Genomic DNA, 111133 nt, shown 5'->3' with positions numbered 1-111133 from the left:
GTGATCGCGTTCTTCGCCGCCTTGCTGGCCGCGCCGAGTCCGGTCACCGCCAGGCACAGACCGATGAGGTTCATCCCGGCGAGCACGAACAGCAGTACCCGGACGGCCTTCAGTCCGCCGGGCATCCTGGTGAGGGGCGGACCCGGCACCCCGCCCGGCGGCATCCCGCCGCCCGGATAGGGCCCGTAGGGGGCGGGCGGCTGCGGGGGGAAGCCGTAGCCCGGCTGAGGGGCGGGCGGCTGGCTGTACGGGTTCTGGTTCGGGTAACTCACGGGCGCTGTCCTTCAAGCGGGAGGGCCGGATGGTCCGGGGCGCGGGGGCCGGGTCCCATGGCGCCGCGAAGGCCCCCGGCCGCGGGGCGGCGAGGGCCTTCGGGGCGACGCGGGGGAGCGGCCCCGCACCGGCTCACTGGGTCTTGACGACGACCGAGCTGACGATCTTGTCGGCGAAGGTCTGGGACTTCTCGTCCCACAGCGGCCACAGGTAGCCCAGGCTGCACAGCGCGCTGTCGACGGCGTGGCAGATCTTCCGGAGGAAGGCCATGCCGAAGCCCAGCGGCTGGCCGGTGGCCTCGCTGACGAGCTTGATGTTCAGTGCCTTCTTGCCGGGCGTCTGACCGGTGCTGCCTTCCTTGGCGATCAGGAAGATGCCACCGGCGGCCCCGGCCACGATCGCCAGGATGATCAGCAGGATCGCGAAGATCGGCATACCGCTGGAGGCGGAGTTGAGGGCGTCGTTGGCGCACTGGGTGTCGCCCGGCGCACAGTTGTTGATGTCCGTCTGGACCGAGCTGGCCGACGAGGCGCCGACGATGATCGCGATGATGTAGAGGATCATCGGCACGACGCCGATGATCAGACCGTCGATCAGGTACGCGCCGACGCGGGCGCCCCAGCTCGCGTACCCCGTCGGCATGCCGGGCATACCGGGCTGGCCGGGGTAGCCGCCCTGCTGGGGGTAGCCGTAAGCCTGCTGCGGCGCCTGCTGCGGGTACCCGTAGGGCTGCTGCTGGGGAGCGGCGGGCTGCTGCGGGTAGCCGTAACCGGGCTGGCCGCCCTGCGGCGGGACCGGCGGCTGCTGGCCGTAAGGGGCCTGCGGCGGCTGCTGCGGCTGCTGGCCGTACGGGTTGTTCGGGTCGCCGAAGCTCATATGGTGTTTTCCTCCGTTGGGTCAGTGGGGGACGACGCGGCGCGACTTCGGAGGAATACAGGTTGTTTCACTTGGCTTGCCCCCGATGATGCCTGCGGCACTGGCCGACAATCCTTCTAGCTGTCGATGAACGTTGTCCAGTCGCGGCGGGAAGGTGTTGTGCAAGTGCAATGATCAAATTCCGTTTTTCGGGCATCGACCTGCGGCGACCGGGAGCGGCGGGCCCTGATTGGAACGCGACCGCCTCCATCCGGGAGGATGGGGGTATGAGCGCCCAGATTCTCGATGGCAAGGCCACCGCCGCCGCGATCAAGTCCGAACTGTCCGCGCGGGTGGAAGCGCTGAAGGCCAAGGGCGTGCAGCCCGGTCTCGGCACCGTCCTGGTCGGCGACGACCCCGGCAGCCGCTGGTACGTCAACGGCAAGCACCGCGACTGCGCGCAGGTCGGCATCGCCTCCCTCCAGCGCGAACTGCCGGAGACGGCCACGCAGGAGGAGATCGAGGCGGTCGTCCAGGAGCTCAACGACAACCCCGAGTGCACCGGCTACATCGTCCAACTGCCGCTCCCCAAGGGCATCGACACCCATCGCATCCTCGGGCTGATGGACCCGGCCAAGGACGCCGACGGCCTGCACCCGATGAGCCTGGGCAAGCTCGTCCTCGGCGAGACCGGCCCACTGCCCTGTACCCCGTACGGCATCGTCGAACTGCTGCGCCGCCACGGTGTGCAGATCAACGGCGCGCACGTCGTCGTGGTCGGCCGCGGCATCACCATCGGGCGCCCGATGCCGCTGGTGCTCACCCGCAAGTCGGAGAACGCCACGGTCACGCAGTGCCACACCGGCACCCGTGACCTCTCCGCGCACCTCAAGCAGGCGGACATCATCGTCGCCGCCGCCGGGGTGCCGCACCTGGTCAAGCCCGAGGACGTCAAGCCGGGCGCGGCCGTCCTCGACGTCGGCGTCAGCCGGGACGAGAACGGCAAGATCGTCGGCGATGTGCACCCCGGCGTCGCCGAGGTCGCCGGCTGGGTCGCCCCGAACCCGGGCGGCGTCGGCCCGATGACCCGCGCCCAGCTGCTGGTCAACGTCGTCGAGGCGGCCGAGCGCGCGGCCGGCTGACCTCCACGACCGAGAACGACGGACCCACGACGACGAACACGGCACGACGATGAACACGGAGGGACAGGCGGCCATGGGCGATGCAGCACACTCGGACGGCGCGTCCGGGCCCCGGCGCCTGACGCGCCGCTTCCCGCAGCTGACGAGGGACACCGCACGCCCGCAGGGCGGCGGCCGGGCGGCACCGGGCGGCTCACCGGCACCGGCCCGGCAGTGGCCGCTGCTCTCGGTCATGGGCGGTGTCGGCCTCGGGCTGCTGCTGGTCGCGGTGGACGTGTTCCGGCTGGGCGCGATCGTGATCGGCCTGGCCCTGCTGGGCGGTGCCGCACTGCGCTGGGCGCTGCCCGAGGTCGGCATGCTGGCGGTCCGCTCACGCTTCACGGACATGCTGACCTACGGCGTCCTGGGCTTCGTGATCGTGATCCTGGCCCTGATGGTGCAGCCCAAGCCGTGGCTCCATCTGCCGTTCCTCGATGATCTGGTGCATTTGACGGTGCGGTAGGCGGCGTTGGCCGGTCGGTCGGTTAGCCGGTCGGTCGGTCAGCCGATCGGCTCGGAGCCGGCTGGTGATTGTGGCGGGGTGCTCTTCCCTTGGGGAGGGCGCCCCGCTTTTTGTGTCTGGGTGTGGAGGTGCGGGGGGCCGGAGTGTTCAGGAAGGCTTCCTGCCCGTTCCCGTCCGACGCCCGGGGAAAGCGCGGGCCCGTCGGCCGTATTGCTCAGGAAGGCTTCCTGAATGCTTTCCCGGTGTGCTTTCCCGGGAGGGAGCGCGGAGCGCGGGCGTGTGGGGCCCCGAACGCGCCGGGAAGGCCCTCACCGCCCCTGTTTCCGCCGCTCACCCGGAACGGAAATCTTGGTATTTGTAGGCAGATGGAGGCGCCTCCTTGCCGGGAGACACCGCATGCCTGTGGGGTGAACATGGCGCGTTGGCAGGAACTGCCCGTCCCTCCGGACCATCGGGCGCGACGACTCGCGGTACGGATGCGGACGCTCAAGGACCGCAGCGGGCTGAGCCTCACCGCGCTCGCCGCGCGCACCCCGTACAGCCGTGCGTGCTGGGAGAGTTACCTCAAGGCCGAGCAACTGCCGCCGCGCGACGCCGTCGAGGCGCTGGCGCGGGTGTGCGGGGTCGATCCCGCCGGGCCGTTGGTGCTGTGGCGGGCGGCCGCCGAGGCGTGGGAGGAGCGGCGCGCGCAGCCGGCCGTCCGCTACCGGGCGCCGGACCGCCCCAGGGTGCCCGCCCAACTGCCCCGCCCCGGGGCGCCGAAGCCGGTCGACGGCGGTGAGGACGGCGGCGACGGCGTCCGGCCCAAAGTGGTCGGGGTGCTGGGCGGCGTGGTGCTGGCGACCTTCGTCGCCGGGTTGCTGGCAGGCCGCCCCTGGCTGGGCCCGGAGCCGGCCGATGCGATGCAGGGCGTGTTCACCGTCCGCCGCGGCCAGGAGCGCGGCTGCGCGATGAGCCGCAGCGGCGGTTTCCTGCACGCCGGGCACAGCCGTACCGAGGTCCGGCTGCTGGACGTCGGCAGCACCGGCTGGGAGGTCGTCGAGGCACAGTGCCTGCTGCGCCACCGCGGCTACGAACCGGGCGCCGCCGACGGCGTCTACGGCCCGCGGACCAAGCGGGCGGCCCGCGCCTTCCAGCGGGCGTCCGGGCTGGCCCCGGACGGCGTCGTCGGGCCGGACACCTGGGGGGCGTTGCGCCGATGAGCCGGGGCCCGCACCCGCACCGGACCGTGGCCGACGGGAGCGCGGGAGCGGGGCGGTGCCCGAGGACGGCGTACCGGCGGAGGCGCCTGCGGCGCGTCGCCCGGCGGTGCGTACGGAGAGGGACCGGTGCCGCGTCCGGTGCGGCGCCGGTCCCTCGGCGGGGCCGGGCCCGCCGACAATCCGGGGCCGGAACCCGTAAGGGTACGAAGTGGCGTGCCCCGCAGCGGGGTTGAGGGACGCCCCCGACCGGAAGGGAACCCGTAGGGGAGTGCCGTACGTGGAGGGCGTGAGCGCCGGGGGCGTGCGTGGGGAGCGGGGGCGCCTGGTTCGATGGGGCGGGGGATCTGATGGTGGGCCGGGGCCGGTGGGCGGCCCGGGGACGGACGGCGACCGTACGGCGCGACGCAGCGTACGGGGGAGAGGGGACGGCATGCCGCGCTGGCGGGCGCTTCCGGAGGAACTGGAACCGGAGATCAGGGAGTTCGTCCGGCAGTTGCGCGGGGTGGTGGACCGCGGCGGGCTGAGCGTCTCCGACGTCGCGGAGCGGACCGGCACGCCCCGCGCGCACTGGGTGCGCTACCTCGACGGACGGCAGCCGCCGCCGCGCGACGCGGTCGCCGCGCTCGCCCGGGCCGCCGGGGTACCCGCCGCGCACCTGACCGCCATGGGGGACGGCGCCGCCGCGGCCTGGCGGCGCCGGGCGGAGCGCGGCGACGGCCCGCCCGGCGCGCCCGGTGGCGGCGCGCGGACCGGCCGCCGTCGCCGGGCCGTGCTGGCGGCGGGCGCGGGTGGCGCCCTGCTGCTGGTGGCCGCCGCGGTGCTGCTGGCCCGGCCCGGCAGCAGCGACGCGGCGCCCCGGACGCCCGCGTCCGCCCGGTCGGCGGAGCGGAGCGACCGCCCCGTCCCGCCGCCGGGCGTACGGTGCGCGGCCGACGGCTGCATGGGGCGCGACCCGGAGACGGCCGGCTGTGCGGCGAAGGCGGTCACCACCGCCCGGGGCACGGCGGGCGACATCCTGATCGAGGTCCGCTACAGCGCGGACTGCCGGGCCGCCTGGGCCTGGATGGTGGGCGCCGAGCCCGGCAGCCAGGTCAGCGTCAGCGCCCACGGCCACAGCGCCCGCGCCACCACGGGCCGCGGCGGCGGCGCCACCACCCCGATGGTCGCGGTCCCGGGCACCCCCGGCACGGCCACCGCCTGCGGCACCACCGCCCGGGGCGCCCAAGGGTGCGCACAGCCCCTCGCCACACCGGTGCCGGTGGGGTCGCCGGGGCCCGGGGCGTAGGGGGTTCGGGGCTCGTCCCCCGGGGTGCACCGGCGCGCCCGTACGTCTCGCTCGGGGAACCCCGTACGGGCACTCGCCGCTCCCGGGGCGTACCCCGTAGGGCGTATCCCGGGGCCGTCACCATGGATCGACCGCGGGCTCTCTGCCCCGTACGGCTCACCCTCAGGACAGTCGAACCAACGGCCGCCGTATCCCAGCCGACCCACGCACCCCTGGCAACACACCAGGAACCTGCGGCTCCGTGACGGTTCCCCAGGTACCGGCGGTGCACGGCCGCGAGCGGGGGCGGAGCGGGCGCCCGGTGAACTGGCCGGTAATCGCCGACGGGCCCCCGGTGGCGCGTACCGCGGGGCATGTCACCGCCCATCCAGGGCAGGCGGACAGCAACCCCCCACGGGTGTGTCCGACCCGGCGGCTGCCCGCACCCCTCCACCAGCGGGCGGCCGCCGCGTCGTACGGCCGGGGCGCGGCACACCCGGCACCACGCGCCCCGCGCCGCTCCCTACGGGCAGCCCGTACGGGACGGTCCGGCCCGACGGCCTTCATCGCCACCGGCAAAGGACGCCCCAGGGAAGCCCCGGAGTCTCCTTGCCCCCCATGAGGAGCGCCACCTGGCCCGGTCCGGTGACCCCGGTGAGCCGCGCCACACCGGCCCGTCGTCAGGGCCGGGGCGGGGTCCGATAGCCTGGCGGACAGGTCTCTCGATACCAAGAGACTCGTCGAGAGTCGTCGATGAGACCCGAAAACGGGCAGACACCCACCGCCACCCAAGGTGGACCGGGGCTTGCCCCCGGAACACATCGCGCAGGAGATCGCCATGACCCGCACTCCCGTCAATGTCACCGTCACCGGCGCCGCCGGCCAGATCGGTTACGCCCTCCTCTTCCGCATCGCCTCCGGTCACCTGCTCGGCGCGGACGTGCCGGTCAAGCTGCGCCTCCTGGAGATCCCCCAGGGTCTGAAGGCCGCCGAGGGCACCGCCATGGAGCTGGACGACTGTGCCTTCCCGCTGCTCCAGGGCATCGACATCTCGGACGACCCGAACGTCGCCTTCGACGGCGCCAACGTCGCCCTCCTCGTCGGCGCCCGCCCCCGTACCAAGGGCATGGAGCGCGGCGACCTGCTGGAGGCCAACGGCGGCATCTTCAAGCCGCAGGGCAAGGCCATCAACGACCACGCCGCGGACGACATCAAGGTCCTCGTCGTCGGCAACCCGGCCAACACCAACGCCCTCATCGCCCAGGCCGCCGCGCCGGACGTGCCGCGTGAGCGCTTCACCGCGATGACCCGCCTCGACCACAACCGTGCGCTCTCGCAGCTCTCGAAGAAGACCGGCACCCCCGTCTCCGAGATCCGCAAGCTCACGATCTGGGGCAACCACTCCGCCACCCAGTACCCCGACATCTTCCACGCCGAGGTGGCCGGCAAGAACGCCGCCGAGGCCGTGAACGACCAGGCGTGGCTGGCCGACGAGTTCATCCCGACCGTCGCCAAGCGCGGTGCGGCGATCATCGACGCCCGTGGCGCGTCCTCCGCCGCCTCCGCCGCCAACGCCGCCATCGACCACGTCCACACCTGGGTCAACGGCACCGCCGCCGGCGACTGGACCTCCATGGGCATCCCCTCGGACGGCTCCTACGGCGTCCCCGAGGGCCTCATCTCGTCCTTCCCCGTCACCACCAAGGACGGCAAGTACGAGATCGTCCAGGGCCTGGAGATCAACGAGTTCTCCCGTGCGCGCATCGACGCCTCCGTCAAGGAGCTGTCGGAGGAGCGCGACGCGGTCCGCGGTCTCGGCCTGCTCTGATCCGCGCCGCCGGTGGCCGACCGCCCCGGCGAACGCACCCGGCGCACGGCCACGGGCCCGCGCGGTCCCAACGGATCGCGCGGGCCCGGCCGTTGCGCCGTCCGCGCGCGGTGAACACGCTGGCCGGAAAGTGGCCGTCTCCCCTATGCTGCCGCTCCGTAGACCGCGCGGCGGCGGGACCGTTCAGGGCCCGGTCCCGGTTCCGGACCGCGCTTGGGGGGAAGAGCGGTGAGTCAGACGAACGTGCCTGCCCAGCCGGGCGACAGCGGCGACCGGACATTCTTCGACAAGGGGCCGGCCGCGCCGCCGCCTCCGGGGGCGCCACCGCCCGCCTCCGTCCCGCCCGCCGCCAGCGAGGCCACCCGCCTGCTGTGCGCCGGCACCTACCTCGACGGCACCTACCGCGACGCCGTCATCGAGGAGCTGTACGTCCACGAGGAGCGGTTCGCGGCACCGTCCCTGGGTATCGACGCGGCCCGCGTCCTCGCCCACGCACTCCGCGCCCGCCGCACGGAACTGGGCTGGGCAGCCGCCCTCCTGGGCCTGTGGATCGTCTCCATCCCGCTCTCGTCCGGGCTGACCATGCTCTACGCCTGGCCCGTCCTGCTGCTGGGCCTCGCCCGGTTCGTCCGGCGGCTGCCGCTGCCGTACTGGCTGGCGGGCGGCCTCGCCTTCCTGCTCCGCTGGTACGGACGGATCTTCGGGGCCGTGATCGCGGTGTTCCTGGTGGCCGGGGCGTTCGGCGAGACCGGGTCCCTGCTGGAGTGGCTCCTCCCGTGGTCGTCCGGCAGCAGCTACTCCAGCTTCGGGGCCGAGGGCGCCGACGCGAGCGGCTGGACCGACTCCGGTGCCTTCGACGGCGGTTCCTCGTCCGGCCCGAACCTCTTCCACATGTGGGTCGCGCTGGCGCTGCCGCTGGCGGTCGCCGCCCTCGTCGCCTTCCAGCGCCGCGGGACCGCCCGCGTCCTCCGGGAGGAGCTGTCCCGCACCCGCTTCCCCGACCTGCACCGCGACCCGGCCGAGGCGCAGACCGGCGAACGCTTCCAGCGGCTGCGCGAGCGGATCCGCACCGAACAGCACGGCCAGTTGGTGATGTACCGGCCCGGCGACCCGTTCCGCGGCGCCGGGGAGGCGTACGGCACCTGGTCGCTCTCGGTGGAGCTGCGGCCCCGTAAGGACGCCGAGATCCGGCCGCTCGACAACGCCGCGTTCCTGGAGCGCATCGTCCCGCTGGTCGAGGCGCTCCGGGTGCCCTCGGTGCACCGCACACCGCAGGCCAGGGCCGCGGTCCGGGACCGGCTGCGGGAGCTGGAGACCGACGAGTGCGTCTTCCTCCCGGCGGACGGCATCCCGGCGCGCGCCGCGGCCCCGTACGCCCCCGCGGAGCTGGCCCGGCACCGCGCCGAGGCGGTCGAGGAGGGCGGCGAGACCCGCCGGCACTTCCTGCGCATCCGGATCGGCGGCTGGCACGAAGGCGTGGTGACCACGGTCTTCGTACGGGTCCACACCCAGGGCGGCATGCTGATGCTGGAGGTCGCGCCGCATGTGCTGTGGCCGGTGCGGCAGCAGTTCCAGGACGCCGACCGCTTCGCCCACCAGGAGGCGCACCTCCACCCGGTCGTCCAGGGGCTCCGGGCGCTGGTCGACACCCCGCGCGCCGGAGGGAGTGCGGTCGCCACCCTCGCGCGGGGGCTGCGCTCCGTGTGGCGGCTGGCCACCGGCGGCCATGCGGCGGCGCTGCCCGAGGGCCCCGGCCTCGCGGTCCGGGAGCTGGGCTCGTACGGCGACGCGTCGCTCTTCCAGGGCATGGACGCCGCCCGGTACCTCAAGACCGTCCAGCAGCGGGTCACCGCCGGGGTGACCACCGCGCTGCGGGAGGCCGGGTACGTCACCGAGGAGTTCGAACAGCGCGTGGTCAACGTCGCCGAGGGCGGCGTCTACATCGAGTCCGCCCAGGGAGCGGTGGGCATCGGCGACCACAACACCGTCACCCACAACGACCGGCGCGGTGGCGCGCCCACGGAAGGGGCCACACGTGGCAACCGCTGACGACCAGGGCAGGGACATCCAGATCGGCACGGTGAACGGGGTCTTCTCCGTCGGCGATCACAACACCGTCATCCAGAACAGCGGCACGGGCCCGGCCCCCGACCCGGCGCACGAGGAACTGCTGCGCGCCGTCCGGGAACTGCGCCAGGACCTCTCCCGCGCGGTCTCCACCCCGCAGATCGCCACGCTGGACGGGGAGTTGGAGGGCACCGCGACGGAGATCACGGAGCAGGGCGCGGTGGGCCACGGGCGCCTGAGCCGGCTGCGGACCGCGCTCAACGACGCCGGTGCCGTCATCGGGCTGCTGGCCTCGGGTGCGGCCGTCACCCAGGCCGTCACCGCGCTGGTGGGCGGATGACCGCACACGGCGGTGGCGCCGCCCGTTGGAACAGCGAGACGCAGCAGTGGGACGACGGCGCGCCGCCGCCCGCGCCGTACACCGGACCGCCGCCGCCCCGCCCGGCCCGGACCCCGCCGACGGCCCCGCCCGCGCCGCCGTCCGCACCGGCGGGCGGCGGCACACCGGACGCCGGGACGCCCGCGGCCCCGGCCGCCGCGCCCGCGGTCCCCCCGGAGGCGGCCGAGCCCGCCGCGCCGGACCCCGCTCCGTACGCGGGTCAGGCCGCGCTGGACGCGCTCCCGGGGAGCGTGGCGTGGGACGAGCGGCCGACTGTCGCCGGGCGCCGCTCCTCGCGCCGGACCGCCGCGCTGGCGGCGGGCGCCGCGGTCGCCGTCATCGGGCTCGGCTTCGGCGGCGGCTGGCTGCTGTGGGGCCGCGCCGGCGCGCCCGCCGCGAAGCCCGCCGCGCCCACCACGGCGGCGAGCACCCGGACGTCGTACCCGGAGCTGCCCACGGAACCCATGGAGCCGACGCCGACCGGCACCGGCCTGCCCGAGGGCTTCCACCTCGTCCACAACACCGAGAAGAACTTCACCCTCGCCGTGCCGCAGGACTGGCAGCACGACTCGCGTAAGGACGGCGATTTCTACACCTCGCCGGACGAGCGCGGTCTGGTGCAGGTCTTCGAGATCCGGGAGCCGGACGAGACGCCCCGCCACTCCCTCGCGACCGCCGCGAAGAACCTGTCGGGCAACCCCGGCTACACCGAGATCGAGCGCGGTGACTTCGGCGAGGGCGCGCCCTCCGCGGACGCCGCCAAGCTGGTCTACGCGTACGACAGCGCGCAGCTGGGCGAGCGGGTGCAGGTGGTGGACTGCGCGTTCAGCACCGACGACGGACGGCAGTTCGCGGTCCTGGTCCGCGCCCCCGCCACCGACTGGCCGCAGCAGGAGACCACGCTCCGCGCCGCACTGGGCGCGTTCGCGCCGCACGCGTGAGGGCGGGGTGTACGTCCTGACGGCGGGCCGGGCGGGGCGGACCGCCCGGCCCCGGCCCGGTGGTCCGCCGCCGGTGTCCGGCCCGCCGCTCACCCCGGGAGTTCGGTCCGCTCCCACCACTCGTAGATCGGCAGCCGCCCCTCCTCCGTGTCCTCGTGCCGGCCGGTGGCGCGGAAGTGTTCGTAGCCGTTGCGCCAGGCGATCTTGATCTCCGGTCCCGGTGGCTCGATCGGCACGATCCGCTCCGGGAAGTCGGCGGGTCCGCCGCTCAGCACTGCCTTCGTCTCCGTGTCAGCCATGCCCGGATTGTGGTCCCCGGTCCGCCGTCGCCGGGCGGCACCACGCCGACGCGGTACGCGCCGGGGCGGCGACGGGCGCACGGACGGCGGACGCATTCCGGCCGGGCACCGGCACCACCCCCACAGGTGGTTTGTCCGCCGACCCGACGCGCTACGGGCGGGCCGCTGCCCACACTGCGGGAATGACGGAAGACGGTGAGGAAGTCCCCGCGTACCGCACCATCAGGGTCACCGCGCAGGACGGCCCGGTGGCGGAGCTGTCCGAGGAGGAGGCGTGGCGGGCACGGGAGCGCTATCCGGAGATCCTGGGCACCGGCGGCCCGGTCTTCTGCGCCGCGCGCGAGCGGGAGCAGGGCGGCTGGGAGGTGCGGTGCGTCGGTGGCAGCGGCCCGCAGACCGCCCGGGACGCGCTGGCCGCGGAGTTCCGGCGGCGGGCCCGCCGCTCCGCCCGCACGGCGCACGCGCCCGCGTATCTGGCGGCCGCCGCCCGTCTGGAGCGGGAGCGGCCCGACGAACTGACCCTCCTGGGGGAGCGGTACCGCGTGGTCCGCTGCGAGGAGTTCATCCGGATGGGCCCCGACGGGCCCGAGCCGCCGCGCCCCTCGGACCCGGACCCGGCGATGTGCGGCGACGCCTGCCGACCGGGCCGCACGAAGGGCTTCGTCATCGATCCGGCGGTCGGTACGGGCATGTCGGACGGCGTCCTCAAACTCGATCTGCTCCAGTTCGTCCGGGCGGAGGGCTCGGCGCCGCCGGACGTGGAGCGGGACGAGCGGCGGGCGGCCGTCAGCCATCCCGGCGGGGTACTGCTCCCGGCGGCGTTCATGGTCGCCGAGCGCACCGGCGGTGAGTGGCAGGCGCACACCGCCTCCTGCGACACCCCGCAGGACGCCCGCGACGCGCTCACGATGTGGCTGCGCGTCCTCGCCCCCGTCACCCTCAAACTGGCCGGCGCGGAGCGGGAGGCGTACGAGCGGGCCGGCGACCGGCTGGCCCGGCGCCCCGGCAACGACGTCCGCGTCGAGGGCCGTCCGGGCCGCCGCTTCAAGGTGGTCCGGGTCGAACGGCTGGTCCGCATCGGCCCGGACGGCCCGGAGGGCCCCCGCCCCTCCGACCTCGACCCGGACACCCCGTCCGCGGAACGGGCCCGGCAACCCGACAGCGCCCCGGAACGCGGCCCGGGGCGCGGTTGAGGACTCGAACTGCCGTATTCCGGCGGGTTGTTGAGGCGGTCGAGGCGTGAAGCTCTCCTCCTGTCACCTGTCAACATCCCTGCCGATCAATACCGTTGGCCGCCCTCGTGTACGCGACGAGGGCGGCCGTTCCGCCCCTCGTTCCGCCCGCATAGGGTGAGGGTATGAACGCGCCCAGCACAGCACGGTCCGGCGGCGGCAGCGACGCGGACGCCCGTATCGCCGCGTTGGAGGAGAGTCACCGGCGGATGGCCGCCGAGATCGAGCGGCTGGAGGAGGAGGTCCAGGCGCTGCGCCACCCCGGTCTCGGCTTCATCGCCCGGGTCGGTGTCGGGCTGCTCGTGCTGCTGATGGTCGTCCAACTGGCCATCCCGATGGTGCTCGCCGCGGCCTCCGCGGCCTTCGGCGGCGCGGCCCCGGCGGTCGTCGGCCTGACCCTGATCGCGCTGATCGTCGCCGGGCTCGTCGTCTACACGGTGCGGCGGGGACGGGCCTGACGGCCGGGGCCCGGCGCGGTCAGTCCTGGGGGAAGTCCTCGGTGGCGAGCGTGATGCCGACGACCGTGTCGGTCAGATCGACGGGCTCGCCGTACGCGAGGGTGAGGTCGCTCTTGTAGTCGCCGTCCTGCGGGTGGGTGAAGACCCGGCAGCGGGCGGTGTACGGATCGGCGATCAGATACACCGGCACCTCGGCCTGGGCGTAGGCGGTCTTCTTGGGGCCGTAGTCGTTGATGCCGGTGCCCTTCGAGATGACCTCGGCGATGAACTCGATGTCCTGGTGGCGCCAGCGGCCGTGGGCGTCCTTCTCGGCGTCGGCGGTGAACTTCGCGACGTCCGGGGCGAAGCCGTTGGCCTTGCCCGGAAAATCGATGCGGACGTCGGAGAGGATGACGGCGTCCATGCCGAAGCGGTCCTCCAGCGCCCGTACGATCCTGCGGATGGTCTGCCAATGCGCATCCCGCTGCGGCGACATGAAGGCGTTCCCCTCGACGATCTCGACCTTGTAACCCTCGGGGACTGGCATCTTCTCCAGGCGCTCGAACAGTTCGTCCAAGCTGAGGTCGCCGTTCTGGGGCATGTCGATCCTGTCGGTCTCGATTACGTCGGTCCGTACGAGGCTGATGGTCATCGTGCCGCTCCTCCCCGCTGCCGCGCGGCGCGGGCAGCCGCACGGTCCAACGATACGCGGGGGCACGCGTTACGTGCGTTTGTGCGAAAAACGTTCCTCTTTGCTCACGGGGCGCGGGAGTTGGCGCGCGCCCCTCACGTCTCCTGCGACGGCGGTTTCGCGCCCGGCAGTTGGTCCTCCACCTCGGTGATGTTCATGCTCTGGGCGGCTGTCGGGGTCTTGGCCGAGACGTGGGCGCCGTAGTTGCTGAGGAGGATCGTCGCGGTCTGGTGGTCGACCTCGGCGGTGAGGCGGCGGGGGACGTGTTTGCCGTCGATGGCCACGTCCAGGGTCTGGCGGGCGTTGCCGCGGGTCTTGAGGATGGGCAGGACGCGGGTGCCCTCCTGGACGGTCGGTTTGCCCTTGCTCAGGGTGAGCTTCGGCTGGGGGGAGGCGCCCGGCGGGGTCGGGGTGGGGGATTCGGGGCTGCCGGAGCCGGCGGTCTGTTTCTGGAAGGCGGCCAGGTCGCAGGCGGCGGCGATGCTCGCGGGGAGCGGGTCGTCGGTGGTGCCGTGCAGGTAGCGGCCCTTCACCCGGGCGATGACGGAGGCGGCGGCGTCCGCGGAGAGCTGGCCCTTCCAGAACGCGTCGTCCGGCTTGAGCCAGATCTGCCGGCCGTGCTTGATCAGCTCGACCTTGCCGTAGTGGCCCTTGCTGATGGCGCCGGTGCAGTCGCCGGAGCGGTTCATCGTGATGTCGAGGCGGGTGGCGTCGACGCTGGTGCTGGTGCGCAGCCGCAGCGAGGTCGCGGCCAGCAGTTCCTTGCGGGCCAGCTCCGAGATCTGTTCGGCGGACTTTCCCGCCAGATCTCCTTCGCCGCCGGAGTCGCGCGCCCGGGCGGTCCCGGTCCCCGCGAACCCGCCGAGTAGGGCCGCGCCGCAGGTCAGGGCGGTGATGCTGGTCGCAGTTCGGCGTCTGCTGCTCATCCGTGGACCTCCGCACCGAGAAGGGTGTACGTAGGGACGTACGGCTATTCAGGGTACGTATAAGGACATTCGGCCGCACATTGAGTGACTCGGGCCACTTTCCCCGAATGGTTGGGCATAGCTGTAGAGGTTTCGGGGAGGGGTCCCCGTTGCTGGTGTGAACCAGTGGAAGAAATCAGTGACGGAAGGCAGAACAGCGTGTCGGCAAGCGAGACCATTCACGTAGACGGGGTGTGGCGCGCCGCCGCATCCGGCGCCACGCGGGAGGTCCTCGATCCCGCCGACGCCACGGTGATCCAGCTGGTGGCCGAGGGCGGTGCGGAGGACACCGACGCGGCGGTGGCCGCGGCCCGCCGCGCCTTCGACGACGGCAGCTGGTCCACCACCCCGGTCGCCGAGCGCGCCGCGCTGCTGCGCCGCGTCGCCGACCTGCTCCAGCGCGACCGCGAGGAGATCGCGCTCATCGAGAGCCGCGACACCGGCAAGACCCTGGAGGAGGGCCGGGTCGACGTCGACGACGTCACCAACGCCTTCCGCTACTTCGCCGACACCGTCATGAACGAGAGCGGCGGCCGCGTCGTCGACGCCGGCTCCGCCGATGTGCACAGCGTCGTCGTCCACGAGCCGGTCGGCGTCTGCGCGCTGATCACGCCGTGGAACTACCCGCTGCTCCAGGCCAGCTGGAAGGTCGCCCCGGCGCTCGCCGCGGGCAACACCTTCGTCATCAAGCCCAGCGAGGTCACCCCGCTGTCGACGGTGCACCTGGTGAAGCTGCTGGCCGAGGCCGGTCTGCCGAACGGTGTCGCCAACATCGTCACCGGCGCCGGGGTGCCGGTCGGCCAGCGGCTGGCCGACCACCCGGACGTCGACCTCTTCTCCTTCACCGGCGGTCTGGCCAGCGGCACCAAGGCGGGTGCCGCCGCGGTCTCCGGCGCCAAGAAGATCGCCCTGGAGCTGGGCGGCAAGAACCCCAACGTGGTCTTCGCCGACGCCTGCGCCACCGAGGAGGGCTTCGACACCGCCGTCGACCAGGCGCTGAACGCTGCGTTCATCCACAGCGGCCAGGTCTGCTCGGCCGGTGCCCGCCTGATCATCGAGGAGTCGGTCAAGGACCGCTTCGTCTCCGAGCTGTCCCGCCGTGCCGAGCAGATCAAGCTCGGCCGCGGCACCGAGGACGGCGTCGAGTGCGGCCCGCTCGTCTCCCAGCAGCAGCTCGACAAGGTCGAGGCGTACGTCGCCTCCGCGCTCGCCGAGGGTGCCCAGCTGCGCAGCGGCGGCTCCCGCCCCGAGCCCAGCGACATCCGCCCGGCGAGCGGCTACTTCTACTCCCCGACCGTCCTCGACGGCTGCCACCGGGAGATGAAGGTCGTCCGCGAGGAGACCTTCGGGCCGATCCTCAGCGTCGAGACCTTCACCACCGAGGACGAGGCCGTCGCGCTCGCCAACGACACCGAGTACGGCCTGGCCGGTGCGGTCTTCTCCGGCAACTCCGCCCGCGCCCGCCGCGTCGCCGCCCGGCTGCGCCACGGCACCGTGTGGATCAACGACTACCACCCCTACCTCCCGCAGGCGGAGTGGGGCGGCTTCGGCAAGTCCGGCATCGGCCGTGAGCTGGGCCCGTCCGGTCTGGACGAGTACCGCGAGTCCAAGCACATCTACGAGAACCTCCGGCCCGAGCCGGTCCGCTGGTTCGGCGGCTGACCAGGCCGTACGGCGGGCGGCGTCCCTGACGGCCGCCCGCCGCCCCGCCGGGGCCCGGCCCCGGCCTCCGGGGCCGCCCCCGGGCCCCGCGTCGCCGCCTCCCCCCTCCCGCGGCACCGCACCCCCACGCAGCAGCTCAGGCACTGTGCACGAAGGAGTACCCGTATGCCCCCGTCTTCCCCCGCAGCCCGCACCGTCAAGGCCGACTACGTCATCGTCGGCGGCGGTACCGCGGGATCGGTGATCGCCTCCCGCCTGACCGAGGACCCGGACGTCAGCGTCGTCGTCATCGAGGGCGGCCCCACCGACATCGACCGCGACGACGTGCTGACGCTGCGCCGCTGGCTCGGTCTGCTCGGCGGCGACCTCGACTACGGCTACACCACCACCGAGCAGCCGCGCGGCAACTCCCACATCCTGCACAGCCGCGCCAAGGTCCTCGGCGGCTGCTCCTCGCACAACACCCTGATCTCCTTCAAGCCGCTGCCGTCCGACTGGGACGAGTGGGAGGCCGCGGGCGCCACCGGCTGGGGCGCGGCCAAGATGGACCCCTACTTCGGCAAGCTCCGCAACAACATCGTGCGGGTCGCCAAGAAGGACCAGAACGCCATCGCCACCGACTGGGTCGAGGCCGTCAAGACCGCGCTGGACGTGCCCGAGGTCGTCGGCTTCAACGACCAGCCCTTCGACGAGGGCGTCGGCTTCTTCGACCTCTCGTACCACCCGGAGAACAACAAGCGCTCCTCCGCCTCCGTCGCCTACCTCCACCCGCACATGGAGGCCGGGGACCGCCCCAACCTCACGCTGCTGCTGGAGACCTGGGTCGACAAGCTGGAGCTGGAGGGCACCCGCGCCACCGGCGTCCACGCCCGTACGAAGGGCGGCGAGGAGCTGTTCGTCGAGGCCGGGCGCGAGGTGCTGCTCTGCGCCGGTGCGGTGGACACCCCGCGGCTGCTGATGCTCTCCGGCATCGGCCCGAAGAAGGACCTGGAGGCGCTGGGCATCCCGTGCGTCCTGGACCTGCCGGGCGTCGGCGAGAACCTCATCGACCACCCCGAGTCGGTCATCGTCTGGGAGACCAACGGGCCGCTGCCCGGCAACTCCGCGATGGACTCCGACGCGGGCCTCTTCGTCAAGCGGGACGCCGATCACAAGGGCCCCGACCTGATGTTCCACTTCTACCAGATCCCGTTCACGGACAACCCGGAGCGGCTGGGCTACGAGCGCCCCGAGCACGGCGTCTCGATGACCCCGAACATCCCCAAGTCCCGCGCCCGCGGCCGTCTCTACCTCACCTCCGCGGACCCCGAGGTCAAGCCCGCCCTCGACTTCAAGTACTTCGAGGACGACGAGGACTACGACGGCAAGACCCTCGTGGACGGCATCAAGCTGGCCCGTAAGGTCGCCGAGGCCGAGCCGTTCAAGAAGTGGCTCAAGCGCGAGGTCTTCCCCGGCCCCGAGGTCACCGACGACGCGGAGATCAGCGAGCTGGTCCGCAAGGCCGCGCACACCGTCTACCACCCCGCCGGCACCTGCAAGATGGGCGCCAAGGACGACGAACTCGCCGTCGTCGACCCGCAGTTGAAGATCCGCGGCCTGTCGCACGTCCGGATCGCCGACGCCTCGGTCTTCCCGACGATGCCCGCGGTCAACCCGATGATCGGCGTCCTGATGGTGGGGGAGAAGGCCGCCGAACTGCTCAAGGAAGCCCCGGCCCAGGGAGGTGATGCCTGATGGCTGCCACCACCGCCGACGCCTCCGGCATAGCCACCGCCGACGCCAAGGCCGACGCCGGGGCCCAGGCCCCGGCGGTCCCCGCCCCCGCCACCAGCCCGGAGAACACCGACCGCGACGTCGTCTTCTCCGCCCGCAACCTCTGGAAGGTCTTCGGCCCCAAGGCCGACCGGATCCCCGACGACGCCACCCTGACCGGCCTGAGCGTCGCCGAGGTGCGCGAGCGCACCGGCTGCACGCCCGCCGTCCGTGACGTCTCCTTCGACGTCCACAAGGGCGAGGTCTTCGTCGTCATGGGCCTCTCCGGCTCCGGCAAGTCCACCCTCGTCCGCTGTCTGACCCGGCTCATCGAGCCGACCGGCGGCACCCTGGAGATGGATGGCGAGGACGTCCTCGGCATGGACCGCACCACCCTGCGCGACCTGCGCCGCCGCCGCGCCGCCATGGTCTTCCAGCACTTCGGTCTGCTGCCGCACCGCACCGTCCTCGACAACGTCGCCTACGGCCTGGAGATCCAGGGCGTCGGCAAGGCCGAACGCCGCGAGCGGGCCGCCGAGATGGTGGAGAAGGTCGGCCTCGCCGGACTGGAGAAGCGCCGCCCCGGCCAGCTCTCCGGCGGCCAGCAGCAGCGCGTCGGCCTGGCCCGCGCCCTCGCCGTCGACCCCGAGATCCTGCTGTTCGACGAGCCGTTCAGCGCCCTCGACCCGCTCATCCGCCGTGATATGCAGGAGGAAGTCGTCCGCCTGCACCGCGAGGAGGGCCGGACGATGGTCTTCATCACCCACGACCTCGCCGAGGCGCTGACCGTCGGCGACCGCATCGCCTTGATGCGCGACGGCGAGATCGTCCAGCTGGGCACGCCCGAGGAGATCGTCGGCTCCCCGGCCGACGACTACGTCCGCGACTTCGTCCGCGACGTGCCGCGCGAGCAGGTCCTCACCGTCCGCCGCGCCATGCGCCCGGCCGAGGGCGACGAGGCCGACCAGGGCCCGGCGCTGGCGCCGACCACCCTCATCTCCGACGCGATCGAGGCGGTGGCCCGCTCCGGCGGCGCCGTCCGCGTCGCCGAGAACGGCCGCTGCCTGGGCATCGTCGACCACGCCTGCCTGCTGAACGTCGTCGCCCGGATGGACGCCACCCGCACCGAGGTGGCCGCCTGATGCACCCCGCCACCCCCCACGGCGTCGCCCTGCGCGGCGCCCGCGTCCCCCACACCCCGGTGCCGGTGCGGCTCCGTGCCGCGCTGCGGCGGCGCTGGCGCGAGGCGCAGCGCGCCGCCGCCATGAACGTGCCCGCCGGCACCGTGAAACGGGGCCGCGCATGAGTGCCGCCACCGTCACCACCGCGTCCGACGCCCCGTCGGCCGGTCCGCTGCGCGCCCTGCTGCGCCACCGGAGCGTCGCCAAGCTGGTGTTGCTCGCCGTCGCCGCCGCGGTCCTCGTCCCGCTGCTGCACGCCAAGTGGTCCGGCGGGGTGTGGCCCGAGGCGCTGACCGTCGATCTGACCAAGCCGCTCGGCAGCGCCAGCGACTGGATCATCGACAACCGCGACAGCCACCCGCTGTTCGTCTACTTCCTCGGCCACCTCTCCAACGCTGTCGTCCTCTCCGTCCGCGGCGTCTACCTGGTGCTGCTCGCGCTGGGCTGGACGGGCGTGACCGCCGGGGTCACTCTCGTCGCCTGGCGCGTCGCCGGCTGGCGCATCGCCGCCACCGCCCTGCTGTCCTTCCTGGTCAGCGGCGTGCTGGGGATGTGGGTGCCGACGATGCAGACCCTGGCACTGATGATCGTCGCGGTGATCGCGTCGGTCGTCGTCGGTGCGCTGCTGGGCCTGGCGGGCGGGCTGTCGGACCGGATGTTCCGGCTGCTGCGCCCGGTCCTGGACACCATGCAGGTGCTCCCGGCCTTCGCCTATCTGCTGCCCGTCGTGCTGATCTTCGGCATCGGCGTGCCCGCCGCCCTGCTGGCCACCGTCATCTACGCGGCGCCGCCGATGGCCCGGCTCACCGCCCTCGGACTGCGCGGCGCGGACGCCGGTGTCCTGGAGGCCGTCACCTCGCTCGGCGCCACCGGACGGCAGCGGCTGCTGACCGCCCGCCTGCCGCTGGCCCGCAAGGAACTGCTGCTCGGCCTCAACCAGACGATCATGATGGCGCTGTCCATGGCCGTGATCGCCTCGATGATCGGCGCCGCCGGTCTCGGCGACCGCGTCTACCAGGCCCTCGCCTCCGTCGACGTCGGCGCGGCCCTCGCCGCCGCCCTCCCGATCGTGCTGCTCGCCATCGTCATGGACCGCACCACCGCCGCGGCGGGCGAGAAGGCCGGGGCCGACGGCGCCGCCGGCCCCGCCCTGCTGCGCGGCTGGCGCGGCTGGGCCGCCGTCGCCGCGGTCACCGCCGTGGTCGCGGCCGCCGGACGGCTGGCCGGCTCCACGGTCTGGCCGACCGGCGCGACCGTCGCCATCGCCCGGCCCGTCAACGACGCCAAGGAGTGGATGGTCGACCACCTCTACTCCGGCGTCCCCGTCGTCGGCGGCACCGCCGACTGGGCCGCGCACTTCACCAACTGGGTCCTCAACCCGCTGCGCGACGGCCTGACCGCCCTGCCCTGGTACGCCACGCTGCTCATCGTCGCCGCGCTGGCCTGGCTGATCGGCACCTGGCGCACCGCGCTGACCGCCGTCCTCGCGATGGCCGCGATCGGCGTGCTCGGCGTGTGGAAGCCGTCGATGAACACCCTGTCGCAGGTGCTCGCCGCGCTCGTGGTGACGCTGGTCATCGGCGTCGGCACCGGCGTCCTCGCGGCCGGCAGCAAGCGCCTGGAGTCGATCCTGCGCCCGGTCCTGGACGTCATGCAGACCATGCCGCAGTTCGTCTACCTGATCCCGGTCGTCGCGCTGTTCGCCGTGGGCCGCGCCCCGGCCGCCGCCGCGGCCGTCGTCTACGCGCTGCCCGCCGTCATCCGCATCACCACCCAGGGCCTGCGCCAGGTCGACCCGGCGGCGATGGAGTCGGCGACCTCGCTCGGCGCCACCCGCTGGCAGATCCTGCGCCAGGTCCAGCTCCCGCTGGCCCGCCCGGCGCTGCTGCTCGCGGTCAACCAGGGCGTGGTCCTCGTCCTCGCCGTCGTCATCATCGGCGGTCTGGTCGGCGGCGGAGCCCTCGGCTACGACGTCGTGACCGGCCTCGCCACCGGCGATCTGGCCCTCGGCCTCGTCGCGGGCGTCGCCATCGTCTGCCTGGGCCTGATGCTCGACCGCGTCACCCAGCCCACCCAGCGCCGCGCCGTGAAGGGAGCCTGACCATGTCCCGTACCCGACGCATCGGCACCACGGCCGGGGCCTCGCTGCTGGCCGGGGCGGCGCTGCTCGCGCTGTCCGGCTGCGGCAAGGCCGACATGACCAAGCAGGCGTCCCCGTTCGCCGCCGCCAAGGGCACCAAGTCGGTGACGCTCTCCGTCCAGACCTGGATCGGCGCGCAGTCCAACGTCGCGGTCGCCAAGTACCTCCTCGAACACGAGATGGGGTACCACGTCGACACCGTCCAGGTGGACGAGATCCCCGCCTGGGACGCGCTCAGCCAGGGCCGCGTCGACGCGATCCTGGAGGACTGGGGCCACCCGGACCAGGAGAAGCGCTACGTCCGGGACAAGAAGACGATCACGGACGGCGGCGGCAACGGCGTCACCGGCCACATCGGGTGGTTCGTCCCCAAGTACTGGGCCGACAAGCACCCCGAGGTCACCAGCTGGAAGAACCTCAACAAGTTCGCCAAGCAGCTCCGCACCCCGGAGAGCGGCGACAAGGGCCAGCTGATGGACGGCTCGCCGTCCTACGTCACCAACGACAAGGCACTGGTGAAGAACCTCGGCCTGGACTACCAGGTCGTCTTCGCCGGCTCCGAGGCGGCGCAGATCACCCAGATCCAGCAGTTCGCCAAGGAGAAGAAGCCCTTCCTGACGTACTGGTACGAGCCGCAGTGGCTCTTCAACCAGGTGCCGATGGTCGAGGTGAAGCTGCCGAAGTACACCGACGCGTGCGCCGAGAAGGGCGCGAAGGACCCGACGACCGTCGACTGCGCCTATCCGACGACGCCGCTGAAGAAGTTCTTCAACACCGACTTCGCGAAGAGCGGCACCGCCGCCTCGAAGTTCCTCAAGTCCTTCCACTGGACCAAGGACGACCAGAACGAGGTCTCCGAGATGATCGCCGCGGACCGCCTGACCGCCGACGAGGCGGCCAAGCGCTGGGTGGACGAGCACCCGGACATCTGGAAGCAGTGGTTGCCGAAGAAGTGAGGCACCCGAGGGCGGGGCGGCGGCAGCGATGCCACCGCCCCGCCCTCGTCATTCCCCGCCCCGCAGCTCCCGCGCCTCGGCGGCCACCGCGGCCATCGCCCGGCGCTGCTGCCAGGGCCCGAACGTGATCCGGGCGGCGCCGAGCGCGCCCAGCTCCTGCGGCGACGGCCCGTCGGGCCTGGCCAGCGCGTTGAGCGGCAGCCCGATCCCGTCGGCGAGCGCCGCCAGCTCCGCCGGGGGCGCCAGGATCGGGTAGACACAGTCCGCCCCGGCCGCGGCGTAGAGCCGCCCGCGGCGCACCGTCTCCGCCACCCCGCCCGCACCGCGGACGTAGGTGTCGACCCGGGCGTTGATCACCAGCGCGTCGCCCGCCTCGGCGCGGACCGCCGCCAGCCGCTCGGCCTGACGCTCCGCGTCGACGAGCCCGTCACCGGCGCGGTCGCCGTCCTCCAGGTTGCAGCCGACCGCGCCCGCCTCGGCCAGCCGCGCCACCAGCTCCCGGGCGCCGAGCCCGTATCCGTCCTCCACGTCCGCCGTGACGGGGACGTCCACCGCGCGGGCGATCCGGCCGATCGCGGCGAACATCTCGTCCGGCGGTACGTCGCCGTCCGCGTACCCGAGGGCCGCGGCCACCCCGGCGCTGGGCGTGGCGAGCGCGGGGAACCCGGCGTCGGCGAAGACCTTCGCGCTCGCGGCGTCCCACGGGCCCGGCAGCACCAGCGGCAGGTCGGGCCCGTGGTGCAGCGCGCGCAGGGCGGCGGCGCCCGTCAACATCGGGGCCACCGGATTCACACCTGGCCCGGGGCCATCCGGGTGGTCACCGCGAAGCGGTTCCACGCGTTGATGGTGGTGATCAGCGCGATCAGCTGGGCGATCTCGGCGTCCTCGAAGTGCGCCGCGGCCCGCGCGTACACCTCGTCCGGCACGAAACCGTCGGTCAGGACGGTCACCGCCTCGGTCAGCGCCAGCGCCGCCCGCTCCTGCTCGGTGTAGTAGCCGGCCGCCTCCTCCCAGGCGCTGAGGAGGTAGATCCGCTCCTCGCTCTCGCCGTTCTTCCGGGCGTCCTTGGTGTGCATGTCCAGGCAGAACGCGCAGTGGTTGAGCTGCGAGGCGCGGATCTTGACCAGCTCGGCCAGGTTCGGGTCGATGCCCTTACGGGCCGCCGCGTCCAGCGCGATCATGGACTTGTAGACCTCGGGGGCCAGCTCGGCCATCCGCAGCCGGGGGGTGTGTGCGGTCGCGTTCTCGGTGCTCTTGTTCGTCGTCATGCCACCGAATCTACGACCGCAGTGGCACCCGCGTATGGTCCACTTCCATGGACAATTCCTGGGCCACTTCCTGGGACGCCTTCGGCCGCGACCTCCATCTGGACCTCGCCGGACCGGGCGGCCTGCGGGCCGGTCTGATACGGGCGCTGCGCGAGGCGGCCCGCACCGGACGCCTCGCCCCCGGCACCCGCCTGCCCTCCTCCCGCACCCTCGCCGCCGACCTCGGCATCGCCCGCAACACCGTCGCCGAGGCGTACGCGGACCTCGTCGCCGAGGGCTGGCTCAGCGCCCGCCAGGGCTCCGGCACCCGGATCGCCGACCGCACCCCGCCCCGCCCGGCGCCCGCCCGCCGCACCCCGCCGTCCGGCCGCCCCGCGCCCCGCTTCGACCTCACCCCCGGCACCCCGGACGTCTCCGCCTTCCCCCGCGCCGCCTGGCTCGCCGCCGCCCGCCGCGCGCTGCACGCCGCCCCGAACGACGCGCTCGGCTACGGCACCCCGCAGGGCCGCCCCGAGCTGCGGGCGGTCCTCGCCGACTACCTCGCCCGGGCCCGCGGCGTCCGCGCCGACCCGGACCGCATCGTGATCTGCGCCGGATTCATGCAGGGCCTCGCCCTCGTCGCCCGCGCCCTGACCGCCGTCGCCGGAGGCGCGACCGCACCCGCCGTCGCCACCGAGGGCTACGGCCTCCACCTCCACCGCGACGTCCTCGCCCGCGCCGGACTGCGCACCGTCCCCCTCACCGTTGACGCCCTCGGCGCCCGCACCGCCGAACTCCGCGCGTACGACGGTGTGTCGGCGGCGCTGCTCACCCCGGCGCACCAGTTCCCCACCGGCGTCCCGCTCCACCCCGACCGCCGCGCCGCCGCCCTCGACTGGGCCGTGGCCCACGACGGCTGGATCCTGGAGGACGACTACGACGGCGAGTTCCGCTACGACCGGCAGCCGGTCGGCGCGCTCCAGGGCCTCGACCCGGACCGGGTGGTCTATCTGGGCACCGCCAGCAAGAGCCTCGCCCCGGCGCTGCGGCTGGCGTGGCTGGTGCTGCCCGACCGGCTCGTCGACCCGGTCCTCGCGGTCAAGAGCGGCGGCGAATGGCAGTCCGGCACCCTCGACCAGCTCACCCTCGCGGAGTTCCTGAGCGGCGGCGGGTACGACCGCCATGTCCGCGGCTCGCGGCAGCGCTACCGACGGCGCCGCGACCGCCTGGTGGCCGCCCTCGCCGAGCACGCCCCGCACATCGAGGTCTCCGGTATCGCCGCCGGACTCCACGCCGTCCTCGAACTCCCGCCCGGCACCGAGCGGTCCATGATCGAGGCGGCCCGCTGGCAGGGCCTGAAGCTGAGCGGCCTGAACGCCTTCCGCGACCCGGCGGCCCGTACGATGCCCGCCCGCGACGGCCTCGTCGTCCCGTACGGCAGACCCCCGGAACACGCCTTCGGCGGCGCTCTGGAGGCCCTGCTGCGGGCCCTGCCCCCCGACCCGGACGCGGCCACCGTCTAGGGTTGGCACAGACATACGACTGCTCCACGGGGGAGACGGAAGATGGCCGAAAAAGCACACCGGCGGCTGCGCTCGGGCACGGTGATCCTCGGCGGTATGGGCGTCCTCGCGGCGACACTGACCGCCTGCGGCTCGGAGCCCGACAAGCGCTGCGTGGACCGCAACAGCTACGACGCCGCCCGCGGTTACCGCGTCGTCGACGCCAAGTTCTGCCGCTCCGGCAGCGAGACCTCGTCCCACCACGGCACCGGCGCCGGCCGCACCGGCAAGAAGTCCGTCAAGGGCCAGTGGTACTACGGCCCCGGCAAGTCCGGCTCGTACGCCGACGGCGGCTCCTTCAGCAAGGGCGGCTCGGTCAGCCGCGGCGGCTTCGGCCACTCCGGCTCCAGCGGCGGGTGAGCGCAGCGTGCGGCGCCACACCCTCACCCCGCGCCCCGGCTGGCAGCAGACCGTCGAGGCGCAGGGGCTGATCTACCCGCTCACCCGCCACCCGGACGGTGAGCTGCGCCCGTACTGGGACGAGAGCGCGTACTACTCCTTCACGCTGCCCGAGGTCGAGGCGCTGGAGGAGACGGTCGAGGAGCTGCACACGATGTGCCTGGCCGCCGCCGAGCACCTCGTCACCCACGGCCGCCTCGCCGACCTCGGCGTCCACGACCCGCGCGTCGCCGAGCTGATCACCGAGTCCTGGCACCGCCGCGCCGAACTCCCGTCCCTCTACGGCCGGTTCGACCTGCACTACGACGGCACGGGGCCGGCGAAGATGCTGGAGTACAACGCCGACACCCCGACCTCGCTGGTGGAGGCGGCGAGCCCGCAGTGGTTCTGGATGGAGGAGCGCTTCCCCGGCGCCGACCAGTGGAACTCCCTCCACGAACGCCTCGTCGACGCCTGGAGACGGCAGGCCCCGCTGCTGCCGCCCGGCGCCCCGCTGCACTTCGCACACTCCGCCGGGGACGAGCTGGGCGAGGACCTGATGACCGTCGCCTACCTGGAGGAGACCGCGCGCCAGGCGGGCCTGGAGACCGTCGCGATCCCCGTCGAGGAGATCGGCTGGGACGGTCTGAGCGGCCGCTTCGTCGACCAGCGGCTGCGCTTCCTGCGCGCCTGCTTCAAGCTCTACCCCTGGGAGTGGCTGACCACCGACGCCTTCGGCCCGCACGTCCTGGACACCCTCGACAACGGCGGCGGCACCGGCACCACGCTCTGGATCGAACCGGTCTGGAAGATGCTCCTCTCCAACAAGGCGCTGCTGGCCATCCTCTGGGAGCTGTACCCGGGCCACCCGAACCTCCTCCCGGCCCACCTCGACGGCCCCCGCGAACTGGCCGACACGACCGGCTACGCCGCCAAGCCGCTGCTGGGCCGCGAGGGCGAGGGCGTCACCCTCCACCCGCCCGGCGCCCCGGCGGACCCGCGCGCGCCCGAAGACCGCTGCTGCTACCAGCAGTTGGCGCCGCTCCCGGACTTCGACGGCAACCGCGTCGTCCTCGGCGCCTGGGTCGTGGAGGACGAAGCGGCCGGTCTGGGCATCCGCGAATCCTCCGGGCCGATCACGGACGAGTACGCGCGGTTCCTGCCGCACGTGATCCTCTGAGAGCGCCGGGGCGCGGGAGCCGGGCGGACGGGGCCGGGGCCGGCCGGCCCGCGCGCGCCCCGCGGCCTCGCAGACGCGCCCCCGCGCCCGCCGTCCGGGGCCGCGCGCCCCGGGTGCCGCCGCCCGCCGCCGACCTCGCGCCGGAGACTTCCCCGGACCTGAGACAATCGACGGCATGGCTCACGATCTCCCGCGGGTGCTCTCCGGCATCCAGCCCACCGCAGGCTCGTTCCACCTCGGCAACTACCTCGGTGCCGTCCGCCAGTGGGTGGCGCTCCAGGAGTCCCACGACGCCTTCTACATGGTCGTCGACCTGCACGCGATCACCGTCCCGCAGGACCCCGCCACGCTGCGGCAGAACACCCGCGTCGCGGCGGCGCAGCTGCTCGCCGCCGGGCTCGACCCCGAGAAGTGCACCCTCTTCGTGCAGAGCCATGTGCCCGAGCACGCCCAGCTCGGCTGGGTGATGAACTGCGTCACCGGCTTCGGTGAGGCGTCCCGGATGACGCAGTTCAAGGACAAGTCCGCCAAGCAGGGTCAGGACCGCACCACCGTCGGTCTGTTCACCTACCCCGTGCTGATGGTCGCCGACATCCTGCTCTACCAGGCCGACCAGGTCCCGGTCGGCGAGGACCAGCGCCAGCACCTGGAGCTGACCCGCGACCTCGCGGACCGCTTCAACACCCGCTACGGCGACACCTTCACGGTCCCCAACCCGTACATCGTCAAGGAGACCGCGAAGATCTTCGATCTTCAGGACCCGGCGGTGAAGATGAGCAAGTCGGCGTCGTCGCCGAAGGGCATCATCGACCTCCTCGACGACCCGAAGGCCACCGCGAAGAAGGTCAAGAGCGCCGTGACGGACACCGACACCGTCATCCGCTTCGACCGCGAGGCCAAGCCCGGCGTCTCCAACCTCCTCACCATCCTCTCCACCCTCACCGGCACCGGCATCCCCGAGCTGGAGAAGGAGTACGAGGGCAAGATGTACGGCGCCCTCAAGACCGACCTGGCGGGCGTCATGGTCGACTTCGTCACACCGTTCCGGGACCGTACGCAGGCATACCTCGACGACCCGGCGACGCTCGACGCGCTCCTCGCGAAGGGCGCCGAGAAGGCCCGCGCGGTGGCCGCCGAGACCCTGGCCACCGCCTATGACCGGCTGGGATTCCTCCCCGCCGCCCGCTGACCGGCACCCCGCCGGGCCGGCCACACACCGGCCCGGCGGCCCCCGGACGGACCAGGGGAGCGGCCCCGCCGGCCGCCCCGCCCCGCCCGCCCGGGGCCCGCACCGCCGCCGGGCGGTGCCCACACGCGTCACACTGGTAACGGTGCGACGCCTCGGACGAAGCGGCGCACCCCGTCGTGCGGCCCCCTGCGGGGCGGCCGTCGGCACAGCGCACACAGTGGAGGGAGAACACAGTGGGGACCGTAACGCTGGGCGTTTCGATCGCGGTCCCGGAGCCTTACGGCAGCTACCTCCAAAGGCAGCGCGAGGGCTTCGGCGACGCCGCCGCACACGGCATCCCCACCCACATCACCCTGCTGCCACCGACCGAGGTGGAGCGCGACGCGCTGCCCGCCGTCGAACGGCACCTCGCCGAGGTCGCCGCGGGCTGCCGCCCCTTCCCGCTGCGCCTGGAGGGCACCGACACCTTCCGCCCGCTGTCGCCCGTCGTCTTCGTGAAGGTCGCCGAGGGCGAGGAGGGCTGCGCCGCCCTCCAGGCCCGCGTCCGCGCCGCCGACGGCCCCTGCGCCCGCGAACTGCAGTTCCCGTACCACCCGCACGTCACCGTCGCCCACCACCTCGACGACGCCGCGATGGACCGCGCCCAGCACGCACTGCGCGACTTCCGCGCCACCTGGACCATCGGCGGCTTCGCCCTCTACGAGCAGGGCGCCGACGCCGTCTGGCGCCTGGAGCGCGAATACCCCTTCGGCCCCCGCACCGCGACCGTCCCCCGCCAGGCGGACCTGACGCGCCCGCCCGCGCCGTCCCGCTGAGGGGCCGTAGGACGGCCGTACGGGGGTGAGGGCGCGGGTCCGTGATCTTTCCCCCGCCCCCGGCCCGCAGGAGCCGGACAGTCGCGCTCGTGGCCCGCGGCGGCGCCTACAACGCCAGCCGCCGGAACGTCCGCCGCGGCACATGCCGCAGCGCCGCCATCACATACCGCAGCTTCCCCGGCACCCACACCACCTCCGCGCGGCGGCGCAGCCCCTCCTCGACCGCCTCGGCGACCTCCTCCGGCGTGGTCGCCAGCGGCGCCGACGACAGCTCCGGCGTCATCCGGGTCCGCACCCGGCCCGGCCGCACCACCATGACGTGCACCCCCGACCCGTGCAGCGCATCACCGAGCCCCTGCGCGAACGCGTCCAGACCCGCCTTGCTCGACCCGTAGAGGAAGTCCGAACGCCGGGCCCGCTCGCCGGACGCCGACGACAGCACGACCAGTGAGCCGCCCCCCTGGAGCCGCAGCTCCTGGCTGCAGATGAGGGCGGCGGAGACGGCGCCGGTGTAGTTGGTCTGCGCGAGCCGGACCGCGTGCCGGGCGTCTCGTTCGTCGCGCGGCTGGTCCCCGAGCACACCGAACGCCAGCAGCACCATGTCCAGCTCACCCTCGGCGAAGACCGCCTCCAGCGTCGCCCGGTGGCTGCCCGTCTCCAGCGCGTCGAACGCGACGGTCCGCACCCGCGCGCCGTACCCCCGCAGCCGGTCCGCCGCCTCCTCCAGGCCCGGTGACGGCCGCCCGGCCAGCCAGATCGTCCGGGCGCGGCGGGCGGCCAGCCGCTCCGCGGTGGCCAGCGCGATCTCGGAGGTCCCGCCGAGCACCAGCAGCGACCGCGGGCTCCCACAGGCGTCGTTCATGCCGCGACCGTAGACGGTGTGACATCCCTACTAGTCGTCCGAACCGCCCGCCCCCACCGCGTCTCGCCCGAACGGGTGGCCGCCTCCGTACGACGGACCGGAACCGGCAGCCGTACACACCGGATTCCGGGGTACGCGGAAGCTAAGGTTCCGGATCATCCGGCCCGACGACGTGCGACGAGGGGAACGCCATGGACTGGCTGAGCAGGCTGCCGCTGATCGGACCGGCGGTGACCTGGCTGATGACCACTCACCTGTGGCGCGCCTGGACCCGGATACAGCGGGTCCACTGGACCCGGCTGGCCGCCGCGATCACCTTCACCAGCTTCGTCGCGCTCTTCCCGCTGATCACCGTCGGCGCCGCGATCGGCGCCACCGTCCTCAGCAAGAGCCAACTCCACTCCCTGGAGACCCGGCTCGCCGCCCAGATCCCCGGCATCTCCGGCCAACTCGACCTCGGCGCACTCGTCGACAACGCCGGAACCGTCGGCCTCATCGCGGGCGCCGCCCTGCTCTTCACCGGTATCGGCTGGATCCAGGCGCTCCGCGACTGCCTGCGCGCCGTCTGGGAGCGGGAGGACGACGACACCAACTTCTTCCTCGGCAAGCTCCGCGACGGCGCCGTCCTCATCGGCCTCGGCGGCGTCGCCCTGCTCTCCGTCGCCTGCTCCGTCTTCGCCTCCGCCGCCGTCGGCCGCGCCGCCGACAGCGTGGGCCTCGGCGGAGGCGGCGTCGGCGGCGTCCTGCTGACCGCCGCCGGCTTCGGCATCGCCGTCCTGGCCAACTTCCTGCTGCTGATCTACGTCCTGACCCGGCTGCCCGGCGTCCACCCGCCCCGCCGCGCCGTCGTCACCGCGGGCCTCATCGGCGCCGTCGGCTTCGAACTGCTGAAACTCCTGCTCAGCGGCTACCTCCAGGGCGTCGCCTCCAAGAGCATGTACGGCGCCTTCGGCACCCCCATCGCCCTCCTCCTCTGGATCAACTTCACCGCCAAGCTGCTGGTCTTCTGTGCGGCGTGGACGGCCACGCAGGGTCGGGAGGACGAGACGGGGGAGCAGGGGGAGGCCGCCGGGGAGCCCGAGGAGGGGGGCGGAGCCGGGGGAGGGGGAAGCTCTCGGGAGGTGGGGAGGAAGCGTTGAGGAGGGGGCACTAAAAAGAGCAAGTGCTAAAGAGGAAGCGTTAAAACCGCTGGTACGGCGGGTAGTTGGCCCGCAAGGGGGCCACCGAACCCTTACGGGTTCGGCCTTAAGGGTTCGGCCCTACGGGTTCGCCCCCCCCGCCCCACCTCACCGGCGCCGCCGCGCCCCCCGCCGTACCGCCTCCGGCAACGGCCGGCGACGGCGCACCACGAGGGCCACCGCCCCCACCGCGACCAGCGCACCGCCGGCCACCCCGACCGCCGTCCACACACCGCTCGACGCATCGGTCGCCTCCAGCGCGGCCGGGTCCTGACCCTTCCCCGACTTGCCGTCGTCACCACCGGCACCGTGGTGCCCGGCGGCCGTCGCGTCGCCCTCCTCGCTCCGCGGCCCGACCAGCCGTCCGACCGGCGCGACCTTGCCCGCCGCCTCGAAACCCCAGTCGAAGAGCGCCGCGGTCTCCTTGTACGACTCGTTGGCCTCCTCCTTCGACGGGTTCATGACGGTGACCAGCAGCTTGCGCGCACCGTGCTGGGCGACGGCGGTGAGGGTGTTCCCGGCGTGCGTCGTGTAGCCGTTCTTCACCCCGGCGATCCCCGGGTACGGCTGGAGACCGGGAGCGCCGCTGAGCAGCCGGTTGGTGTTCTGGATCCCGAACGTCGCCCGCTTGCCGTTCTTGTCCTTGTCCCCGGGGAACTGCGCGGTCGCCGTCGCGCAGTACTCCCGGAAGTCGGCGTTCTGCAGCCCGGCGCGGGCGAACAGGCTCAGGTCGTACGCGCTGGAGACCTGGCCCGGCGCGTCGTAGCCGTCCGGGGTGACGACATGGGTGTCGACGGCGTTGAGGTCCTTGGCCCGCTGCCGCATCTCCGCGACCGTCGCCGCGGTGCCGCCGTTCATCGCCGAGAGCGTGTGCACCGCGTCGTTGCCGGACCGCAGGAAGACCCCGAGCCACAGGTCGTGGACGGTGTACGTCAGGTTTTCCTTGATCCCGACCAGGCTGCTGCCCGCGCCCATGCCCTCCAGATCCGCCGGCTTGACCGTGTACTTCTCGTCCTTGGGGAACTTTGGCAGAACCGTATCGGCGAACAGCATCTTCAACGTGCTGGCGGGCGGCAGCTGCCAGTGCGGGTTCTTCGCCGCCAGCACCTCACCCGACTCCGCGTCGGACACGATCCACGACCGCGCCGTGATCCCCCGCGGCACCTTCGGCGCCCCGTCCTTCAGCTGCACCTGCACCCCCGGCACGCCCAGCCGCTCACCCCCGACCCGCGACATCACCGCAGGTGGCGCGGGCTCCTTCGCCCCCTTCTCGCCGCCACCGTCCGCGGCGTACGCGGTACCGCCGGCCACCACGGGCGGCACGAGCAGCGCGGACAGGGCGAGCGCGGAGACGGTGCGACGCCCGCGTGGGGCGGGGACGCGGGGCGCGGCGGCGGGCGCCGTACGGGGGCCCGGGACCGCACCGCCCGAGGCGCCACCGGGGACGGACGCGGCGCCCCGGCGGAAGGCCCCACGGGGCGCGGGCGAGGGGACCGGGAAGGAGGACATCATCGACACGCTCGCGAACGTACCCGCCGCCCCTGTGCCGCCGCCCGCCACCCTGCACATTCTTGCCCCCGCCGCCCGGATCCCGACCACCCGGCCCATACTGGAACCCATGAAGCTCTCTCGCCCCGCCTCCTGGTTCCTGCTCGCCTTCGGGGTCTGGAGCTGGTTCATCTGGATCACTTTCGTCAAAAATCTCTGGCAGGACGGCAGCGGCCTCGCCTTCAACGCCGAGGGCGACCCCACCGCCTATTTCTGGGTCCACCTCCTGCTCGCGGTGGTCTCCTTTCTCCTGGGGACGGCAATCGGCGTGCTCGGGTTCCGCTCGGTCCGCACCCTCCATCGCGAACGGGCGGCGGACGCCTCCGCGCCTTCGCGCGGGGAGTAGTCGTCGGCCGGGCATCGACCGGAGAGCAACGGTAAACACGAATTTCCTCAGCCACTCGCGAGATACCTCTTTCTGCCGGAGATCCACAGGCGACGACGGAATTCCCCGCCTCGGCCCATATGACGGAATACCTGGCCCCTCCCCGGCACTGCCGCATCTGCTCCCTTCGCGGAGAGCGCCGCGGCCCTGTGCCCTGCCCGGCGGCCTGGTAGCTCTCCGCACTCCCCGTACGCGAACTGCCGGGCCGGTGCGGAGCGTTGAGTGCCGCACCTCGCCGACGTGCGGCCTTACCTCATGAGCGGCCCGCCGGATGCATTCCCCGCAGAAGAGGTTGCCTCAGCTTGGTAACAACACCTCTACGGAGCGTGGTGCCATCTGGCACTAAATCGGACACATCAGGACTTTCGATGTTGCCCGAACGAGCCCTAACTCCCTAGTATTGACACTCTTTACGCTGCCCTTAGAGGACGCTTGCGGGGCAGGAAAGCAGGGCAACGGGGGAGTGATCACAGTGGGCGAGAAGTTCCAGGTCGATCTCGACGAACTGGACGGCGTTGTGCGTCGGCTCAAGCATCTGCAGGCCGACATGGACGAGCCGAACCAGAAGATCAAGTACAGCACGACCATCCCCAAGTCGGCGTTCGGTACCGGCTTCAACGAGGCCGACGACATCAGCGGCGCCCACGACAAGATGCAGGAATACATGACGCAGGTCGTCGATGCCCTCCAGGAGCTCATCAAGGAGTTCGGAGGGAAAGCCGAACGCAGCCATGGCGCGTATGACGATCAGGAGCAGGAGACGAAGGCATCGATGAACGGCTGACCCCGGTGGCTGGGGACAGACGTAACTGCGGTGGCTAGGGGGAGAAGACCATGCCGGGTCCGATGGACAACGACGGCAACAAGGCGTACGCGAAGCAGATTGATGAGAAGCACCGTACCGAGGGACTGGAGCAGTTCAAGGGCTACAAGCCGGTCCCGAAGTCCACTTCAGACTTCCATCACCACGGCATCAACGCACTGCGGAAGATGGTGGAGAGCTCCTCTCCGGAGGCACTGGAGCGGTCGGGTGACCACTGGCGGGCATCGGCCGACCGGCTCGCCGGGCACGACGGACGGGGCGGCATTCGCAAGGCCTTCGCCGACGCCGTGGATCACGCCTCGAAGCACTGGAGCGGCACGGCCGCCGACGCGTTCCGGCGTGAGTCGGTAAAGGTCCTGGAGAAGATCGACCGTACCTACCTCCATGCCCGCAATGTGGAGGCCATGCTCATCGGAAGTCGGTCGACTGGGCCCGAGTACGGCGTCGCCCACAATCTGCGTGAGGCCAAGAAGGCCATGGCCAAGATCAAGGACCCGGGCAAGGTCGAGAGCGCGTTCAACTCTTCGGGGGACGATTCCCAGTTCCACAAGGACATGGCGGATCCCAAGATGGACGCCAAGATGGCCCTCGAACTCAACCGGGACAAGCTCTCGTTGAGTAAGGAGCGCCAGGTTGAAGCGGTCATCGTGATGGAGGAACTGGCCGCGAACTACCGGGCTCAGCATCATCAGATCACGCCCGGCCCGCCCCCCGGACGGGGAGGGGACTGGCCCACCAAGCCTGACCCGTACTCGCCTCCGGCTCCGGTCAACATGCCGATCACGGGAGGGACTTCTCCCACTCCGGGATCGGTTTCGCCCCATGTTCGAGGCGGCGGCTCGGGCATCCGTCGTGATGCGCTCGGAAATATCAAGTCGCTCGGACCGGTTCCTCAGACCGACCTCGACAGCGTCCACGGCGGGTTGCCCACACCGGCGACTCCTGCCGTGGGCAGCGGGTTCCCCGGAGGCGGGGGCGGCTCCGGCAGCACCAACTCCGGCGGTGGAGTCGGCGGAATGGGCGTGCCCGGTCTCATCGGAATGCCAGGTGCCGGCGGCATGCGGTCCGGCGCCGGCGCCGGTGGCGGTATCGGCGGCGCGCGTCCCGGAGCTGTGGGAAGCGGTGTCCCCGGTGCCGGAAAGGGTAAGCCCGGCGGTCCGGCCGGCGGCCTCAAGCAGGGCGGCGCGGGTCTGCACCGCAGCGCCGGCGGAGCGAAGGGTGGCCCGGGCATGGGTGGTGCCGCGGGCAAGGGCAAGAAAGAGAAGAAGCGCGAGGGCAAGGAGCGTCCCGACTACCTTGTCGAGGACGAAGAGACGTGGAACTCGCAGCGTAATGTGGCGCCCCGCGTGATCGAGTAGCAGGAGACGACGGCTCCGGCGGACCTGCCGGTGCTCAGAGGTGCCCCGCACGGCCTGGTGCGGGGCACCTTCGCAGGCGGTCGGCTGCCGCCCGGGACGAAGCAAGTGAGGAGCAAGGCATGAGGGTCACACGTACCCTTCGCGCGACCGTTGGTGCTGCGCTGACCGGAGCGCTTTTCCTCGGCACCGGTGGGTGGGCCGCCGCAGACGAGTCCGGCAATGATCAGTGGCCGCTCACTGCCTTCGACGCGGCAAGCCTTCATGAGCAGGCAACCGGAAAAGGCGTAACGGTTGCCGTGATCGACGGTGGCTTCTTCACGGACCACCAGGACCTCACCGGGAAGTTTCTGGCGGGACACGAATTTCCGAATTCCTCCGCCGAAGGTAAGTACCAGCCCGAACCGGGTGAGAATCCACGCACCCACGGCACCAGCATGGCTGCGCTGATTGCCGGTCACGGGCACGGCCCCGGCGGAAAGCAGGGCCTCAAAGGACTGGCCCCTGACGCGAAAATTTTGCCACTCACGGCGGACAAGAACTCTCCCGAAGCCGTTCGCTACGCAGTTGACCACGGCGCCGATGTCATCAACATGTCGTTCGTTGCGGACAAGAACACACCGGATCTCTGCGAATCGCTTCATTACGCGGTTGAGCAGGGCGTGGTGGTGGTGGCGGGTGCCGGCAACGACGGACTTTCGGAAACGAACCTGCCCGCGGGTTGCCCCGGCGTGATCGGTGTGGGTGCGGTGGACGAGTACGGCAAGGTCTGGGACGACAGCAACTACAACTCCAGCGTGGACCTCGCTGCCCCGGGCGTCGATGTCCCCGTCCTCGGCGGCGACGGCACGCGCTACGGCAAGTCCAGCGGTACCTCCATCTCCACCGCCTACGTCTCCGCCGCCGCAGCCCTCCTCAAGGAGAAGTTCCCGGACCTCACCCCGGGGCAGATCGCCAACCGGCTGGTGAAGACGGCCGGGCTGGCGCAGGCGGAGAAGGACAGGGATCTCAAGCTTCCTGACGCCCACTACGGCTACGGCTTCATTCAGCCCGGGCCGGCGCTGCGTCGTGACATCCCCGCCGGCCCCGCGGCCGGCCCCCTCCCGATGCCGGAGGGGAAGGCGTCGAAGACGCCGGTCGTTGCCGGTGCGGACAAGGGGCAGGACCCGGACCCGCCGATGGGTGGGAAGCAGGCGGTGCTGCTGTACGGCGGTATCGGGCTGGGTGTGGTGATCGTGCTCGGTGTGATCATCGGTGGTGTGGCGCTCGTCCGTCGCCGGGGGAACTCGGGCAGTCAGTCCTGGGGCTGAGGCCCGGAGACCCGGCGTCTTCGAGGACGCCTACGGCGGCGACCGCCGCCACGGCTGAGGCCGCCGCCCGACACCGGGCGGCGGCTTCGGCCGTGGTGCGGGGCGCGGCGGCCTCGGACCTGGCCTGGGGCGGGGCCGGAGAAAACCGGACGACACGCCCGGGGGGTCGCTGTTACGTTCCTGGTCATGGACCCTGTAGGTGAAAAAGAGATCCGTGCGTCCTTCGTGAACTGCTCGAAGGGGGAGGCGAGCAGGATCAACCTGCCCCGGGAGCTGAGGGAGCTGCCGTGGGAGGACCTCGACTTCCTCGGGTGGCGGGATCAGGGGGCGCCGGATAGGAGCTATCTGGTGGTGCCGCGGGCGGACGGGCTGACGGGGGTCACGCTGCGGGTGCCGCAGGGGGTGCGGCGGAGTTTCACGAAGACGACAGTCTGCTCGGTGTGTCTCACGGGGCACCCCGGCTCCGGCGTCAGCCTGCTCGCCGCCCGCCGCGCGGGCGCCGCCGGGCGGGAGGGCAACACCGTGGGCGCGTATTTCTGCGCCGACCTCGCCTGTTCGCTGTACGTCCGCGGGAAGAAGCGGTCGCAGCTCGCCGTCCGGTACGAGGAGACGCTCCCGGTCGAGGAGCGGATCGCACGGATGAAGGAAAATCTGGACGAGTTCCTGGAGAAGGTGACGGCGGGCGGACGGCGGTGAGCCTGCCGTGGCCCATGGCGTCAGAGCCTGGCCACGCCCCGACCCCGCCGACCGGCCCGCCCCGCCCACCCGACCCACATGCGAAAGGCCCCGCACCCACCGAGTGGGTGCGGGGCCTCTCACGTAAGCCCGAGACCTTCCGCCACCCTGTGGCGTCAGGCCCGTAGGGGATCAGAAGCGCCGGGTGATCAGCGCTCGCTTGACCTCCTGGATGGCCTTGGTGACCTCGATACCGCGCGGGCAGGCGTCCGTGCAGTTGAAGGTCGTGCGGCAGCGCCAGACGCCGTCCTTGTCGTTGAGGATTTCGAGACGCTGCTCGCCACCCTCGTCACGGCTGTCGAAGATGAAGCGGTGCGCGTTGACGATCGCGGCGGGGCCGAAGTACTGACCGTCGTTCCAGAACACCGGGCAGGACGACGTGCACGCGGCGCACAGGATGCACTTGGTGGTGTCGTCGAAGCGCTCACGGTCCTCGGCGGTCTGCAGGCGCTCGCGGGTCGGCTCGTTGCCCTTGGTGATCAGGAAGGGCATCACGTCGCGGTACGCCTGGAAGAACGGCTCCATGTCCACGACCAGGTCCTTGAGGACCGTCAGGCCCTTTATGGCCTCGATCGTGATCGGCTTCTGCGGGTTGATGTCCTTGATCAGCGTCTTGCACGCCAGACGGTTCTTGCCGTTGATGCGCATGGCGTCGGAACCGCAGATGCCGTGGGCGCAGGAGCGGCGGAACGTCAGGGTGCCGTCCTGCTCCCACTTGATCTTGTGGAGGGCGTCGAGGACACGCTCCTTCGGGTCGATGTCGAGCTGGAAGTCCTGCCAGCTCGCGTCCTCCGAGACCTCCGGGTTGAACCGGCGGATCCGGAAGGTGACCGTGATCGTGTGGGAAGCGCTGTCCTCGGCCGCGTCCAGCGCCGCGGAGTGCTTGTCGAGAGTCGGGGTGCTCATCAGTACTTACGCTCCATCGGCTGGTAGCGGGTCTGGACGACCGGCTTGTAGTCGAGACGGATCGACTCCTTGCCGTCCGCGCCGACCTCGCGGTACGCCATGGTGTGCCGCATGAAGTTGACGTCGTCGCGGTTCGGGAAGTCCTCGCGGTAGTGACCGCCGCGGGACTCCTTACGGGCCAGGGCGGAGACCGCCATGACCTCGGCCAGGTCGAGGAGGTTGCCCAGCTCGATGGCCTCCAGCAGGTCGGTGTTGAACCGCTTGCCCTTGTCCTGGATGGACACGTTCAGGTAGCGCTCGCGCAGCTCGCCGATCTTCTCGACCGCGGTCTTGATCGTCTGCTCGGTGCGGAACACCATCACGTTGGCGTCCATGCACTCCTGCAGCTCCTTGCGGAGCTCGGTGACGCGCTCGGTGCCGGTGGAGTTCCGCAGCCGCTCGACCTGGTCGACGACCTGCTGCGCCGGGTCCTCGGGCAGCTCGACGAAGTCGTGGTCCGCGGAGTACTCGGCGGCGGCGATGCCCGCGCGGCGGCCGAACACGTTGATGTCCAGCAGCGAGTTGGTGCCCAGGCGGTTGGCGCCGTGCACGGAGACACAGGCGACCTCGCCGGCGGCGTACAGGCCCGGGACGACGGTGGTGTTGTCCGAGAGGACCTCACCCTCGACGTTGGTCGGGATGCCGCCCATGGCGTAGTGCGCGGTCGGCTGGATCGGGATCGGGTCCGTGTAGGGCTCGATACCGAGGTAGGTCCGCGCGAACTCGGTGATGTCGGGCAGCTTGGCGTCCAGCTGCTCCGGCGGGAGGTGCGTGAGGTCGAGGTAGACGTGGTCGCCTTCGGGACCGCAGCCGCGGCCCTCGCGGATCTCCGTGTAGATGGAGCGCGAGACGACGTCACGCGAGGCGAGGTCCTTCATGACCGGCGCGTACTTCTCCATGAAGCGCTCGCCGTCCTTGTTGCGGAGGATGCCGCCCTCACCACGGGCGCCCTCCGTCAGCAGGATGCCCATCCGCCAGATGCCGGTCGGGTGGAACTGGAAGAACTCCATGTCCTCCAGCGGCAGCCCACGGCGCCAGGCGGCGGCCTGGCCGTCACCGGTCAGGGTGTGCGCGTTGGAGGTCACCTTGAAGAACTTGCCGGTGCCACCGGAGGCGAAGACGATCGACTTCGCCTGGAAGACGTGGATCTCGCCGGTCGCCAGCTCGTACGCGACGACACCGGCGGACTTCTTGACCCCGTCGACCTCGCTGAGCAGCAGGTCCAGGACGTAGAACTCGTTGAAGAACTCCACGCCCTCCTTGACGCAGTTCTGGTACAGCGTCTGGAGGATCATGTGGCCGGTGCGGTCCGAGGCGTAGCAGGACCGGCGGACCGGGGCCTCACCGTGGTTACGGGAGTGACCGCCGAAGCGGCGCTGGTCGATGGTGCCGTTCGGGGTGCGGTTGAACGGCAGGCCCATCTTCTCCAGGTCGAGAACGGAGTCGATGGCCTCCTTCGCCAGGATCTCGGCGGCGTCCTGGTCGACCAGGTAGTCGCCGCCCTTGATCGTGTCGAAGGTGTGCCACTCCCAGTTGTCCTCCTCGACGTTGGCCAGGGCGGCGGCCATGCCGCCCTGCGCCGCGCCGGTGTGGGAGCGGGTCGGGTAGAGCTTCGTCAGGACCGCGGTGCGGCTGCGCTTCGTCGACTCGATCGCCGCGCGCATGCCCGCGCCACCGGCGCCGACGATGACGGTGTCGTACTTGTGGATCTTCATTGGTCTCGTCAGCCCCGGCGTTAGCGGATGTTCGGGTCGAAGGTGAAGATCACCAGCGTGCCCAGGAGGACGGTGAACACCGTGGCGGTGTACAGCAGCATCTTCAGCCAGAAGCGGGTGTTGTCCCGCTGGGCGTAGTCGTTGATGACCGTACGCAGGCCGTTGGCGCCGTGCAGCATCGCGAGCCACAGCATCAGCAGGTCCCAGACCTGCCAGAACGGCGAGGCCCAGCGGCCGGCCACGAAGGCGAAGCCGATCTTGGAGACGCCGCCGTCCAGCACCAGCTGGATCAGCAGGTGGCCGAGGACCAGGACGACCAGCACGATGCCGGACAGCCGCATGAAGAGCCAGCCGTACAGCTCGAAGTTGGTCCGGGTCGACTTCGGGGTCTTACCGGTGCGCTTCCGGGGCGGCTCGATCACCGGCGCCGGGTTGTCGGCGTCGTAGAGGGTGACGTCGGAGGCACCCGCGGGGGAGGTCGTTTCAGCAGACATCTCGCGTCATCAGCTCCCGAACAGCGTGCGCAGGGTGTGCTGCAGCACGGGGTAGAAGGCGCCGGCCATCAGTACGACCCAGACGCCCACAACGGTCCACAGCATCTGCTTCTGGTACTTCGGGCCCTTGGACCAGAAGTCCACGGCGATGACGCGGAGACCGTTGAGTGCGTGGAAGAGGATCGCGGCGACGAGGCCGTACTCCAGCACATTGACGATGGGTGTCTTGTACGTCGCGACGACGTCGTCGTACGCCTCGGGAGAGACGCGGACGAGAGCGGTGTCGAGGACGTGCACGAACAGGAAGAAGAAGATGAGGACGCCAGTGACTCGGTGAGCCACCCAGGACCACATGCCTTCCCGGCCGCGGTACAGCGTTCCAGCCGGCACGGAAAAACCCTCCGGGAGCGGGGATTGGGGCCTGCCGGCTTCTCTGTCGGTCTGGCCCGGCCGGATACGGTCCACCGGCCCTGGTCATCGTAGCGACGCCTTGTCGGTTCATTGCCCCGGGGCCCTACAGGTGTGATCAAACAGCCACCAACGGGCTATCACACAAGAGCAAAACGGGATGTTATGGGCATCCCGTGATAAAGCGGGCCAGACGCCCGCGAACGGTGCGGCGCAGCTCATCCGCGGCAACTGCCCGCTCTTCGTCCGGGTCGTGGCCCAGCCGGGTGCGGATACCGGCCAGCATCTGGTCCAGGACCTCGTCCTCGCCGTAGCCGTCGAGACAGATCACGAAGGCGTGGCGGAAGCGGCGCTCGTACTCGGCGTGGGCGGCGCGCAGCGCGGTGTGTGCGGCGAGGGTGCCCGGGCCGCGGGCGCCGAGCGGCGGCATGGGGGAGGCCGACTCGGCGGCCAGCGCCTCGTCCAGATCGGCGGCGGAGAGGTCGTAGCAGCCCTCGTCGGAGGCGGCGAGCAGCGCGCCGAGGTCCGGATACGGGCGGTGCCGGGCCAGCCGCTGGGCCCAGCGGAGGCTTCCGCAGCAGGTCAGCAGCGCGGCCAGGGCGTCCTTGGGTGGCAGCGCGTTGAAGGCGGTGGGCACGGCGGTGTCCGAAAGCGGGGGCCGGGCGCCGTGGCTCTGCGAAGGTATGCCGCGCCAGGGCGCGCACGGCGGGCGCAGCATCGTCGGCCGGGCGGCCGGGGTGTCACCGGACAGCGGAGGCTCCTCGGGAGGATCGGACGAACGGGTGGTGCGCCGGGGTACGGCGGCTGACGGAGGCGGTGCGGGCTTCGGATCGCTGGCGCGGCGGCCGGGGCGTGTCATGGCGACGGAGGCGTCGGCCGGGGCCGTCCGGAGATCCGGACACCCTGCGCGCGGTGTGATGAACCGAAACGCCACCGTAACGACGCGGGGCGGCCCCTGTCCGACGGATGCGCGAATTTCACCCGGATGAGAGAGGTTTTCCCTAGGGCGTGTCCCTGATCTTCCGTCCGGTCCGCGACGGGAGGTCAGGGACACGCCCCAGGGACCGCCTTCGACGCGACGGTGCCCGCCCGCGGGGCCGTGCGCCGGGGGCGGCCCGCCGCGCCGCGCGGGCGCCACCGCCGGGGCCCGTCCCCTGGGGGCGGCGCCCCGGGACGCGGCGGGACCCGCGCTCCCCGTACCGGCGCGTCCGGCCGCCGGGAGCCGTGGCACAGCGAGCAGAGAAACGAGCAGTGAGGAGCGCGCGATGTCCTACCCGAGTCGGTCCGGACACCCTGAACGGCCGAAGGCGGCACCGGAGAATGCGCCGCCGGGCGAGCGGCCGGGAAGACGGCCGGGGAAGCGGCCGGTGCGGCCCGGTGGCCGGTCGCCGGTGGCCCGGGCGGCGCTGCCCGCCGCGCTGGTGGCCGCCGCGCTCACGCTGTCCGCCTGCTCCGACGCGGCGGACTCCCGGGCGCCGGGCGCCACCGGCCGCGGCGCCTCGCCGCTGCCCACCCCCACCTGGCAGAAGGTCACCGGCACCCCGCGCACCGTCCCCGCCGTACGGGACTTCCGGCCGGCCGACGGACAGGGCTGGCGGCCGTCCAAGGGCGCCCGGATCGTGGTGCCCGCCGGGGAGAAGAGCACCGTCGCCGACGAGGCGCGGCTGCTCGGCCAGGACCTGGGCGGGATGCCCGTCGTCTGGGGCGACGAGCCGGTACGCCCCGGGGACATCGAGGTGAAGCTCGCCGGGACGAACGGCAAGGGGCTCCCGGAACGGCCGGACAACGCGCCCACCGGCGACACCGCCGACGAGGCGTACACGCTGACCGCCCACGGCTCCCGGCTCACCCTCGCCGCCCCCACCGACGCCGGGATCTTCTACGCCACCCGGACCGTCAAGCAGGCGGTCCGCGCCGCCGGCGGGCTGCCGGAGGGCACGATCGAGGACCGGCCGGACCGGGCGCAGCGCGGGATGCTGCTGGACAACGCCCGTAAGCCGTTCACCGCCAGCTGGATCGAGGACCGCGTCCGCGAGCTGGGCGATCTCAAGCTCAACCAGCTCCAGCTGCACTTCTCCGACGACCAGGGCTTCCGCATCGAGAGCGGGAGCCACCCGGAGATCGTCTCCCAGGACCATCTGACCAAGGACGAGGTCCGCCGCATCCTGCGCCTGGCGCACTCCCGCCACATCAGCGTCATCCCCGAGATCGACTCGCCCGGACACCTCGGCGCCGTCCTCGACCACCACCCCGACCTCCAGCTGCGCAATGCGAGCGGAAAGGTGCTGCGCGGGGCGATCGACATCTCCAAACCGGCCGCCGGGAAGCTCATCGACGACCTGATCGGCGAGTACGGAAAGCTCTTCGAGGTGCCCAAGGGCGCCGCCGCCTACTGGCACCTGGGCGGCGACGAGTACCAGGCGCTGACCGTGTCCGACCCGGCCGCCTCCTACCCGGGCCTGGCCCAGGCCGCCCGGAAGAAGTACGGGGCGAACGGCACCATCGAGGACCTGGCGACCGGCTGGCTCAACGACCGCCAGCGCGCCGCCGAGAAGGCCGGGCGCGACAAGATCGAGGCGTGGAACGACGGCTTCTTCAAGGACACCCGCGTCCAGGCGGACAAGAACCGCACCGTCGGCTACTGGACCGGCAAGGAGATCGGCGCCAACGACCCGGCCCACTTCCTGCGCGAGGGCCGCAAGGTGGTCAACCTCAACGACGAGTACCTCTACTACGTCCTCGGCGAGCCGAATCAGTTCACCTATCCGACCGGTGAGCGGATCTTCCGCGAGTGGACGCCCAAGGTGCTGCGCCACACCTCGCCCGTCGACGTCCCGGCGAGCATGACCACCCCGGACCGCATCCCGGGCGCCCGCTTCGCGATCTGGTGCGATCTGTCGCACGCCCAGACGCCGCAGCAGATCGCCCAGGGCATCCGGATGCCGCTGGCGGCGCTGTCGCAGAAGGTGTGGGACCCGCGGAAGCCCTCGATGAGCTGGACGGACTTCAAGGAGCTGGCCACGAAGGTGTCGAGCAAGGGGTGAGAGGGGGCCCCGGCGTGAACCTGACGGCGGGGCGCGCGGGACGGCCGGGGCCGCCACCCCCCACAGGAGAGGCCCCGGCCGTCGTTCGCGGGAGAGGCCCCGTCACGGACCCCTCAACCGATACAGCGCCGTACGCGCCAAAAGCGTCACAGGGGGTGTGGAAGGCCGCACCCCAGCGGTCTGGACGGCGGCCGGGCGGGGCCCGTAACGTGCCACTTCGCGCCGGTCGGCGCGCTTGTCGTACGTCTGCCGCGGCCGGAGCCGGGCCGCCGTGAAACGGGGGGTTCGATGGATCGCCGCGCGCGATACGCGCAGTACGTCCCGGGTCGCCCGTGGCGGATTCCGGGCCCGGGGCGGGCCGCGGTGATCAGCCGGTATACCGTCTGCGGAACCATCGGGGTTACCGGGGGTTCCGCCGCCGTCGCCGGAGGCGGCGGCCGGTAGCGGGCGGTGGGGCAGCAGCAAGGACCGGGCAGCGGAGATTCCGCACGTGACAGGAATGGACCCGTGCGAGGGGACGACACTCAGCCGGACGACACTCGGCTGACCGCTGCCGTGCAGGCGGCACAGGACGGCGACGAGGCGGCGTTCCGCGCGGTCTACCGTGCGGTGCACCCCCGGCTCCTGGGCTATGTGCGGACGCTGGTGGGCGAGGCGGACGCGGAGGACGTGGCGTCGGAGTCCTGGCTCCAGATCACCCGTGACCTGGGCCGCTTCAAGGGGGACGCCGACCGGTTCCGCGGCTGGGCGGCCCGGATCGCCCGTAACCGCGCCCTGGACCACATCCGGATGCGCGGCCGCCGCCCGGTGAGCGGCGGCGACGAGAGTGAACTCCTCGACACCCCGGCGCTCTCCGACACCGAGGGCGAGGCGCTCGCCGCCCTCGGCACCGGCCGTACGCTGCGGCTGATCGCCGCGCTCCCGCAGGACCAGGCGGAGGCGGTGGTGCTGCGGGTCGTCGTCGGGCTGGACGCCAAGAGCACCGCGAAGGTCCTCGGCAAGCGGCCCGGCGCGGTCCGCACGGCCGCCCACCGCGGGCTGCGCCGCCTGGCCGAACTCCTCGGCGACCGGGCGGACGGTGCGGACGGAGCGGACGCCGGACCCGTCACCGAGGGCGACGGCGCGGCGGACGACGCCCCGGGCCGCCGGGCGCGCGGTGGGCCGCGCGGGGGCGGTGGAACGATGGGCGGGGTCCCCGTTCAGGGACGAAGACGCCGTGACGGCGTGGCGGAATCGTACGTACCGGGTGTGACGGAAACGGCCACGCGAACGCAGAAGGACATGTGATGGCCGACGACCGGTACAACTGGCTCGACAACGATGCCGCGGAGCGCCTGCTGCGCGGCGAGCCGGTCGGCACCACCGCACCCGGCGCGCGGGAACTCGCCCTGCTGCTGGACGAGGCGGCCCCCGCCGGGCCTGCCGCCGGTCCGCTGCCCGGGGAGGAAGCCGCCGTCGCCGCCTTCCGCCGGGCCCACCCCGCCCAGCCGTCCCGCCCGGTGGCCCGCGCCGGTCTCGCCCGGCCCTTCCGGCGTGGTTTCGCGGTGGCGCTGGTGGCCTGCGCGCTCGGCGGGGTGGCGGTGGCCGCCGGTACGGGCGTGCTGCCCAGCCCCTTCCGGCCCGGCCCCGACCCGGCCTCCAGCGTCTCCACGGACGTCAGCCCCGGCACCCTGGAGACCCCGGACCCGGGCACCACCGCCCCCGGCTCCCCGGACGCGACGGCGGGGGAGCGGCCGACCGACGACACGACGGCCTCCCCGACCCCGGACGCCTCGCACGGCACCACCGCCCCGCCGCCCTCCGCCACCCCCGGCCGTGGGGTGCCCGGTGTGCCCGGCAACGGCAAGAACGGTTCGGCGGAGCCGCGCGCGGTGGTGCTGGCGCTCTGCCGGGACTACGAGGCGGGCAAGCGCGGCGACATGGACCGCGACACCCTCCAGCGTCTGGAGCGCGCCGCCGGTGGCCCGGCGAAGATCCACGCGTTCTGCCGCCGCTATCTCCAGCAGCAGGGCAACGGCAACGGCAACGGCAACAGCGGCGGGGACGGCAAGGGCGACAACGGCGGGGGCAACGGCGACGGTAACGGGAACGGCGACGGCGGTTCGGGCGGCGGCCAGGGCGGCGGCCACGGCGGCGACGAGGACGGTGACGGACAACCGTCTCCCGCACCCGAGCCCTCCGAGTCCGGCACCCCGGACCCCGTCCCCACGTCCCCCGAGCCCTCGGACACCGTGACACCGACGCCCGCCACCAGCACGGATGGCGCGGCTCCCGCTTCGGTGTGACGTTTTTGCGGCGCCCGGCGCAGTACTGAGTGAGCCGACTGGTCATCGGCGGCGCGCGGGCCGGGTTCCCCCCGTACCCAGGCACCTCGCGCACCTGGCGCGGGCGGGGCACGTTCCCCCGGCCCTGCCCGCGCCCCCACTTCCCCCGCGCCTCGCGGGCGTCCTCCCCTCGTGCCCGGTGCAATCCGGCGCCGCCGCTTCCGTGGTGTCCGGCGGCGGACGGTCCGGCCCCCGGGCGGGGCGTGCGGGGGCTGCGTCACACTGGTGGCATGTCGTCACCCCGCCGCGCGTGCCCCGTCTGCACCCGAGAGATCGCCGTCGTCGGCGGCCGCTTCGCCCGTCACGACCCGCCCGGGCGGCGCACGGTGCTGGAGCTGGTCTCCTGCCCGGGGTCGCGGCGGATCGCCCCGATGATGGCGCCGGCGGAGAAGCTCTTCGACCCGGAGGAGCCGCCGTTCCCCGGTCAGCAGCCGCTGTTCTGAGCGGTGCGCCCCGGGGGCGTCACGGAGCCAGCACGTCCAGTTCGGCCATGGCGCCGACCGTGATCTGACGCGTCAGCTCCTCGGCGCGCGCCGCGTCCCCGACCCGTACCGCCTCGGCGACCTGGACGTGCAGCGAGACCGCCGCCGGGTCCGGGTCGGTGAACATCACATGGTGGGCGGTGCGGCCGGTCAGCACCGCGGCGACGACATCGCCGAGCCGGGCGAACATCTCGTTGCCGGAGGCGGTCAGCACCACGCGGTGGAACGCGGTGTCGTGCACCAGATACGCGTCGAGCTGCTGGCCGCGCGAGGTGGCGACCATGCCCATGGCGTGTTCGGTGAGCGCGGCGCACTGGGCGGGGTCGGCGTGGACGGCGGCGAGCCCCGCGGCGACCGGTTCGACGGCGGAGCGCAGCACGGTCAGCGAGCGCAGCTGCCGGGGGCGGTCGCGTCCGGCCAGCCGCCAGCTGATGACCCGTGGGTCGTAGACGTTCCACTCCGCGGTCGGCAGGACCGTCACGCCGACCCGGCGGCGGGAGGCCACCAGCCGCATGGATTCCAGGACCCGGATCACCTCGCGGACGACGGTGCGGGAGACGTCGAACTCCGCCGCCAGCTCTTCGGTGAGCAGGACGGTGCCCGGCGGATGATCGCCCGCGGTGATCGCCGGACCGAGGGCTTCGAGCACCCGTGTGTGCGGCCCCTGCCCCTGGTTCTCCATGGGGATCACCCTACGTTCCGCCCGACCGGCACTTTAAGTATGACGTTTGCGCCACACTCTCTTGAATAAGTCGTACGTAATGGGTTTCAGTGGGGTGTCCCACCGAGGTCGAAGAAGACAGCGAGGTACCCGGGAATGAGCACGCCCCACGTCATCGTCGTGATGGGAGTTGCCGGCACCGGCAAGACGACGATCGGCCCGCTGGTCGCCGAGGCGCTCGGTGTGCCGTACGCCGAGGGCGACGACTTCCACCCGCCGGCCAACATCGCCAAGATGACCGCCGGGACCCCGCTGGACGACGCCGACCGCGGCCCCTGGCTGGATGCCATCGGTGCCTGGGCCCATGAGCGGGCCGGGCACGGCGGTGTGGTCAGCTGCTCCGCCCTCAAGCGCGGCTACCGCGACCGGCTCCGCGCCGCCGCCCCCGAGGTGGTCTTCCTCCACCTCGCAGGCGACCGCGCGCTGATCGAGCGTCGGATGACCGAGCGCAAGGGCCACTTCATGCCGACCGCGCTGCTCGACTCGCAGTTCGCCACCCTCGAACCCCTCGGCGCCGACGAACGCGGCGTCGTGGTGGACGTCTCGGGCACCCCCGAGGAGATCGCCGCCCGCGCGGCCGACGCGCTCCGCGTCCCCGCCGTCTGACCTCCGGGCCCGCCCCACGGGCCCACCCCTCCCTCACCTCTCCTTCCTCCTAGGAATCGCCGTGACTCATCTCAGCGTCGAGATGCTTGCAGCGGACGCGGTCGAGCCGATCACCTCGGCCGGTCATGCGCAGCTGGGCATCGCCGTTCTGGCGGGCATCGCCGTCATCGTTGTGCTCATCACCAAGTTCAAGCTGCATGCCTTCCTGTCGCTGATCATCGGCTCGCTGGTGCTCGGCGCGGCCGCCGGGGCGCCGCTCGACAAGGCCATCGCCAGCTTCTCCACCGGACTGGGCTCGACGGTCGCCGGTACGGGCGTGCTCATCGCCCTCGGCGCGATCCTCGGCAAGCTGCTCGCGGACTCCGGGGGCGCCGACGAGATCGTCGACACGATCCTGGCGAAGGCGAACCGGCGGTCGATGCCCTGGGCGATGGTGCTGATCGCCTGCGTCGTCGGGCTGCCGATCTTCTTCGAGGTCGGCATCGTGCTGCTGATCCCGGTGGTCCTGCTCGTCGCCAAGCGCGGCAACTTCTCGCTGATGCGCATCGGCATCCCCGCCCTGGCCGGACTCTCCGTCATGCACGGCCTGATCCCGCCGCACCCCGGGCCGCTCGTCGCGATCGACGCGGTCGGCGCCAACCTCGGCATCACCCTCGCCCTCGGCATCGTCGTGGCGATCCCCACCGCGATCGTCGCCGGGCCGCTCTTCTCCCGCTACGCCGCCCGCTGGGTCGACATCAAGCCGCCCGAGAACATGGTCCCCGAGCGTGCCTCGGCGGAGCCGGCGAAGCGCCCGCGGTTCGGCACCACCGTCGCCACCGTGCTGCTGCCGGTCGTGATGATGCTGGCCAAAGCGCTGGTGGACATCGTCATCGACGATCCGAAGGACTCCGTGCAGCGGGTCTTCGACGTCATCGGCTCTCCGATGATCGCGCTGCTGGCCGGTGTCGTCGTCGCGATGTTCACGCTGGGCCGCGCGGCCGGGTTCACCAAGGGCAAGGTCGCCACCACCGTCGAGTCCTCGCTCGGCCCGATCGCCGGGGTGCTGCTGATCGTCGGCGCCGGCGGCGGCTTCAAGCAGACGCTGGTGGACGCGGGCGTCGGCCAGATGATCCTGGACATCTCCAAGGGCTGGAACATCTCCGCGCTGCTGCTGGCCTGGCTGATCGCCGTCGCCATCCGCCTGGCGACCGGCTCCGCGACGGTGGCCACCATCTCCGCGGCGGGCCTGGTCGCTCCGCTCGCCGCCGACATGAGCAGCACCCATGTCGCCCTGCTGGTCCTCGCCATCGGCACCGGCTCGCTGTTCTTCAGCCACGTCAACGACGCCGGTTTCTGGATGGTCAAGGAGTACTTCGGCATGAACGTCGGCCAGACCCTCAAGACCTGGTCGGTGATGGAGACGCTGATCTCGGTGGTCGGCATCGCCTGCGTGCTGCTGCTGTCGCTGGTCGTCTAGCAAGTCGCCTTCTGCCGGGGCCGTACGGGCGGGATGCCGCCGGTGCGGCCCCGCCGCGTATATGCAGGTCAGGGCGTGGCCGACGGCCGTTTCAGCAGGACGATGCCGTCCTCGTCGGCGAGCTGGCGGTAGCCGTGGGCGCGGTAGAGGTCGAGCATGCGGGCCGTACCGGCCGCCGGACAGGGGGTCTTGACGGTGGGGTCGTGCCGGTCGGAGATCACCCAGTCCGGCAGGCGGACGGGCAGGCCGGTGGGCGCGGCGGGGTCGGGGCCGGTGCCGAAGCAGACCAGGCTGACGGTGGTGCGGCCGGTCAGCAGCGGCGCCAGCCGGTTGGACGAGGCGACCCGCGCGCCGTCCGGGATCCGCGCCGCCACCTCCTCGGCGGTGCGGACATGCGCCGGGGTGCGCCAGGCCGAGGGCAGCACCAGGTCGTGGAAGGGGTAGACGGCCGCGGCGATCAGCGTGAACGTGGCGGAGAAGGCCAGCACCCGGCGGCGCCGGCGGCCCGGGAACAGCTCCGGGCGGCGGTGCAGCACATCGATCAGACCGGCGAACACCAGCGGCATCAGCACGGCGTTGTAGTGGAAGTTCGGCTGCCAGTAGTGCTCGTTCCCGGCCACCAGCCGCCAGCCGAGGGTGGGCAGCGTCAGCAGGACCAGCGGGGAGCGCAGCCCGAGGAACGCGACGGGCGCGGCCAGCATGAACAGCAGCAGCCACTTCATCGGCGGCCAGAAGAGGTGCAGCGCCGCCGACACGGGACCGGCCCCGCCGCCGGACGGCGCTCCGCCCGGCAGCTGCTGCCAGTAGTCGAAGCCGCCGTGCGGGTTCATCGCGGGCAGCAGCACGAGCATCTCCACCGCGGTGCCCGCCACCCCGGCCACGACGGCGGCGAGCCCGAGCCACCACGGCCCGCGCGACCGCTCCCCGGGGCAGGCCCTCCGCTCGCGCCCCGTCTGCCACATCACATAGCCGCCGACCGCGGCCAGGGTGAGCCCGAGGTCCTCCTTCACCAGCAGCAGCGGGACGGACCAGGCCACCGCCGCCCGCCACCGCCGCTCGCCGAGCGCCGTGACGGCGAAGGCCAGCAGCGGGACGGCGAAGCAGATCTCGTGGAAGTCCTTGGTGACCGTCGTGGCGATACCCCACGAGGCGCCCATGCCGCAGCCGATGACGAGCCCCGCGACCGGCCCGGCCGCGCGGTGCGCCCACCGGGTGAGCGGATAGCAGGCCGACGCCATCAGGGCGGCCTGGACGACGAGCAGGGTGGTGGCGCCGGGGAAGAGCCGGTAGACGGGGGCGACGAGCACCAGGATCGGGTGGAAGTGGTCCCCGAGCAGGTTGAATCCGGGGCCCTTCAACTCCACGACCGGCGCCCGGCCGTGGGCGTAGGCGCGGATCGCCTGCTCGAATATCCCCAGGTCGTAGCCTGCGTTGAGCATCTGGCCGTGACGCAGCAGCGAGACGACGGTGTAGAGGACGAAACAGGCAGCGGAGAGCGACCAGGCCAGGGCCCGGGGGCCGGGGATGCGGTGGCGCAGCGCCGGGAGGAGGCGCCCGAGGGGCCCGCCGGACTCCCGGGCGCCTGCTGTTCCGGGTGCGGTGGCCGCCGACGGTTTCCGGGCCTCCGGTATCCGGCCCGGGTCCGCCGCGTCCCGGGCGGTGCGCCCGGCCTTTGCGGGTATGCCGCCGCTCCGCTCCGCCGCCTGTGTCATCGCTCCGCCTGTGCTCGGTCCGCCGGGTGCTGCCGCCCCGCCGCGGGTGGGCGTGAGGTACGGCGCGCGGCGGGGGCGCCGGGCGCCCGGGCGGCCCGGGGAGTGTAGACCGGGCGGTGCGCCCGGCGGCCCGTCCACGGCGCGCCGGGGAACCGGCGGCGCCCGCCTGCCCGCTGACGGTCCGGTGGCACCCTCAGCCGCTCAGCTCCACGCGGGCCAGGACGTTCACCCCGTCCGTCCACTGCGTCGAGGCGTTGGCGCAGCGCACCGGCAGGCCCCGGCCGGGGAAGTCCGGGTCGGGGAGGGCGAGGCCGAGGCGGTGGACGCCGCGGGTGCCCCGGGGGACGGGGAGGTGGGCGCGGAGTGTGGTGGGCGCCGGGACGCCGTGGTCGTCGTCGGTCTCCGTACGGCCCTGCGGCTGCCAGGTGCGCCAGTCGGTCGGCGCGTCCACGGCGGACACCGTCCGCCCGTCCGCGTCCAGGAGCACCAGCCGGACCGGCCGCGGATGCTTGGGCGGGGCGAAGCCGCGGTTGACCACATCGACCTCCACCGGCAGCCGCCCGTCTGGGCCCACGCCCGCGGCGGCGTGCCGGGCCTCGCGTATCTCGATGCGGTAGCCGAGGTGGTCGCGGAGGTACTCGAAGGCCGTACGGGGGACCGCGCGGCCCGTGCGGTCGCGGAAATAGCCGTCCGAGAGCGGTAGTTGCGCCTCGCCGATCTGTGCCTCGGTGAGGTCCGTGGTCCGCCAGGCGGGGAGGGTCACGGTGGCGTTGTGCACCAGCGACAGACTGTCGAAGCGGAGCGTCTGCAGCCGCCGGGCCGCGGCGAGCGCGGGGATGACGGTGCTCCAGGCGTACGGGTCGGTGCTCTGCCCCTTGTCCCAGGGCATCTCCCCGTCGGTCATCCGGTCCCGGGTGACGTCGAGATAGGTCGGCCAGCCGGGGTTGCCGGGGACGTAGTAGTCCCATTCGCCCTCGCCCAGCGTCACATAGTCGTTGTGGAAGCCGATCCGGTCCAGGAGCGAGGCATCGGTGATCAGCTCGCGGTGGGCGGCCTGGCGGAGCTGGGTGTGCAGACCCGGCGGGAGCGCTTTGACCAGCGACGTCATGAGGGCGGTGACGGCGTCGGGGTAGGTCTCGTGGGCGTAGTAACTGCCGTGCCACTCGCCCCAGTTGCCGAGGAAGCCCGCCTGCCAGACGGCGACGGTGTCGCTGTTGCGGGCGATGACGGGTGCCAGCTGGGCGATGTGGCGCTGGATGTCCTGCACGGTGTAGCGGCGCAGCTCGCGGACCCCGTCGTCGTAGGCGAAGCGCAGCACCGCCGCGTAGCCCTTGCTGCGGAGCCCGCGCAGCACACTCTCGATGTTGTCGAGCGCACTCCGCGGGATCCCGGAGGTCGCGAAGTCCCAGAGGTAGAAGTAGAGCTGGGTGAGGTGGGCGCCCCGCCCGTACCGGCGTTCCAGCAGGTCGAGGGTGCGGGCGGCGTCGGGGGAGTGGTCGTGTTCGTTCTCCCAGGGGCTGGTGAGGTCCACGGCGTTGTACGACATCTCGTAGCGGAAGCCGCGCCGTGGATTGGTGAGTGGGGCGCGGCCGTCCGGGTCGTCGGGCCGGATGCCGCGGTGCGGGACGCGGTGCCAGGCGGTCCCGGAGCACGCCGGGACCGCCAGAGCCGGGGAGGCCCCGAGCGGAACGGCGGCTGCCGCGCCCAGCGCGGTCGTCAGCAGGCGTCGGCGCGGCAGCGGCATGGGGTCTCCCTCGTACGGACGGACGGTGGCGCCGAGTGTCGCGGCCATCCGCCCGGCGGGCCATGGACGGAACGCGGCGGCGGGTGGACTTTTCCCGCCTCCCCGGGGCGGGCGGATACGGGCGGCGCACCACCCGCCCCCGGGGAGGCGCGGGCGTCGGACCTCAGCCCGCCGCCCCGAACGCGCCCTCCCCGAAGAAGGAGCGCAGGGCCTTGGCCGCGCGGTCCCCCGCGCCCTCCGCCGGGGCCGCCCAGGCGATATAGCCGTCCGGGCGTATGAGGAACAGGGCCGGGTCCGGGCCGTATGCGTCCCGGAGATGGCCGTGGGTGTCGACGAGATCGGGGGCCGGGCCGCCGGCGCGGACGGTACGCACCAGGCTCGGGTCGGCCGGGAGTGTGGCGGTGTCCAGAGCGACATCGCCCAGCGCCAGCAGTGTGAAGTGCGGTCCCCGCAGCAGGTCGAAGAGGCGGACGGGGGTGCCGTCGGGGGTGGTGCAGGGGGCGTCCGGGGCGCGGTCGCCGGCGTGGGGGGCGGAGTCGGGGACGTGCGGGCGCAGCTCCTGGGTGAGGGGGCTGTCGGGGTAGCCGATGCCGAGTTGGTGGAGGTCGCGGCTGCGGCGCCAGTTGCGGTCGCGGTGCAGGCGGGTGCTGGTGTCGAGGATGTGGTCGGCGATCGGCAGGCGCTCGGTCTCGTAGCTGTCGAGGAGGGTGTCGGGGGCGCCGTGGCGGAGCACCTGGCCGAGCTTCCAGCCGAGGTTGTAGGCGTCCTGGACACCGGTGTTGAGGCCCTGGCCGCCGGCGGGGGAGTGGATGTGCGCGGCGTCGCCGGCGAGGAAGACACGGCCGGCGCGGAAGGCGTCGGCACGGGCGGCCCGGGGGCGGTAGACGGAGGTCCACCGCACCTCGCGGATCTGCTCGGGGGCGAGATGGGTGTGGCGGGCGAGGGCGGCGCGGGCGCCTTCCTCGCTGGGGTCCGGGGTCTCGTCCTGGACGATGACGAACACCTGGAAGAGGTCGGTGCGGGCCAGCGGGAGCATCATCACCATGCCGCGCCCGTCCGGCAGGACCCAGCGGTGCCAGTGGTCGCGGTCGAGGCCGTCGACGCGGAGGTCGGCGAGGAGTGCGGCGCCCTCCTCCAGGGACGGTCCGCTCATGGTGATGTCCAGGGCGCGGCGGACGGTGCTGCGGCCGCCGTCGGCGGCGACCAGATAGCGGGCGCGGACCTGCTGCGAGGCGCCGTCGGGCCCGCGGAGGGTGGCGGTCACCCCCTCCGTGTCCTGGGCGAACGTGGTGAGTTCGGTGCCGAAGCGGACCGTGCCGCCCAGCTCCCGCAGCCGGTCGTGGAAGAGCTCGACGGCGCGGAAGAGCGGCACCATCAGGATGTTGGCGTACGGGGTGGCGGGCGTCGGCTCGTACCGCTCGATGGCGGTGAGGGATTCGACGAGGCGGCCGTCGCGCCAGAGGCCGATCTCCGGGTAGGGGCCGCCCGCCGCCTGCACGGCGTCCAGCAGCCCGAGGTCGTCGTAGACCTCCAGGGAGCGCGGCTGGTGGCCGGTGCCGCGGGCGCCGGGGGAGAGGGTCTGCTGCCGCTCGACGACGAGGGCGCGCAGACCGCGGCGGGTCAGGTCGATGGCGAGGGCGAGGCCGGTCGGGCCCGCGCCGGCGATGAGGACGTCGACCGGGCCGCCGGAGCACTCGGGGGCGGTCAGGGCGGCGGCCGTGCCGGTCGCGGGGGTGGTGGCGTCTGCGGCAGGAGCGTCCTTAACGTTGTTAAGTTCCATGCTTCCGAGGCTGCGCTTAACGGTGTTAAGTTGTCAACATGGTTTCGCGCATCGACCGGAAAAAGATGGTGGACACCGCGCTCCGGCTGCTCAACGAGGTCGGTCTCGACAGGCTCACCGTCCGCCGCATCGCCACGGAGCTGAACGTCCAGGCCCCCGCGCTCTACTGGCACGTCCGCAACAAGCAGGAACTCCTCGACGAGATGGCCACCGAGATGTTGCGCCGGATGGCCACCCCGCTGCTGGTGGAGCCCGAGCCCGGTGTCCCGTGGCAGGAGCAGCTGGCCGAGGTCTGCCGCGGGATGCGCCGCGAACTGCTCGGCTACCGCGACGGCGCCAAGGTCTTCAGCGGCACCCGGATGGTCGGCCAGGGCTACGCCGAGCCGTACGACGCCTTCCTGCGGCGCCTCGTCGAGGCGGGCTTCGCCTTCCCCGACGCGGTCCGGGCGTGGTGGACGGCGTACAACTTCACCGTCGGTCTGGTCATCGAGGAGCAGTCGGTCCACCCGGATCCGGCCCACCCGGAGTACCGCGACCCGGCGTACGACGACGCCGAGCGCACCGCGCGGCTCGTCGACCGCTATCCGTACGCGGCGCGCGCCGGTGCCGAGCTGTTCGGCGACATCGAGCGGAACTTCGAGACCGGGCTGCGGATCATCATCGCCGGGATCGAGGCGACGACGGAGATACGGCCGGACGCGGATTAGGGGGCGTTTTCCGGCCGACCGCGGGCATACTGGCCCGCATGCCGTTAGCGCTGCACCACATCGTCATCGACGCCCATGATCTGCCCGCCCTGGCCCGGTTCTGGGCCGAGGTGCTGAGATGGCGGATCCTGTCCGAACGGGAACGGGAGGTCGTGATCGGGCCGGCGGAGGACGCGCCCGTGGGGATCTGCTTCATGCCGGTGACCGACCGCAAGACCGTCAAGAACCGTCTGCACCTGGATCTGACGACCGTCGCGGAGGACCGGGAGGCCGAGATCGAGCGCGTCCTCGCGCTCGGTGCCCGCCGGGTGGACGTCGGACAGCGCGGCGACGAGTCGTGGACCGTACTCGCCGACCCGGAGGGGAACGAATTCTGCGTGGTCCGGCCGAAGCGGACCCTCATCGGCTAGGCCACGCCCCGGGGGCGCGAGCCCGACCGGCCCGCGCCCCCGTACGTCCTCACCGCTTAGGGTCGATCGCCCGTTTCAGCAGCGGGGTCAGCGGGCGCTCCACCAGGCGGTGCAGCAGCCACGCCAGCAGCAGCATCGCGGTGACGGTCAGTGCCAGCGTCGCGTACGACGGCAGTCCGGCGCCGCGGTGCAGGGCGTGGACGACGACCCAGCCCAGATGCTCGTGGACGAGGTAGAAGGGGTAGGTCAGCGCGCCGGCGACGGTCAGCCAGCGCCAGTTCGCCCAGCGGAAGTGGCCCAGCGCGATGGCGCCGACGAGGACGAAACCGGCGGTGACGACGGCGACGATGCCGAACTGCGAGCGGTAGGAGAAACCGCCCGCGGACGCCGGGTGCCAGAGTCCGGCCACCGCGAAATGCTGTCCGACGAGCCAGCTGACCAGCACGATCGCCCAGGCGATCGGATCGCGGGCGCCGTAGCGGTGCAGCAGGTAGAGACCGATGCCGCCGATGAAGAACGGTGCGTACTCCGGCATCAGGACGGTGTCCAGCAGCGGTTCGTGGGCCGCCTGGGCGAGCGCCGCGGCCAGCGTCCAGCCCGCGCAGAACAGCACCACCCGGCGCCGGGTCGCCCCGGGCAGCACGACGCAGAGCGCGAAGAGCGCGTAGAACCGCATCTCCGCCCAGAGCGTCCAGCACACGCCCAGCACCCGGTGGGCGCCCAACGGCATCTGGAGCATCGTCAGATTGGTCAGCACCTCGCTGGGCGACACCGCCTTGTAGACCACGCCCGGTAGCGCGAAGACGGCCGTGACCAGCAGGACCGCGACCCAGTACGCCGGGTACAGCCGCGAGATCCGGGAGGCGATGAACGCCCGCAGGGTGCGGCCCCAGCCGCTGAGGCAGATCACGAAACCGCTGATCACGAAGAAGATCTGCACGCCCAGGCAGCCGTACGCGAAGAAGCCCGAGGCGGTCGGGAACTGCGCGGCGGGCGAGGAGCCCCACGCCGTCCCGATCTCGCCGTCGCGCCCGCCGTAGTGGTAGGCGGCGACCATCAGCGCGGCCAGCAGCCGCAACCCGTCCAGCGCCCGCAGCCGGGACGGCGCGCGGCGCGCCCGCGCCGGGGCGGCGCTCCCCACGGCGCCGTTCTCCTCGGCGGCGGGCGCCAAGGCCGTCAGCTGACCGGTCATGCCGAGGCGACCCGCTTCTTCAGCCGCCGCTGCACCGCCCGCGCCCGCCGCGCCACCCGCAGGACGGCCGGGTTGCGCGGCAGGAACGCCAGCTGCGACGGGATCGCGCCGGGCAGCGCCAGCGCGGTCAGCCGCCGCCGCTTGAAGTAGCGGCGGGTGTACGGCGTCAGATGCGCCGTCAGATACCGCTCGGCGGCCGGGCGCAGTCCCGGGTAGATCTGGTGCTGCATCGCATAGCCGACCGCTTCGACCAGCCCCGGCGGCACCGGTTTGACCGCGGTGGCCGCCGGATCGTCGAGGTCGGGCACCATCGCGTCCACCAGCGTCACCGGGATGCGGTTGCTGTTCTGGTACGGCGTGAGCCGCTCCAGCAGCAGCCCGGTGCCGGTGCGGGCGACCGGCAGCCCGTAGAACGCGGACGCCGTCAGCAGCGCGGTGGAGAAGCAGCCGACGACGAGATCCGGCCGCATCCGGGCGTAGACGACCTCGGCGAGCACCGGGGTGTCCAGCACCGTCAGTGTGACGTCGAGCCGTTCCGCCTCCCGCTCCAGCAGCCGCGACCAGCGCGCCGGGGCCGACGGATGCGGTTTGAAGACCAGTGTGCGGTGGCCGCGCGCGACCGCGCCGCGCACCATCCGCACATGGAGGTCCTCCTCTTCCTGCGGGGTGAGGATGGAGAGCGCGGAGAGGTACTGCCCCAGCAGCAGCGCCCCGCCCTCGGGCAGCTCGAACGTGCCCGCCGCGTCGTCGAGTTCACCGAGCACCTTGGTGAACGCCGCCGTCGGCACCGTCTCCGCCACCACGCCGAACTCGGTGAGCAGCAGCGGAACGAGGCCCGGCACCAGGTCCAGGTGGAGGAGCCGGTCGATACGGGTGCCGACCAGCGGGTCGAGCTTGTTGCGGGTCGGGCCGTAGCTCATCAGCCCGTCCGCGTAGACGTCGATCGGCGCGTCCGGGAAGAGCTGGGCCACCGCCAGTGCCGGGTTGACCTGGATGGACTCCACGACCAGCGCGATGCGGTCGTCACCCAGCTCCCACTCCTTGCGCAGATACCGCTCCCACAGCGGTACGTCGTCCGGGCGCGGGGACCAGCCGCCCGGGTGGAACGGGTGGATGGTCTCGTTCCAGGACAGCACGCCGTCGAAGCGGGCGCGCAGCTCCGTGAAGCCGGGCGCCGCGTCCAGCGCCGGGGTGGTCTCGGGCGTCGCCGCGTTGTTGCAGATCAGCAGGAGATTACGGTCGGCGGGGGAGAAGGCGTCGCTGTCCAGGGCGGCGGCGAGGGTCGCCGCGCCGTACAGGGTCGACGCCAGGAAGATGCGGGTCAGCGGCCGGGTACCCATCAGGCGGCGACCCCCGAGGTGACGGGCCGGCGGCGCAGCCGCCGCAGCCGGGACGCACGCTGCACATCCATGGAATCCAACGCTTCCTTCAGTACGTCCTGCGGCATGCGCTTCAGCGCCGCCGCACTCAATTCCCGCAGTGCGCGCGCCACCTGCGGCTCAAAACGTTCGATGGAGCCGAGATGGTGGGAAATGATCGCGCAATACGTCCGGACCGCTTTCGGCAGCAGTGTGTCCGCATCACGGTCCTGTGCGGTTTCCTCGATGACCTGATCGAATGCGCGCAGGAAATCCAATTGCCGGACATCGCCGATCTGCGTGAGCGACGAGGCGACCCCGCGCCGGTAGAAAACGCCGAGCAGTCCGACCACCGCCATCGATTCCGCCTCGCGGTGCAGCCGCCAGATCCACGGCCGGTCCTCCGCCGTCCGCAGCCCGTCGCGGAACCGCAGCACCCCGCTGTCCAGCAGCCGCCGGTGGTAGATGCCCGCCCAGGCGTACGCGTAGTCGACGGAGGTGGAGCGGTCCGCGGGCAGGATCACGTCGCGCGGGTTCATCACCACCCCGCGCCGCCCGTGCGGCACCCGGCTGATCGTGCGGGCGCGCGCGGTGCACTGGACGTGGTCGGTGCGGACGAAGTCGCACCCCAACTCCTCTATCGCGCCCAGCAGATCGCTCAGGTGGCCCGGCGCCAGCCAGTCGTCGCCGTCCAGGAAGGTGAGGTACTCGCCGCGCGCCGCATCGAGCCCGGTGTTGCGGGCGGTGGCGAGTCCGCCGTTCTTCTCGTGCCGCAGCAGCCGGGCGCCCGGCAGCTCGCGTTCGGCACGCTGAAGAATCTGCGGGGTCTCATCGCGCGAGCAGTCGTCGACGAGCAGGAATTCGAAGTCCTCCCGGGCGTTCGCCGCCAGGCTCTTGAGGGTGTCGGGCGCGTATGTCTGCACGTTGTAGAACGGCACGATGACGGAGAGCTTAACCACCCGGGTGACGTTAGGGGCGGCGCCGCCATTCGTCTTTACCGCGGGCGGGCGGCACGGTGAACGAAGAATGTCGGGACGGTTAACCAGCCCGAATCGGGGGCCGGTTCGCCATTCGGCGACCCGCTGTTAACCCTTTGTTGCGCGGTGGTTGGCCCGCCGAACCGAATCGATTCCTAGCGTCATCGACGTGCCCTCACGAACCCCTTCTACGCCGCGGGTCGCGGTACTCGCCGACTCGGACACCCGGTGGAAATGGGGCGCTTCGACAGCGTACCGAATCCACCCGGAGGCCCGGCTCGACGGCTACCTCCTGCGCGGCCGCGCCACCCCCACGGTCCGTCAGCTCCAGGAAGTCGGCGCCCGGTCCGAGACGCTGCGCGAGATCCGCGGGATCGGCTTCCTCGACCTGATGCGCGCCGACGCCGGCTCCGCCGAACCCTACGACACCGTCGTCCTGTCGCTGGTCGGCGGCGGTGTCCAGGCGATGCTGCACGGACTGGCCCACGCCTGGGAGGGCACCGACCGCCGCCCCGCCGTCGTCACCGGCTATGTCGGCGTGGTCTACGAGAAGCTCGCCGACGGGCTGCTGCTGCGCCACGGCGCGGACGTCGTCCTCGCCAACTCCCGGCACGACGCGGACCGCTTCCGCGAGGTCTACCGCGGCGTCGGCGCCGACGACTCGGCCGTCACCGAATGCGCGCTGCCGTTCCTCGGCGGCGACCGCTACACCGGTGACCACACCCCGTACACCGTGGTGTTCGCCGCCCAGCCGTCGGTGCCCGACAACCGCGCCGACCGGGCGTACCTGCTGCGCCGCGCCGTCGAGCACGCCCGCAGGCACCCCGACCGCGAGGTGCTGATCAAGCTCCGCAGCAAGCCGGGCGAGCACACCACGCACATCGAGGAGCTGCCGTACCAGAAGCTGGCGGCGAAGGCCCCCGGCGGACTGCCCGCCAACTGCCGCCTGGTCTACGGCAACATGGGCGAGGTCCTGGACCGCACCGACCTGATGGTCACGGTCTCCTCGACCGCCGCGCTGGAGTCGCTGCACCGCGGGGTGCCCACCGCCGTCCTCACCGACCTCGGCATCCGCGAGGTCCTCGGCAACCACCACTTCCTCGGCTCCGGCTGCCTCGCCTCCTGGGACGACCTTGACGCCGGTCACCGGCCCGAGCCCGACCCCGGCTGGCTCGCCCGCCAGGGCGTCTGCGCCGACGGCAGCTACGCGCACGCCTTCGACGCGGTCCGCGAGAAGGTCGCCGCCCTGCACGCCGCAGGACCGCTGCCGCCGCTCACGCCCTACTACACGGCGCGCACCGCCCCCGGCTACCTCCCCGGCATCCTCGCCCGGCACGGCCTGGACCCCCACGGCGCGCCCGTCGCCGGTTACGCGCCGGAGGGCGGGGAGGCGCCCGGCGGGCTGCGGCGGGTCGCCCGCGACGCGGTCCGCGAGGCCGCCCGCGGCGCCTACCGCCACGGCGTCCAGCGCGTCGCCCCCGCCATCCGCCGCTGGGGGCAGCTGTGACCGTTCCGTCCGCCCGTCAGGGGAGCCCGCGCGGCCCCCGGAAGGAGCCCGCCATGCCGCACCGCCCGCCCGTCACCCCGCCCGTCGTGGTGGCCGTCATCCCCGCGCGCGGCGGTTCCAAGGGCGTGCCCGCCAAGAACCTCGCGGCCGTCGGCGGCGTCCCGCTGGTCGCCCGCGCGGTCCGGGCCTGCCGCGGTGCCCGGCTGATCACCGATGTCGTGGTCTCCACCGACGACGACGCCATCGCGGCGGTAGCCCGCGGCGCCGGCGCCGTCGTCGTCCGCCGCCCCGGCGATATCGCGGGCGACACCGCCACCAGCGAAGCCGCCGTGCGGCACGCCATGGACGCCTACGAGGCCGAGCACGCGGTCACCGTCGGCGCGGTGTTGCTGGTCCAGTGCACCAGCCCGTTCCTCACCCCCGAGGACGTCGACGGGGTCGCCGCCGCCGTCGTCGAGGGCGGCGCCGACACCGCGCTGACCGTCGCCCCCTTCCACGGCTTCCTCTGGCGCGACGCCGACACCATGGCGGAGGCCGCCGGAGCGCTGGAGGACGGCGCCCTGGAGACGGCCGTGGACGCTGCCGCGCACGGGCGCCGCGCCACCGCGACGGCCGTCGCCCCGTCCGGCGGCTACGGCGTCAACCACGACAAGTCCTTCCGCCCCCGCCGCCAGGACCGCCCCCAGGACCTGCTGGAGACCGGCGCCGCCTACGCCATGGACGGGGCGGGCTTCCGCGCCGTCGGCCACCGCTTCTTCGGCCGCACCGAACCGGTCCGCACCGACCCGGCGCGCGTCCTGGAGATCGACGACCCGCACGACCTGGCCCGCGCCCGCGCCCTGGCACCGCTCCTCGACGCGGAGCTGCCCGCCGCGCTGCCCGACGCGGACGACATCGACGCGGTCGTCATGGACTTCGACGGCACCCAGACCGACGACCGGGTGCTGATCGACGCGGACGGGCGGGAGTTCGTCTCCGTCCACCGCGGCGACGGCCTCGGCATCGCCGCGCTCCGCAAGGCGGGCCTGAAGCTGCTGATCCTCTCCTCGGAGCAGAACCCGGTGGTCGCCGCGCGCGCCCGCAAGCTCCGCATCCCCGTCCTGCACGGCATCGACCGCAAGGACCTCGCCCTCAAGCAGTGGTGCGAGGAGTCCGGCGTCGCGCCCGAGCGGGTGCTCTACGTCGGCAACGACGTCAACGACCTGCCCTGTTTCGACGTCGTCGGCTGGCCCGTCGCCGTCGCCGGGGCGCACGACGTGGTGCGCGGCGCGGCCCGCGCCGTCACCGCCACACCCGGAGGCAGCGGCGCCGTCCGCGAGATCGCCTCCTGGCTCCTGGGCCCGTCCCTCTGAACACCCCTTACCGACCCGCACACCCGGGCACCGCGCCCGGTACCCACCCACACATGAAGGACCTCCCCATGAGCGGCAACTCCCGCATCCGCACCCTCGGCAACCGCGAGGCCGGCCCCGGCCGTCCCGTCTACGTCACCGGCGAGATCGGCATCAACCACAACGGCGACCTGGAGAACGCGTTCGCGCTGATCGACGCCGCCGCCGACGCCGGCTGCGACGCCGTGAAGTTCCAGAAGCGGACCCCGGAGATCTGCACCCCGCGCGACCAGTGGGACATCGAGCGCGACACCCCCTGGGGCCGGATGACGTACATCGACTACCGCCACCGCGTCGAGTTCGACGAGGAGGGCTACCGCGCGATCGACGAGTACTGCAAGAAGCGGAACATCGCGTGGTTCGCCTCCCCCTGGGACGTGGAGTCCGTCGCCTTCCTGGAGAAGTTCGACGTCCCCTGCTACAAGGTCGCCTCCGCCTCCCTCACCGACGACGAACTGCTGCGCGCCATGCGCGCCACCGGCCGCACCGTCATCCTGTCGACGGGCATGTCCACGCCGAAGCAGATCCGCCACGCCGTCGAGGTCCTGGGCAGCGACAACATCCTGCTCTGCCACGCCACCTCCACGTACCCGGCGAAGGCGGAGGAGCTCAACCTCCGGATGATCAACACCCTCCAGGACGAGTTCCCGAACGTCCCGATCGGCTACTCCGGCCACGAGACCGGCCTGCAGACCACCCTCGCCGCGGTCGCCCTCGGCGCCACCTTCGTCGAGCGCCACATCACCCTCGACCGCGCCATGTGGGGCTCCGACCAGGCCGCCTCCGTCGAGCCGCAGGGCCTGAGCCGCCTCGTCCGCGACATCCGCACCATCGAGGAGTCCCTCGGCGACGGCGTCAAGAAGGTCTACGAGAGCGAGCTGGGCCCGATGAAGAAGCTCCGCCGCCACGCCGGTGTCGTCGCCGAGGCGGAGGCCGCGGCCCCCGCCGCGGTCTGACCGGCCCAGGGAAAGGGCGGACACCCCCGTGACCGCATCCGACGGCCCCCACGCCGAGCCGCCCGCGCCCGGCGCGGCGGCCCCGCCCCAGGAGGCGGCGGGCACCCCCCGCCGCCTCCCGGGGGTGCCCCGCCCCCGCGACCGCGCCGCCACCGCCCTGCCCCCGGCCACCCTCGCCTTCGTCGAAAGCCCTGTTCAGCTGCTCAATGTGCTGGAGTGGGCTTACGAAGAAGGTGGGGCAGGTGGGGCAGGGCGGGCGGGAGGGCCGGAGGCGGGTGCGGGTGCCCCGGCCCCCGACCACGCCCCGCCGGTCGCCCCGGGCCACGTCTGCGGACCCGCGGCCACCGCCTCCCCGGGGCGCGCCGCCGACTCCGTCCCCCTCACCATCGTCGTCCTCTCCCCGCACGACCCGATGACCCGCGGCCAGCTGCGCCGGATGGCCGAACTCGCCCGCGAGGAAGGGCACTTCGTCCGCTGGGAGGACGCCCGCGGCGGTGCGACGGCCCCGCTGCGCACCATCGGCGGCCTCACCCCGCTGCTGCGCCGCGCCCGGCGCATCGTCATCGGCGACCCGTTCTCCCGCTACGTCCAGCTGCTGCTCACCCTCGCCCGCGCCCGTGACCTGGTCGTCGTCGACGACGGCACCGCGACGATGGAGTTCATCGCCCAACTGGCGCGCGGTGAACGGCTGGTGCGCTGGCACCGGCACGGCAGCGGCCGGGGGGCGCGCGATCTGGTCTTCGCGCCGTTCGCCCGGGCCGCGCGCCGCCGCCTCACCCCCGCGCCGGACGGCGGCCGCCGCACCGTCGGCGTCTTCAGCTCCATGCCGGTCGAGGCGCCGCCCGGCGTCCGCATCGCCACCAACGCCTTCGCCTGGACCCGCCGCCGCTTCGGCCCGCCGCGGCTGACCCGCGCCGCCGACATCGTCGGCACCTCCCTCGTCGAGACCGGCGTCGTCGACACCGACCGCTATCTGGCCGCCGTCGCCCAACTGGCCTGTACGCACGGCGCCACCCGCTACTTCGCCCACCGCCGCGAACACACCGACAAGCTGCACCGCCTCGCCACCGAGACCGGTCTGGAGGTGGTCCGCCCCGACCTGCCCCTGGAGCTGATCGCCCGCCGCGGCCCCATCGGACGGCTGATCGTCAGTTTCCCCTCGACGGTGGTGCACACCCTGCCGCTCGCCCTCGTCGGCACCGGTGTCCGCGTCGCGGTCTGCGACGTCGACCCGGCGTGGCTCACCAGCCGCGCCTCGCCCCGCGCGCAGGGCTTCCTCGACGACGTCACCGGCACCGCCCGCGGCGTCGACCGCCTGCCACCGGAGTCCGCCACGGAGCAGGAGCCGCCCACGGGCGCGGAGTGAGACGGCACCCCCGTTGCCAGGGTGCGCCGGCGGCCGGGGCGCGGGCGCGCACGGCGCGAAAACAAAAGGAAATACCCCACCCCGAGGCCATCCATGCGGCGCGTGACGCGAAAATCTTCCCCTGACGGGCTGAACTTTTGTTGATCCAGGGACAGTTGCCCCCGCCGGGACCGTAACCTTCCCGGCGTGAGCCAACTGATGTACCCTGCCGCCGCCCCTGACCCGACCGACCCGCAGGACCTGCTCCCCGGAGCCCTCTCCGAGGCGTTGCACACCGAACTCATCGCCTTCCGCCGCGACCTGCACATGCACCCGGAGCTGGGTAATCAGGAGTTCCGCACCACCGAGGCGATCCGCAGCCGTCTGGAGGCGGCCGGCCTGCGGCCCCGCGTCCTCACCGTCGGCACCGGCCTGATCTGCGACATCGGCACCGACCCGGCGGACATCACCCGCGTCGGCCACCCGGACGACAGTCCCGACGCCCGCCCGCTGCTGGCCCTGCGTGCCGACATCGACGCCCTGCCCATCCCGGACACGAAGACCGTCGCCTACCGCTCCACCATCGCCGACCGCGCCCATGCCTGCGGCCACGACGTCCACACCACCGTCGTCCTCGGCGCCGGGCTGGTCCTCGCCGAGCTGGCCCGCCGCGGTCAGCTGCCGTACCCGGTCCGGCTGCTCTTCCAGCCCGCCGAGGAGGTGCTGCCCGGCGGCGCCCCCGACGCCATCGAGTCCGGCGTCCTGGACGGCGTCGGCCGGATCCTCGCCGTCCACTGCGATCCGCGCGTCGACGCCGGCCGGATCGGCCTGCGCACCGGCCCGATCACCTCCGCCTGCGACCGTCTGGAGGTCGCCCTGGACGGCCCCGGCGGCCACACCGCGCGCCCGCATCTGACCACCGACCTGGTCACCGCCGCCGCCCGTGTCGCCGTCGACGTCCCCGCGCTGGTCGCCCGCCGTGTCGACGCCCGCTCCGGCCTCGCCGTCACCTGGGGGCATCTGAACGCCGGGCACGCCTGCAACGTCATCCCGCAGCACGCCGACCTCTTCGGCACGGTCCGCTGCCTCGATCTGGACGCCTGGCGCCGCGCCCCCGACCTCGTCCACGCGGCGATCGACGAGGTCGCCACGTTGCACGGCGCGAAGTCGCAGATCACCTACGTGCGCGGGGTCCCGCCCGTCGTCAACGAAGCCGCCTGCGCCCAGCTGCTGCACGACGCGATGACCGCCCGCTACGGCCCCACCTCCGTCGAGCCCACCGAACAGTCCCTCGGCGGCGAGGACTTCTCCTGGTACCTGGAGCATGTCCCCGGCGCCATGGCCCGCCTCGGCGTCCGGGTCCCCGGCAGCACCGACCGTCTCGATCTGCACCGCGGCGACTTCGACGTCGACGAGTCCGCGATCCGCACCGGCGTCGAACTCTTCACGGCGGCGGCACTCCTGTCCGGGGCGGCGCCGGTCTTCTGAGGGCACCCGCACCGTACGGCCGCACGGCTTCCCGGCCGTAGTGGCCCCGCGCAGCGCTTCGCCCCGCCGACGGAACGACCGGCGGGGCGAAGCGGCGAATGCCGGAGGACCCACGGCGCCGCCGACGGCTCCGGCGACCTTGGGCGGGAAGCCCACCAGCAGGTGGACATGGTTGCCCTCGCCGTTGAACTCCACCAGGTCGCACTCGAAGCCCGTACACACCGACCGCGTGATCTCCTCCATCCGCCTCAAGTGGGCATCGGTGGACACCTTGTGCCGGAACTGGCCACGAATGCCACACGCATATGCCTCACGACAGCGCAGTGACGATCAGTTCTGATCTCTCGCATCTCACCCATAACCCGCGTACGTAGGGTGACGGTCATGCAGCTCAGGTACAGCTTCCGCCTGTACCCGGACACCGGTCAGCAGGCCGCGTTGGCGAAGGCGTTCGGGTGCGCCCGTGTCGTGTTCAACGATGCGGTCCGCGCCCGTGAGGACTCCCGGAAGACCGGGCAGCCGTTCCCGACGGCGGGGCAGCTGTCCGTGCGCCTGATCACCCAGGCCAAACGAACGGCCGAGCGGTCCTGGCTGGGCGAGGTCTCCGCGGTGGTGCTCCAGCAGTCCCTGCGGGACGCCGAGACCGCATACCGCAACTTCTTCGCCTCCCTCAACGGCACCCGGAAAGGACCGAAGGTCGGCGCGCCCCGTTTCAAGTCCCGCAAGGACGCCCGGCAGTCGATCCGGTTCACCGCCAACGCCCGCTGGAACATCACCGACAGCGGCCGTCTGAACCTGCCGAAGATCGGCGCGGTGAAGGTGAAGTGGTCCCGCACCCTGCCCGCCACACCCACCTCCGTCACCGTCGTCAAGGACGCGGCAGGCAGATTCTTCGCCTCCTTCGTCATCGATACCGACCCCGCCGCCGACGCGGCTCGGATGCCCGAAACCGACCGCACCATCGGCATCGATCTCGGCCTGACTCACTTTGCCGTGCTCTCCGACGGTACGAAGATCGACTCTCCGCGCTTTTTGCGGCGCGCGGAGAAGAAGCTGAAGAAGGCCCACAAGGAGCTGTCCCGCAAGCAGAAGGGATCAAAGAACCGGGCGAAGGCCCGCCTCAAAGTCGCCCGCGCCCACGCCAGGGTTGCTGACGCACGTCGTGAGTTCCACCACCAGCTCTCCACGAAGCTGATCTCCGAGAACCAAGGGATCGCCGTGGAGGACCTGTCGGTGGCGGGACTGGCCCGCACCAAGCTGGCCAAGTCCGTGCATGACGCGGGCTGGTCGTCTTTCGTGAGCATGCTGGAGTACAAAGCCGCCCGGTACGGCCGCACGCTGATCAAGATCGGCCGGTTCACACCGACCTCCCAGACCTGCTCCACCTGCGGTGCCGTGGATGGACCCAAACCCCTGAACGTCCGGGAATGGACCTGCGCCGCTTGCGGCACCGTCCATGACCGGGATACCAATGCCGCGATCAACGTGAAAACGGCCGCCGGACTGGCGGTATCGGCCTGCGGAGCGCCGGTAAGACCGGGAGCAATCCCGGCGCAGCGCGAAGAAACAGGAAGCCACGGATTCCCGACCGAACCCCGTGCCGCGTAGCGGCGCAGCAACGATCGGGAAGGCCAGAATCCTCAGGCTTTGGCCCAAGGAGCAAGTCACGTCCAGGACTACGGCGCCCCCATCGGCTGGCGCCTCGCCCTGCGCCGCCCGGACGCGCTCACCGCCGTGATCACCCAGAACGGCAACGCCTACGACGAGGGCTTCGTCCCCGACTTCTGGACCCCTCTCCGGGCCTACGCGAACGACCCCGGGCCCGCCGCCGAACCGGCCGTCCGCATCGCCCTCGGCCTCGACGCCATCCGCCGGCAGTACCTGCACGGCGTGGACCGGCCCGAACTCGTCGACCCCGACACCTGGACCGCCGACCACCGCGACCTCTCCCGCCCCGGCAACGACCTCGTCCAGCTCGCCCTCTTCCGCGACTACGCCACCAACCCGCCGCTCTACCCGCAGGTCCACGCCTACTTCCGGCGCAGCCGCGTCCCGCTGCTCGCGGTCTGGGGCGCCGAGGACCGCATCTTCGGCCCGGACGGCGCCCGCGCCTTCGCCCGGGACCTGCCGGACGCCGAGATCCACCTCGTCCCCGGCGGCGGCCACTTCCTCCTGGAGAGCCACCCGGACAGCACGGCCGCCACCGTCCGGGACTTCCTGACCCGAACGGTGGCGGCGGCGCGGCCCTGAGACGGCCCCGCACACGCCCGCGCGCCCGGCGGGGCGGAAGCCCACCGGGCGCGCGGTGTGGAAGCTGCGGTGCGGAATTACGGGTGGTACTTCTCCGCGACGACATCGGCGCCGCCGGAGTTGGCGTCCATGGTGACGCGGACGGTCACGCTGTTGGTCTTGGCGGCGGTCTCCAGCTGCTCCACATCGCACTTGTAGGTGCCGAAGCCCTCCTTGTCGATGGCGACGTTGCCCTCGCTGTCCCCGCAGATCGCGGCCGCGCCGAGGATCTTCGTGGCGTTGGCGACCAGGAACGCCTGGTCCATGCCGCCGCCGTCCGGCTTGACGATCAGCTTGCCGGGCGCGAGGTAGGACAGCTTGCCGATGATCGTCTTCTCGCCCGAGCGAGAGGCCCCGCTCGGGGCCGCGCCGCCCCCGCCCGTGGACCCGCCGTCACTGCCCCCGGTGGACCCGCCGTCACCGCCCCCGGTGGACCCGCCACCCGTGGTCCCGCCCTCGGCGCCCTCCGGCGTGTGGTGCTCCCCGGCCCCCGTGCTCCGCGGCGTCCCCTCCCCACCGGACTGCGCCTTCCCCTCGTCCTGCACCTCCGACGAGGAGTTCACCTTGCCCGTCCCGGTGTCGCTCGGCCCGCAGGCGGTGACCCCCATCCCCATCGCCGCGGCGGCGGCGACGGCGAGGGCGATACGGCGGCCGGCGCGGCCACGGAAGCGGTGGGGGGTGGGGCTGATCATCATGGGCTCCGATGCTGTGGTTCCGTCGTCTCTCGTTCCCGGACGATCACCACCCTGGGACACCGGCCTGCCGTTCCGCTAACACGCGGCTAACGGGAGGCGGTGGGCCGCCCGGGCAGGCTCCGGCCGGCTGCGCCGCTCCCTCGCGCGGCCGCAACACGGGCCGCCAGCCGACGGCCGACGCACGCGGTGATGGCGGGCACGACCGTGGTCATCGCCGGGCGCCAGCCCGGGACGGCGTTCACCTCGCAGAGGGTGTGGCCGCCGTCGGCCGTGAAGAGCAGGTCCACCCCGGCGATGTCCAGGCCGAGAACGGCGGCCGCCTCGACCGCCAGCGCCTCCGCCTCCGGATAACGGCCCGAACACAGCTCGGCGGAGCCGCCGTTGGCGATGTTGGCGGCCAGGGCCTCACCACCGGAGGTGTGCAACACGGCACCCACGGGCTCGCCGTCGACCACCACCACCCGCAGGGCCCGGCCGTGCGAGGACGCCACATGGTCCTGGAAGAGGAACGGAACCCCCTGTGTGAGACTGCCGGCCACTTCGCCCAGCAGCTTCCGGTCGGGGGCGAGGAAGACCTGACGCCCCTTGGTACCGCTGACGGCCTTCACCACGCAGGGCACCTCCAGGTGCGCACTGCGGACGATGCCCTCCAGCGGCGCGGTCGCGTAGCAGAGGGTGTCGGGGACCGGCAGCCCGGCCAGCGCGAGTTCCTGTAGCTGCCAGACCTTGTTACGGCAGGTCAGATGGGCACCGAGCGAGTTGACGAGCGTGCTGCCCATCCGTTCCAGGTGCCGCAGCAGGGTGACCTCGCGGTCGTCCCGCATGGACCCGGGCATCTGCCGTACGCACACCACTTCGGGCGCGGGCACGTCCGCACCACCCAGCGTGCGCAGCACCAACCGGCCTCCGTGCACCCCGAAGAGCAACTCGTCGGTGTGCCAGACCGCGAAGCGGGGCCCGTGCGCGGCGGCCAGCGCCGTGGCGAGATCCTGGGTGGCCCGCCCCAGCATCATCGGTTGCTCCCGTACGAGCATCCATACGTCGGCTGGTGCCGGGATCACCGACTGATCGCCCTCTGCTGTCTTCACCTGGGTTCCTCCACCCTTGCCCCCTGGGGCACGACGGCCGATTCGAGCCCACTTTCCCAGTTTTGCCCTCCCTGGTGTGGCCGTTCGGCCCCGCGGGAGGACGAACGAAAGCCCCGCCCGGCCTCCGGACACCGGAGTCCCAGCGGGGCTTTCCCCCGTACGCGGTACAGCTCAGGCGCGGAATTCCCCGGCCTTGACGCCCGCGACGAAGGACGCGAACGCGGTGGCGGGGACGCTCAGCGCGGGGCCCTGCGGGTCCTTGGAGTCGCGGACGGGGACTATGCCGGTGGCCGCCGCGCGTGTCGGGGCCCACTCGACGCAGGAGCCACCGCTGCCGCTGTAGGAGGACTTGATCCAGGTCAGGGGGAGGGATTCGGTCGTCACGGGGTGCCCTTTCGCAACTGCTCGATCACGGCCACGGATTCCGCCTGGGAAAGCGCCTCGGCCTGTAGCTGATGGTAGGCCCTCACCAGCGGCAACACCGATGTGATCTCCCTGTCCAGATGCCCGTTGGTCTGGGACTCCACGTAGGACATGACGGAGCGGTCGGGCAGAGTCAGCAGGTTCACCAGCCGGTTGAACGGGCGACGCTCGCCTATGGCGTACGGAGCCAACTGAAGCACAGAATTCGGCTGTTCAGCGAACTTAATCAGGTGCGCCAGCTGGCGCTTCATGACCTCCGTCCCGCCGATTGTCCGCCGGATGCAGCTCTCGTCCAGAACTACGATCACCATGGGCGGGATTCGCCGCACCAGGGACGATTGCCGTTCTGCCAGGGACTCGACTCGTTCGCGGGCTTCTTCGGGGGTGAGCGTGCCCCGCCGCACGTGACCTTCTTCGATGGCGCTTGCGTACTCCGGTGTCTGGAGCAGTCCAGGAATCACGCCCACGTCGAACAGGCGTATCTCCGCCGCGTGAGCCTCCTGGCTCAGATACTCCGGAAAACCCTCCAGCAGGCTCCCGTTACGGATCTCACCCCATGCGCGCTCGAACGACTCAGGCGTCCCCGTGACGCCCAACGCCGTATCAAGACTGCGCGAAAACCGCAGGGTTGGCGGCTTCCTGCCAGTTTCGATTGCCGAGATGTGCCTGCCCGAGTAGCCGACCACCTCGGCGAGATCGTCCTGCTTCCAGCCCCGCGCTTCGCGAGCGCTGCGTACGCGTGCACCGTAGGCGGCCTGCGGGCTGGCCTCCGGGTTCAGCTCCTTGATGTTTACCAACGTGCCCTCCAGAAACGGAACGTTGAAGACGGGTCCGACACCAGGCCACGCTAACCCTCGCCGGTAGTGGAACGACTACGGAGAGGCATGGCCATGACTGTCAGGATTGTCGGGATTTACCGTGGCGGTTCGATGGGACGCGAGGTCTCCGCCATGCCCCGCGCCACCCCGCGCCACCGAGGTGGCCTGCGATGACGGCCCATTTCGTCGAAGTCCTGGTCCAGAGAGAGGCGTTCGGGCCCGGCGTCACCGCGTCACACGTCCTGGGCGTTTCTCGAACGCTTTCGCCCCCGCCCGTCGAAGATCCCTGGAGCTAGCCATGCACGGAACCCCCGCGGACCGGTCCGCGGTCGCCCCGCACCTCGCCGACGCCGACCCGGCCCACCACGTCCGGCTCCTGCCGTGGACCGCCGACGGCAAACTCTGCGTCCTCAGCACCAGCGGCCCCGACAGCTTCCTCTCCCGCCTCGCCGACAGCCTCGAAGAAGTCCAACTCGACACGGGCCACGATGTCTTGAACCACGCCTGCGCCGTACTCGCCGACCCCATGTCCCCCTACGGAGAGTTGCGCTACGCCGGCGTCCGCCTCGCCGAATGCCTGCGGGACGCGCTCCGGATCGCGGAATCCCGTGGGCTGTGGGCCCCGGACGGGGACGGGACCGAGGGCGACGAGGCAGGGGCGGCCACCTGACCGTCAGCGGCACGCACCCGGAATGGCGACCGGCGGGCCCAAGCCGCAGACGATCCGCGCGCCGTCCGCCCGCACGCGAAAGCGCCGGCCGCAGCCCTCAACGGAAGGCCGCGACCAGCGCTTTTGCCGCAGAACCTAGTTGTCCCACTTCAGGCACACGGCGGCCACCCACGACTTGGTGCCTGCCAGATGGGCCCAGCGGTTGTCACCACCGCACTCCTTGTACTTCCCGCCGTTCTTGATCTGGTTGACGCACACGCGCTTCCCCTTCCTCAGCCACCCCTTGAAGGCATACGACTTTCCGGGCCCGCTGCGCTTGGCCAGCTTGATCTTCGCCTTGTGGTAGTAGCACTTCTGGAGCTGAACCTCCGGAGTGCTGGACGTGACAGCCGTCCGAGAAAGGGAGGCCGAGGCCGGAGCCTGAGCTGCTTCAGCGGCAGGAGCACCGACAAGCGCGACCAGACAGAGGCCAGTCGCCACGCCCACTGCACGGGTGGACAACTTCTTCCGCATGTGGTTCCTCCGAACGTCGATCCACTCATCCGTGTGGATCACCGAGTTGACCTACGGTCGGCCTACCCCGGGCCCGCCACCCTGCACACCCGGCTCGGTTCTCACGGGCCGGGAGACCACGAGGCCGACCTGGGCCCCCGGCAGCGGCGCGGCACCGTCATCGCCTCCGACGACACCGCCGCCGCCACCGGCAACCTGGAATACGCGGTCCGCGCGCACGACCATGAGGAAGCCGGCGCCCTCGAAGCCCGGCTGACCGCCCTCCTGCCCCGGCCCGACAAGTAAGGATCACCACGCGTGGCGTACCGCGGCCTGTTCACCCCACACGTCTCGATCTGGGCCGCGGTCGTCACCGCCGGCCGCCTCCCGGTGGCGATGGCGCCGCTTGCGTTCCTCTTCTACGGGCGCGGTACGGACGCCGGATACAGCGGGGGAGCGGCGATGGCGGCGGCGTACGCCATCGCCGAGGCGATAGGAGCACCGCTGCTCAGCACCCGGTTGCGGACGCGTCCCTACCGGCGCGAGATCGCGGCCGGACTCGGCGTGTCCGCCCTCGCGTTCGCCCTGCTGGCGACCGTTCCGCACCCGGGGACCGGGCTCGCCGTGGCGCTGGCCGCGGTGGCCGGGGCAACCGCTGCGGCGGCACCGGGCGCGCTGCGCACCATGGCCGAGCACCTCGCGCCGGGGCCGCATCTGCACACCGCCCTCAGCCTGGAATCCACCCTGAACATGGCCGTCTGGGCGGCCTCACCGGCGCTGGTGTCGGCGCTGGCACTCGGCGCCGGCCCGCAGGCGCCGTTCCTCGTCGCCACCACCGCCACGTTCGCCGCAGCCGCCGCGCTGTGGCTGCTGCCCGACCGGACGAACGCCACCGGCGAGGGGCGGCGCACCCCGCTCCGGCAGGCCCTCTCGGCCTGGCCCGTCTACCTGACCAGCACCGCCGCCATGTACCTGCTGGCGAGCATCGAGCTGACGCTGCCCGCCCTGCTCGAACACCGGGATCTGCCCGTCGCCTACAGCGGCCCGATCCTGACCGGCTTCGCCCTGGCGAGCATCGCCGGTGGGCTGGTCTACGGCGCCCGTACCTGGCCCGGCAGTGTGCAACGCCAGAGCCTGGTCATGCTCCTGCTGATGATCGCGGGCGTCGCCGTCACCGCCCTCGCCGCCACCTGGCCGGCCATCGCCGCCCTCCTCGCCCTCACCGGCCTCCTCCAGGCCGCGGTACTGATCACCCGTAACCTCACCCTCCGCGAACAACTCCCCGCCGACCTCCACCCCATCGGCTACTCCGCCCTCTACGCAGGCAGCGGCATCGGCTACGGCCTCAGCGCCGCCGCCACCGGCCTCCTCCTCGCCACCACGACCCCCGACACCGCCGTCCTCATCGCCACGGGCACGACGCTCGTACTGACGGGGGTGGCGGGGCTGAAGCGCGGGGCGGCCGGGGGCGAGGAGTCGGCTTCGGGGTGAGGGGGCCTCGGTGGTACCGGGAACCGGCGCCGGGTACGCCGGCGGCTCGGCACCTCACCGCCCCCGCTCCGGGCTGCGGGTGAGCGTCGCTGCCGAGCGCTTCGTCAGGGAGGAGCCGGCGGGTGCCGCACCTGGTTGACTCTCCCACCGCGGGAGAGTTGAGGGTGGGGTGCATGCACGTCGGTGACGCGGGGCCGTGGGGCATCGGGGAGATCGCGCGGAAGACCGGGTTGTCGGTGAAGCTCGTCCGGCACTGGTCCGACGTCGGGGTGGTGCCGCCGGCCGGGCGGACCGCCGCCGGGTACCGCCGCTACGACTCCGTGTCCCTGGCCCGGCTGGAACTGGCAAGGACCCTGCGTGATCTGGGCCTGGGACTGGCACAGATCCGTGCCGTCCTCGACCGCGAGCACACGCTCACGGAGGTGGCCGCGGCCCACGCCGACGCGCTGGAGGTGCAGATCCGCGCGCTGCGCACGCAGCAGGCGGTGCTGCGCTCCGTCAGCCGCCGCTCCGCCACTCCCGAAGGACTCGCCCTCATGACCCGCACCTCTCGTATGTCCGCCGCCGAACGCCGGTCTCTCATCCATGAGTTCGTGACCGAAACCCTCGCGGACCTGGATGTGCCCGCCTACCGCCGCGGACTGCTGGCCGCCACCCCGGACCTGCCCGACGACCCCACCGACGAGCAGGTCGACGCCTGGCTCGAACTGAGCGAACTGGTGGCGGACCCGGACCTGCGCACCGGAATGCGGCGCATGGCCCGGTACGCCGCCGAGCACGCCCCCGGCGACCACGACGACAGCACGCTGCGGGACATCCGGCAGCTCACCGACGACTGGACGCAGCAGGTGAACACCGTGATCCGGGACGGGATCGCCGCGGACTCACCCGCGGCCGAGCAAGTCGTCGCCGCCGTCGTGACCGCCTGGCTCCCCACCCAGACGCACACCCGCAACGCCGTACACACCGACGGGGCAGCGGCCCGCCGCGTGCTGCTGGAGCAGCTGGAGGTCGCCTCCGAGGCCGCGGTCGAGCGGTACTGGCAACTGATGTGCCTGATCAACGGCATGCCCGTACGGCCTGGCATGGCGGTGGCCGGGGACTGGCTGAAGACCGCGCTGCGCACCAATCCGGCGCCCGGAGCCCGGGCCGCGGAGCTGGGCACCGTGTACGACGCGGGGGCCGACGCCTGGCAGCCCGCAGGAGTGCTCGACGCCTGCGCCAGGGTGCTGGCCGCCGTGGAAGGTCTCGTCCGCACGGTCGGCCCGGACCAGTTCGGCCTGCCGACGCCCTGCGCGCAGTGGGATGTGCGCACCCTGATCGACCACCTGGTCTGGGAGAACCTGCTGTGGACCGGCCTGGCCGACGGCGCCCCGCGCTCCGATGCCGCCGCCGACCACCTCGGCGAGGACCACAGGGCGGCGTTCCGTGCCGCCGCCCGGGGGTCACTGGCCGCCTTCCGCCGCCCCGGCATGCTCGATCAGCGCTACGGGCCCGCTCCGGGCCGACGGCTGGTGGAGCAGGTGGTCCTGGAGATGCTGGTGCACGGCTGGGACCTGGCCACGGCCCTCGGGCACCCGCGTGACCTCGTTCCGGACCTCGCCGAGGCGGCCCTCCCGGTGGCACGGGAGATCTACGGCAGCCTGCCGCGGACCCCCGGCGGCTCCTTCGCCCCCCACCGACCCGCGCCCCAAGGCGCCACCGCCCTCGACCACCTCGCCGCCTACCTCGGCCGGACCGTCGGCTGACCTTCTGCACGGAGCGTTCGCGGGGCGGCGGGCGCGTCGTCCGGGGCGACCGGCCCGGATCAACTCCCGGCGGCTTCCGGGCGCGTGGCGGTGTGGCCCGCCCGTTCCCCCGCGCTCCGCTCCACACAGAACTCGTTCCCCTCCGGGGCGAGCAGTGTCACCCAGCCCGAGCCGTCCGGGCGGCGGCGGTCCCCCTGGAGCGTGGCGCCGAGGGCCAGGAGGCGGGTGACCTCCTGCCCGGGGGTGTCCAGGGCCGCGCGGCAAGAGGGGAGCCTCGCTCCGCCTCCGGGCCCGTCGCCCGGAGGCGGCTCGCGCCACCGCACCCGCCCGCGCCCCGGGGCGCCGCCCCCTTCACGACGAATCGATAACGGCACCGCCGTAGAGGGTTTTGCGCCATGTCTACGCGCGTTAATCTCCCGCTAAGCCGGAGCCACAGGGGGCTCCGGGAGCGAAGGGAAGGCCCCGTGCGTCGGGTCACCAGGATTGCCGCCGCGGCCAGCGCCACCGTGGTTCTCGCGCTCACCGCCACCGCGTGCGGGCAGAGCTTCGCCGAGGCGAATCGCGCCAAGCACGCGGGTGTCGGGCTCGCCTTCGACATCGGTGGCCGGGACGACCACTCGTTCAACGAGGCGGCCGCGCGGGGTACGGAGAACGCCCGGAAGGATCTCGGCGTCAACGTCAAGATGCTGACCGCGAAGAACGGCGAGACCGAGGCCGACCGCGAGCAGCGGCTGTCGTCGTTCGCGGAGGCCGGGTACAACCCCGTCATCGGCGTCGGCTTCGCGTACAGCCAGTCGGTGCAGAACGTCGCGGAGGACTTCCCGGAGACGACGTTCGGCGTGGTCGACGCGGTGCCGACGGGCAAGAACGTCGATGCGATGGTCTTCGCCGAGCACGAGGGCTCGTATCTGGCGGGCGTCGCCGCGGCGTTGAAGAGCAAGAGCCACAAGGTCGGCTTCATCGGCGGCGTCAACAACGCGCTGATCCAGAAGTTCCAGGCCGGGTTCGAGCAGGGGGTGCGCGCCACCGACCCGAAGGCCAAGGTCGTCTCGCAGTACCTCTACCCGAACAACGACAAGGGCTTCAACGACCCGGCGGCGGCGAAGGCCAAGGCGTCCGGGATGCTCGACAGCGGGATCGATGTGATCTACTCCGCGGCCGGTCAGTCCGGCGCCGGGTCCATCGAGGCGATCAGCAAGCGCAAGGGCGCCTGGGCGATCGGTGTCGACTCCGACCAGTACCAGCAGGCGGGCCTGGCGAAGTACCGCGACTGCATCCTCACGTCCGTCGTGAAGAACGTCGACGTGGCCGTGTACGACCTGATCAAGAGCGTCGAGGGCGGTGAGCCGCTGACCGGCATCCACGCCTACGACCTCAAGAAGAACGGCGTCAAGCTCGCCACGTCCGGCGGCTTCATCAAGGACATCCAGCCGCAGATCGACGCGGCCCGGAAGCAGATCGTCGAGGGCAAGGTGAAGGTCAAGGAGACGCCGTAGCCCGGGACGGCACCGTCCCGGCGGCCCGGCCAGGGCCCCGGGGGCTCCGCCGTGCCCCTTCGTGACCCTCGCGCGTCACACCCGCCCCTTCCGCTCCTTCATCCCCGAGGGGAGTGCGCCATCAACGCAGCACCCACGAGCAGCGCCCCGGCCCGGCCGGACGCCCCTGCCGTAGAACTCCGCGGAATCACCAAACGGTTCCCGGGCGTCGTCGCCAACCACGACATCCACCTCACCGTCCGCCGCGGCACCGTCCACGCCCTCTGCGGCGAGAACGGCGCCGGAAAGTCCACCCTGATGAAGATCCTCTACGGCATGCAGAAACCGGACGAGGGCACCATCGCGCTGGACGGCACCGAGACCGCGCTGAACACCCCGGGCGACGCCATCGCCCACGGCATCGGCATGGTCCACCAGCACTTCATGCTCGCCGACAACCTCACCGTCCTGGAGAACACCGTCCTGGGCGCCGAGAAGCTGCACGGTATCGGCGGGCGCGCCCGCACGAAGATCATGGAGATCTCCGACGCGTACGGCCTCGCCATCCGGCCCGACGTGCTCGTCGAGGACCTCGGCGTCGCCGACCGGCAGCGCGTGGAGATCCTCAAGGTCCTCTACCGCGGCGCCCGCACCCTCATCCTCGACGAGCCGACCGCGGTCCTCGTCCCGCAGGAGGTCGACGCGCTCTTCGCCAACCTGCGGGAGCTGAAGTCCGAGGGCCTGACCGTCATCTTCATCTCGCACAAGCTGGGCGAGGTGCTGTCGGTCGCCGACGACATCACCGTCATCCGCCGCGGCACCACCGTCGCCTCCGTCGCACCGGGCGACACCACGCCCAAGCAGCTCGCCGAGCTGATGGTCGGCAGCGAACTGCCCTCGCCCGAGACCCGCGAGTCGACCGTCACCGACGAACCGATGCTCCACGTCGACGGGTTGCACCTGTCGGCCACCGACTCCGACGGCGTGGTCCGTACCGTCCTCGACGGCATCGGCTTCACCATCCACAAGGGCGAAGTCCTCGGCGTCGCCGGGGTGGAGGGCAACGGCCAGGCCGAACTGGTCGAGGCGATCATGGGGACCCGCACCCCGGACCGCGGCACCGTCACCCTCGACGGCGCGGACCTGTCGGGCACCTCCACCCGCCGCCGCCGCGAGGGCGGTATCGGCTACGTCCCCGAGGACCGCCACCGCCACGGCCTGCTGCTCGAAGCGCCGCTGTGGGAGAACCGTATCCTCGGCCACGTCACCGAACGCCCCAACAGCAAGGGCAAGCTCCTCGACCCGGCCGGTGCCCGCAGGGACACCGCGCGGATCGTCGAGGAGTACGACGTGCGCACCCCCGGCATCGAGGTCACCGCCGCCTCGCTCTCCGGCGGCAACCAGCAGAAGCTGATCGTCGGCCGCGAGATGAGCCACCACCCCAAGCTCCTGATCGCCGCGCACCCCACCCGAGGGGTCGACGTCGGCGCGCAGGCGCAGATCTGGGAGCAGATCCGCCAGGCCCGCCGTGAGGGCCTGGCCGTGCTGCTGATCTCCGCCGATCTGGACGAGCTGATCGGCCTGTCCGACACCCTGCGGGTGATGTACCGGGGCCGGCTGGTCGCGGACGCGGATCCCGCCGTGATCACCCCGGAGGAGTTGGGCTCCGCCATGACCGGTGCCGCCAGCGGCCACCTCACCGCGGACGGGGACGCAGGCGCCGGCCGTCCGGCGTCCGACGAGACCGAGCCGAACGGCGGTGACCAGGCATGACCGCCGCCAAGCTGCCCGCACAGGGCGGCGCCCGCAGCGCCACCCGCGACAAGGTGGTCCTCGCCCTCGCCGCCCCGCTGCTCGCCGTCGTCGCCGCGATGGTCATCAGCTCGCTGGTCTTCCTGGCGTCCGGCGAGAACCCGTTCCGCGCGTACGGGATCATGGCCGATTACGGTCACTACAGCGACAGCCAGGTCTGGATCGTCAACAAGGCGGTCCCGTACTACCTGTCGGCGCTCGCGGTCGCCATCGGCTTCCGGATGAACCTCTTCAACATCGGCGTCGACGGCCAGTACCGCCTCGCGGCGTTCGCCGCCGCGGCGGTCGGCGGTTCGCTGGTGCTGCCCGGCGCACTCCAGATCGTGCTGCTCATCCTGATCGCGATGCTGGTCGGCGCCGTCTGGTCCGGGATCGCCGGACTGCTGAAGACCACCCGCGGGGTCAGCGAGGTGATCACCACGATCATGCTGAACTCCATCGCGGCGTCGGTCATCGGCTACTTCCTCCAGGACGGCCGTCTCGCGATCAAGGACGGCAACCTCCTGCACACCAAGTTCCTGCCGGAATCCAGCCACTTCTTCTCCTTCCCGACCCACCCCAAGCCGGTCTACGGCTTCGTGGTGATCGCGGTGATCGCCGGAGCCCTGTACTGGTTCCTGCTCTCCCGCACCCGCTTCGGCTTCGACCTGCGGGCCGTCGGCGCCTCCGAACCGGCCGCGGAGGCCAGCGGCGTCAGCGTCAAGCGGATGGTCGTCATCTCGATGCTGCTCTCCGGCGCCGCCGCCGGTCTGGTCGGCATGCCCACCCTGCTCGGCGAGTCCTTCCAGTACGGCACCGACTTCCCGGCGGGCATCGGCTTCACCGGCATCGCCATCGCCCTGCTCGGCCGCAACCACCCGGTCGGCATGGCCTTCGGCGCGCTCCTGTGGGCCTTCCTCGACCGCACCGGCTCCCGCCTGGAGTTCGAGGGCTACGCCCAGGAGATCGTCGGCGTCATCCAGGGCGTCATCGTGCTCTGCGTCGTCATCGCGTACGAGCTGGTGCGCCGCTACGGCCTGCGGCTCCAGCAGCGCAAGGTCGGCGAGGAACTGGCCGCGGCGGCCCGTACGACGGGTGACGCGACCGGCAACAACGACAAGTCGGAGGTGTCGGCGTGAGCGCGGACCTCAAGCCCGCGGCGCAGCCCGCCGCGGCCGCCGCGAAGGGCGGGCGGCGCAAGCTGACCTACCCCTGGATCCTGCTGATCCTCGCGGTCGCCCTGCTCGCCGTCTCCGGTCTGCGGGCCCTGACCGGCACCGCGGACCTCACCTCCACCGGCCAGTTCGGCGCCGCGCTCTCCGCCGCCGTACCGATCGGCCTCGCCGGTCTGGGCGGCCTCTGGTCGGAGCGGGCCGGGGTGGTCAACATCGGCCTCGAAGGCATGATGATGCTCGGCTCGTTCGCCGCCGGCTGGATCGGCTGGCAGCACGGGCCGTGGGCGGCGGCCGCCGCGGGCATTATCGGCGGCGCGCTCGGCGGTCTGGTCCACGCGGTCGCGACCGTCACCTTCGGTGTCGACCACATCGTCTCCGGTGTCGCCATCAACATCCTCGCGCTGGGCGCCACCCAGTACCTCGCCACCCTCTGGTTCGGCCAGGAGGGCAGCGCGGCGCAGGCGGCGGGCGGCAACGACAAGCAGTCGCCGCCGATGCCGGACATGCCGACGTTCACCGTCCCGGGCCTGTCCGACTGGCTCAACTCCATCGAGGCGCACCACTGGTTCTTCGTCTCCGACCTCGCCGGCATCCTCGGCGCGGCCGTCACCAACGTCTCCTGGCTCACCCTCGGCACCCTCGGCCTCTTCGTCGCCACCTTCTACCTGCTGTGGCGCTCGTCGTTCGGCCTGCGGCTGCGCTCCTGCGGTGAGGCGCCGCTGTCGGCGGAGTCGCTGGGCGTCAACGTCTACGCGTACAAGTACGCGGCGGTGCTGGTCTCCGGCGCGCTCGCCGGGCTCGGCGGGGCGTTCCTCTCCATCGGCGTGCACTTCTACCAGGACGGCCAGACCGGCGGCCGCGGCTACATCGGCCTCGCCACCATGATCTTCGGCAACTGGCGGCCGGGCGGCGTCGCGATGGGCGCCGGACTCTTCGGCTTCATGGACGCGATGCAGCTGCGCAGCGGCGGCCCCACCGTCCACGCCCTGCTGCTCGGTCTCGCCGCGCTGCTCGCCGTCCTCGCCCTGCTGCGGCTGCGCGCCGCCAAGCGGGTCCAGGCGGCGGTGGCCGCCGTCGTCGCCGTGGCGCTGGTGGTCTGGTACGCCGTCGCCGATACGGTGCCGCTGGAGCTGGTCGAGGCCAGCCCGTACATCGCCACCCTGCTGGTGCTCGCGCTCTTCTCACAGCGGCTGCGGCCGCCGAAGGCGGGGGGCCGGCCCTACCGTCGAGGACAGGGCGCATGACCTCACAGGAGCCGGTCGACTGGTCCGCTCTGCGCGCGCGGGCCCGGGACGCGATGTCCCGCGCCTACGCCCCGTACTCCGGGTATCCCGTAGGGGCCGCGGCGCTCGTCGACGACGGGCGGACGGTCACCGGCTGCAACGTCGAGAACGCCTCGTACGGCCTGGGGCTGTGCGCCGAATGCGGCCTGGTCTCCGCGCTGTTCGCCACGGGCGGCGGCCGTCTCACGGCGTTCACCTGCGTCGATGCGGCGGGCGACCTGCTGGTGCCGTGCGGGCGCTGCCGTCAGCTGCTGCACGAGCACGGTGGCCCCGAGCTGCTGGTCGACACCGCGTCCGGCATCCGTCCGCTCGCCGAACTGCTGCCGGATCCGTTCGGACCGCAACATCTGGCCGGCTGAGGACGGTTGAGGCGCCGAGCCGCCTCGGGGACACGTGCCCGGGGCGGCTCCGGGCTTTCTCCGGGTTTTCTCCGGGGCGGGTCGGGGGCGCCCCGGAGCGTGCGCGCGGGGCGCCTTCGCCCGTGGGTCCGGCGGCGCCCGGGCCGGTGCGCGCCGGGTGCGCCCGGGCCGCTCCCGCGGGGCCGGGCCCGTCCGCCGTACCGGCGCACGCCGCCCGGGGTGGCGTTCCGCGCCATCCGCCCTCGCCCCTCCCTTTCTATGCGTGTAGAACAAGGGATAACCGTTCGAAAGGAAGTCTCCATGGACGTCATCTCCGTCATCCGCACCAAGCGGGACCGCGGTGAGCTGACCGCCGATCAGATCGACTGGGTCATCGGCGCCTACACCCGCGGCGAGGTCGCCCACGAGCAGATGTCGGCCCTGGCCATGGCGATCTTCCTCAACGGCATGAACCGCACGGAGATCGCCCGCTGGACCGCCGCGATGATCAACTCCGGTGAGCGGATGGACTTCTCCTCGCTGACCCGCCCCACCGCCGACAAGCACTCCACCGGCGGCGTCGGCGACAAGATCACCCTGCCGCTCGCCCCGCTGGTCGCCGCCTGCGGCGCCGCCGTCCCGCAGCTCTCCGGGCGCGGTCTGGGCCACACCGGCGGCACCCTCGACAAGCTGGAGGCCATCCCCGGCTGGCGCGCCCAGCTCAGCAACCCCGAGATGCTGGACGTGCTGCGCGACGTCGGCTCCGTCATCTGCGCCGCCGGCGACGGGCTCGCCCCCGCCGACAAGAAGCTCTACGCGCTGCGCGATGTCACCGGCACCGTCGAGGCGATCCCGCTCATCGCCTCCTCGATCATGTCCAAGAAGATCGCCGAGGGCACCGGCTCCCTCGTCCTGGACGTCAAGGTCGGCTCCGGCGCGTTCATGAAGAACCTCGACGACGCCCGCGAACTCGCCTCGACCATGGTCGAGCTGGGCACCGACCACGGCGTGCGCACCACCGCGCTGCTCACCGACATGGCCACCCCGCTCGGCCTCACCGCGGGCAACGCCCTGGAGGTCCGCGAATCCGTCGAGGTGCTGGCCGGCGGCGGCCCCCGCGACGTCGTCGACCTCACCCTCGCGCTCGCCCGCGAGATGCTGGACGCGGCCGGCCTGCCCGACGCCGACCCGGCCAAGGCGCTCGCCGACGGCTCCGCCATGGACCACTGGCGCCGCATGATCATCGCCCAGGGCGGCGACCCGGACGCACCGCTGCCCGTCGCCCGTGAGCAGCACACCGTCACCGCCACCTCCACCGGCATCCTCACCGAGCTGGACGCCTACGCGGTCGGGCTCGCCGCCTGGCGGCTGGGCGCGGGCCGGGCCCGCAAGGAGGACCCGGTGCAGGCCGGCGCCGGCGTCGAAATCCACGCCAAGCCGGGCGACTTCGTCGCCGTCGGACAGCCGCTGCTGACCCTCCACACCGACACCCCCGAGAAGCTGCCCTACGCCCTCGAAGCCCTCGACGACCAGGTCGTCGTCGGCCCGGCCGACACGACGTTCGCGGCCACGCCGGTGGTGCTGGAGCGGATCGGCTGAGCTGGGGTTTCTCGTGCGGGTGACGGTGCTTCGTGGACGGGGTGCCCGCCCGCCGGGCGTGCTGGGATGGATGACGTGCCGACAGAGGGGACCGCCATGAGCGCACTTACCGCCGACGCCGCTCCGGACCAGGACCGCGAGTGGGCCGGCCTCGTCCGCATCTGGGAGCGGACGAGCGCGCCGGACGGCTGCAAGGTGGAGATCATCGAGGGGATCGTCACCGTGTCACGGCCGCCGGACACCGCCCACTGCGTCAGCGTGGACAAGATTCAGCGCCGTCTTTACACCGTGCTCCCCGAGGACTGGGGGATCTATCAGACTCTCGGAGCAGAGGTTGCGTCCTGCAAGGGGCTCTACGTCCCGGATCTGGCGGTGATTCCGTGCGCAGCTCTCGAGGGTGAGTCGGGCTGCTTCATCCCGGCTGGCGCCGCGGAGCTGATGGTCGAGGTCACCTCGGAATCGGACGCGCGCCACGACCGGATCGCGAAGGCTGCCGGATACGCCCGCGCCGGTGTTCCGCTCTACCTCCTCGTCGACCGGTGGGCCTCCGGCGGGCCCGCCGTCACGCTCTACGGCGAGCCCCAAGCCGATGTCTACCGAGAACTCCAGAAGGTGAAGTTCGGGGACGAGATCCATATCCCCGAGCCCTTCGGCCTCACCCTCGACACCAGCGTGTTCCCCTTCGGCGCCTGACGGCGAAGGACGAAGGGCCCGCCCCACCAGGACAGGTGACGGGGCGGGCCCTCCGGGTTCGGGGGCGGCTACGCGGCCTTCTGGAGCCGCAGCAGCCGCTGTTCGGCGAGTGCCTTGCGGGTGGCGTAGAGGGTGATCGATGCGGCGGCGACCATCGCCAGCAGGCCGAGGACGACGGTGCCGTCCCAGCCCGCCGCGTGGAAGGCGACCGCGCCGAGCGCGCCGCCGACGCTGCTGCCCGCGTAGTACGCGCACTGGTACAGCGCCGATGCCTGGGCGCGGGCCGTCTTGGCGGCACGGCTGACCGAGGACGAGGCGACCGCGTGCCCGGCGAAGAAGCCGGCGGTGATCAGGATCAGCCCGGCCAGCACCCCGGCGACCGCGTCGGAGAGGGTCAGCAGCAGCCCGGTCGCCGTCGTACCGACCGCCAGGTAGAGCGCACCGCGGCGGCCCATCCGGCCGACCAGCTTGCCCGCCGCCGCGGACGAGACGGTGCCGACCAGGTAGACCAGGAAGATCGAACCGACGATGCCCTGCGGCAGGTTGAAGGGTTCGGAGACGAGGCGGTAGCCGATCACCGTGTAGACCGCGCCGAAGACCGTCATGAACAGCGCGCCGATGCCGTACAGCCGCCGCAGCAGCGGGTCGGCGAGGTGGCCGCCGAGGGTACGGGTGAGGGCGCGCGGGCCGACCGCGCGGGGCGCGAAGTGCCGGGCGCGGGGCACCAGCACCCGGAAGACCACCGCGCACACCACGGCCATCAGGCCGACCGCGGCGAGCGCCGCCCGCCAGCCCCACGCCTGGGCGACCCAGCCGGTGACGATCCGGCCGGACATCCCGCCGATGCTGTTGCCCGCCACGAACAGGCCGATCGCGCCGACCAGTGCCCGCGGGCGGACCTCCTCCGCGAGGAACGCCATCGCCGACGCGGGCAGCCCCGCCAGCGCCACGCCCTGCGCGACGCGGAGCGCGATCAGCCAGCCCAGCGACGGTGCGAACGGCACGAGCAGGGCGAGCAGCGCGGCGACGGTCAGCGAGGCGGTCATCATCGTGCGGCGGCCGAAGCGTTCGGAGACCGCGCTGAGCGGGATCACCGCGAGGGCCAGCCCGAAGGTGGCGCCGGAGACCGTCCAGCTCGCCTGGTCCGGCGAGACGTGCAGGGACGCGGAGATCGCGGGGAGCAGCGCCTGCGTGGAGTACAGCAGGGCGAAGGTCGCGAGCCCCGCGGCGAAGAGGGCGAAGCTCATCCGGCGGTAGCCGGGGCCGCCCGGGTGCAGCTTGGCCGCGTCGGGGTCGACGGCGGCGGCCGCGGAGGAGGAGTCGGGGGACGGCAGGGGAGAGGCGACCGCACGGGTGGTGGCGGTCGCCCCGGTATCAGCGGGAGGCATGGGGTGAACGTAGGCCGTCCGCGTTTTATGCGTCCAATGCATGGAAACGCCATAATCGATGTGATGACGTATGACAGCAGCTCAGCGAGGGCTGTGTCACCGCTTCGCAACAGAAAAGACATGCGGGGCAGGCTGAAGAGAGGCGTGGGGCGATGGCGAAGGAGCGGGCACGGGGGCGGACCGGGGGAGTGGGAGCAGGGGCGGGCCGGACGTCCGGTGCGGCGCATCCGGCCACCGGGCGGCGGGCCCCGGGCCGGCCGTCCGGCGGCGGATCCCGGGCCGCCGCGCCCCCGGTCGCCGGTGCGCCCGGCGCCTCCCGCGTCCCCGCCGAAGTGCCCGACGGCGTCGACATCGGCGACGGCTCGTGGGCGCTCGCCCTCGCGCCGCGGCTCGCGCAGTTCACCGCGGTCGCCCGGTACGAGCACGTCACCCGCGCCGCGCAGGAACTCGGTATGCCGCAGCCGACGCTGAGCCGGGCGCTGGTGCGGCTGGAGGACGAGTTGGGCGTCGCGCTCTTCGCCCGGCACGGCCGCACCCTCTCGCTCACCCCGGCTGGCCGCGCCTTCCGCCTCCAGGCGGAGAAGGCCCTCGCGGACCTGGACCGCGCCACCGAGGGCGTCCGCGCCGACGCTGACCCCGCCGCCGGCAAGGTCGCCTTCGGCTTCCTCCACACCCTCGGCTCCGAGACCGTCCCCGGACTGCTGCGCACCTTCCGCGCCGACCATCCCCGGGTCCGCTTCCAGCTCGTCCAGAACCACGGCGAGGCGATGATCGAGCGGCTGCGCGTGGGCGACCTCGACCTCTGCCTGACCTCGCCGGTGCCCGACTACCCGGACCTCGTCGCCCGCCGCCTCGACGAGCAGAAGCTGCGGCTCGTCGTCCCCGACGACCACCCGCTCGCCGCCCGCAAACGCATCCGGCTGGCCGAGGCGGCGAACGAACTCTTCGTCACCCTGGAGCCGGGCTACGGGCTGCGCCGGATCACCGACGCGCTCTGCGCCGAGGCGGGGTTCGCGCCGCGGATCGCGTTCGAGGGTGAGGAGGCGGAGACGCTGCGCGGACTGGTCGCCGCCGGGCTCGGCGTGGCGCTGCTGCCGCCGCCCGCGGTGCCCCGGCCCGGCGTCGCCGAACTGACCGTCACCGCGCCCCGGGCGGTCCGCGAGATCGGCGTCGCCTGGCTCGACGGCCACCCGGACACCCCGCCGGTCGCCGCCTTCAAGAAGTTCCTGCTGAGCCGCCGCGGGCTGCTGCTGCGCTGACCCGCCAACTCTCCGCCGGGCTGGGGGAGTCGGATTGTCCGGACGCTACCGCCGCAGCGATGCCCCGAACCCGGCGGCCAGCGGCATCCGCAGGCCCAGCGGCGGCGGCGCGGCCATCGCGTCCTGCACCGGACGGGCGAAGTCCTGCGCGAAGAGGGCGCCGAGCAGGAAGTCGACGGCGAGCGCATGGACCTCGGAACGGTGCTGGAGCAGCGCATGGCCGTCGGAGTGCACCTCGAACCGGCAGGTGTCCCGGTTGATCTTCTTGGCGCGTTCGGCGTAGCGGTACGACAGCTCGGGGTCGGTGCGGCGGTCGTTCGTCCCGTGGACCAGCAGGACATGACGGCCGACGAGTTGCTTGACGGGATCGGCCGCCCGGCGGGCCGGACCGTCGCCGGACGGCTCCGGACCGGACGTCTCCGCGCCCTCCGGACCGGTCTCGTCCGCCGCCTCCGGGGGACCGCCGTCCGCGTCCGGTTCCGGGAACCACGGCGCCAGCCCCAGCACCGCGCCGACGGCCGGATGGCCCGCCGCGTGCAGCGCCGCCCGCGCCCCCATGCCCGCGCCGACCAGGCAGACGGGCACATCGCCGTAGCGGCGGACGACCTCCGCCACCGCCCAGGCGGCGTCCCGCGCCGGATCCGCCGCGCCGCCGTTCCAACCGCGGTGGCGGTAGCGCACCACATGGGCGGTGAGCCCCTCGGCGCGCCCCGCGCGGGCCAGCCGTCCGGCGAGCGGCCGGACCGCGAGCGCCGACAGCGGCGACGGGCGCCCCGTGCCGTCCGGGGCGCCGTCCGGCAGTAACAGCGCCACCCCGCTCACCGAACGCCCGGAGTGGCCCGCGCCGCTTCGCAGCGTGGCGCGGGCCCCCTCGTCACCGGACGCTCCCAGCGGTCTTCCCAGCCGGGCGTCGCGCGCCGGCAGTGCTTGCTGAGCCATGACGGAAACGATGGCAGATGGCGGCGAGGGGGCCACCCCGCATACCGGTCACCGTTACGTATCGTTCGGTGAGTTCTACGCGCGTAGGCGCTACAGTGCCGCAATGACGAGCGAGACCAGCACCCTCCCGACCAGTGACCAGATCCGGCGCGCACCGAAGGTGCTGCTCCACGATCACCTCGACGGCGGACTGCGCCCCGCCACCATCGTCGACCTCGCCCGCGCGTGCGGCTACGCCGCACTGCCCGAGACCGACCCGGAGAAGCTCGGCGTCTGGTTCCGCGAGGCGGCCGACTCCGGTTCCCTGGAGCGTTATCTGGAGACCTTCGCGCACACCTGCGCCGTCATGCAGACCCGCGAGGCGCTGACCCGCGTCGCCGCCGAATGCGCCGAGGACCTGGCCGCCGACGGCGTCGTCTACGCCGAGATCCGCTACGCCCCCGAGCAGCACCTGGAGGGCGGGCTCACCCTCGAAGAGGTCGTCGAGGCGGTCAACGAGGGCTTCCGCGAGGGCGAGCGGCGGGCCCGCGCGGCCGGTCACCGTATCCGCGTCGGCGCGCTGCTCACCGCGATGCGGCACGCCGCCCGCGCCCTGGAGATCGCCGAACTCGCCAACCGCTACCGCGACCTCGGCGTCGTCGGCTTCGACATCGCGGGCGCCGAGGCGGGCTACCCGCCCACCCGCCACCTCGACGCCTTCGAGTACCTCAAGCGCGAGAACAACCACTTCACCATCCACGCGGGCGAGGCGTTCGGGCTGCCGTCGATCTGGCAGGCGCTCCAGTGGTGCGGCGCCGACCGGCTCGGCCACGGCGTGCGGATCATCGACGACATCCAGGTCGGCGACGACGGCACCATCACCCTCGGCCGGCTCGCCTCGTACGTCCGGGACAAGCGCATCCCGCTGGAGATGTGCCCCAGCTCCAACCTCCAGACCGGCGCCGCCCCTTCGTACGCGGAGCACCCGATCGGGCTGCTGCGGCGGCTGCAGTTCCGGCTCACCGTCAACACCGACAACCGGCTGATGAGCGGCACGACCATGTCCCGGGAGTTCGAGCACCTGGTGCGGACGTTCCGCTACACCCTCGACGACCTGCAGTGGTTCACGGTCAATGCGATGAAATCAGCATTCATTCCTTTCGATGAACGTCTTGCCATGATCAACGACGTCATCAAGCCGGGCTACGCGGAGCTGCGCGCGGAATGGCTCTTCCCGAAGAAGGCGCCAACTTCCGTCTGAGAGAGGGTTTCTGAGGTGGTGTGAGGCGTCTGCGGGGGAGCGCACGGGACGGCCGGGGCGGTGTGCACCGGCCGTTTTCCCCTGCCCGGGGATGATTGCGGCACCCCGGGTGGCTCACTACGTTGCGTTGCCGGTCGATCCCTCCCCTTCACAAGGACGTCATTGCGATGAAGCAGGCACCCCTCAAGACGCTCGGCACCGCCCTCCTCGGCGTGGCCTTCGCCGCCACCGCCGCGGGCTCCGCGTCCGCGATCGATGTCGGTCAGCTCGGCGGCGCGCTCCACAAGCTGCCCGTGAAGCAGACGGCCGACACCGTCTCCGGCGTCTCCAAGAGCGCCCACTCGGCCACCGGCGACATCCGGACCGCCCCCAACACCAAGGGCAACCACCTCCTGGGCGGCCTGCCCACCGCCGCCCTCGGCAAGGTGCTCCCCCTCGGCGGCTGATCCCGGCCCAGCCGCCCGTGCCCCGGTCCGACACCCCGTACGGACCGGGGCACCGCCGTGTCAGGGGCCGGGCGGCGCAGCTCACCAGGCCGAGGCGGCGCTCTCCGACTCGGACGGCAGCAGCAGCCACAGCGCCAGGTAGATGAGGAACTGGGGGCCGGGGAGCAGACAGGAGAGGACGAAGATCACGCGCATCGTCGTCGGTGTCGTACCGAAGCGACGGGCCAGGCCCGCGCAGACTCCGGCGATCATGCGGTTGTTGCGAGGGCGGACCAGTGCGGCGGCCATGAGGGCTACTCCTTCTCGACGGTGCGGAGCGGTTGCCCCGACACCTCAAAGGTAGGTACGCGACACGGAGAGGGCATCAGCCTTCGGAAGGGGGCCGACCCTGGTGATTTTCGGGGTCGGACCCCTGAGATCCTCCGCCCGGCGGCGGAGCCGCGCCCGGGCCCGGGGGACGACGGCGAGATGCGCCAGCGCCAGCCCCAGGACGTTCAGCAGCAGCGTGTCGATGTCCGCCACCCGGCCCGGCACCGACCCCTGCAACCCCTGAAGGATCAGCGCCAGCAGCCCGCCCACCCCCACCGTCCGCAGCAGGGACACCACCGGGGAAACGTTCAGGCGGCCCCCGGCGAGCGGCAGCAGCACCCCCAGCGGCGCCAGCATCAGCAGCGGGACGCCGATGCCGCACAGCGCCGCCCACGGGCCGCGGGCCAGCGCGGCGCCGATCGTCGCCAGCGGTTCCAGATTGGCCTCCGGGACCCAGGGCACCTTCCGGGGCCACAGCGTCAGACGGCCGACGACCAGCAGATGCACCACGAGGAGGAACCGTCCGGTGGCGCGCATACGGAAGGTGGCGAAAACGCCGGGGCCATGCTGCACACAGCCCAGGACGCCGCGAACGGCGGCCACGGTTCCGCCCGCATCCACCCGAGCCGGGCAAGGCGGCCGGAATCCCGCGGGACGCCACCCGCGGCGCCCACCGTGCCCTACGGCACGATCGGCGTCTCCTCGACCGTGTCCCGCCCGGCGTCCGGGTGGGCGCGGACATCCGCCGTGCAGGCGTAGCGGTGCGGCTCACCGCCGTCCGGGCCGCCGAGGACCGCCGCCCGGTGGTGGCCGAGCGCCCGGGAGTCGCCGAAGGTGCAGGCGAGCTGGGCCAGCGCGAAGGACGGCAGGGCGTCCGGGGGGACGCTCAGCCGCAGGGTCCCCCGGGGGTCGCCCGGCCGCGCCGCCGCGACCGTCAGATCCTCCGGCACGGCGGACGCGAACCCCGCCTCCTCCTCACGCGACGACGGCGGGCGCCGCAGCTCGTCGAGGAGCGCCCGCGCCGCCCGCAGCTGCGCCGCCGCCGTGGGGCGGTCCGCGGTGTGCGGCACCGTGCGGGTGACCGGGACCAGCGTCCCGCTGCACACCAGGTACACCGTGGCCGGTACCCGGCCCGGCGCCTGCTCCGGCGTGCCCTGCTCCCGCACCTCACAGCTGATCCGCGACGGCGCACCGCCGGCGTCCACCGGCACCGTTGTCCCGCGCACCCCGCAGCCGGCCAGCGTCAGGGCCGCGACGGCGCTCAGCGCACCGGCTGCGGGACGCCGCAGCCGGACGTCCGGGCTCACCGGCCGCCCTCCGCGCCGCCGTCGTCCGCACGGGGTGCGCCGCCGTCCTCCGCGCGCGCGTCCCCGGTCAGCCGGGAGGCGTCCATCGGCAGCCGCAGCGTGAAGACCGCGCCGCCCTCGGGGAGGTTGGCCGCGGTGATCTCGCCGCCGTGGATGTGCGCGTTCTCCAGGGCGATCGACAGCCCCAGACCACTGCCGTCGGAACGCGGCCGCGACGCGCTCGCCTTGTAGAAGCGGTCGAAGACGTGCGGCAGGACCTCCTCGGGGATGCCCGGGCCGTGGTCGCGCACCCGGATCAGCAGGGCGCCACCGGGCGCCGGGCCGTCCGCCGGCTCCCCGCCGTCCGGTGCCGCGCCGCTGCCCGTACGGACCGCGCCGGGCGGACACCGGTGCTCGGCCCCCGCCGCGTCCTCCGTACGGATCGAGACCCGCACCGGTGAACCGCCGTGCTTGAGGGCGTTGCCGATGAGGTTGGCGAGGATGACGTCGAGGCGGCGCGGGTCGAGGCGGGCGACGATGCCGCGGTCCGCGTCCAGCTCCACCGCGTCCAGCCACGCCCGCGCGTCGATGCACGCGGTCACCTGGTCCGCGACGTCGACGTCGTCCAGCACCAGCCGGGCGGTGCCCGCGTCGAAACGGGTCACCTCCATCAGGTTCTCCACCAGGTCGTTCAGCCGCCGGGTCTCGCTGACCACCAGCCGCACCGCGGGCTCGATCATCGGATCGAGGGAGTCGGCCTCCTCCTCCAGGACCTCCGAGACCGCGGTGATCGCCGTCAGCGGCGTCCGCAGCTCGTGCGACATGTCCGCGACGAACCGCCGCGACGCCGCCTCCCGTGCGCTCAGCTCCTCCACCCGCTGCTCGACCTGCTCCGCCGTACGGTTGAACGTCCGCGACAGATCGGCCAGTTCATCGGTGCCGGTCACCCGCAGCCGGGTCTCCAGCCGCCCCTCGCCCAGCTGCCGCGCCGCATGCCCGAGCCGCTGCACCGGACGGAGCACCATCGTCGCGGCCGCCTGCGCCAGCAGCGCCGAGCCGACCAGCGCCAGCGCCGTCGCGATCCCCAGCGACCAGGCCAGCGAATTGAGGTCCTGCCGCTCCGTCGCCAGCGACTTCATCAGATAGCCGGTCGGCCCGCCGCCGGTCACCTTCGCCCCGGCGACCAGATACGGCACGTCCCCGACTTCCTTGCGCTGCCAGTACAGATGGTGCGAGAAACGGTTGGCGTCGTCGACCGGACGCGCGGTGTCCACCGCCGTACGCAGCGACTGCGGCACACTCGCCGGCGTCAGCAGCTTCCGGTCGGTCGCGGCCACACACTCCTTGCCCTCGGAGTCCGTACCGATCAGCAGCACCGCGTAGTTCTGCGGCCCGCCCGCCATCTGCTGCGCCGCGTCCTGCAGCTCCCCGCACCGCGGCTGCACCGGCAGCGCCCCGGCCCGCTCGCCCAGCGCCGTACGGAAGTCCTTGAGCACCGCGTTCTGGGTACGCTCCAGCACGGTGTTGCGGTTGAGCCAGTACGCGATCCCGGACGCGGAGACCGCCGCCGTCAGCGCGACCAGCGCGAAGACGAACACCAGCCGCATCCGCAGGCTCGTCCAGCGCAGCAGCCCCGCCGCCCGGCGCCGGAACCGCGGCAGCCGCCCGGCGCGGCCGTCCGCCCCGGGGGAGCCGTCCGTCACTGCGGGGTGTCCAGCCGGTAGCCGACCCCGCGGACCGTACGGATCAGCGTCGGCGACGACGGGACGTCCTCGACCTTGGCCCGCAGCCGCTGCACACAGGCGTCCACCAGCCGCGAGTCACCCAGATAGTCGTGCTCCCACACCAGCCGCAGCAGCTGCTGGCGGGAGAGCGCCTGACCGGGGCGGCGGCTCAGCTCCAGCAGCAGCCGCAGCTCGGTCGGGGTCAGCTGGAGGTCCTCGCCGTTCTTGGTGACCGTCATCGCCGAGCGGTCGATCACCAGCGAACCGAACGTCGCCGAATCGCTGGACTCCCGCTCCCCGCGGCGCAGCACGGCCCGGATCCGGGCGTCCAGCACCCGGCCCTGCACGGGCTTGACCACGTAGTCGTCCGCCCCCGACTCCAGACCCACCACGACGTCGATGTCGTCGTTGCGCGCGGTCAGCAGAATGATGGGCAGTTGGTCCGTACGCCTGATCCGCCGGCACACCTCGAAACCGTCGATGCCCGGCAGCATCACATCCAGCACGATCAGGTCCGGCCGCTGCTCACGCAGCAGCTGGAGGCCGTCCTCGCCCGACGCCGCGGTCACCACACGGTGACCTTGGCGCGACAGGGAGAGTTCGAGAGCCGTGCGGATGGCGTCGTCGTCCTCGATCAGCAACAGGAAAGGCACGCCCGCCATTCTGGCCCATGGCCCCCCGCCGCATCGACCGGCCGGTGGCGTGGGGCACCGACCTGTTCCCCGGGCGCCGCCGGCCGCTCCACGAAGGGCCCAAAAGACCCCCCGAGGCACATCTCCCACCGCTGTGACGTGCACATCGAGCATGTCGCGGCCCCCTGTGACACGGCTGTGACAGTCGACGGACAACGCGATGAAACTGCCTTGGCAGGGTTCTTGGCACCGGGAGGGACACCGACCGGGACAGACCGACGAACCAGGCTCTACGACGGGGGGCGCGAGATGAACACCAAGCACGCCAAGAGCACCGGCGCGGTGGTCACGCGCCTCCACGACATCGCACGGGCCTCCGAGAAGTCCGGTGCCACGGGAGGGCGGGGGTGCTTCCGCGGCACCGGACGGCAGCGGCAGCCGTACCGGATCGCCATCGACGCCACGGTGAACGGCCCGGCACCGGCCGGAGCGGCCCCGGAGCGCACCGCCTCCGCCGCCGACGCCGACTTCACCGCCTATGTGCAGGAGCGCCGCGCCGCGCTCTACGCCACCGCCTACCACCTGACCGGCGACCGCTACGAGGCCGAGGACCTGCTGCAGAGCGCACTGTTCTCGACCTACCGGGCCTGGGACCGGATCAGCGACAAGGCGGCGCTCGGCGGCTATCTGCGGCGCACCATGACGAACCTGCACATCAGCGCGTGGCGCCGCCGCAAGCTGAACGAATACCCCACCGAGGAACTGCCGGAGACGGCAGGCGACGTGGACGCGATGCGCGGCACGGAACTGCGTGCGGTGCTCTGGCAGGCGCTGGCCCGGCTCCCCGAGCCGCAGCGCACGATGCTGGTCCTGCGCTACTACGAGGGCCGCACCGACCCGGAGATCGCGGACATCCTCAACATCAGTGTCGGCACGGTCAAGTCCAGCATCTGGCGCTCGCTGCGCCGGCTGCGGGAGGACGAGGTCCTCAGCTTCGGCCGTGACGAGCAGGAGTCCTTCGGCGAGCTGGTGGCCTGAAGGACGGGGAGAAGCCCGAGGGGATCAAGGGGCTGCGGACACGTCCCGGAAACGGGGGACACGGGGGAAACCGGCCCGAGCGGAGCACTCCGCGACGGCCGGACGTACCCGGGACGCGTCCGCGAACAAGGGGAAAACGGGGGAGCAGGGGGGACACGGGGGAAGACGGAGCGGGTTCGGACAGCCGGGGGGCTGTTCGAACCCGCTCCGTCGTCTATGAGGATCTGCCCACAGGAACCCTCACTGATAGATCTCCGCCTGCACCTCGATGGTCGGCTCGCAGCGGACCGGGAACGCCACGGAGTTGGCGATGAAGCACTTGCGGTGCGCCTCCTCGTGGAGGGCGAGCGCCTGCTCACGCATCGCCTCCGACACCACCCGCACCCGCGGATGCAGCACCGCCTCCGTGAACGCACCGCCACCGGCGCCGTCCTCCGCCATCGTGGCGCCGGAGAGGTCCTCGTAGCCGGTGACCGTCACACCGTTCAGGGAGCACAGCGCCAGATAGGTCAGCATGTGGCACTGGGACAGCGAGGCGAGCAGCAGCTGTTCCGGGTTCCACGCCTCGGTGGAGCCCAGGAACGCCGGGTCGGCGGTGCCGAAGAGCGGCGGCGGGCCGTCGGAACTCACCTCGTGCTCACGGTCGTAGTCGCGGTAGCCGCTGGTGCCCGTCCCCAGGTCGCCGGTCCAGACGACGCGGGTGCGGTAGGTGTGTTCCCTGGCCTTCGGCATGAACGCCCTCCTGAGACGCCGTACGCGTGCCGGCAGCCGGATCCGGCCGCCGGGCTCAGGAGCCTACGTGCGTCACTCCCGGCCCGCCGCCCGTACGGGAGATGCCCGCACCTTCGGGGGTCTCCGCCGCCGCGGGCGGCGCACCGCCCGGCTCCGCCGCCCGCGCCGCCGCTATCCGGGCCAGCGCCTCGGGCCGGGCGCACGGGTGGGCGCCGAGCGCCGTCTGCCGCGCCACCACCGAGCGTTCGGTGCGCAGCAGCCGCAGCCCGCGGCGTATCAGATACGGCACCGGCTTACGGCTCTCGCGGACATCGCGCAGCAGCCGCCGGCGGAACGTCGTGGTGGGCCGGCCGCGCAGGCAGAGCGCGTCGGCGAGCAGTCCGGCGGTCCGGCAGCGGTCGATCACCTCGGCGGCGAAGATGCCCTCCGCGACGAAGAGCGCGGCGCCGTCCAGCGTGACGTCCACGGCGCCGGTGCGGGCGCTGGCTCCGATGTCGTAGACCGGGACGGCCGCGCGGCCCTCGTGGCAGAGCGCGGCGACGGCGGCGACGGCGGCGTCCGCGTCCCAGGAGAGCGGTGAGTCCCAGTCCGCGCCGCCGCCGTCGGGCAGCTGCGGCAGCGTCGGGTCGGTGCCCTCCTTGTAGAAGTCGTCGAGCCGGAGCACCGGCAGGCCCGTACGGGCGGCGAGGGAGGACTTGCCGGACCCGGAGGGGCCGGTCAGCAGCAGGACGCGGGCGGCGGGGCGCCGGGCGGCGGACGGAAAGCTCACGGGAGCCCATTCTCCGGCATGAGGCCCGCCGGGCCACCCCCTGGGGCGGGATCGATGGCGTCATGCCTGGTCCGGGACGTGCGGCCGCGGGCGGGGCCGTGACGGTGCCCCGCCGCCCCGCCGTGGACTGGAACGACCGGTGGCCCATCAACTACGCTGTGCAGTCAAACGATTACCAATGGTTCCCTCTCCCGTGGAAGGTTCCCCGTCGGGCGCCTTCCCCCACAGGCAGGTGGCAGCGCATGGCCTCACACGCACGTCCCAAGCCCGCTCGGCTCTCCCGTACGCTCCTGCGGGCCTCGCTCGCGGTCTCCGCGGCCGGAGCCGCGCTCGTGGCGGGCGGCGGCGCGGCGAACGCGGCACCGGTGAAGTCCACCGACACCGGCGCCACCGCGTCCGCGCTCACCGGCGCGCTGACCAACTCCCTGGCCGGCGCCACCGGACCGGTCAAGAGCCTCCAGCTCGACCCGCTGGCCAACACCCCCGCCGACCCGCTCGCCAACGCCGTCGGCACCCAGATCGCCGACTTCAAGCCCGTCGGCACCCAGCTGGCGACCGACCCGATCACCAAGGGCGGCGCCCTCAAGGACCTGCCGCTGATCGGCCCGGTCACCCGCCTCCTGCCGTAGGGCCGGGGCCGCGAAGCCGGACGGGCCCCGATCCGCGGAGGATCGGGGCCCGTGACGCCGTGCCGGGTGCCGCCGGGGCGTCAGACGCCCATCGGGTGCCACACCGTCTTCGTCTCCAGGAAGGAGAGGAGGCGGCCGGTGCCGGGGTCGGCGGACCAGTCCACCGGCGCCGGGCGGCGCACCCGCTTGAGGTTGTCCGCCGCCGCGGCCTCCAGCTCCGCCGCCAACTCCGCGTCCGCGCCCGCCAGATCGATGGCGTTGACGTCCTGATGGGCGGCGAGCGGCGCGCCCAGCTCCGCGGTACGGCCGGAGAGCAGGTTGACCACCCCGCCGGGCAGGTCGGAGGTGGCCAGCACCTCGGCCAGCGACAGCGCGGGCAGCGGGGCCCGCTCCGCCGCCACCGCGACCACGGTGTTGCCCGTCACGATCGCGGGCGCGACGACCGACACCAGGCCCAGGAACGACGACTCCTGCGGCGCCAGCACCGCGACCACACCGGTCGGCTCGGGCGACGACAGGTTGAAGTACGGGCCCGCGACCGGGTTGGCGCTGCCCGCGATCTGGGCGACCTTGTCGGACCAGCCCGCGTACCAGACCCAGCGGTCCACGGCCGCGTCCACCTGCGCGGCCGCCGCGGCCTCCGACAGCCCCTCGGCCGCCGCGACCTCCGCCGTGAACTGCGCCCGGCGGCCCTCCAGCATCTCCGCGACGCGGTAGAGGATCTGCCCGCGGTTGTACGCCGTCGCGCCCGACCAGCCGCCGAACGCCTTACGGGCCGCGACGACCGCGTCCCGCGCGTCCTTGCGGGACGCCAGCGGCGCGTTCGCCAGCCAGTTGCCCTCGGAGTCGGTCACCTCGTACACCCGCCCGCTCTCGGAACGGGGGAACTTCCCCCCGACGTACAGCTTGTAGGTCTTGAAGACGGAGAGTCGGTCAGCCATGGTGCTCGCCCTTCGGGGTCGACGGGGTCAGATACGCCGCCAGACCGTGGCGCCCGCCCTCACGGCCGTGGCCCGACTCCTTGTAGCCGCCGAACGGCGACGTCGGGTCGAACTTGTTGAAGGTGTTGGACCAGACGACCCCGGCACGCAGCTTGTTCGCCATCCACAGCATCCGCGAACCCTTCTCCGTCCAGATCCCGGCGGAGAGTCCGTACGGCGTGTTGTTGGCCTTGGCGACGGCCTCCTCCGGCGTACGGAACGTCAGCACCGACAGCACCGGGCCGAAGATCTCCTCACGGGCGATGCGGTGCGCCTGGGTGACGCCGGTGAAGAGCGTCGGGGCGAACCAGTAGCCGGACGAGGGGAGTTCGCACTCCGGGGACCAGCGCTCGGCGCCCTCGGCCTCACCGGCGTCGGCGAGCGCGGTGATCCGGGCCAGCTGCTCGGCGGAGTTGATCGCGCCGATGTCGGTGTTCTTGTCGAGCGGGTCGCCGACCCGCAGCGTCCGCATCCGGCGCTTGAGCGCGCTCAGCAGCTCGTCCGCGACGGACTCCTGGACCAGCAGCCGCGAACCGGCGCAGCAGACATGGCCCTGGTTGAAGAAGATGCCGTTGACGACGCCCTCGACGGCCTGGTCGAGCGGGGCGTCGTCGAAGACGATGTTCGCCGCCTTGCCGCCCAGCTCCAGCGTCACCTTCTTGTCGGTCCCGGCGACCGTGCGCGCGATGGCCTTGCCGACCTCGGTGGAGCCGGTGAAGGCGACCTTGTTGACGTCCGGGTGCGCGACCAGCGCGGCGCCCGTGGAACCGTCACCGGTCAGGATGTTGACGACGCCCTTCGGCAGCCCCGCCTGGCGGCAGATGTCCGCGAAGAACAGCGCCGACAGCGGCGTCGTCTCGGCGGGCTTCAGCACCACGGTGTTACCGGTGGCCAGCGCCGGGGCGACCTTCCACGCCAGCATCAGCAGCGGGAAGTTCCACGGGATGACCTGCCCGGCGACGCCCAGCGGGCGCGGGTTCGGGCCGTAGCCCGCGTGCTCCAGCTTGTCGGCCCAGCCGGCGTAGTAGAAGAAATGCGCGGCGACCTGCGGCAGGTCCGCGTCGCGCGACTCACGGATCGGCTTGCCGTTGTCCAGCGTCTCCAGGACGGCCAGCTCCCGCGAGCGCTCCTGGATGATCCGGGCGATCCGGAAGAGGTACTTGGCCCGCTCGGCACCGGGCAGCGCGGACCACGTCACGAACGCCTTACGGGCGGCGGCCACGGCGCGGTCGACGTCGGCGGCCTCGGCCTGCGCGACCTCGGACAGCGCCTCCTCGGTCGCGGGGGAGACGGTCTTGAAGACCTTGCCGCCCGCCGCCGGGGCGAACTCTCCGTCGATGAAGAGTCCGTACGACGGCGCGATGTCGACCACCGCACGGGACTCGGGCGCCGGGGCGTAGGTGAAGGGGGTGGATGCGTCGAAAGTCATGGGAGCCTCAGTCCACCGTGACGTAGTCGGGGCCGGAGTAGCGGCCGGTGCTGAGCTTCTGGCGCTGCATCAGCAGGTCGTTGAGCAGGCTGGAGGCGCCGAACCGGAACCAGTCGGGGGTCAGCCAGCGGCCACCGAGCGTTTCGTTCACCATGACCAGGTACTTCAGCGCGTCCTTGGTCGTCCGGATACCGCCGGCCGGCTTCACGCCGACCTGGACACCGGTGGCCTCGTGGAAGTCGCGGACCGCCTCCAGCATCAGGAGGGTGACCGGCGGGGTGGCGTTGACGGAGACCTTGCCGGTCGACGTCTTGATGAAGTCGGCGCCCGCGAGCATCGCGAGCCAGGAGACCCGGCGGACGTTGTCGTACGTCTGGAGTTCGCCGGTCTCGAAGATCACCTTGAGGTGGGCGGCGCTGCCTCCCCCAGTCTCCGACCGGGAGGTGCCCCCTGGCCGGGCGCACGCCTCCTTGACGGCCTTGATCTCCTCGAAGACGGAGCGGTAGCGACCGGCGAGGAACGCGCCACGGTCGATGACCATGTCGATCTCGTCGGCACCGGCGGCGACCGCGTCCTCGACGTCGGCCAGCTTGACCGGCAGCGCGGCGCGGCCGGCCGGGAAGGCGGTCGCCACGGACGCGACATGGATGCCGGAGCCGGCGAGTGCCTCCTTGGCCGTCGCGACCATGTCCGGGTAGACGCAGATCGCGGCGACCTTGGGGACGGTGCGGTCGGTGGGGTCCGGGTTGATGCCCTTGGCGCACAGCGCCCGCACCTTGCCGGGGGTGTCGGCTCCTTCGAGCGTCGTCAGGTCGATCATCGAGACGGCGAGGTCGATGGCGTACGCCTTCGCCGTCGTCTTGACCGAGCGGGTACCGAGGGCGGCGGCACGGGCTTCGAGGCCGACCTTGTCGACGCCGGGGAGGCCGTGCAGGAAGCGGCGCAGCGCACCGTCGTCGGCGGTCACGTCCGCCATCGACGCCAGCCGCCCCGCGGCTTCCTTGCCGTATGCGGGAACTGTGGTGGGCATGGTCACGAGGGGAGCATATCTACGCGCGTAGCGGCCTGTCATCCCCCGGAGAGAGGTCGGAGCGAGGGGGAGTGCGGACCACGGGCGCGCGCCGGGGCGGGTGTCCCGGGCGTACGGGGCGCGGGCGCGCTCCCGCCCGGACCGGGTTGCGGCGTCCCGCCCGGACCACCTGCGGTGTCCCGCCCGACTGATGCCGTAACGCAATGTCCGGCATCCGGACGGTCAGGCAGAATCGGCAGCATGACGCGCCAGGATTCCGCCAGCACGGCCCCGCAGAAATACGCCGAGCGCAGCTACCGCTCGCCCATGGGCCTGGTCGGCGGCGTGCTGCTGATCGCACTCGGCCTCTGGCTCGGCGGCGATGCGCTGCTCCGCGGCACCGGCCAGACCAAGCTGACGGCGCTCTTCGCGCTGCTGCTCGGCGTGCCCCTGGTGGCCGCGTTCACCCTGCGCCCGGTGGTGAAGGCGGGCGAGGACCGGCTGCTGGTCCGCAACCCGTTCCGCACCCTGACGCTCCCCTGGGGCGCGGTGGAGGACCTGCGGGCGTCCTTCTCCTGCGAGGTGTTCACCACCGGGGGCCGCAAGTACCAGCTGTGGGCGGTCCCCGTCTCGCTGCGGCAGCGGAAGAAGGCGGGGCGGCAGGCGGCGCGGGGGTCGGCGCCGCGCCGCTTCGGCATGGGCGGCGACGCCGGGCCGGTGCCGCGCGCCATGGCGGATCAGACGGTGGATGAGCTGCGGGAGATGAAGGCGGCGGCCGCCCAGCGGGAGGGGGCTAGCGGGGAGGCGGTGGTGCGGTGGGCTTATGGGGTTATTGCGCCTTGTGTGGTGGGAGTTGTGGGACTGGCTGTGATGGTGGCGGTTTAGGGGGCGTGCTTCGTCCCCGCGACCGCGGGGCCCACGCCGACATCGCGACCACGTCGGCCGACCTGCTGGGACCACCCCCGCACCCGCGGGACCACCCCTACCTCACCCGGGGCCTTACCCCAGCCACGACCAGTTTTCCTTCAGGTAGTTGGCGGTAAGGCCCCCGCGAGTCCTACCCGCCCCCTCAGATCCCAGCCGCCCTTGCCAGGTCCGTCTTCAGCTCGGCCAGGACCGTTGTCGCCCGCTCCCGCACCCCCGGCAGCGCATCCGCCGAAGCAACCGGCAGGACGACCTCCAAATAGCACTTGATCTTCGGCTCCGTGCCGCTCGGCCGGACCACCACCCGGCCGCCCGCCACACCCCGCTCCGGCGCACCGGCGAGCGTGTAGCGCAGGCCGTCCGTCGGGGGCAGGGCGTCCGTGCCGCGGGCCAGATCCTCGGCTGTGGCCACCGGCAGCCCGGCGAGCGTGCTCGGCGGCGTCTCGCGCAGGCGGTGCATCGCGTCGGCGATCAGGGACAGGTCCTCGACGCGGACCGACAGCTGGTCGGTGGCGTGCAGCCCGTACTCGACGGCGAGGTCGTCCAGCAGATCGCCGAGCGTCCGGCCGGACCGCTTCAGTTCAGCCGCCAGCTCGGTGATGAGCAGCGCTGCGGTGATGCCGTCCTTGTCGCGGACGCCTTCGGGGTCGACGCAGTAGCCCAGCGCCTCCTCGAACGCGTACCGCAGGCCGTCCACCCGGGCCAGCCACTTGAAGCCGGTCAGGGTCTCCTCGTACGGGAGGGTGGCGGCGGTGGCGATCCGGGAGAGGAGGGAGGAGGAGACGATGGTGGTGGCGAAGGTGCCGGACGCCTGCTTGCTGACGAGGTGGGCGGCGAGGAGGGCGCCGACCTCGTCGCCGCGGAGCATCCGCCAGCCCGCGTCGGTGCCGGGGGCGGGGACGGCCACCGCGCAGCGGTCGGCGTCCGGGTCGTTGGCGACGACGATGTCGACGCCGGGGCCCGCGGCGCGGGCGGTGGCGAACGACAGGTCCATCGCGCCGGGCTCCTCCGGGTTGGGGAACGCGACGGTCGGGAAGTCCGGGTCCGGTTCGGCCTGTTCCGCGACGACCAGTGGCGCGGGGAAACCGGCGCGGGCGAAGGCCGCCAGCAGCGTGTCCCGGCCGACGCCGTGCATCGGGGTGTAGACGACCCGGGCGTCGCGCGGCGAGCCCGGGGTGAGGACCGCGTCGGTCCGCTCCAGGTAGGCGTTGAGGACGTCGTCGCCGAGGGTCTGCCAGCCGGAGTCGGGGCGCGCCACGTCGTGCAGCGAGCCGATCGCGGCGATCTCGGCGGCGATCTCGCCGTCGGCGGGCGGCACGATCTGGGAGCCGTCGCCGAGGTAGACCTTGTAGCCGTTGTCGCGCGGCGGGTTGTGGCTGGCGGTGACCTCGACACCGGCGACCGCGCCGAGGTGCCGGATCGCGAACGCCAGGACCGGCGTGGGCAGCGGGCGCGGCAGCACCGCGGCGCGCAGGCCCGCGCCGACCATCACGGCCGCCGTGTCGCGCGCGAAGTCGGCGCTCTTGTGGCGGGCGTCGTAGCCGATGACGACGAGGCCGTCGCCGTCGCCGCGGCCCTTGAGGTACGCGGCGAGCCCGGCGGCGGCGCGGATGACCACCGCGCGGTTCATCCGCATCGGCCCCGCGCCCAGCTCCCCGCGCAGCCCCGCGGTGCCGAACTGGAGCGTCCCGGCGAACCGGTCGGCCAGCTCGCTCACGTCACCGGCGTCGATCAGCCGGGACAGCTCGTCGCGGGTCTGCGGGTCGGGGTCCTCGGCCAGCCAGGTCTGGGCGAGACGGATCAGCTCCGCGGGGTCGGTGGCCACGTGATGCTCCTGACGACGGTGGGTGGGGAGAGGCGGGGGATGGGTGGGGTCCGGACTGCCGGGCGCGGATGGCGTACGGGGCCGGGGCGGGTAGTGGGCCGGGCGCGGTGTCCGCCCCGGTCCGCCGCCCGCCCCGGCCACCGGGCTCAGAGCTTGCCGAGCACCTGGGCCAGCAGGCTGCCCATCCGCGTCGCGGAGTCGCGGCCGGCCTGGAGGACCTCTTCGTGGTTGAGCGGCTCGCCGGTCATGCCCGCGGCGAGGTTGGTCACCAGGGACAGGCCCAGCACCTCGGCGCCCGCCTCACGGGCGGCGATGGCCTCCAGCACCGTCGACATGCCGACCAGGTCGGCGCCGAGCGTGCGGATCATCCGGATCTCGGCGGGCGTCTCGTAGTGCGGCCCGGGGAACTGCGCGTAGACGCCCTCCTCCAGGGTCGGGTCGACCTCCTTGCACAGGGCGCGCAGCCGCGGCGAGTACAGGTCCGTCAGGTCGACGAAGCGGGCGCCGGCGATCGGGGAGGTCGCGGTGAGGTTGAGGTGGTCGCTGATCAGCACCGGCTGACCCGGACGCATCCCCTCGCGCAGACCACCGCACCCGTTGGTGAGCACGATCGTCTTGCAGCCCGCGGCGGCGGCGGTCCGCACACCGTGTGCGACGGCGGCGACGCCGCGGCCCTCGTAGTAGTGCGTACGGCCGAGGAAGACCAGCGCACGCTTGTCACCCATGCGGTACGAGCGGATCGTGCCGCCGTGGCCCTCGACGGCGGGCGGCGGGAAGCCGGGCAGCTCGGTGACGGGGAACTCGTGCTCGGGGGCGCCCAGCGCCTCCGCGGCCGGGGCCCAGCCGGAGCCCATGACCAGGGCGACGTCGTGGCTGGCGGCGCCGGTGAGTTCGCGCAGGCGGGCGGCGGCGTCCCCGGCGGCGGCCTGCGGGTCGCGGGCGGGGTCCGTGGTAACAGATGCGTTCACGCGGACGAGGGTAGCGGGAAATCTCCTACGCGCGTAGATGCCGCTGTGTACGGGGCCGGAAGGCGCCGGTGGAAGGGGCGTCCGGCCGCCCGGGAGCGGCCTCGGGGGTGTCTTTTCGATCTTCGTGGGTCAGGGCGTGGCGTCTGGTGCCGTGCCTCGCAAGGCGGAGCCCTGCCCGCGGACTGGGTGTCCGTGGGTGGGGCGACAACGCGGCGAGGTGCGGTGCCAGGCGTCACGGCCCCACGAAGATCGGGAAGACACCCCCTCGGAGGGCGCGCCGCCGCCGTGCCTCAGCAGGGGCGCTTGCGCAGCTCCATGACGTAGTCGTGCGGGGCGCCCGCCGACTCGGCGGCGTCGGCGATCTCGCCCAGATAGCGGGCGGACGGCAGCCCGCCCTCGTAGCCGTTGAGGACGTAGAGCCAGGTGGGCTCCTCGCCGTCGAGGGTGTGCACCCGCACCCGCATCCGGCGGTAGATGTCGAGGCCGACGCCCTCCCAGCGGTCCATGGAGTCCTCGTCCATCGGGGCGATGTCGTAGAGGGCGACGAAGACCTGCGAGCGCGGCGCCTCCACGATGGTGGCGAGGGCGCCCTCCCAGCCCAGCTGCTCGCCGCCGAACGTGAGCCGCCAGCCGTTGAGCCAGCCGGTGCCGCGCAGCGGGGAGTGCGGTGCGCGGCGGGACATCAGCCGCGCGTCGAGGTTGCCGGCGTACGCGGCGTAGAGCGACATGGTTCGAGGGTACGGGAGGCGGGCCCGCGCGCTCCTGGGGAACGGAGGATCCGGAGCCGGGAAATCCGCCGCCCGCCGCACCCCGCCGGGAAGCACCGCGCGGCGTGCGGGACAATGGAGGGCGTGACTCGGATCGTGATCATCGGTGGCGGACCAGGCGGATACGAAGCGGCCCTGGTGGGCGCCTCGCTCGGCGCGGAGGTGACCGTCGTCGACTGCGACGGTCTCGGCGGGGCGTCGGTGCTGACCGACTGCGTGCCGTCGAAGACTCTCATCGCGACGGCCGAGGTGATGACGACCTTCGACTCCTCGTACCAGGAGCTGGGCATCATCGTCGAGGACGGCACGCCCGACCCGGAGCGGCCCGCCCGCGTCGTCGGCGTCGACCTCGGCAAGGTCAACCGCCGGGTCAAGCGCCTCGCGCTCGCCCAGTCGCACGACATCACCGCCTCGGTGACCCGCGCCGGCGCCCGCGTGCTGCGCGGCCGCGGACGCCTGGAGCCGGGGCAGGCCACGGACGGCTCCCGCAAGGTCACGGTCACCGCCGCCGACGGCACCGAGCAGACGCTGATCGCCGACGCGGTGCTGATCGCCACCGGCGCGCACCCCCGCGAGATCCCGGACGCCCTCCCCGACGGCGAGCGCATCCTGAACTGGACGCAGGTCTACGACCTCGACGAGCTGCCCGAGGAACTGATCGTGGTCGGCTCCGGTGTCACCGGCGCCGAGTTCGCCGGTGCCTACCAGGCGCTCGGCTCCCGCGTCACGCTCGTCTCCTCCCGCGACCGGGTGCTGCCCGGCGAGGACCCGGACGCCGCCGCCGTCCTGGAGGACGTCTTCCGCCGCCGCGGGATGAACGTCATGGCCCGCTCCCGCGCCGCCGCCGTCAAGCGCGCCGGTGACCGCGTCGAGGTGACGCTCGCCGACGGGCGGACGATCTCCGGCACCCACTGCCTGGTCGCGGTCGGCTCCATCCCGAACACCGCCGGGATCGGTCTGGAGGAGGCCGGGGTCCAGCTGAAGGACTCCGGGCACATCCGCACCGACCGGGTCTCGCGCACCTCCGCGCCCGGCGTCTACGCGGCGGGCGACTGCACCGGCGTCTTCGCGCTGGCGTCGGTCGCCGCGATGCAGGGCCGGATCGCGATGTACCACTTCCTCGGCGACGCGGTCACGCCGCTGAACCTCCGGACCGTCTCCGCGAACGTCTTCACCGACCCGGAGATCGCGACCGTCGGCTACTCCCAGGCGGACGTCGACGCGGGCAAGATCGACGCCCGGGTCGTCAAGCTGCCGCTGCTGCGCAACCCGCGCGCCAAGATGCAGGGCATCCGCGACGGCTTCGTGAAGCTGTTCTGCCGCCCGGGCACCGGCATCGTCGTCGGCGGTGTGGTGGTCTCGCCGCGCGCCAGTGAGCTGATCCACCCGATCTCGCTCGCGGTCGACAACAACCTCACGGTCGAGCAGATCGCCAGCGCCTTCACGGTCTACCCGTCGCTCTCCGGCTCGCTCGCGGAGGTCGCGCGGCAGCTGCACACCCGTAAGGCGGCGAACGAGTAGCCGCCTTCGGGGCACGGCGGGTTGGAACGTTTGTGCCTCGGGTGCGCGCGGCGGGTGAGGGGTGCCGGGGGGCGATTCCGGGCACCCGGCGCTGACCAGCGATCATGTCGCCGTCGCCGGGCGGGAGTTCGGGGTAGGGGCCCTCTATACCACTCGGTCACCCACGACGCGCACAATTTCCGTTAATTGGTGCAACCTGCTGAAAACAGACGGTCGTTGGCGTTACTGTCAGTTTCGTGTTCGCTGCAGAACGTCGCCAATTGATCCTTGAAATGGTGCGGGCCAACGGAGCGGTGTCGCTCCGGGAGCTCGCCCGTGTCGTCCAGACCTCCGAAGTGACCGTACGCCGGGACGTACGCGCGCTGGAAGCGGAAGGGCTCCTCGACCGCCGGCACGGCGGAGCGGTCCTCCCGGGCGGTCTCGCCCGGGAATCCGGTCTGCCCCAGAAATCCCATCTCTCGACCGCGGAGAAGACGGCCATCGCCGATCTCGCCGCCGGTTTCGTGGAGGAGGGCGAGGCCATCGTCGTCGGAGCCGGCACCACCACCCAGGAGCTGGCCCGCCGGCTCGCCCGGGTGCCCGGACTGACCGTCGTCACCAACTCCCTGCTGGTCGCCCAGGCGTTGGCCCATGCCAACCGCGTCGAGGTCGTCATGACCGGCGGGACGCTGCGGGGCTCCAACTACGCGCTGGTGGGCAGCGGTGCCGAGCAGTCGCTCCAAGGGCTGCGGGTGTCGCGCGCCTTCCTGTCGGGCAGCGGGCTGACCGCCGAGCGCGGGCTGTCCACGTCCAACATGCTCGCCGCCAGCGTCGACCGGGCCCTCGTCCAGGCGGCGGGCGAGGTGGTGGTCCTCGCCGACCACACCAAGCTCGGCGCCGACACGATGTTCCAGACCGTGCCGACGGACCTCATCACCCGGCTGGTCACCGACGAGCCCCCGGCCCATGACGACCGCGCCGCGACGGAGCTGCAGGCCCTCGCCGACCAGGGCGTACAGATCGCCGTGACCGGCAGCGCCGCCGGTGCCGCCACCGCCACGGCGGACGGCGCCACCGACCGGCGCGGCCACCGCCGGGAGGTGCCGCTCCCGGGCCAGCGCCGCAACCACCCGCCCGGCGGCCCGGCCGCATCGCTGCGCTCCGCCCCCCTCGGCGACGCACCCCGCGTCGCCGATCTCGCCCCCCGCCGCCGCTGAGACGTCCCGGGGCCCGGCGGTGCGTCCGCGGGGCCCCGGGAGGTCTCAGTACGCCCGGGGCCCCGCGGCGCCCGGGCCGCACGGCTACGTGAGGACCACCAGCTGCCGGGTCGCCCGGGTCATCGCGACATACCGGTCGACGGCGCCCGCGATGCCCGTGCCGAACGACTCCGGGGCGACGAGGACGACCAGATCGAATTCGAGACCCTTCGACAGCTCCGGCGTCAGCGCCCGGACCCTGGGCCTCGCGTCCGGTGCCTTTGCCGCCTCCCCGACCCCGATGACACAGGCCGTCCCGTGCTCGTGCGCGGCCAGCCAGGCGTCGAGGATCGCGTCCCGCTCGGCGACGGACGCATGGGTGACGGGGATGCCGCTGCGGCGGATGGACGTCGGCACGTTCGCGTCCGGCAGCGCGGCCCGGATCACCGGCTCCGCCGCGTCCATGACCTCCTCCGGCGTGCGGTAGTTGATGCTCAGGGACGCCACCGTGGCCCGGTCGAGCCCGACCCGCGTCAGCCGCTCCGGCCAGCTCTCGGTGAAGCCGTGCCGGGCCTGGGCGCGGTCGCCGACGATGGTGAAGCTGCGGGAGGGGCAGCGCAGGATCAGCATCTGCCACTCGGCGTCCGTCAGCTCCTGCGCCTCGTCCACGATGACATGGGCGAACGGCCCGGCGAGCAGGTCCGGTTCGGCGGTCGGCAGCCCGGACTCGTCGATCAGGGAGTCCTGGAGGTCCTGGCCGTGCAGCATCGTCACGGCGCCCTCGCCGTCGTCGTCCGCCCGCAGGATGCCCTCGATGACGGTGGCCCGGCGGTCGCGTTCGGCGGCGACGGCGGCCGCGTGACGGCGCTTGCGACGGTACGCCTCCGGGTCGCCGAGCCGCTGCCGCGCCGCATCGAGGAGCGGCAGGTCGGAGACGGTCCAGGCGTGGGCGTCCGCGCGCTGGAGGCGGCGCACCTCGTCGCGGTCGAGCCAGGGCGCGCACCGTTTCAGATAGGCGGGGACCGACCAGAGGTCCCCGATCAGATCGGTCGGCTCCAGCGTCGGCCAGACGCGGTGGAGGGCGGTGATCAGCTCCCGGTTCCGCAGCAGCGAGCGGCGCAGCAGGGCGGGGGAGAAGCCCTCGCCCTCCGTGCCGTGCTTCTCCGTCAGCAGGGTGAGCAGCTCCTCCAGGATCTGGTCGCGGGCCTCGTTGTGCGGGGTGCCCGGCTCGACGGCGGAGAACGCCACGGCCCAGTCGGCGGGGGACAGCCACACCTCCGACCAGTGTGTCTTGACCGTCATCCCCTCGGTGGGCGGCTCCTCGTAGAGGGCGACGGCCGGTTCGACGGCCCGCACCATGTCCGCGGACGCCTTCAGCCGGGCCACCTCCGGATCGGCCTCGGGCACCGCCTGCGCCCCCTCGGTGACGAGGTCGCGCACGGTGCAGGTCTGGACGCCCTCCTCGCCGAGGCTGGGCAGGACGTCGGCGACGTAGGCGAGGTAGGGGCGGCTGGGGCCGACGAAGAGGACGCCGCCGCGGCGGTGGCCCAGCCGGGGGTCGGAGTGGAGGAGGTGGGCGGCGCGGTGCAGGGCCACCACGGTCTTGCCGGTGCCGGGGCCGCCGTCGACGACGAGCGCACCGCGCGAACCGGCCCGGATGACGGCGTGCTGGTCGGCCTGGAGGGTGGTGAGGACGTCCCGCATCCGCTCCGAGCGGACCGCTCCCAGGCTCGCGATGAAGGCGGACTGGTCGTCGAGCGCGGCGTGGCCCTCGCGGCCGTCCGCGGTGAACACCTCGTCCCAGTAGTCGCCGATCCGGCCGCGGGTCCAGCGGTAGCGGCGGCGGCGCGCCAGGCCCATCGGGTCGGCGTGGGTGGCGCCGAAGAAGGGCTCGGCGGCGGGGGAGCGCCAGTCGACCAGGAGGCGGTGGCCGGAGGCGTCGGTGAGGCCGAGGCGGCCGATGTAGACGGGCTCGGGGTCGTCCGCGTGCACGATGTGGCCCAGGCACAGGTCCAGGCCGAAGCGGCGCAGGGTGCGCAGGCGGCCGGTCAGCCGGTGGACCTCGGTGTCCCGGTCCATCGCCGCCCGGCCGAGGCCGCCGGGGGCCCGCCGTACCTCGTCGAGCCGTTCGGAGAGGTCGGCGATCGTCTCCTCCAGCGTCGCGGCGACGGCGGCGAAGTGCCGTTCGTCGCCGTCGATCAGCGCCGGGTCGGCCTTGGCGGCGAGCCGTTCGGGCAGCGCGAACGCGCCGGTGGTCGGGGACCTCATCTCAGCAGCTCCGTTCCGGGGCCGCGGACACCGGTGCCGCCGGTGCGCACCCCCGCAGTCCGCGCCGCTGCGGGGACCGCGCGGTCTCTCGCCGTGGCACGACGCCACCGCCCGGCCCATGAACCGACAACACCACACACACCTCGTGAATCTCCCGATCCCGCAGAATCCGCCAACGGCCTGCGATTCTGCGGCACGAAGGGGGCCTTGCCGCAAGGCCCCCTGTGCGCTATACGTTGTAAACGGCGGGGGTGGTGTTGCCCCCCTGACCTGCGGATCTGATCGTTATCGCCGATCGGCCGCCCGGACGGACAGGCCCTGAGCGCCGCGTCCCCCTCGAACTCTCCTTCTCCGCAGCCCGGTTGGGCACGTCACCGTCGGTGCGTACGCCGCCGCGGGCCGCGGGGTCACCCCGCCGCGGGGCGGTCCGCCTTCAGGCCGGTCAGGGTGAGGGTCAGCAGGCGGTCGGCGAGGTGCGGGTCGTCCGGGGACTCCTCGGCGGCCAGGGCGATGCCGTTCGTCAGCTGCATCAGATCCCCGATGGTGACGTCCGGGCGCACGGCACCGGCGCGCTGCGCGCGGGCCAGCAGGGCGCCGCCCGCCTCCCGCATCGGGACGCTGCACCGCGCCATCCCGGAGCTCTCGTCGGCCGTCGCCGTCATCAGCGCCCGCGACAGGCCCCGGTACGTGCCGGCGTGGGTGATGATCGCGCGCAGCCACTCGACCAGCGCCCGGCACGGCTGCGGTGCGTCCGCCAGCTCCCGCGCCTGCGCCAGCAGTGCGTCCACCTCGCTCTGGAAGACCGCGCCCATCAGCGACGTACGGTGCGGGAAGTGCCGGTAGAGGGTGCCGATGCCGACCCCGGCGCGGCGGGCGATCTCCTCCAGCGAGGTGTCCGTGCCGTGCTCGATGAAGGCGGTACGGGCCGCGGCCAGCAGCCGCTCGTAGTTGCGCCGGGCATCGGCCCGCATGGGGCGCGGGCCGCCCGCCGCCTCGCTCCGCCGCCCTGCCGTCTCGGTCGCCATCGCCGTCCTTCCTCACCCCGGCCGGCCTTGGCCCGGTGGCTCCAGGATGCCACTGACCGGGGCCGCGGCGGGCCGCCTACCTGGGGGCGCACGGGGGCGCCGCGCACGCCCCCGACGGGTGCGCCGGGCCCGATCGGTGGACGGACGGCGTCCCGCGCCCCAATGCCCGGTGGCCGTCCGGCGACACCTCGCCGAACACCCCGGGAGGCCGCAACGCCGCGCCCCCGAAGGCCATCAAACCTGGCGCGAAGCGGCGTTCCGGGCGGTGTGTGCCCCGGACGCCGGTACACCGAGGAGCCGGCACGGGCGCGCGTCCCTGCGGCGCCAGAACCTGGGGAAGACGCCATGGGGCTCACCAGCCGCCCGCTGCTGTACGCCACCGTCCTGGCCGCGCTGGCCGCGGTCGCGCTGACCTGCCGGCTGTGGCCGCGCTTCGCCGGGCGCGGCCCGCGGGCGCTGCTCGGCCGGCTCGGCTCCCTCCTCGCCACCCAGCTCGCCCTGCTCGCGGCCCTCGGCCTCGCCGTCAACGCCAACTTCCAGTTCTACGGCTCCTGGCACGAACTCCTCGGCCTCTACGACGACGCGCCCGGCGCGGTCGCCAAATGGGGCGGCACCACGGGCGTCGGCCCCGCCGGGGACCCGGCACAGGGCCTCGTCCAGCCGTCCGGTCCGGAAGGGCTCGACAAGGTCCACGGCCTGCCCAAGGGGCCGCCCGCCACGACCGGAAAGGTGGAGACGGTACGGATCGTCGGCAAGCGGACCCGGCTGGTGGACCCGGCGTACGTCTATCTGCCGCCGCAGTACTTCCAGGACGCCTACGCCCGCCAGAGATTCCCCGTCGTCGTGGCGCTCAGCGGCTACCCGGGCGGCATCTACCTGCTGGGACAGCATCTGCGGCTGCCGCAGACCGCGGCGGCGCTCCAGCGCTCCGGCCAGGTGCAGCCCACCGTCATCGTGATGCTGCGGCCGACCGTCGCGCCGCCCCGGGACACCCAATGTGTCGATGTGCCCGGGGGCCCGCAGGCCGAGACGTTCTTCGCCGAGGACGTACCGGACGCGCTGCGGTCCCACTACCGGGTCGGCCGCGACCCCGGCGGCTGGGGCGTCCTCGGCTACTCCTCCGGCGGCAGCTGCGCCCTCCAGCTCGCCATGCGCCACCCCGGTACGTACACCGCGGCGGCGGCGCTCTCCCCGGACTACAAGGTCACCCCCGACCCGACCACCGGCGACCTGTTCGGCGGCGGCCGTGACCGGGTGCGCCGCCGGGAGGAGCACGATCTGCTGTGGCGGCTGCGCCATCTGCCGCCGCCGCGGGTGTCGGTGCTGATCGGGACCAGCCGGCACGGCGAGAAGAACTACCCGGCGGCCCGGGAGTTCCTGGCCGCCGTCCGGCCGCCGATGCAGGCGGACACCGTCCTGCTCGACCAGGGCAGCCACAACTTCGCCACCTGGCGCCGCGAACTGCCCGCCGCACTGCGGTGGATGAGCAGGGAGCTGACGTTCCCGGAGGACGTGGTGGGGGCGTCGTAACGGCCGGGTACGCGGAAGGCCCCGGCACAGGTGCCGGGGCCTTCCGCTGTGTACGGCCGGACGTCAGTCCTTGATTTCGCAGATGGCGGCGCCGGAGGTGAGGGCGGCGCCGACTTCGGCGGCGAGGCCCTTGATGGTGCCTGCGCGGTGGGC

104 protein-coding genes and 3 pseudogenes (1 of these 107 cut by a window edge) are annotated in these 111133 nt (G+C 72.7%); 62 read left to right on the top strand and 45 right to left on the bottom strand.

Going from position 1 to position 111133, the window contains the following annotated elements; all coding sequences use genetic code 11:
* Together ACZ4U4_RS22790 and ACZ4U4_RS22785 are read right to left on the bottom strand one after the other, a co-directional pair.
* A protein-coding gene (locus ACZ4U4_RS22790) for a hypothetical protein (protein ID WP_467877258.1) crosses the window boundary here: on the bottom strand, nucleotides 1-272 show its 5' portion. 280 nt of this gene lie to the left of the window's left edge; the window shows 272 of its 552 coding nt (coding positions 1-272); the start codon lies at nucleotides 270-272; its stop codon lies off the left edge, out of view.
* Between the two features lie 133 nt (nucleotides 273-405).
* Nucleotides 406-1149, bottom strand: a complete 744-nt coding sequence (locus ACZ4U4_RS22785) for an RDD family protein (protein ID WP_467877255.1) — start codon at nucleotides 1147-1149, stop codon at nucleotides 406-408.
* 266 nt (nucleotides 1150-1415) lie between these two features.
* Between ACZ4U4_RS22785 and ACZ4U4_RS22780 the strand changes: the two genes are divergently transcribed.
* From ACZ4U4_RS22780 to ACZ4U4_RS22745, 8 genes are all read left to right on the top strand, one after another.
* Entirely contained in the window at nucleotides 1416-2270 is an 855-nt protein-coding gene (locus tag ACZ4U4_RS22780) for a bifunctional methylenetetrahydrofolate dehydrogenase/methenyltetrahydrofolate cyclohydrolase (RefSeq protein WP_467877252.1), read from the top strand.
* A 73-nt stretch (nucleotides 2271-2343) separates the two neighbouring features.
* The gene (locus tag ACZ4U4_RS22775; RefSeq protein ID WP_467877249.1) at nucleotides 2344-2772 is read left to right on the top strand and encodes a DUF3017 domain-containing protein; all 429 of its coding nucleotides are present in this window, start codon (nucleotides 2344-2346) and stop codon (nucleotides 2770-2772) included.
* A 413-nt stretch (nucleotides 2773-3185) separates the two neighbouring features.
* Nucleotides 3186-3974 carry a peptidoglycan-binding protein gene (locus tag ACZ4U4_RS22770; RefSeq protein WP_467877246.1) on the top strand — a complete coding sequence of 263 codons (789 nt, stop codon included), beginning with the start codon at nucleotides 3186-3188 and terminating at the stop codon, nucleotides 3972-3974.
* A 430-nt stretch (nucleotides 3975-4404) separates the two neighbouring features.
* Nucleotides 4405-5259, top strand: coding sequence for a helix-turn-helix domain-containing protein (locus ACZ4U4_RS22765; protein ID WP_467877243.1), 855 nt, complete (start codon nucleotides 4405-4407; stop codon nucleotides 5257-5259).
* A gap of 817 nt (nucleotides 5260-6076) precedes the next feature.
* Complete coding sequence (locus tag ACZ4U4_RS22760) at nucleotides 6077-7066, top strand: malate dehydrogenase (protein ID WP_467877240.1); 990 nt, start codon at nucleotides 6077-6079, stop codon at nucleotides 7064-7066.
* 228 nt (nucleotides 7067-7294) lie between these two features.
* Nucleotides 7295-9115 (top strand): hypothetical protein, encoded by a 1821-nt coding sequence (locus ACZ4U4_RS22755; protein ID WP_467877237.1) that lies wholly within the window; start codon nucleotides 7295-7297, stop codon nucleotides 9113-9115.
* A complete protein-coding gene (locus ACZ4U4_RS22750; protein WP_467877234.1) occupies nucleotides 9102-9473 on the top strand; it encodes a hypothetical protein in 372 nt (123 codons plus the stop codon). Before ACZ4U4_RS22755 ends, ACZ4U4_RS22750 begins: the two co-directional genes overlap by 14 nt.
* Nucleotides 9470-10453 (top strand): hypothetical protein, encoded by a 984-nt coding sequence (locus ACZ4U4_RS22745; RefSeq protein WP_467877232.1) that lies wholly within the window; start codon nucleotides 9470-9472, stop codon nucleotides 10451-10453. The genes ACZ4U4_RS22750 and ACZ4U4_RS22745 overlap by 4 nt, the downstream gene beginning before the upstream one ends.
* Nucleotides 10454-10542: 89 nt before the next feature.
* On the opposite strand, the gene ACZ4U4_RS22740 is transcribed toward ACZ4U4_RS22745, so the two are convergent.
* Nucleotides 10543-10752, bottom strand: a complete 210-nt coding sequence (locus ACZ4U4_RS22740) for a DUF5988 family protein (protein WP_467877230.1) — start codon at nucleotides 10750-10752, stop codon at nucleotides 10543-10545.
* Between the two features lie 182 nt (nucleotides 10753-10934).
* Here ACZ4U4_RS22740 and ACZ4U4_RS22735 point away from each other — a divergent pair, with 182 nt between their 5' ends.
* Nucleotides 10935-11945, top strand: a complete 1011-nt coding sequence (locus tag ACZ4U4_RS22735) for a DUF5954 family protein (protein ID WP_467877228.1) — start codon at nucleotides 10935-10937, stop codon at nucleotides 11943-11945.
* A gap of 164 nt (nucleotides 11946-12109) precedes the next feature.
* Nucleotides 12110-12442, top strand: coding sequence for a hypothetical protein (locus ACZ4U4_RS22730; RefSeq protein ID WP_467877226.1), 333 nt, complete (start codon nucleotides 12110-12112; stop codon nucleotides 12440-12442).
* A gap of 19 nt (nucleotides 12443-12461) precedes the next feature.
* Here the strand turns inward: ACZ4U4_RS22730 and ACZ4U4_RS22725 are convergent, their stop codons facing one another.
* Nucleotides 12462-13073 carry a Uma2 family endonuclease gene (locus ACZ4U4_RS22725; protein WP_467877223.1) on the bottom strand — a complete coding sequence of 204 codons (612 nt, stop codon included), beginning with the start codon at nucleotides 13071-13073 and terminating at the stop codon, nucleotides 12462-12464.
* 134 nt (nucleotides 13074-13207) lie between these two features.
* Entirely contained in the window at nucleotides 13208-14038 is an 831-nt protein-coding gene (locus ACZ4U4_RS22720; protein ID WP_467877220.1) for a hypothetical protein, read from the bottom strand.
* Nucleotides 14039-14236: 198 nt separating this feature from the next.
* Between ACZ4U4_RS22720 and ACZ4U4_RS22715 the strand changes: the two genes are divergently transcribed.
* The 6 genes from ACZ4U4_RS22715 to ACZ4U4_RS22690 all read left to right on the top strand — a co-directional run bounded on the left by ACZ4U4_RS22715 (nucleotide 14237) and on the right by ACZ4U4_RS22690 (nucleotide 21768).
* Nucleotides 14237-15739, top strand: coding sequence for an aldehyde dehydrogenase family protein (locus ACZ4U4_RS22715; RefSeq protein WP_467877218.1), 1503 nt, complete (start codon nucleotides 14237-14239; stop codon nucleotides 15737-15739).
* A gap of 165 nt (nucleotides 15740-15904) precedes the next feature.
* A complete protein-coding gene (locus ACZ4U4_RS22710) occupies nucleotides 15905-17473 on the top strand; it encodes a GMC family oxidoreductase (protein ID WP_467877215.1) in 1569 nt (522 codons plus the stop codon).
* Nucleotides 17473-18633: a quaternary amine ABC transporter ATP-binding protein gene (locus tag ACZ4U4_RS22705; protein ID WP_467877212.1), complete on the top strand. Its 1161-nt coding sequence runs from the start codon at nucleotides 17473-17475 to the stop codon at nucleotides 18631-18633. Before ACZ4U4_RS22710 ends, ACZ4U4_RS22705 begins: the two co-directional genes overlap by 1 nt.
* The gene (locus tag ACZ4U4_RS22700) at nucleotides 18633-18797 is read left to right on the top strand and encodes a hypothetical protein (RefSeq protein WP_467877209.1); all 165 of its coding nucleotides are present in this window, start codon (nucleotides 18633-18635) and stop codon (nucleotides 18795-18797) included. Before ACZ4U4_RS22705 ends, ACZ4U4_RS22700 begins: the two co-directional genes overlap by 1 nt.
* Entirely contained in the window at nucleotides 18794-20773 is a 1980-nt protein-coding gene (locus tag ACZ4U4_RS22695) for an ABC transporter permease (protein WP_467877207.1), read from the top strand. The genes ACZ4U4_RS22700 and ACZ4U4_RS22695 overlap by 4 nt, the downstream gene beginning before the upstream one ends.
* Before the next feature lie 2 nt (nucleotides 20774-20775).
* Nucleotides 20776-21768: an ABC transporter substrate-binding protein gene (locus tag ACZ4U4_RS22690; RefSeq protein WP_467877204.1), complete on the top strand. Its 993-nt coding sequence runs from the start codon at nucleotides 20776-20778 to the stop codon at nucleotides 21766-21768.
* A gap of 48 nt (nucleotides 21769-21816) precedes the next feature.
* Here the strand turns inward: ACZ4U4_RS22690 and ACZ4U4_RS22685 are convergent, their stop codons facing one another.
* Together ACZ4U4_RS22685 and ACZ4U4_RS22680 are read right to left on the bottom strand one after the other, a co-directional pair.
* Nucleotides 21817-22542, bottom strand: a complete 726-nt coding sequence (locus tag ACZ4U4_RS22685) for an isocitrate lyase/PEP mutase family protein (protein ID WP_467877496.1) — start codon at nucleotides 22540-22542, stop codon at nucleotides 21817-21819.
* A 14-nt stretch (nucleotides 22543-22556) separates the two neighbouring features.
* The gene (locus tag ACZ4U4_RS22680) at nucleotides 22557-23036 is read right to left on the bottom strand and encodes a carboxymuconolactone decarboxylase family protein (RefSeq protein ID WP_467877202.1); all 480 of its coding nucleotides are present in this window, start codon (nucleotides 23034-23036) and stop codon (nucleotides 22557-22559) included.
* Nucleotides 23037-23083: 47 nt separating this feature from the next.
* Between ACZ4U4_RS22680 and pdxR the strand changes: the two genes are divergently transcribed.
* The 5 genes from pdxR to ACZ4U4_RS22655 all read left to right on the top strand — a co-directional run bounded on the left by pdxR (nucleotide 23084) and on the right by ACZ4U4_RS22655 (nucleotide 28139).
* Nucleotides 23084-24538 carry a MocR-like pyridoxine biosynthesis transcription factor PdxR gene (gene pdxR, locus ACZ4U4_RS22675; protein WP_467877199.1) on the top strand — a complete coding sequence of 485 codons (1455 nt, stop codon included), beginning with the start codon at nucleotides 23084-23086 and terminating at the stop codon, nucleotides 24536-24538.
* Between the two features lie 42 nt (nucleotides 24539-24580).
* Nucleotides 24581-24937 carry a hypothetical protein gene (locus ACZ4U4_RS22670; protein ID WP_467877196.1) on the top strand — a complete coding sequence of 119 codons (357 nt, stop codon included), beginning with the start codon at nucleotides 24581-24583 and terminating at the stop codon, nucleotides 24935-24937.
* 7 nt (nucleotides 24938-24944) lie between these two features.
* Nucleotides 24945-26135, top strand: a complete 1191-nt coding sequence (locus ACZ4U4_RS22665; protein WP_467877194.1) for a glutathionylspermidine synthase family protein — start codon at nucleotides 24945-24947, stop codon at nucleotides 26133-26135.
* Nucleotides 26136-26310: 175 nt separating this feature from the next.
* On the top strand, nucleotides 26311-27324 hold the full coding sequence (gene trpS, locus ACZ4U4_RS22660; protein WP_467877192.1) for a tryptophan--tRNA ligase: 1014 nt from the start codon (nucleotides 26311-26313) through the stop codon (nucleotides 27322-27324).
* Between the two features lie 233 nt (nucleotides 27325-27557).
* Nucleotides 27558-28139, top strand: coding sequence for a 2'-5' RNA ligase family protein (locus ACZ4U4_RS22655; protein ID WP_467877189.1), 582 nt, complete (start codon nucleotides 27558-27560; stop codon nucleotides 28137-28139).
* A 106-nt stretch (nucleotides 28140-28245) separates the two neighbouring features.
* Here ACZ4U4_RS22655 and ACZ4U4_RS22650 read toward each other — a convergent pair whose 3' ends face one another.
* Nucleotides 28246-29001 (bottom strand): decaprenylphospho-beta-D-erythro-pentofuranosid-2-ulose 2-reductase, encoded by a 756-nt coding sequence (locus tag ACZ4U4_RS22650; protein ID WP_467877186.1) that lies wholly within the window; start codon nucleotides 28999-29001, stop codon nucleotides 28246-28248.
* A gap of 191 nt (nucleotides 29002-29192) precedes the next feature.
* Between ACZ4U4_RS22650 and ACZ4U4_RS22645 the strand changes: the two genes are divergently transcribed.
* Nucleotides 29193-30140 (top strand): YihY/virulence factor BrkB family protein, encoded by a 948-nt coding sequence (locus ACZ4U4_RS22645; protein ID WP_467877183.1) that lies wholly within the window; start codon nucleotides 29193-29195, stop codon nucleotides 30138-30140.
* A gap of 147 nt (nucleotides 30141-30287) precedes the next feature.
* On the opposite strand, the gene ACZ4U4_RS22640 is transcribed toward ACZ4U4_RS22645, so the two are convergent.
* Complete coding sequence (locus tag ACZ4U4_RS22640) at nucleotides 30288-31691, bottom strand: D-alanyl-D-alanine carboxypeptidase family protein (RefSeq protein WP_467877493.1); 1404 nt, start codon at nucleotides 31689-31691, stop codon at nucleotides 30288-30290.
* 106 nt (nucleotides 31692-31797) lie between these two features.
* Here ACZ4U4_RS22640 and ACZ4U4_RS22635 point away from each other — a divergent pair, with 106 nt between their 5' ends.
* The 5 genes from ACZ4U4_RS22635 (at nucleotide 31798) to ACZ4U4_RS22615 (ending at nucleotide 36296) form a co-directional block, all read left to right on the top strand.
* Entirely contained in the window at nucleotides 31798-32073 is a 276-nt protein-coding gene (locus ACZ4U4_RS22635) for an SCO4848 family membrane protein (protein ID WP_467877181.1), read from the top strand.
* Nucleotides 32074-32584: 511 nt separating this feature from the next.
* Entirely contained in the window at nucleotides 32585-32896 is a 312-nt protein-coding gene (locus tag ACZ4U4_RS22630; protein WP_467877178.1) for a hypothetical protein, read from the top strand.
* A 62-nt stretch (nucleotides 32897-32958) separates the two neighbouring features.
* Entirely contained in the window at nucleotides 32959-34293 is a 1335-nt protein-coding gene (locus ACZ4U4_RS22625; protein ID WP_467877176.1) for a hypothetical protein, read from the top strand.
* Nucleotides 34294-34412: 119 nt separating this feature from the next.
* Nucleotides 34413-35600 carry a S8 family serine peptidase gene (locus ACZ4U4_RS22620; protein ID WP_467877173.1) on the top strand — a complete coding sequence of 396 codons (1188 nt, stop codon included), beginning with the start codon at nucleotides 34413-34415 and terminating at the stop codon, nucleotides 35598-35600.
* A 186-nt stretch (nucleotides 35601-35786) separates the two neighbouring features.
* Nucleotides 35787-36296 (top strand): FBP domain-containing protein, encoded by a 510-nt coding sequence (locus ACZ4U4_RS22615; protein WP_467877170.1) that lies wholly within the window; start codon nucleotides 35787-35789, stop codon nucleotides 36294-36296.
* A gap of 171 nt (nucleotides 36297-36467) precedes the next feature.
* Here ACZ4U4_RS22615 and ACZ4U4_RS22610 read toward each other — a convergent pair whose 3' ends face one another.
* The 5 genes from ACZ4U4_RS22610 to ACZ4U4_RS22590 form a co-directional block, all read right to left on the bottom strand.
* On the bottom strand, nucleotides 36468-37241 hold the full coding sequence (locus tag ACZ4U4_RS22610; protein ID WP_467877168.1) for a succinate dehydrogenase iron-sulfur subunit: 774 nt from the start codon (nucleotides 37239-37241) through the stop codon (nucleotides 36468-36470).
* Nucleotides 37241-38995 carry a succinate dehydrogenase flavoprotein subunit gene (sdhA, locus tag ACZ4U4_RS22605; RefSeq protein ID WP_467877165.1) on the bottom strand — a complete coding sequence of 585 codons (1755 nt, stop codon included), beginning with the start codon at nucleotides 38993-38995 and terminating at the stop codon, nucleotides 37241-37243. Before sdhA ends, ACZ4U4_RS22610 begins: the two co-directional genes overlap by 1 nt.
* 20 nt (nucleotides 38996-39015) lie before the next feature.
* Nucleotides 39016-39489 (bottom strand): succinate dehydrogenase hydrophobic membrane anchor subunit, encoded by a 474-nt coding sequence (locus ACZ4U4_RS22600; protein WP_384600846.1) that lies wholly within the window; start codon nucleotides 39487-39489, stop codon nucleotides 39016-39018.
* A gap of 9 nt (nucleotides 39490-39498) precedes the next feature.
* Nucleotides 39499-39879, bottom strand: a complete 381-nt coding sequence (gene sdhC / locus ACZ4U4_RS22595; protein WP_037678497.1) for a succinate dehydrogenase, cytochrome b556 subunit — start codon at nucleotides 39877-39879, stop codon at nucleotides 39499-39501.
* A 181-nt stretch (nucleotides 39880-40060) separates the two neighbouring features.
* Entirely contained in the window at nucleotides 40061-40534 is a 474-nt protein-coding gene (locus ACZ4U4_RS22590) for a 2-oxo-4-hydroxy-4-carboxy-5-ureidoimidazoline decarboxylase (RefSeq protein WP_467877162.1), read from the bottom strand.
* A 628-nt stretch (nucleotides 40535-41162) separates the two neighbouring features.
* Between ACZ4U4_RS22590 and ACZ4U4_RS22585 the strand changes: the two genes are divergently transcribed.
* From ACZ4U4_RS22585 to ACZ4U4_RS22570, 4 genes are all read left to right on the top strand, one after another.
* Complete coding sequence (locus tag ACZ4U4_RS22585; RefSeq protein ID WP_467877159.1) at nucleotides 41163-42941, top strand: beta-N-acetylhexosaminidase; 1779 nt, start codon at nucleotides 41163-41165, stop codon at nucleotides 42939-42941.
* 507 nt (nucleotides 42942-43448) lie between these two features.
* Nucleotides 43449-44228, top strand: coding sequence for an RNA polymerase sigma factor (locus ACZ4U4_RS22580; protein ID WP_467877156.1), 780 nt, complete (start codon nucleotides 43449-43451; stop codon nucleotides 44226-44228).
* Nucleotides 44228-45226: a hypothetical protein gene (locus ACZ4U4_RS22575; protein WP_467877154.1), complete on the top strand. Its 999-nt coding sequence runs from the start codon at nucleotides 44228-44230 to the stop codon at nucleotides 45224-45226. Before ACZ4U4_RS22580 ends, ACZ4U4_RS22575 begins: the two co-directional genes overlap by 1 nt.
* Before the next feature lie 269 nt (nucleotides 45227-45495).
* The gene (locus ACZ4U4_RS22570; protein WP_030284618.1) at nucleotides 45496-45708 is read left to right on the top strand and encodes a hypothetical protein; all 213 of its coding nucleotides are present in this window, start codon (nucleotides 45496-45498) and stop codon (nucleotides 45706-45708) included.
* Between the two features lie 19 nt (nucleotides 45709-45727).
* Here the strand turns inward: ACZ4U4_RS22570 and ACZ4U4_RS22565 are convergent, their stop codons facing one another.
* Nucleotides 45728-46429 carry a FadR/GntR family transcriptional regulator gene (locus ACZ4U4_RS22565; protein WP_467877151.1) on the bottom strand — a complete coding sequence of 234 codons (702 nt, stop codon included), beginning with the start codon at nucleotides 46427-46429 and terminating at the stop codon, nucleotides 45728-45730.
* A gap of 135 nt (nucleotides 46430-46564) precedes the next feature.
* On the opposite strand from ACZ4U4_RS22565, the gene ACZ4U4_RS22560 reads away from it, so the two are divergent.
* The gene (locus tag ACZ4U4_RS22560) at nucleotides 46565-47074 is read left to right on the top strand and encodes a gluconokinase (RefSeq protein WP_467877148.1); all 510 of its coding nucleotides are present in this window, start codon (nucleotides 46565-46567) and stop codon (nucleotides 47072-47074) included.
* A gap of 61 nt (nucleotides 47075-47135) precedes the next feature.
* Nucleotides 47136-48533: a GntT/GntP/DsdX family permease gene (locus tag ACZ4U4_RS22555; RefSeq protein ID WP_467877145.1), complete on the top strand. Its 1398-nt coding sequence runs from the start codon at nucleotides 47136-47138 to the stop codon at nucleotides 48531-48533.
* 68 nt (nucleotides 48534-48601) lie between these two features.
* Here ACZ4U4_RS22555 and ACZ4U4_RS22550 read toward each other — a convergent pair whose 3' ends face one another.
* The 3 genes from ACZ4U4_RS22550 to ACZ4U4_RS22540 all read right to left on the bottom strand — a co-directional run bounded on the left by ACZ4U4_RS22550 (nucleotide 48602) and on the right by ACZ4U4_RS22540 (nucleotide 53769).
* A complete protein-coding gene (locus tag ACZ4U4_RS22550; RefSeq protein WP_467877143.1) occupies nucleotides 48602-50245 on the bottom strand; it encodes a DUF2079 domain-containing protein in 1644 nt (547 codons plus the stop codon).
* Nucleotides 50246-50438: 193 nt separating this feature from the next.
* A complete protein-coding gene (locus ACZ4U4_RS22545) occupies nucleotides 50439-51989 on the bottom strand; it encodes a DUF4874 domain-containing protein (RefSeq protein ID WP_467877140.1) in 1551 nt (516 codons plus the stop codon).
* Nucleotides 51990-52152: 163 nt separating this feature from the next.
* A complete protein-coding gene (locus ACZ4U4_RS22540; RefSeq protein ID WP_467877138.1) occupies nucleotides 52153-53769 on the bottom strand; it encodes an FAD-dependent monooxygenase in 1617 nt (538 codons plus the stop codon).
* Nucleotides 53770-53807: 38 nt separating this feature from the next.
* Between ACZ4U4_RS22540 and ACZ4U4_RS22535 the strand changes: the two genes are divergently transcribed.
* Nucleotides 53808-54476 carry a TetR/AcrR family transcriptional regulator C-terminal domain-containing protein gene (locus tag ACZ4U4_RS22535; protein WP_467877135.1) on the top strand — a complete coding sequence of 223 codons (669 nt, stop codon included), beginning with the start codon at nucleotides 53808-53810 and terminating at the stop codon, nucleotides 54474-54476.
* A gap of 38 nt (nucleotides 54477-54514) precedes the next feature.
* Nucleotides 54515-54886 (top strand): VOC family protein, encoded by a 372-nt coding sequence (locus ACZ4U4_RS22530; RefSeq protein ID WP_467877133.1) that lies wholly within the window; start codon nucleotides 54515-54517, stop codon nucleotides 54884-54886.
* Between the two features lie 49 nt (nucleotides 54887-54935).
* Here the strand turns inward: ACZ4U4_RS22530 and ACZ4U4_RS22525 are convergent, their stop codons facing one another.
* Genes ACZ4U4_RS22525 through ACZ4U4_RS22515 form a run of 3 tightly spaced genes read right to left on the bottom strand, consistent with a single transcriptional unit; the run spans nucleotide 54936 to nucleotide 58395 of the window.
* On the bottom strand, nucleotides 54936-56078 hold the full coding sequence (locus ACZ4U4_RS22525) for an acyltransferase family protein (protein WP_467877131.1): 1143 nt from the start codon (nucleotides 56076-56078) through the stop codon (nucleotides 54936-54938).
* Complete coding sequence (locus ACZ4U4_RS22520) at nucleotides 56075-57418, bottom strand: polysialyltransferase family glycosyltransferase (RefSeq protein ID WP_467877129.1); 1344 nt, start codon at nucleotides 57416-57418, stop codon at nucleotides 56075-56077. Before ACZ4U4_RS22520 ends, ACZ4U4_RS22525 begins: the two co-directional genes overlap by 4 nt.
* A complete protein-coding gene (locus tag ACZ4U4_RS22515; protein WP_467877126.1) occupies nucleotides 57418-58395 on the bottom strand; it encodes a glycosyltransferase family 2 protein in 978 nt (325 codons plus the stop codon). Before ACZ4U4_RS22515 ends, ACZ4U4_RS22520 begins: the two co-directional genes overlap by 1 nt.
* 187 nt (nucleotides 58396-58582) lie before the next feature.
* Here ACZ4U4_RS22515 and ACZ4U4_RS22510 point away from each other — a divergent pair, with 187 nt between their 5' ends.
* From ACZ4U4_RS22510 to ACZ4U4_RS22490, 5 genes are all read left to right on the top strand, one after another.
* Entirely contained in the window at nucleotides 58583-59920 is a 1338-nt protein-coding gene (locus ACZ4U4_RS22510; RefSeq protein WP_467877123.1) for a DUF6716 putative glycosyltransferase, read from the top strand.
* A gap of 53 nt (nucleotides 59921-59973) precedes the next feature.
* Entirely contained in the window at nucleotides 59974-61272 is a 1299-nt protein-coding gene (locus ACZ4U4_RS22505) for a cytidylyltransferase domain-containing protein (RefSeq protein ID WP_467877120.1), read from the top strand.
* 68 nt (nucleotides 61273-61340) lie between these two features.
* A complete protein-coding gene (locus tag ACZ4U4_RS22500) occupies nucleotides 61341-62267 on the top strand; it encodes an N-acetylneuraminate synthase family protein (protein ID WP_030284651.1) in 927 nt (308 codons plus the stop codon).
* Nucleotides 62268-62391: 124 nt separating this feature from the next.
* A complete protein-coding gene (locus ACZ4U4_RS22495; RefSeq protein WP_467877490.1) occupies nucleotides 62392-63633 on the top strand; it encodes a hypothetical protein in 1242 nt (413 codons plus the stop codon).
* A 198-nt stretch (nucleotides 63634-63831) separates the two neighbouring features.
* A complete protein-coding gene (locus ACZ4U4_RS22490; protein WP_467877487.1) occupies nucleotides 63832-65100 on the top strand; it encodes an amidohydrolase in 1269 nt (422 codons plus the stop codon).
* Nucleotides 65101-65232: 132 nt separating this feature from the next.
* Here ACZ4U4_RS22490 and ACZ4U4_RS22485 read toward each other — a convergent pair.
* Nucleotides 65233-65459, bottom strand: a pseudogene (locus ACZ4U4_RS22485) (transposase); the annotation flags it as partial.
* Nucleotides 65460-65484: 25 nt separating this feature from the next.
* Here ACZ4U4_RS22485 and ACZ4U4_RS22480 point away from each other — a divergent pair.
* Entirely contained in the window at nucleotides 65485-66708 is a 1224-nt protein-coding gene (locus ACZ4U4_RS22480; protein WP_467877116.1) for an RNA-guided endonuclease InsQ/TnpB family protein, read from the top strand.
* Nucleotides 66709-66759: 51 nt separating this feature from the next.
* Nucleotides 66760-67350: pseudogene (locus tag ACZ4U4_RS22475) on the top strand (alpha/beta fold hydrolase); the annotation flags it as partial.
* A gap of 77 nt (nucleotides 67351-67427) precedes the next feature.
* On the opposite strand, the gene ACZ4U4_RS22470 reads toward ACZ4U4_RS22475, so the two are convergent.
* The 4 genes from ACZ4U4_RS22470 to ACZ4U4_RS22455 all read right to left on the bottom strand — a co-directional run bounded on the left by ACZ4U4_RS22470 (nucleotide 67428) and on the right by ACZ4U4_RS22455 (nucleotide 70392).
* A complete protein-coding gene (locus ACZ4U4_RS22470; protein WP_467877113.1) occupies nucleotides 67428-68084 on the bottom strand; it encodes a hypothetical protein in 657 nt (218 codons plus the stop codon).
* Nucleotides 68085-68170: 86 nt separating this feature from the next.
* Nucleotides 68171-69172, bottom strand: coding sequence for an ATP-grasp domain-containing protein (locus ACZ4U4_RS22465; protein WP_467877111.1), 1002 nt, complete (start codon nucleotides 69170-69172; stop codon nucleotides 68171-68173).
* Nucleotides 69173-69343: 171 nt separating this feature from the next.
* Nucleotides 69344-69556 carry a DUF397 domain-containing protein gene (locus tag ACZ4U4_RS22460; RefSeq protein WP_467877108.1) on the bottom strand — a complete coding sequence of 71 codons (213 nt, stop codon included), beginning with the start codon at nucleotides 69554-69556 and terminating at the stop codon, nucleotides 69344-69346.
* Nucleotides 69553-70392: a helix-turn-helix domain-containing protein gene (locus ACZ4U4_RS22455; RefSeq protein WP_467877105.1), complete on the bottom strand. Its 840-nt coding sequence runs from the start codon at nucleotides 70390-70392 to the stop codon at nucleotides 69553-69555. The genes ACZ4U4_RS22460 and ACZ4U4_RS22455 overlap by 4 nt, the downstream gene beginning before the upstream one ends.
* A 319-nt stretch (nucleotides 70393-70711) precedes the next feature.
* Here ACZ4U4_RS22455 and ACZ4U4_RS22450 point away from each other — a divergent pair, with 319 nt between their 5' ends.
* Nucleotides 70712-71083, top strand: a complete 372-nt coding sequence (locus ACZ4U4_RS22450; RefSeq protein WP_467877103.1) for a hypothetical protein — start codon at nucleotides 70712-70714, stop codon at nucleotides 71081-71083.
* Between the two features lie 135 nt (nucleotides 71084-71218).
* On the opposite strand, the gene ACZ4U4_RS22445 is transcribed toward ACZ4U4_RS22450, so the two are convergent.
* Nucleotides 71219-71341 carry a hypothetical protein gene (locus tag ACZ4U4_RS22445; protein ID WP_467877101.1) on the bottom strand — a complete coding sequence of 41 codons (123 nt, stop codon included), beginning with the start codon at nucleotides 71339-71341 and terminating at the stop codon, nucleotides 71219-71221.
* Between the two features lie 288 nt (nucleotides 71342-71629).
* Here ACZ4U4_RS22445 and ACZ4U4_RS22440 point away from each other — a divergent pair, with 288 nt between their 5' ends.
* The 3 genes from ACZ4U4_RS22440 to ACZ4U4_RS22430 all read left to right on the top strand — a co-directional run bounded on the left by ACZ4U4_RS22440 (nucleotide 71630) and on the right by ACZ4U4_RS22430 (nucleotide 74814).
* Complete coding sequence (locus ACZ4U4_RS22440) at nucleotides 71630-71881, top strand: hypothetical protein (RefSeq protein ID WP_467877098.1); 252 nt, start codon at nucleotides 71630-71632, stop codon at nucleotides 71879-71881.
* 12 nt (nucleotides 71882-71893) lie between these two features.
* Complete coding sequence (locus ACZ4U4_RS22435; RefSeq protein ID WP_467877096.1) at nucleotides 71894-73066, top strand: MFS transporter; 1173 nt, start codon at nucleotides 71894-71896, stop codon at nucleotides 73064-73066.
* A 173-nt stretch (nucleotides 73067-73239) separates the two neighbouring features.
* Nucleotides 73240-74814 carry a TIGR03086 family metal-binding protein gene (locus ACZ4U4_RS22430; RefSeq protein ID WP_467877093.1) on the top strand — a complete coding sequence of 525 codons (1575 nt, stop codon included), beginning with the start codon at nucleotides 73240-73242 and terminating at the stop codon, nucleotides 74812-74814.
* 59 nt (nucleotides 74815-74873) lie between these two features.
* On the opposite strand, the pseudogene ACZ4U4_RS22425 reads toward ACZ4U4_RS22430, so the two are convergent.
* A pseudogene (locus ACZ4U4_RS22425) lies at nucleotides 74874-75059 on the bottom strand (VOC family protein); the annotation flags it as partial.
* Between the two features lie 219 nt (nucleotides 75060-75278).
* Here ACZ4U4_RS22425 and ACZ4U4_RS22420 point away from each other — a divergent pair.
* From ACZ4U4_RS22420 to ACZ4U4_RS22390, 7 genes are all read left to right on the top strand, one after another.
* On the top strand, nucleotides 75279-76310 hold the full coding sequence (locus ACZ4U4_RS22420; protein ID WP_467877090.1) for a BMP family lipoprotein: 1032 nt from the start codon (nucleotides 75279-75281) through the stop codon (nucleotides 76308-76310).
* A gap of 120 nt (nucleotides 76311-76430) precedes the next feature.
* A complete protein-coding gene (locus ACZ4U4_RS22415; RefSeq protein ID WP_467877484.1) occupies nucleotides 76431-78062 on the top strand; it encodes an ABC transporter ATP-binding protein in 1632 nt (543 codons plus the stop codon).
* A complete protein-coding gene (locus ACZ4U4_RS22410; RefSeq protein WP_467877088.1) occupies nucleotides 78059-79219 on the top strand; it encodes an ABC transporter permease in 1161 nt (386 codons plus the stop codon). The genes ACZ4U4_RS22415 and ACZ4U4_RS22410 overlap by 4 nt, the downstream gene beginning before the upstream one ends.
* The gene (locus ACZ4U4_RS22405; protein ID WP_467877085.1) at nucleotides 79216-80499 is read left to right on the top strand and encodes an ABC transporter permease; all 1284 of its coding nucleotides are present in this window, start codon (nucleotides 79216-79218) and stop codon (nucleotides 80497-80499) included. Before ACZ4U4_RS22410 ends, ACZ4U4_RS22405 begins: the two co-directional genes overlap by 4 nt.
* The gene (locus ACZ4U4_RS22400; protein ID WP_467877082.1) at nucleotides 80496-80897 is read left to right on the top strand and encodes a cytidine deaminase; all 402 of its coding nucleotides are present in this window, start codon (nucleotides 80496-80498) and stop codon (nucleotides 80895-80897) included. Before ACZ4U4_RS22405 ends, ACZ4U4_RS22400 begins: the two co-directional genes overlap by 4 nt.
* A 300-nt stretch (nucleotides 80898-81197) precedes the next feature.
* Nucleotides 81198-82475, top strand: coding sequence for a thymidine phosphorylase (locus ACZ4U4_RS22395; RefSeq protein WP_467877079.1), 1278 nt, complete (start codon nucleotides 81198-81200; stop codon nucleotides 82473-82475).
* 96 nt (nucleotides 82476-82571) lie between these two features.
* Nucleotides 82572-83168 (top strand): Uma2 family endonuclease, encoded by a 597-nt coding sequence (locus tag ACZ4U4_RS22390; protein WP_467877077.1) that lies wholly within the window; start codon nucleotides 82572-82574, stop codon nucleotides 83166-83168.
* A gap of 68 nt (nucleotides 83169-83236) precedes the next feature.
* On the opposite strand, the gene ACZ4U4_RS22385 is transcribed toward ACZ4U4_RS22390, so the two are convergent.
* Nucleotides 83237-84556 carry an MFS transporter gene (locus ACZ4U4_RS22385; RefSeq protein ID WP_467877074.1) on the bottom strand — a complete coding sequence of 440 codons (1320 nt, stop codon included), beginning with the start codon at nucleotides 84554-84556 and terminating at the stop codon, nucleotides 83237-83239.
* A gap of 152 nt (nucleotides 84557-84708) precedes the next feature.
* Between ACZ4U4_RS22385 and ACZ4U4_RS22380 the strand changes: the two genes are divergently transcribed.
* A complete protein-coding gene (locus ACZ4U4_RS22380) occupies nucleotides 84709-85815 on the top strand; it encodes a LysR family transcriptional regulator (protein ID WP_467877072.1) in 1107 nt (368 codons plus the stop codon).
* 45 nt (nucleotides 85816-85860) lie between these two features.
* Here ACZ4U4_RS22380 and ACZ4U4_RS22375 read toward each other — a convergent pair whose 3' ends face one another.
* Nucleotides 85861-86754, bottom strand: a complete 894-nt coding sequence (locus tag ACZ4U4_RS22375; protein WP_467877069.1) for an alpha/beta hydrolase family protein — start codon at nucleotides 86752-86754, stop codon at nucleotides 85861-85863.
* Between the two features lie 103 nt (nucleotides 86755-86857).
* Between ACZ4U4_RS22375 and ACZ4U4_RS22370 the strand changes: the two genes are divergently transcribed.
* A complete protein-coding gene (locus tag ACZ4U4_RS22370) occupies nucleotides 86858-87994 on the top strand; it encodes an adenosine deaminase (RefSeq protein ID WP_467877066.1) in 1137 nt (378 codons plus the stop codon).
* A 167-nt stretch (nucleotides 87995-88161) separates the two neighbouring features.
* On the top strand, nucleotides 88162-88440 hold the full coding sequence (locus tag ACZ4U4_RS22365; protein ID WP_467877063.1) for a hypothetical protein: 279 nt from the start codon (nucleotides 88162-88164) through the stop codon (nucleotides 88438-88440).
* 81 nt (nucleotides 88441-88521) lie between these two features.
* Here ACZ4U4_RS22365 and ACZ4U4_RS22360 read toward each other — a convergent pair whose 3' ends face one another.
* The 5 genes from ACZ4U4_RS22360 to afsQ1 all read right to left on the bottom strand — a co-directional run bounded on the left by ACZ4U4_RS22360 (nucleotide 88522) and on the right by afsQ1 (nucleotide 92412).
* The gene (locus tag ACZ4U4_RS22360; RefSeq protein WP_467877060.1) at nucleotides 88522-88728 is read right to left on the bottom strand and encodes a PspC domain-containing protein; all 207 of its coding nucleotides are present in this window, start codon (nucleotides 88726-88728) and stop codon (nucleotides 88522-88524) included.
* Between the two features lie 45 nt (nucleotides 88729-88773).
* The gene (locus ACZ4U4_RS22355) at nucleotides 88774-89286 is read right to left on the bottom strand and encodes a VanZ family protein (protein ID WP_467877482.1); all 513 of its coding nucleotides are present in this window, start codon (nucleotides 89284-89286) and stop codon (nucleotides 88774-88776) included.
* Between the two features lie 143 nt (nucleotides 89287-89429).
* Nucleotides 89430-90056 (bottom strand): hypothetical protein, encoded by a 627-nt coding sequence (locus ACZ4U4_RS22350; protein ID WP_467877057.1) that lies wholly within the window; start codon nucleotides 90054-90056, stop codon nucleotides 89430-89432.
* Nucleotides 90053-91837, bottom strand: coding sequence for an ATP-binding protein (locus ACZ4U4_RS22345; protein WP_467877479.1), 1785 nt, complete (start codon nucleotides 91835-91837; stop codon nucleotides 90053-90055). Before ACZ4U4_RS22345 ends, ACZ4U4_RS22350 begins: the two co-directional genes overlap by 4 nt.
* Nucleotides 91735-92412: a two-component system response regulator AfsQ1 gene (gene afsQ1 / locus ACZ4U4_RS22340; RefSeq protein ID WP_185993866.1), complete on the bottom strand. Its 678-nt coding sequence runs from the start codon at nucleotides 92410-92412 to the stop codon at nucleotides 91735-91737. Before afsQ1 ends, ACZ4U4_RS22345 begins: the two co-directional genes overlap by 103 nt.
* A 288-nt stretch (nucleotides 92413-92700) precedes the next feature.
* On the opposite strand from afsQ1, the gene ACZ4U4_RS22335 reads away from it, so the two are divergent.
* Nucleotides 92701-93429, top strand: a complete 729-nt coding sequence (locus ACZ4U4_RS22335; RefSeq protein ID WP_467877054.1) for a SigE family RNA polymerase sigma factor — start codon at nucleotides 92701-92703, stop codon at nucleotides 93427-93429.
* Between the two features lie 240 nt (nucleotides 93430-93669).
* On the opposite strand, the gene ACZ4U4_RS22330 is transcribed toward ACZ4U4_RS22335, so the two are convergent.
* Nucleotides 93670-94161 carry an OsmC family protein gene (locus ACZ4U4_RS22330; protein WP_467877051.1) on the bottom strand — a complete coding sequence of 164 codons (492 nt, stop codon included), beginning with the start codon at nucleotides 94159-94161 and terminating at the stop codon, nucleotides 93670-93672.
* Nucleotides 94162-94216: 55 nt separating this feature from the next.
* Nucleotides 94217-94930: an ATP-binding protein gene (locus ACZ4U4_RS22325; protein WP_467877048.1), complete on the bottom strand. Its 714-nt coding sequence runs from the start codon at nucleotides 94928-94930 to the stop codon at nucleotides 94217-94219.
* 242 nt (nucleotides 94931-95172) lie between these two features.
* Here ACZ4U4_RS22325 and ACZ4U4_RS22320 point away from each other — a divergent pair, with 242 nt between their 5' ends.
* Entirely contained in the window at nucleotides 95173-95559 is a 387-nt protein-coding gene (locus ACZ4U4_RS22320; protein WP_467877045.1) for a hypothetical protein, read from the top strand.
* An 80-nt stretch (nucleotides 95560-95639) separates the two neighbouring features.
* Here the strand turns inward: ACZ4U4_RS22320 and ACZ4U4_RS22315 are convergent, their stop codons facing one another.
* Genes ACZ4U4_RS22315 through deoC form a run of 3 tightly spaced genes read right to left on the bottom strand, consistent with a single transcriptional unit; the run spans nucleotide 95640 to nucleotide 98998 of the window.
* Nucleotides 95640-96500, bottom strand: coding sequence for an aldehyde dehydrogenase family protein (locus ACZ4U4_RS22315; RefSeq protein ID WP_467877042.1), 861 nt, complete (start codon nucleotides 96498-96500; stop codon nucleotides 95640-95642).
* Nucleotides 96493-97968 (bottom strand): aldehyde dehydrogenase family protein, encoded by a 1476-nt coding sequence (locus ACZ4U4_RS22310; protein ID WP_467877040.1) that lies wholly within the window; start codon nucleotides 97966-97968, stop codon nucleotides 96493-96495. Before ACZ4U4_RS22310 ends, ACZ4U4_RS22315 begins: the two co-directional genes overlap by 8 nt.
* Nucleotides 97969-97975: 7 nt before the next feature.
* Nucleotides 97976-98998 carry a deoxyribose-phosphate aldolase gene (gene deoC / locus ACZ4U4_RS22305; RefSeq protein WP_467877476.1) on the bottom strand — a complete coding sequence of 341 codons (1023 nt, stop codon included), beginning with the start codon at nucleotides 98996-98998 and terminating at the stop codon, nucleotides 97976-97978.
* Between the two features lie 240 nt (nucleotides 98999-99238).
* Between deoC and ACZ4U4_RS22300 the strand changes: the two genes are divergently transcribed.
* Nucleotides 99239-99862, top strand: coding sequence for a PH domain-containing protein (locus ACZ4U4_RS22300; protein WP_467877037.1), 624 nt, complete (start codon nucleotides 99239-99241; stop codon nucleotides 99860-99862).
* A 184-nt stretch (nucleotides 99863-100046) separates the two neighbouring features.
* Here the strand turns inward: ACZ4U4_RS22300 and ACZ4U4_RS22295 are convergent, their stop codons facing one another.
* From ACZ4U4_RS22295 to ACZ4U4_RS22285, 3 genes are all read right to left on the bottom strand, one after another.
* On the bottom strand, nucleotides 100047-101726 hold the full coding sequence (locus ACZ4U4_RS22295) for a phospho-sugar mutase (RefSeq protein ID WP_467877034.1): 1680 nt from the start codon (nucleotides 101724-101726) through the stop codon (nucleotides 100047-100049).
* 146 nt (nucleotides 101727-101872) lie between these two features.
* Nucleotides 101873-102694, bottom strand: coding sequence for a purine-nucleoside phosphorylase (locus ACZ4U4_RS22290; RefSeq protein ID WP_467877032.1), 822 nt, complete (start codon nucleotides 102692-102694; stop codon nucleotides 101873-101875).
* A 290-nt stretch (nucleotides 102695-102984) separates the two neighbouring features.
* Nucleotides 102985-103422, bottom strand: coding sequence for a gamma-glutamylcyclotransferase family protein (locus tag ACZ4U4_RS22285; protein WP_030284728.1), 438 nt, complete (start codon nucleotides 103420-103422; stop codon nucleotides 102985-102987).
* Nucleotides 103423-103536: 114 nt separating this feature from the next.
* Between ACZ4U4_RS22285 and ACZ4U4_RS22280 the strand changes: the two genes are divergently transcribed.
* The gene (locus ACZ4U4_RS22280) at nucleotides 103537-104982 is read left to right on the top strand and encodes an NAD(P)H-quinone dehydrogenase (protein WP_467877030.1); all 1446 of its coding nucleotides are present in this window, start codon (nucleotides 103537-103539) and stop codon (nucleotides 104980-104982) included.
* Nucleotides 104983-105218: 236 nt separating this feature from the next.
* On the top strand, nucleotides 105219-106178 hold the full coding sequence (locus tag ACZ4U4_RS22275; RefSeq protein ID WP_467877027.1) for a DeoR/GlpR family DNA-binding transcription regulator: 960 nt from the start codon (nucleotides 105219-105221) through the stop codon (nucleotides 106176-106178).
* Nucleotides 106179-106262: 84 nt separating this feature from the next.
* Here ACZ4U4_RS22275 and helR read toward each other — a convergent pair whose 3' ends face one another.
* Together helR and ACZ4U4_RS22265 are read right to left on the bottom strand one after the other, a co-directional pair.
* Entirely contained in the window at nucleotides 106263-108425 is a 2163-nt protein-coding gene (gene helR, locus ACZ4U4_RS22270; RefSeq protein WP_467877025.1) for an RNA polymerase recycling motor ATPase HelR, read from the bottom strand.
* Nucleotides 108426-108832: 407 nt separating this feature from the next.
* Nucleotides 108833-109450, bottom strand: coding sequence for a TetR/AcrR family transcriptional regulator (locus ACZ4U4_RS22265; RefSeq protein ID WP_467877023.1), 618 nt, complete (start codon nucleotides 109448-109450; stop codon nucleotides 108833-108835).
* A gap of 345 nt (nucleotides 109451-109795) precedes the next feature.
* Between ACZ4U4_RS22265 and ACZ4U4_RS22260 the strand changes: the two genes are divergently transcribed.
* Entirely contained in the window at nucleotides 109796-110980 is a 1185-nt protein-coding gene (locus ACZ4U4_RS22260; protein ID WP_467877020.1) for an alpha/beta hydrolase, read from the top strand.
* The last annotated feature ends 153 nt before the right edge of the window (nucleotides 110981-111133 follow it).

It is taken from the genome of Streptomyces sp. NPDC029159 (assembly GCF_055564055.1).
This window is presented reverse-complemented; position numbering and strand designations above follow the sequence as displayed.

Coding starts and splice junctions, on each gene's coding strand:
- ACZ4U4_RS22585 (WP_467877159.1), top strand. CDS start 41,163: ATGTCCTACCCGAGTCGGTCCGGACACCCTGAACGGCCGAAGGCGGCA.
- ACZ4U4_RS22720 (WP_467877220.1), bottom strand. CDS start 14,038: ATGAGCAGCAGACGCCGAACTGCGACCAGCATCACCGCCCTGACCTGC.
- ACZ4U4_RS22770 (WP_467877246.1), top strand. CDS start 3,186: ATGGCGCGTTGGCAGGAACTGCCCGTCCCTCCGGACCATCGGGCGCGA.
- ACZ4U4_RS22650 (WP_467877186.1), bottom strand. CDS start 29,001: ATGAACGACGCCTGTGGGAGCCCGCGGTCGCTGCTGGTGCTCGGCGGG.
- ACZ4U4_RS22505 (WP_467877120.1), top strand. CDS start 59,974: ATGCCGCACCGCCCGCCCGTCACCCCGCCCGTCGTGGTGGCCGTCATC.
- deoC (WP_467877476.1), bottom strand. CDS start 98,998: ATGCCCACCACAGTTCCCGCATACGGCAAGGAAGCCGCGGGGCGGCTG.
- pdxR (WP_467877199.1), top strand. CDS start 23,084: ATGGACAATTCCTGGGCCACTTCCTGGGACGCCTTCGGCCGCGACCTC.
- ACZ4U4_RS22690 (WP_467877204.1), top strand. CDS start 20,776: ATGTCCCGTACCCGACGCATCGGCACCACGGCCGGGGCCTCGCTGCTG.
- ACZ4U4_RS22730 (WP_467877226.1), top strand. CDS start 12,110: ATGAACGCGCCCAGCACAGCACGGTCCGGCGGCGGCAGCGACGCGGAC.
- ACZ4U4_RS22610 (WP_467877168.1), bottom strand. CDS start 37,241: ATGAGCACCCCGACTCTCGACAAGCACTCCGCGGCGCTGGACGCGGCC.
- ACZ4U4_RS22320 (WP_467877045.1), top strand. CDS start 95,173: ATGGCCTCACACGCACGTCCCAAGCCCGCTCGGCTCTCCCGTACGCTC.
- ACZ4U4_RS22335 (WP_467877054.1), top strand. CDS start 92,701: ATGAACACCAAGCACGCCAAGAGCACCGGCGCGGTGGTCACGCGCCTC.
- ACZ4U4_RS22685 (WP_467877496.1), bottom strand. CDS start 22,542: ATGTTGACGGGCGCCGCCGCCCTGCGCGCGCTGCACCACGGGCCCGAC.
- ACZ4U4_RS22470 (WP_467877113.1), bottom strand. CDS start 68,084: ATGATGATCAGCCCCACCCCCCACCGCTTCCGTGGCCGCGCCGGCCGC.
- ACZ4U4_RS22545 (WP_467877140.1), bottom strand. CDS start 51,989: ATGCCGCTGCCGCGCCGACGCCTGCTGACGACCGCGCTGGGCGCGGCA.
- ACZ4U4_RS22695 (WP_467877207.1), top strand. CDS start 18,794: ATGAGTGCCGCCACCGTCACCACCGCGTCCGACGCCCCGTCGGCCGGT.
- ACZ4U4_RS22560 (WP_467877148.1), top strand. CDS start 46,565: ATGAGCACGCCCCACGTCATCGTCGTGATGGGAGTTGCCGGCACCGGC.
- ACZ4U4_RS22635 (WP_467877181.1), top strand. CDS start 31,798: ATGAAGCTCTCTCGCCCCGCCTCCTGGTTCCTGCTCGCCTTCGGGGTC.
- ACZ4U4_RS22735 (WP_467877228.1), top strand. CDS start 10,935: ATGACGGAAGACGGTGAGGAAGTCCCCGCGTACCGCACCATCAGGGTC.
- ACZ4U4_RS22365 (WP_467877063.1), top strand. CDS start 88,162: ATGAAGCAGGCACCCCTCAAGACGCTCGGCACCGCCCTCCTCGGCGTG.
- ACZ4U4_RS22670 (WP_467877196.1), top strand. CDS start 24,581: ATGGCCGAAAAAGCACACCGGCGGCTGCGCTCGGGCACGGTGATCCTC.
- ACZ4U4_RS22260 (WP_467877020.1), top strand. CDS start 109,796: ATGGGGCTCACCAGCCGCCCGCTGCTGTACGCCACCGTCCTGGCCGCG.
- ACZ4U4_RS22785 (WP_467877255.1), bottom strand. CDS start 1,149: ATGAGCTTCGGCGACCCGAACAACCCGTACGGCCAGCAGCCGCAGCAG.
- ACZ4U4_RS22600 (WP_384600846.1), bottom strand. CDS start 39,489: ATGTCTGCTGAAACGACCTCCCCCGCGGGTGCCTCCGACGTCACCCTC.
- ACZ4U4_RS22300 (WP_467877037.1), top strand. CDS start 99,239: ATGACGCGCCAGGATTCCGCCAGCACGGCCCCGCAGAAATACGCCGAG.
- ACZ4U4_RS22615 (WP_467877170.1), top strand. CDS start 35,787: ATGGACCCTGTAGGTGAAAAAGAGATCCGTGCGTCCTTCGTGAACTGC.
- ACZ4U4_RS22430 (WP_467877093.1), top strand. CDS start 73,240: ATGCACGTCGGTGACGCGGGGCCGTGGGGCATCGGGGAGATCGCGCGG.
- ACZ4U4_RS22385 (WP_467877074.1), bottom strand. CDS start 84,556: ATGCCTCCCGCTGATACCGGGGCGACCGCCACCACCCGTGCGGTCGCC.
- ACZ4U4_RS22265 (WP_467877023.1), bottom strand. CDS start 109,450: ATGGCGACCGAGACGGCAGGGCGGCGGAGCGAGGCGGCGGGCGGCCCG.
- ACZ4U4_RS22745 (WP_467877232.1), top strand. CDS start 9,470: ATGACCGCACACGGCGGTGGCGCCGCCCGTTGGAACAGCGAGACGCAG.
- ACZ4U4_RS22565 (WP_467877151.1), bottom strand. CDS start 46,429: ATGGAGAACCAGGGGCAGGGGCCGCACACACGGGTGCTCGAAGCCCTC.
- ACZ4U4_RS22535 (WP_467877135.1), top strand. CDS start 53,808: ATGGTTTCGCGCATCGACCGGAAAAAGATGGTGGACACCGCGCTCCGG.
- trpS (WP_467877192.1), top strand. CDS start 26,311: ATGGCTCACGATCTCCCGCGGGTGCTCTCCGGCATCCAGCCCACCGCA.
- ACZ4U4_RS22410 (WP_467877088.1), top strand. CDS start 78,059: ATGACCGCCGCCAAGCTGCCCGCACAGGGCGGCGCCCGCAGCGCCACC.
- ACZ4U4_RS22525 (WP_467877131.1), bottom strand. CDS start 56,078: ATGACCGGTCAGCTGACGGCCTTGGCGCCCGCCGCCGAGGAGAACGGC.
- ACZ4U4_RS22280 (WP_467877030.1), top strand. CDS start 103,537: ATGGAGGGCGTGACTCGGATCGTGATCATCGGTGGCGGACCAGGCGGA.
- ACZ4U4_RS22490 (WP_467877487.1), top strand. CDS start 63,832: ATGTACCCTGCCGCCGCCCCTGACCCGACCGACCCGCAGGACCTGCTC.
- ACZ4U4_RS22775 (WP_467877249.1), top strand. CDS start 2,344: ATGGGCGATGCAGCACACTCGGACGGCGCGTCCGGGCCCCGGCGCCTG.
- ACZ4U4_RS22620 (WP_467877173.1), top strand. CDS start 34,413: ATGAGGGTCACACGTACCCTTCGCGCGACCGTTGGTGCTGCGCTGACC.
- ACZ4U4_RS22315 (WP_467877042.1), bottom strand. CDS start 96,500: ATGGCTGACCGACTCTCCGTCTTCAAGACCTACAAGCTGTACGTCGGG.
- ACZ4U4_RS22625 (WP_467877176.1), top strand. CDS start 32,959: ATGGACAACGACGGCAACAAGGCGTACGCGAAGCAGATTGATGAGAAG.
- ACZ4U4_RS22360 (WP_467877060.1), bottom strand. CDS start 88,728: ATGGCCGCCGCACTGGTCCGCCCTCGCAACAACCGCATGATCGCCGGA.
- ACZ4U4_RS22700 (WP_467877209.1), top strand. CDS start 18,633: ATGCACCCCGCCACCCCCCACGGCGTCGCCCTGCGCGGCGCCCGCGTC.
- ACZ4U4_RS22285 (WP_030284728.1), bottom strand. CDS start 103,422: ATGTCGCTCTACGCCGCGTACGCCGGCAACCTCGACGCGCGGCTGATG.
- ACZ4U4_RS22780 (WP_467877252.1), top strand. CDS start 1,416: ATGAGCGCCCAGATTCTCGATGGCAAGGCCACCGCCGCCGCGATCAAG.
- ACZ4U4_RS22330 (WP_467877051.1), bottom strand. CDS start 94,161: ATGCCGAAGGCCAGGGAACACACCTACCGCACCCGCGTCGTCTGGACC.
- ACZ4U4_RS22550 (WP_467877143.1), bottom strand. CDS start 50,245: ATGACACAGGCGGCGGAGCGGAGCGGCGGCATACCCGCAAAGGCCGGG.
- ACZ4U4_RS22520 (WP_467877129.1), bottom strand. CDS start 57,418: ATGGGTACCCGGCCGCTGACCCGCATCTTCCTGGCGTCGACCCTGTAC.
- ACZ4U4_RS22375 (WP_467877069.1), bottom strand. CDS start 86,754: ATGGCTCAGCAAGCACTGCCGGCGCGCGACGCCCGGCTGGGAAGACCG.
- ACZ4U4_RS22400 (WP_467877082.1), top strand. CDS start 80,496: ATGACCTCACAGGAGCCGGTCGACTGGTCCGCTCTGCGCGCGCGGGCC.
- ACZ4U4_RS22570 (WP_030284618.1), top strand. CDS start 45,496: ATGTCGTCACCCCGCCGCGCGTGCCCCGTCTGCACCCGAGAGATCGCC.
- helR (WP_467877025.1), bottom strand. CDS start 108,425: ATGAGGTCCCCGACCACCGGCGCGTTCGCGCTGCCCGAACGGCTCGCC.
- sdhA (WP_467877165.1), bottom strand. CDS start 38,995: ATGAAGATCCACAAGTACGACACCGTCATCGTCGGCGCCGGTGGCGCG.
- ACZ4U4_RS22500 (WP_030284651.1), top strand. CDS start 61,341: ATGAGCGGCAACTCCCGCATCCGCACCCTCGGCAACCGCGAGGCCGGC.
- ACZ4U4_RS22680 (WP_467877202.1), bottom strand. CDS start 23,036: ATGACGACGAACAAGAGCACCGAGAACGCGACCGCACACACCCCCCGG.
- ACZ4U4_RS22740 (WP_467877230.1), bottom strand. CDS start 10,752: ATGGCTGACACGGAGACGAAGGCAGTGCTGAGCGGCGGACCCGCCGAC.
- ACZ4U4_RS22760 (WP_467877240.1), top strand. CDS start 6,077: ATGACCCGCACTCCCGTCAATGTCACCGTCACCGGCGCCGCCGGCCAG.
- ACZ4U4_RS22395 (WP_467877079.1), top strand. CDS start 81,198: ATGGACGTCATCTCCGTCATCCGCACCAAGCGGGACCGCGGTGAGCTG.
- ACZ4U4_RS22640 (WP_467877493.1), bottom strand. CDS start 31,691: ATGATGTCCTCCTTCCCGGTCCCCTCGCCCGCGCCCCGTGGGGCCTTC.
- ACZ4U4_RS22575 (WP_467877154.1), top strand. CDS start 44,228: ATGGCCGACGACCGGTACAACTGGCTCGACAACGATGCCGCGGAGCGC.
- ACZ4U4_RS22310 (WP_467877040.1), bottom strand. CDS start 97,968: ATGACTTTCGACGCATCCACCCCCTTCACCTACGCCCCGGCGCCCGAG.
- ACZ4U4_RS22645 (WP_467877183.1), top strand. CDS start 29,193: ATGGACTGGCTGAGCAGGCTGCCGCTGATCGGACCGGCGGTGACCTGG.
- ACZ4U4_RS22530 (WP_467877133.1), top strand. CDS start 54,515: ATGCCGTTAGCGCTGCACCACATCGTCATCGACGCCCATGATCTGCCC.
- ACZ4U4_RS22705 (WP_467877212.1), top strand. CDS start 17,473: ATGGCTGCCACCACCGCCGACGCCTCCGGCATAGCCACCGCCGACGCC.
- ACZ4U4_RS22480 (WP_467877116.1), top strand. CDS start 65,485: ATGCAGCTCAGGTACAGCTTCCGCCTGTACCCGGACACCGGTCAGCAG.
- ACZ4U4_RS22355 (WP_467877482.1), bottom strand. CDS start 89,286: ATGCGCGCCACCGGACGGTTCCTCCTCGTGGTGCATCTGCTGGTCGTC.
- ACZ4U4_RS22390 (WP_467877077.1), top strand. CDS start 82,572: ATGAGCGCACTTACCGCCGACGCCGCTCCGGACCAGGACCGCGAGTGG.
- ACZ4U4_RS22725 (WP_467877223.1), bottom strand. CDS start 13,073: ATGACCATCAGCCTCGTACGGACCGACGTAATCGAGACCGACAGGATC.
- ACZ4U4_RS22710 (WP_467877215.1), top strand. CDS start 15,905: ATGCCCCCGTCTTCCCCCGCAGCCCGCACCGTCAAGGCCGACTACGTC.
- ACZ4U4_RS22540 (WP_467877138.1), bottom strand. CDS start 53,769: ATGGAACTTAACAACGTTAAGGACGCTCCTGCCGCAGACGCCACCACC.
- ACZ4U4_RS22765 (WP_467877243.1), top strand. CDS start 4,405: ATGCCGCGCTGGCGGGCGCTTCCGGAGGAACTGGAACCGGAGATCAGG.
- ACZ4U4_RS22370 (WP_467877066.1), top strand. CDS start 86,858: ATGACGAGCGAGACCAGCACCCTCCCGACCAGTGACCAGATCCGGCGC.
- ACZ4U4_RS22380 (WP_467877072.1), top strand. CDS start 84,709: ATGGCGAAGGAGCGGGCACGGGGGCGGACCGGGGGAGTGGGAGCAGGG.
- ACZ4U4_RS22450 (WP_467877103.1), top strand. CDS start 70,712: ATGCACGGAACCCCCGCGGACCGGTCCGCGGTCGCCCCGCACCTCGCC.